A 95,455-nucleotide genomic window follows, 5' to 3' on the forward strand; every position below is an offset into this window, starting at 1 on the left:
TGAAGTGCGAACTCAAAAAATCTCGAAAGAGTTATCAGATTTCCGAATTATTATTTACTGCATTTGCGGTAGATAAAGCAAGAATTTGCTTGGTGACAATAGCATTGTGGTACCACCTGATCCCATCCCGAACTCAGTAGTGAAACGCAATCGCGCCGATGATAGTGTGGGGTCTCCCCATGTGAAAGTAGGTCATCGCCAAGCGCCTAATTTCTCTTTTAAAGAGAGCAGATAGCCCGTTACTGATGTAACGGGCTTTTTTGTGTTTGTCATTTGAGCGTCATATGCCATGTGAAAGTCATGTGAAAGCCATGTGAAAGTAGGCTGTAATGTCTGTGTTTATAAAGCAACATATATACAGACATGCAGCGCTGAGGATTTATCCGCAAATAAACTTCGCTAAGTTCCGAATGTCTCTCATTAGAGAGTCGATAAAGCCCTGACTTAATAGTCAGGGCTGTTTTCGTTTTGGGCAAAATAAAATAACTCACTGACAGTGATAGCTTGAGTCATTAGCTGCTGAATATAATTACGTCAGGCAAGTGTGGGCAATGACCATATTAAAGTGGGGTTTACCTTTAGGCTCAATGGACAGAATAATGCTAAATTAGTGATAAGTCGGTGAACAACAGATTATTGTAAAGATAGCTCATCAAGTTTCGCCACAGAAAGTGTATTTCGCTAAGGTGCTACTGTGCAGAAGTTTTTACGTTGCTGGGGTTTATTGATGGCATATTTTAGATTAGCGGTTGTTGATCTGTGTCGTCTTTAGTATGTTATTAATGCGTCAAATATCTTATTAGCAATCAACGGTGTAGCCTTGTCTAAGCGACCTTTATTTTCACTATCATTTTTAGTGCCTTTTTTTATAAGCACCCTGTACTTTTTATTAGTCAGCGGGGAGTTTTACTATGAAAGAGAAGAGTTGCATTCTCAATTGGCGGCTAATGAATCTAAACACATTGAGAAAGAATTATATCGAATGACTCATGTCATTGAGTCGGCATTAGCTAATCAAGACACTTCAAGGATCGAACAAGAGGTTTCGCTTACTACCACAGATAGCAATATGATGGTTTACGTCATTTTAGATGCTTCTAGTCAAATTCGCTTCGCTAATCATGTCATTTGGCGTGACAGTAATGCCACTAATGTTATTGATGGTTATGTCAATGACGTCCATCAACAAGTAGTAAGCAATAAACGACCGCTGATCCAAACCAATTTAGAACGTGGCTCTATACAAGCATATTACCCTATCAATGCCTCAGATAAATATAGTTATTCTAGCGCGGTTGATGTGATTTATGTTGAGTACAATATCTCCTCATTGATGGCAGAGGCTGCTGACAGCCTTCAAAAACGCTTTATTTATATTTGGGCCATTGGTGGCGTCATTGTGCTCCTTTTTTGCTTAGGGTTATATTTAGTGCTAATTAAGCCTATTAGTTCTTTAACTAAAAATGCGCAAAATATTGTCGATGCTAACGAGAGTTCAACTAAGGTGGCTACTTTTGTCGATGAGTTATATTGGCTCAATAAGTCATTGGTTCAAGTAGGGCATCATTTAGCTGAAAGCAATCAACGACTGACTAATGCTGAGCAGCGTTGGTTATATTCTATCAATGCAGATCAACACGGTATTTGGGATTGGGATACGATATCCAATGGCGTCTTCTTATCAGATCACTGGAAAGAAATATTAGGTTATCAATCCGATGATATAGAAAGCTCCTATGAAGCCTGGGAAGCTTTGTTACATCCAGATGATAAGAAAGCAGTGGTAGCAGCACTTAATAATTATTTGCAAGGCAAAACTCGCCATTACGAAAGTGTTCACCGAATGCTAAATAAAGCGAATGATTACATTTGGGTGCTAGATAGAGGCCAAATTATCCAGTGGGATGAACTGGGTAAGCCAATAAGAGTCATAGGTTCGATAAACGATGTTTCCTCAGAACTTGAAAACCAACAGATTACTGTAGAAAGGCAAAGCCATGTTGGGGTGTCAGATATTATTGATCGGGAAGCGCTAGCTAACGAATTGTTTGACCTTCAAGCTTATGCACGTAAAAGTAATCAACATTGCAGCTTGTTAGTAATTAATCTAAGCAACATTAAGTTAGTCAATGAAGCATTAGGTGAGCAGCTCACTGATCGATTACTGATGCAGATTTCAGCAAGGCTTGCTGGCAGTTTTTCAAATAGCTGTTTGTTAAGTCGTCTAGGAGATGATGAATTTGTTATTGCAGCTAAAAATTTAGGTAAGAATTTAGAGCATGCCAATAAATGTGCGTTAGCGTTAGCAAGTGAAGTTCGCCAAGTGGTTGGCCGTAGTTTCAGCATATCTGGCCAAGATGTTTCAGTTTTTACTCAAATTGGAATGGTGGTTTTTGATGGCCAAGAATCTTTAGAACCGAGTCAGTTACTTTCTCGTGCAGATAAAGCTTTAGGCAAAGCCATTGAAAGTAAAACCAATAGCTGTGTGCTACATAGTTTACTGTTGGATGCTAGCCACAATGAACCCTTGAAATTACAACGGGACTTAAAGTTAGCGATTAAGGCTGGCCAGATCTCCTTGGTTTATCAGCCTGTAGTGGATATACATGGCAACACCGAAAGTGTTGAAGTATTGATGCGTTGGCATCATCCTCAGTTAGGTTTTATTAGCCCGAAGCAATTTATTCCAGTTGCAGAGCTTTCTAATACGATTTTTGAACTTGAATTATGGATGTTAAGTCAGGTTTGCTTATTTATAAAGAGCCTACAAGCTGTGAATTTAAATTGCCCGTGCTTTTCAATTAATGTGTCTTCGAGGCATTTTCATCAAGATATGTTTGTTGATGTGATCCTTAACAAGGTTGCAGAAAGAAGCGTTAATTTTAATTTAATCCAATTAGAGTTGTCGGAAGATATCTTTTCTATCAACCCTGTCACTGCAAAAAATAAAATTTTAAAACTACAGCGGGCCGGTGTTAGAGTCGCCATCGATGATTTTGGATCAGGTTTATGTCCGCTACATCGCTTTAATGGTATACATTTTGCGCAGGTTAAGCTGGCTACTGGCTATATTGATGATATTGTTAGTTCAAAAGAGGCGCGAAAGATATTCCGCTCACTTATCAATATGACCGAACAGTTAAATTACCCTGTCGTAGTAAAGCACATTGAAGATCGTCAGCAGTTGAGTTTACTGAGCGATCTTAATAGTAATTTGTTTCAAGGTTTTGTCATTAGTAGGCCGCTATCCCAACAAGACATTAAACACTTATTAGAATCAGAAATTACCCTGAGTGTGGTTTGGAAAGTACCATTTAGTTAGTTTAAGCTATAAGCGAACTAGACTGCCTAAACTTCGGCTCGCCATCAGGGTTTCTAAGCTGTTAATGGTGCTAATATTAATGGCACTAATTTCAATGAAGGTAAAATCAAGGGCGCTAGTATAAATGCTATTAATAGCTGCTAATTAGTATTGCTCAAGAAAAGCGAACATACTTGTTAGTGCTTGATTACGTACCTCATCGACTTCCATAAATATCTCATGCCGACTGCTGTGGATCCTTTGTAGCTGACATAAGTTATTTTCCGCTCTATCTTGGGCTGCATTATCCACAATGGTGTCTTCAGTTGCTTGCAAAATAAGAATAGGCTTGATACTCGTTGCGGCCACTTGGGTTGCGTTATCAGCAGCTGTTATGGCTTCTAATAGCCAGTTGTTTGTGGGCGAGCCTAACTGAATTTGTGGGTTCTGCTCAAACAGCGCGATAGAGGCTTGATAACGATTTTGGCTATGGGTTAGCTCATTGTCAGCAAAGCTGGTTGCATTATAGTTTTTACCACCAATAACATAGTTGGGTTCTTTGTCTGCAGTATAAGTATTTAGCAACTTGGCTAGAGAGCGAATAAAGCCTTTATTCATTGGCAAGTTGATGCCATACATGGGGGCTGAAAACACCGCAGCATTGAATGTGCTTGGGTATTGGCCCATATACAAAGTACCTATGGTTCCCCCCATTGAGTGGCCCACAAGATATAGAGCATCATGTGCTTGGGGCTGAACAATTTGCTCGATAAAAGCATGAAAGTCATCGATATAAGTCTGAAATTTATCAATATGACCTTGGTGGTTATTTTTTTGACTGCGTGATGACAAGCCTTGACCGCGATGATCGAGAATATACACGCTATAGCCTTGCTGATATATATTGAACATCAGCTCTTTATATTTTAAATAGCATTCAACCCTGCCACTACTGATGACAATTGCTTTATTGGTGGTTGTATTTTGAATAAAAGCATAGGCAATATCGGCATTGTCTTGACGTAGTTTGGCTTGCGTTACCGCTTGCCAAAATTGTTGCTGCTCATCATTATTAAGTTGTTGCTCTGACGAAAAAGACAAATCGATCACCTTAAGCTTTAAGAAATAGGACTAGGGTTAGGCTGGATGTAAACCTTGGCAGTGTAGCAAACAGTGATGCTGATGGGGAAGGTGGTTGTAGAGAGCTAAATGGCTATTTAGCTCTCTAATGAGTGCCTGTTATTCGTTTACTCGTTGCTGCTCGTTAATGAACTCGTCAACCATTTGCTCTAGGATCGCCATGGTAACGGAACCATTTTCTAGCAATGCGTCATGAAATAAACGGATGTCAAAGTCTTCGCCTAATGCAACTTCAGCTTTGTTACGTAAACGCTTGATGGTTAATTCACCGACTTTATATGACAGTGCTTGTCCTGGCCACGAAATATAACGGTCAATTTCGGTGGTGACATTGTGTAGTGATAATGCGGTGTTACTGGCCATAAACTCAATGGCCTGCTCACGGCTCCAACCTTTTGCGTGCATACCTGTATCGACCACCAAGCGTGCAGCTCGCCACATTTCATAGGTTAAGCGGCCAAAATTACTGTATGGGTCTTGGTAAAACCCGGCTTCTAATCCTAGATACTCTGAGTATAACCCCCAGCCTTCACCAAATGCCGAGATATAACTCAAGCGTCTAAAGTCGGGTAAGTCAGTTAGCTCTTTATTGAGTGAGATCTGTAAATGATGCCCTGGTACTGCTTCATGCAAGGTTAATGCTTCCATTTCATATAGCGGACGTTTATCAAGGGCGTATGTATTGACCCAGTAGTAGCCTGGCTCATCATCACGGTTTGAGCCTGAGTAACGTCCCGTAGTGTATTTAGGGGCGATTTCAGCCGGTACTGGTTTAATGCCGTAAGGGGTTCTAGGTAAGGTAGCGAAAAGTTTAGGCAAAGCAGCATCTGCTTTTTTAGCGATATAAGCAGCTTCTTTTAATAACTCTTCAGCTGTCTTTGGGTAAAACTGTGGGTCTGTGCGTAAGAAATGCAGAAACTCGGCAAAGCTGCCTTCGAATTTGACCTCTTTGATGACTTGTTCCATTTCAGCTTTGATTCGGGCGACCTCTGATAAGCCCAGTTGATGAACTTCATCGGTTGTCATGGCTAGGGTGGTGTAATAGGCCACGCGGTTTTGATAAAAAGCCTCGCCATTAGGTAGCTCTTTTGCTGCAATCGCAATACGGGCATTAGGAATATATTCTGCCGTCATAAAATCGAAAAAATCTTGATACAGTGGCAGCACTTTTTGCTCAACAGTATCTCGACCTTGCTGGGCTAATTGCCGTTTTTCAGACTCACTAAAGTGATCGGGAAATTGAGTAAAAGGTTTGTAATAACCACTGTCTTCAACAGGGACAATATAGGCACTAATACTTTGCTCAAAACCGGTTAAGGTCACTTTTGCTGGGGTAATACCACTGCTTAAGCCCTGTTTTAGCCAAAATGTTTGCTGGGCAAAATAAGTGGGTAAGGCATTAAGTTTGGCTAAATAATCTTGATAATCTTCAACACTATTAAAGCGCCCGTTAGCGATTGAGGCTATGTAAGCATGAAAACCGCTTTCGGCCGTTATCGGTAAGTAATGATCTTTAAAGGCATACATATCAACACTGTTTTGCAGTTGATACGCTAATAACTGCGCATTAATTTTATCGGTTTTTGACAGGGTAGCCGGATCAATTTGCTTTAATGATGCCAATAGCTTTTTTTGACGTAGGTTCTTTTGGGCTAAGGATTCAGGTGATAAATCAGCTAATTTATCAGCCTTTGATTTATCGCCTAAGGAATAGGCTAATGTCGGCGAGTAATCTAAATCTACTTGCCATGCACTATCAATGATTGATTTGAGGCTCATATTTTCTACTGCTGCAGTGGCTGTTTCTTTGACTTGAGCGGGCGTTTCCGCTTTTTGCGGCGCGCCTAAATAATACTGAGCTTTAGAACCTGAAGTCATTTTACAGCCAGAAATGGCAAGCATGATTAACGCTGGCAGTATGAGCTTTCGCATGGGAAATTCCTTTAAACGTTGGTAAAAAACAAATTTTGGCTAACTAAGCCACAACATAGCAATTCAATCATAGGCTCGCTAGTGAAATTCATCGACATAATTGTTACTGATTGCATAATTTCGTTGCTGCTAAGGTCGTATTTTTGTCGATGCGTGTTAAACTTTGCTTGCTGGGTGTTCATAAAATAAAAAACACATTTAGCTCAAAAATTTAATAGGGGGCAAAAATGATCAATACATCCATTCCACTGGTTGATTTGCATCGTCATTTAGACGGCAACGTGCGAGTCAAAACGATTTGGGAGCTTGGCCATCAACATGGTATTGAGCTACCGGCGGATTCATTGTCAGCGTTAGCGCCTTTTGTGCAGATCCAAGGTAAAGAAAATAGCTTAGTGGCTTTCTTAAAAAAACTTGATTGGATGGTGGGTGTATTAGCTGATTTAGATGCTGTAAAGCGTATAGCCTATGAAAATGTTGAAGATGTGGCGCTTTCTGGCCTTGATTATGCTGAATTACGCTTTAGCCCTTATTACATGGCAATGAACCACAATTTAGCCATTGAGGCTGTGGTTGAAGCGGTTATTGACGGCGTAAACGCGGGCATGAAAGATCATCAGGTCAAGGTTAACTTAATTGGTATTTTGTCGCGCTCATTTGGACAAGAGAAATGTCGCTTAGAGCTTGATGGCTTGTTAGCTCACCGAGATAGCTTGGTGGCAATGGATCTTGCTGGCGACGAGTTAGGCTTTCCTGGCGGCTTGTTTAACGAACACTTTAAACGTGTAAGAGATGCTGGCTTACAGATCACAGCCCACGCCGGTGAGGCTGCTGGCGCTGAAAGTATGTGGCAAGCGATTCAAGAGTTGGGGGCCACTCGAATTGGTCATGGCGTCAATGCCATACATGATCCTAAGTTGATGGAGTATTTAGTTAAGCATTCCATTGGCATAGAGTCGTGTCCTACCAGTAACTTACATACTTCGACAGTGGCTAATTATGATGCTCATCCATTTACGCAGTTTCTTGATGCAGGGGTCTTAATTGGTCTTAATACCGATGACCCTGGAGTGAGCGCGATTGATATCAAACATGAATATCGTATTGCTAAGTCAGCGCTGGGTTTATCGGATGCTCAGCTGACACAAGTGCAATGTAATGGCGTTGAAATGGCATTTTTATCAGACAGTGAACGCAAGGCGTTATATGCCTCAAAGCTGTAGTTAACTCACTGTTTAGCTAAAATCTAAGTCTCGATAAGCTACAAATAAACATAAAAAAACCGCTGATAATCAGCGGTTTTTTATTGGGTGATAGTAAAAACTAAATCACTCGAGAGAACTGTTGCTGACGTGCTTTTTGACGATAGTAGACATCAAAACACATACAGATATTACGGATCAACAGACGACCAGTAGGGCTAATGGTAAGCTTGCGATCTGTGATATCAACTAATTTATCATCAATGAAGGTTTGTAGCAGTTTTAAATCTTCAACAAAGTACTCTTCAAAATTAATATCAAATTGCTGTTCAATTTTGGCCAAATCGAGGTCGAAGTGACAAATCATTTGTTTAATCACTACCCGACGAATTTCATCGTCACGATTTAAGCTACAGCCTTTCCATAATGCGTGACCTTTTTCGTCAATCGACTCGTAGTATGGACGGATATCTTTTTGGTTTTGGGCATAACAATCGCCAATTTGGCTAATTGAAGACACACCTAAACCTAATAGGTCACATTCTTCCTGAGTGGTATAACCTTGGAAGTTACGATGAAGCTTACCGGCATTTTGAAGCTTTGAAAGCTCATCATCTGGCTTAGCGAAGTGATCCATACCAATGAACTGATAACCTGCACCGGTTAATGATTCAATGGTTTGATGCAACATATCGAGCTTTTGCTGTGGTGACGCCATATCTTCATCTTTAATTTTACGCTGTGCGGCAAAACGAGACGGTAAGTGCGCATAGTTAAAGATAGATAAACGATCAGGTGATAATTCAATCACACGCTTGATGGTTTCTGCAAAGGTTTCAGGGGTTTGGTGCGGTAGACCGTAGATTAAATCCGCGTTGGTCGATACAAAGCCCATGTCTTTTGCTTTAGCCATTAAGTCAAAAATAAACTGCTCATCTTGTTCGCGGTTTACGGCAACTTGTACTTTTTTATTGAAATCTTGTACACCAATAGAAATACGGTTAAAACCAGCTTCTTTTAAGGTATCAAGCATGGTTAATTCGATTTCACGAGGGTCGACTTCAATAGAGAACTCACCAACATCAGCAAAATTAAAATGGCTTTTAATCAGCTTTGATAAGGTTAAGATTTGCTCTGGGTTTAAGAATGTCGGTGTACCGCCACCCCAATGCATTTGGGTAACAGTGTAATTTTTGAATAACGGGGCACGCTTAACAATTTCACTTGCAAGGTATTCAATGTACTGGTCAGCTTTATGTGCATGACGAGTAATGACTTTATTACATCCGCAGTAATAACAAAGCTTGGCACAAAATGGGATGTGGATGTATAAAGACAGTTTGTCACTTTTACTGGTTTCAATCGCTGAAAGTAGGTTTTGCTCAGTAAAAGTATCGTCAAATTCTAAAGCCGTTGGATACGACGTATAGCGTGGACCACTGTAGTTATACTTTTCGATCATTGACTGATCCCAACTTATTTGTGTGGGCTGCTTCAAGGCGTGTCCTCCGGGTAAATTAGCAATGTACGAAGTATGCAAGTATCTTTAACAAATAACCTTGATCTACGTTGTAAATTTGAAATTTATCATTAGCAATTAGGTGCATTTTTGCAGGAAAAGTTAGCATTTAAGTAGATTTGTGGCATAGCTCACAGCCTCAATATTCATGTTGAGGCTGTTATCTGTCTTATAACTAAGGGATTTGTTAAAAACTGTCGGTTATTAATGCATGAAATGAAATTGTTTCAACTTCTTAGCATCGTCAAGCAAGCTCTGTTCTAACTTTGCTTCAGATTTCATTCTGGCTAAGTCCAATTTCATTCGCTGCTGTTTAGGTAAAGCGCTGCGTGCATCTTTTATCGGGTGATCTTTAATGCAGGCGTAATGCTCGAAGATATGCGGGAATTCAACGGCCATTGCTTCAGACATGGATAAGGTGTCAAATAACTTAGCGATTCTCATCACCCCTTCAGAAGGCTCACAGCGCTCTTCTAGCATGGCAGCTGCGATATACTTGATATCATCTAATACTTGTTGTTTTTTGGCTCTGGCTTCTATTGTGCGCTGCTGACTGGCTGCTAGTGATGCCTGTTGTTGTTTCTTGACTTGTAATAGCAAGTATCCGGCGTAAGAAGCTAAAAGTAATACAATGATGACAGCGACAACAATAACAATGCTAGACACAGTTTATCCTTAAAGTGATGTTAGGCTTGAATAAGGCTTCGTTTAGAATAAATAGAAAAATGGCATATCTAAAATAGATATGCCATTTAAAAGTAGTAATGATTAAGACTGGTAGTCTTTTAATACATCCGCGCCTGTTTCAAAGCGCTCATATAAATCATCATCTGAAGCGGCTTTTTTACTTGGAGCGGCTGGTGCTGGTAATTCTTCAGCATCCGAAATACCTAATTTTTCCATTAGGGATTCAATTTTAGATAATTGGCTATCTAACCATTTCTGATCGTCAGCGGCTAAGTCTTTGCCTTCTTCTAGCAAATCAAGCAAGTCATTAAATCTTGGATCTTCTTCAAGCTTTAATAATTTTTGCTCATCAGTCAGTTTAGGCTGTTTCACTTTTGCACTCGCAGCAACAGTCGCCTCTTTAGCTGGTGCAATCGATAACGCAACTGGCTTCTTGCTACCATGACGAGGGTCATTATTTTTTTGCGTTTTCACATGGGGTGATTCTTTCTCAATCAGAGCTTCGTTATGACGGCTACCTGATTTACGACCAGAATCATTCTTCTTACCGCCGATGACTTTGCGCTCAGACTTTTTGACTCTTGGTGCTTGTTTAGGGCCATTTTCGCCGCCCTTGCGCGATTTTTTACTACGAGCCATTGGTGATCTCATTAGGTTGTAAAATTTGGCTAGATGGATTCATATCCACCTTGCACTAAATAAGGATGCGCTTTATATCAGACTTTGATGTTTTTTGCATCAATACGAGCTCTTTTGCTGCAAATAATAGCGTAAATTCGCTGTGTTGTGCCAAATACTCGAAAGTTTGTTGCTGATAAAAGCTAACGTGAGTGGGATTATTTTTGAAATGCCATTTGGAAAAGTGAGTCAAATCAGTCAATAAAGACGTGCTTATTGCTAACCATCCACCAGATTTTAGTAATTTTGACAGTAATTGCCATTCTTTACCAGGTTGCTGGAAATGCTCCAGTACCCGATAGCAGCAAATGAAATCGTATTGCTGATTGAAAAGTTGTTGATCGGCTTTAACAAATGGGTCGTACTGATACAGGCGGTGACCGGCATGTTCAATTTTGTCGAGGCTGGCCTTGTCTAGCACCCTGCCAAAATTGAGCCCAGTCAATGAACCACTTTGCTGGGAGCTTATCTGCGACAGCAAAGGTTTGATAAATTGAACCAGTTGTTTTTGCTTGCTGGCTTTATTGGCTCGGCCATAACGCTGTAATTGCGCTGCCGGCATTAGATGGGATTGGGGATTAGCGAAAACAAGCCCGCATTGATCACAGCGATAAAAGGCTCTTTTTTTATCTTGTAGAAAAAATTCAGCACGATAACGGCACAAGGGACATTTTATCATTGAAGTAAGCAGGCACCTGAACAAAAACAAAGATATATATCAATCAATAGCAGATTTAACGTGATTATGAAAGTGATTACAAAAAGCGGAAATAAAAAAAGGTGGCAGTAAACTGCCACCTCGTAAAACAGTGCTTATCACACTATATTCTGATTCCAAGTATCCATACTTGCTATGTGACTATCCCGGTCAGTATCCTTCTTGTTTTTAGCGCTTTCCATGCATTTTTAGTTGTTATCGGTCTTCAATGACACTTTATTTAAATCCTGTTGCCGTCCTGACCACAGCTTCCGTAGATGGTCTTCAATGACACATCAATTTCCTAGTTGTCTTCAATGACATTAGTAAACAATCCATGTTTAAAGTACCGTCCAGTGATATCAAGCCTCCGCAAGTGCATCCTAAGCAATTAGCTTCCTTTGCCGCCACTTTAATCCTTAAAGTAGTTTCCTTATGGGGTGTTATCTCTGTTGCGTAAGGGAGTGCTATTTAAGCGTGTCGACCATTCGGTCTAATCCTTACAAATTCTGTATGACCTGGACTTCAAGCTGAAATCACGACTCTTATTATTATTAGTGAGTGGTCTTATATATATTATTGTTATTGGTAAATATTATTCTTATATCTTAAATGTAAACGTAGCCGAAATCTGTGAGATAGAATTGATATTTTTGTTCTGACAGTTGGGTTCATTTCGGTACGGGGCTATTTAACCCTAAAAGAGTGATCTCTGTCAAGCATCAATCACTTCAAGTTTACGTAAACGTAAACTTATGGTTGTAAAAAAGGGTGAATCATCACCCTTTTTGTCGTTATCAGCGCTAGCAGTAAAGTTTACTTAAGGCTTGAAATATATTGAGATAATGCTTGGATATCACTGTCAGTTAGCTTTTTAGCAACATCTTGCATCATGCCATTGAGATCGTTGTTACGATTTGTATCGCGGAATTTATTTAGCTGGATTTTGACATAATCGGCATGTTGACCACCAATTGCTGGGAAGCCAGCAAGCTCTGCGCCTTTACCATCTGGTCCATGACATGCCATGCATGAAGTGATACCACGATCCATGTCGCCGCCTTTATAAAGGGCTTCGCCCTCTGAAGGAACATTGGCCACATCGGCTACATTTAATGTTTGGCTAGCATAATATGCAGAAACATCCTTAATATCTTGTTCAGATAAGGATATTGACATGCCTATCATGGTAGGATCATTACGACCTTCTTTGCCGCCGCTTTTAGCCGCCGCTTGGAAATCATGTAATTGCTTTTCTAGATAAGATGCGTGCTGTCCGGCCAGTTTAGGCCAAATAGGAGCAATGCTGTTACCGTCAACACCGTGACAGGCTGAACACATAACTGATTTAGTTTTACCCGCTTCCACATTACCTTCAGCGATTGCAGGGGTTGATATAGCGGCAAATACAGACAGCGCAAGAGCTAACTTTTTCATGGCGTTCCAACTTCTTGTTTAATTTATTGTCCTGAGCTTACTAGGGTGACCTGCAAGCGTGGTAAAATCTACAAACTGTGATCCGGGTAATATTTTACACGAAAATGTGGAAAAGTAAGCAAATCTTACATAATTAAGGTATTACCTAAAAATTATTGGAGTAAATCGTGTCAGAAACGCGTATAGATTTTCGAAAAACCAAGTTTTTAATTAGTGCGCCAGACATTGCACACTTAAATGAGTATTTACCTGGTGATACCGGAGTAGAAATAGCGTTTGCTGGTCGCTCTAATGCTGGTAAGTCAAGCGCCTTGAATGCACTAACGGATCAAAAAAGCTTAGCAAGAACCAGTAAAACCCCCGGTCGTACTCAACTTATTAACGTTTTTGAACTTGAAGAAAACCGTCGTCTAGTTGATTTACCTGGCTATGGTTTTGCTAAAGTGCCTTTAGCATTAAAAAATAAATGGCAAAAAGCTTTAGGTGAATATTTACAAGAGCGCGCCTGTTTAAGCGGTGTTGTGGTGTTAATGGATATTCGCCATCCGCTTAAAGATCTCGATTTGCAAATGATTGAGTGGGCTGTGTTGAGTGAAATTCCAGTGTTAGCTTTGCTTACTAAGTCTGATAAGCTGGCGCAAAACGTCAAAATGAAGACAGTTAATGCGGTGCGTAAAGAGTTAGCTGAGTATGGGGATTGGGTTAAAGTTGAACCTTTCTCTTCGACGAAAGGGACTGGTAAACCTAAAGTGCTAGGCATTTTAAATGAGTGGTGTAACCCAAGTTGGCTCACTGAAGCTGAAGCGGAGCAAGCATCGCAAGAGCAAGCTGAACAAGAATAACTGATTCTTGCTTCAGTTTAAAAAGGCTATTAAGACTTTGTACTTAGTAGCCTTTTTTGCATTTAAAAATCGAGTTTCGAAAAATGGCAAAAAAAAACCGATAACTAAAATAGCTATCGGTTAAAAAAATTAGCTCTTTTGGGGAGAAGCTAAATTCAACAAGACTCAAGTGCCATCTACTCATTGATGACGCTCAATAAGCTCATAATACCTGTTTCTTAAATCTAGTTAAAGTATTTACTCTAAAATTTATTTTGGGCAAAAAAAAGCTCCAGCATATATAGATGCTGGAGCGCCATAATTCGGCTTGTCACTATTTCTAGTGAAATAAAAAGGTCTGAAAGATGGAACATCTTAACCTCTGTACCCTACAGCGAAGATAATACGGTATTAGCCTTTAAATGAAAAACTGTTTTTCGTTAAAATGAACAATATTGTGAGGCACAACACAATTTATGTTGTGTTTATCAGCGTTTTTGTGCAAAAGACTAAGTGGTAAACAAGCAGGTAAAAAATACCTGTAAATTTTTCATTACAGGTATTTTGTATTCGGCAATGACTATCTGTTTAGTCGCATCCGTTTCGTCATCTGTTTAGGCGTATATGTGAGTCGTTAAACCCTAGTGCGCCTCATCCCAGTTGTTTCCAAGCCCTGCTTCAGCTAATAGCATCACATCAATGGAGGCCGCTTCGGCCATCAGCTCACAGACCTTGCTCTTCAAGGCTTCTGCTTTATCTGCATCCACTTCGAAAACCAATTCATCGTGAACCTGCATCATCATAGTGATCTCACCTTGAGTGTCGTTCTCAATCCAAGCGGCGATTTTTATCATCGCTTTTTTGATGATATCAGCGGCAGTGCCTTGCATTGGCGCATTAATCGCTGCACGCTCAGCCGCCTGACGGCGCATGGCGTTTCTGTCTTTAATATCAGGTAAGTACAGTCGTCTGCCGTAAAGGGTTTCGACATAGCCAACATCAGCGGCTAACGCGCGGGTGTCTTCCATGTATTTCAATACGCCAGGGTAGCGGGCAAAGTAAGTATCAATATAGGTTTGAGCTTCTTTACGTGGGATATCTAGCTGCTTGGCCAAGCCAAACGCTGACATGCCATAGATTAAACCGAAGTTAACTGCTTTAGCTCGGCGGCGCTGCTCTGTGGTCACTTCTTCAAAATGCACCCCAAAAACTTCCGCTGCGGTGGCTTTATGAATATCTTTATTTTCAGCAAAGGCGGTTAATAAGCCCTTGTCCTGTGAAAGATGCGCCATGATGCGTAATTCAATTTGCGAGTAATCGGCTGCCAATACTTTACGGCCTTCAGCGGCGATAAACGCTTGCCTAATGCGGCGACCTTCTTCGGTTCTAATAGGGATATTTTGCAGGTTTGGCTCGCTTGATGATAAACGTCCGGTGGCGGCATTGGCTTGATGATAGCTGGTATGCACGCGCCCGGTAACCGGATTAACCATTAATGGCAATTTGTCGGTATAGGTGCTCTTTAATTTTGACAGGCTGCGGTGCTGCAAAATAATTTTAGGAAGCGGGTAATCTAGGGCTAATTCAACCAGTACATCTTCTGCGGTTGACGGGGCGCCTTTTGGGGTCTTTTTGATGACCGGATAGCCAAGTTTATCAAAAAATAATGCCTGTAATTGCTTTGGAGAGCCGAGGTTAAACTTCTCACCGGCGATGTCATAAGCCTTAGTTTCAAGATCATCAATCTTCTGTGCAAGTTCATCACTTTGTTGACTGAGCAGCATGCTGTCAATAAGTACGCCTTGACGTTCGATATTTGATAATACTTGGATTAGCGGTAATTCAAGTTCATTAAATACTGAGCTGAGTGTTGGCTCTTTCTCTATTCTTGGCCATAGGTGCTGATGTAAACGCAGGGTGATGTCGGCATCTTCTGCAGCATAGGGAGCTGCTACATCCAAATCAATTTGGTTGAAGGTTAACTGTTTTGCGCCTTTACCGGCAATTTCTTCAAAGCTGATATTTTTATGACCAAGATACTTAAGGGCTAATCCGTCCATATCATGACGAGAGGCGACAGAGTTAAACACGTAAGATTCAAGCATGGTATCAAAGCGAACACCTTTAAGGCTGATGCCTGCATTGGCAAAGATGCTGATATCGTATTTTAGGTTTTGGCCGACTTTTTCAAGTTGGTCGTTTTCTAAAATCGGTCTTAATTGCTCAAGTGCGTACTCCATAGCAAGCTGCTGTGGCGCGTCTAAGTAATCGTGGGCTAACGGCAAATAAGCCGCTTTACCTGCTTCTATCGCAAATGAAATCCCGACCAGCTTGGCTTCCATGTAGTTTAGGCTGGTGGTCTCGGTGTCGATGGCGATCAGTTCTGCTTTAGATAGTTTGTCAATCCAATGGGTTAACTGCGCTTCAGTTAATATGGTTTCATACTCAGCCTCAATGGCCGCAGCGACAAGCGTAACTTCCTCTGTGGTGTCAGACTTGGCAGATGCAGCAAAGCCTGATTTATTATCCAATACTTCCGCTAACCAGCGCTTGAATTCCATTTCACCATATAGCTTAACTAATTCATCGCGGTTTTGTGGTTTGGTGGCTAATTTATCCCAGTCATCATCCCACTCCACGTCGGTTTTAATGGTGGCGAGATCGTATGACAGCTTTAGCATGTCTTTATTTTCAATAATTTTCTTCGGCATGGTTTTAGAGCCGCGGAAAGTCACATCTAACACGCTCTCAGGATTGGCGATAAGTTTATCGACGCCGCCAACACCCGTTAGCATCGCTAATGCGGTTTTTTCACCAACACCGGGTAGACCTGGAATGTTATCGGCTTTATCGCCCATCATGGCGAGCAAGTCGATGATCAACTCTGGGCCGACACCAAACTTAGCGGTGACTTCTTCTGGGCCCATAATGGTATCTGTCATGGTGTTAATTAAGGTGACATGCTCATCTACAAGTTGCGCCATGTCTTTATCACCAGTACTGATTAAGGTTGCTCGACCTTCCTGACTGGCTTTGAGCGCGATGGTGCCAATCACGTCATCGGCTTCAACACCTTCAATACTGATTAATGGTAAGCCTAACGCTTGAATAATGGCATGCAATGGGGCAATTTGGGTACGTAAATCATCAGGCATTGGTGGGCGCTGAGCTTTGTATTCGCTATACATATCATTACGAAAGGTTTTGCCTTTAGCGTCGAAAATTACCGCAATATGACTTGGATTATAGCGGCTCATTAAGCTGCGTAGCATGTTGACTACACCATAAACGGCACCCGTCGCTTCACCTTTAGAATTGGTTAAATGAGGTGGGGCATAATAAGCACGGTAAAGGTAAGAAGAACCATCCACAAGGACGAGTGGGTTATTGGGGATTGTTGGCATAGTTTGGCTTCATATTCAGTATTCTGAGATGGCTCTAGAATGCCACATACAGGGCTTTTCGGCCACGGCAAATTTTATCCCAGGCTGTGGATAAGTCTGTGAGTGAATTAATTAATCATTTAGGGGTGTTTTAATTACGACAAGAAGTAAAACAGTTAAACCTTTGATTTATTGTAGTAAATATAATTTTTGTGAGTTGAATTATAGTTTTAAAATATATTCCCAATTTGTGGACTTTTTAATATTCTTCCTTGAATTAACTGCATTCTTAGTTCAGTTTTTAAACCATGATGAGATTTGGAGAAATCTAAGTTAGCATGTTTTTTGAACAGATCAATAGATTTGTTGAAAAAAGGTTAAATTAATACAATAGCAAGGGATCAGTAATGAAAAATATTGCGGTTTTACTCAGTGGAAATGGGGTGTTCGACGGCGCAGAAATTCAAGAGTCGGTTTTAACCTTATTAGCATTATCTCAGGCAGGGGCTAGCTATCATTGCTTTGCGCCAAATATTAATCAATTGCACGTAGTCAATCATTTAACCGGTGAAGTTGATGTGGATGCGCAGCGAAATGTATTAGAGGAGTCGGCGCGCATTGCCCGTGGCGAAATCAGTGATATTTGTGCGCTAAATATTGATCAATTTGATGGCTTAATTGTCCCCGGTGGTTTTGGTGCTGCTAAAAACTTGTGTGATTTTGCCGTTGCAGGTAGTGATTGCATGGTGCAGCCACAGGTGGAAAGTTTTATTCAAGAATTTGCGCTTGCCAATAAGCCAATGGGCTTTATGTGTATTGCACCTATTATGTTGCCGCGAATATTTAAAAATTCTCCCCAAGGGACGATTGGTAATGACAGTGGCACCGCACAGGCGTTTAATGAAATGGGGGGTGAGCATTTAGAGAGTACTTGCGCTGATATCGTCATTGATAAACAACATCGGCTGGTAACTACCCCAGCCTATATGTTGGCGACGTCTATCGCTGAAGCTAATGTGGGTATTAAAAAGCTGGTCACAGCAGTTTTGGCAATGTGTTAATGGCTATTTAATGGCTGATTTACGGCTATCAAATGCGCCTTGAGCTAAGCCTATTAATAAGCCGCCGATATGGGCACCATTGGCGATGGGCATACCGAGTAAATCGGTAAAGCCCAGTACCAGCCAAACGAGCATAAAGCCCATGTAGCTGTTGGGAATGCCAATACCTGATTGAGGTTGGCGTTGCCCCATTATCCAGGTATAGCCAACAACGGCGTATACTACGCCTGATAAGCCGCCAAAGTTAGGCCCTGTCATCATGTATTGCACAATACTGGGTAAACTACCTGCTACGACAAGTAATATGATCAGTGGTCTGCTACCGAGTTTGGTTTCAATTTTGCCACCTAAATACCACCACCATAATAAGTTAAAGGCGATATGCATTAATGAAAAATGCATTAAGCTAGGGGTGAATACGCGCCATATTTGGCTTAAGTCACTTTGGGGCACAGCGCCAAAAAATGATAACTGGCTAAAAATGCCATTGGCAAAGCCAAGGTTCATGCCGGCGTATACCAGCACACAAATAAAGAAGGTGATCAGGGTCAGTGGCCCAGCGCCAGTAATAAACTGCTGGATAAGCCCTAAACTGGAGGAGCCATAATCTAATTTTGTTTCGGTGGTGCCATTATCCCAAGAAGCTTGTAAATACTTCTTCTGGTATGGGTTTTGTCTAAACTGCTCAAACTCGTATTTGGCTTGTTGTGCCTGAGATGGTTGCTCAACGACCAAAGATACCCCGGTTTCAATCACAACGGGATGGCATTCAATACCAAGACCTTTTAAATAGTCTATGAATGCCTGTGCTGCGCGAGCGTTTGGTAATTGGCCGATTTCAATCATGCGTGAGCGGTACTCCAAGCTGTATAACCACCATCAAGACTATAAACATCATCGAAACCTTGTTCAATAAGGTAACCCGCAGCGCCTTGACTGCTCACGCCGTGATAGCACACTACTACGAGTGGCTTATCCATATCGGCATCAGCCATAAAGTGTGAGATGTTTTCATTGGTAAGATGTACTGAGTTTTTAATATGACCGGCAGCAAAGCTGGCTGCATCGCGTATATCGACGATTTGCACATCACTGGCATCTTCTTGCATGTGAATGAGTTCATTAATCGATAAATGCTTAAACGCTGACATGGTTAATCCTTTAAAAAATGACGATAGTAAAAACGACAATAGAGCCTTTAGTATGTGACAAGGGATTGTACGTATACAACCCCTTTTTAGATGAGGATAAATCCGCTATCTGGCGATTAATCCCAATTCAATATCACTTTACCTGATTGACCAGAGCGCATTGCATCAAAGCCTTGTTGGAAATTATCAACACTGAAATGATGGGTGATGATTGGCGACAAATCTAACCCTGATTGAATTAAGCTGGCCATTTTGTACCAGGTTTCAAACATTTCACGGCCATAAATGCCTTTTAAGATGAGGCCTTTAAAGATGACTTTACTCCAATCAATAGCCATTTCACCGCCAGGAATACCCAGCATAGCGATTTTACCGCCGTGATTCATGGTATCGAGCATTGAATGAAATGCTGATGGTACGCCTGACATTTCTAAGCCAACATCAAAACCTTCGGTCATGCCAAGGTCGCTCATTACATCTTTTAAGTCTTCTTTGGCGACGTTGACTGCGCGAGTCGCGCCCATTTTTCGGGCTAGATCAAGGCGGTACTCATTTACATCAGTGATCACTACATGGCGGGCGCCAACGTGTTTACACACTGCTGCAGCCATAATGCCGATAGGGCCAGCACCCGTAATCAGTACATCTTCACCGACCACATCAAAAGATAATGCGGTATGCACAGCGTTACCAAAGGGATCAAAGATAGACGCGAGGTCATCTGAAATATCGCTAGGGATTTTAAAGGCGTTAAATGCAGGGATCACCAAATATTCAGCAAAGGCACCTTCACGGTTTACCCCAACACCTGAAGTGTTACGACATAAGTGAGTACGACCACCACGACAGTTTCGGCAATGACCACAAGTGATATGACCTTCACCAGAAACGCGATCGCCGACAGTAAAGCCACGAACCTCTTGACCCATATCGACCACTTCACCGACATATTCGTGTCCAACAACCATAGGCACAGGAATGGTATTTTGTGACCATTCGTCCCAGTTGTAGATATGTACATCGGTACCACAAATGGCGGTTTTACGGATTTTAATCAATAGATCGTTGTGGCCCATTTCAGGTTTGGGCGCATCAACCATCCAAATGCCTTGTTCAGGCTTTAATTTGCTTAGTGCTTTCATGTGTTATGAGTCCTAAATAATGCCCATGTCTTTACCTATACGGGTAAAGGCTTCAATGGCTTTATCGATTTGGGCTTTAGTGTGAGCCGCTGACATTTGGGTACGAATACGGGCTTGGCCTTTTGGCACCACCGGGAATGAAAAACCGACCACGTAAATGTTTTCAGCTAATAGGCGGTTTGAAAAGTCACCTGCCAGTTTTGCATCGCCAATCATCACTGGGATAATGGCGTGATCAGCGCCTGCTAAAGTAAAGCCTGCCTCTGTCATTTTTTCACGGAAGTAACGGCTGTTTTCCCATACGGCTTCACGTAAATCGTGACCCGTTTTAAGCATTTCTAACACATGGATTGATGCACTTACGATTGACGGCGCTAAAGAGTTTGAAAATAGGTAAGGGCGAGAGCGCTGACGTAACCAGTCAACCACTTCTTTTTTAGCGGATGTAAAACCACCAGAAGCGCCGCCTAAGGCTTTACCTAAAGTACCGGTGATAATATCGACGCGATCCATTACTTGGCAAAACTCGTGGGTGCCACGGCCATTTTCGCCAACAAAACCCACAGCGTGAGAGTCATCAACCATGACCAATGCATCGTATTTATCGGCTAAATCACACACGCCTTGTAAGTTGGCAATCACGCCATCCATTGAAAACACACCATCAGTGGCGATAAGAATATTGCGTGCGCCGGCAGCTTGCGCGGCAATCAGCTGAGTTTCAAGATCAGCCATATCGTTGTTGGCGTAACGAAAACGCTTAGCTTTACATAAACGCACACCATCAATAATAGAGGCATGGTTTAGCGCGTCAGACACGATAGCGTCGTTAGCATCTAGCAGAGTTTCAAATAACCCGGCATTGGCATCAAAACATGAAGAGTAAAGAATGGTATCTTCCATTCCTAAAAATTCACTTAAGCTATTTTCTAATTGCTTATGAATATCTTGGGTGCCACAAATAAAACGCACCGATGCCATACCAAAGCCGTGGCTTGATAAACCATTCTTAGCGGCATTAATTAATTCAGGGTGATTTGCCAAGCCTAAGTAGTTATTCGCACAGAAGTTAATCACTTCTTCGCTATTTACATTGATAGAGGTTTGTTGGGCAGACGCAATGACACGTTCACTCTTGTATAAGCCTTCAGCTTTAACATCGACAAGTTGTTGATTTATGCGGTCGTAAAATGAGGTAGAGGCCACCTGATTTCTCCTAATAATGGTTATTATGTTAATCGCAACCTTTGGCTGTTTAAGTCAAACATGCGTTGATTTTTGATCGGGAGTTGTCGGCATTCTACCCTTAATTTTTATAAGGCCACAGCGTTTTTTTTAAGCGCAGTGGTCACATAAAATTGATTAGGGCTTGAGGTGATTTCGGATAACTAAAACTAATCAACTTTCATGAACTGGGGAAGTATTACTAAGTGGCAGTAAAACGGTATTTTATGATTAAAATGCCGCCAATCCCCCTTTGCCAACGCTATTATTATAGTTGCCAGCAATGGGATTGTAATGGCGGTTTTATTTACCTTAATTAAAGCGCTGGGATGGCCTCTTGAGAGACTAACTCGCGGTAGTGCTGCTCAAGTCGTGCAAAGGTAGGTTGAGAAATTGGCGTTGAATACGCCTTAAACAGCATCACCACCCGTAATAAGCCTTTGTAAATTGCAGGTTTGGTGATTTTTGATGCACCCGATTGGGTCAGTTGGTAGCTAATCCAATAGCTAACAATCATCTTCATGGTATCTGCAAGTTCGACGATATTATCGTCTTCAACGTTTAAAAAACCATCTTGTTTAAGTTGTTTAAGGACATTACTTGAGCGCGCTAATACGCTTTTTTGTGCCAGTGTATAGCGCTGCTTTAAGGCTTCATCTCGACTTAAAATATCGGCTAGGTTGGCGTACATAAATCGGTATTGCCACATGGTATAAAACATCGCATCGAAATAGCCCAATAATAATTCAACGTCAATTGATACGTCTTCATAAGGCTTTGAACCATTTTCAAGATTAGATTCATACATGGTGAAGATAGAATTGATAATGTCTTCTTTATTGCGGAAATGGTAATACAGGTTTCCAGGACTGATGTTTAAATGAGCCGCAATGTGATTGGTGGTGATGTTACGTTCACCATGTTCGTTAAAAAGTTCAAGGCTGGCAAAAACTATCTTATCGCGGGTTTTCATATCAGTTCCAATTATAAGAGGCTCATGAAGAAATCATTTCTTAACTAGGTACTACTAAGCTCATATCCCTATGAATTTAGATTATGTTAACATTGTGGATATCTGACAAGCAAAATTGATCAAGTAGTTTTCATGACTCGTGGCGTATATTCTGTTTTACTCTTGCTGTTATCCCCTCTCATCGTGGCTTATTTGGCTTTTCGTGCGTTTAAAAGCCCTGATTATCGCGGTCGCTGGGGCGAGCGTTTTGGATTAATGCGCTTAAAGCAAACTGATGTACTTATTCATAGTGTGTCGATGGGGGAAACCTTAGCAGCAGTACCGTTAATAAAACGGCTAATGAAACAGCACCCACAGCTGTCAATTACGGTCACCACCACAAGCCCTACGGGATCTGCTGAGGTTATAAAGGCCTTTGGTGATAGTGTGCAGCACTGTTACCTTCCGTTTGATATTAACCTTTGTGTTAGTCGCTTTATCAAGCAGGTTAATCCGCAGCTTTGCGTGATTATGGAAACTGAATTGTGGCCAAATCTGCTTCATTACGCCAAGAAAAATAATACTCGATTAGTGTTAGCTAATGCGCGCTTATCGCAAAAGTCTGCCGATAAATACCATAAGCAAATGGGGTTAAGTTTACCCATGTTAACGGCGCTTGATGCTATTGCGGTGCAAACTGAGGCTGAATCTGCCCGTTTTGCGGCATTAGGGGCCAACACTGCGTCATTGCATGTTTGCGGCAGTTTAAAATTCGACATACAGATTGATGACAGCAAATACCAACAAGCTCACACCTTAAGAGCTGATTGGCAGCGAAGCCAAGCGCCAGTATGGGTTGCTGGCAGTGTTCACCCTGGTGAGTTTGATATGATGCTGCAAGCCCATAAAAAAGTGCTGGAGCAATATCCTGACGCGCTGTTGATCATGGCCCCAAGACACCCGGAGCAATTTAATGTTGCCGCAGTGACGACCGCTCAACAAGGGCTAAATTTAGCTAGGCGCAGCATGAATGAGGCGGTCGATGGGCACACCCAAGTGCTGCTAGGCGATACCATGGGAGAGTTATTGATGCTCTATGGCGCAGCCGATATTGCCTTTATTGGCGGCACATTAATTGAAAGTGGCGGGCATAACCCTTTAGAGCCTGCAGCAATGGGCTTGCCAGTAAGCGTTGGCCCGCACCATTGGAATTTTGCTGAAATCACCCATTTACTTGAGCAAGCTGGTGGCTTAACTGTGGTCAATAATGCCGATGAGTTAGCTGACATGCTATTACAGCTGTTTGCTAGCGCCGAATTGCATGATAAGGCCGCCAAAGCCAGCTTAGCAGTGGTGTCTCAAAATCGCGGCGCTTTGCAAAAGCAGTTTGAAATCGTTGAGCAGCAATTGCGCTTAACAGATCTCATCACTTAATTGATAGCTTGCTGGTAACCGTTAAGTAGCTGCTGCCAATTTGATTCATTGAAATTTAATGTTGGCAGTTTCGCTTGCTCTTTATTAAACGAGCGCAGCAATCGGCTCAAATTGGCTTGCTGCCACTGCTTAGCGGGTGTTTTTATTACCCCACGGTCAAAATCGATAAGGTAAAATTGCGCTTCGGCCAGTAAGATATTTTTGGCATTAAGGTCGGCATGGTATACGCCCCGATTATGAAATTTGGCAATGAGGGCGCCCAGCTGCAGCCATTGGTTATCACTCATGGCTGTTTTGGCTAAATAGGCCACCAAATCTTTCGCGCCATCAATCAACTCAATAATCAGATCGGCGCGATACCAGATGCCAAAGCGTTCAACATTGGCGGCAATGGGTCTGGGTACCGGAAAACCTTCATCAAACAACTTTTCTAATAACGCCAGTTCAGCGATGGCTCGAGTACGAGACATACCTGTAAAAACATAAGCATCACGGCTTAATTTTGCCATCAAGCCACCACGCCAATAATGGCGTAATACCCAGCGCTGGTGGTCATGTTCAACAAACCAGGTGGTGTAGCGACCTTTTGACTGGCCTATAATGGCATTGTGTTGCTGCCAGTAGTCAGCTTGGAATTGTGCGGGAGTTAATTGCTGCGCCAGTGGCTCGCACCAAGCAATAATTCCAGTTTTTGTTGATTCAAGTTGCATAGGCCAATTAGTAAAAGCGTCGATTTGTCGGTGGCTAAAAACAATATTCTACATTAAGATCGAATACTTGTACTTAATTCCCTTTATATCGTTAGTGGTAACCCATGAAAGCAGACTTTTCATCGATGAAATCCCTATGTTTACTTCGTTTATCCGCGATTGGAGATGTGTGTCATGCGGTTGCCATGGTGCAGGCTATTCAGCGTCAATATCCTGATTTAGCCATTACCTGGGTGATTGGTAAAGTTGAATATCAATTGGTTAAACATATGCCCGGTATTCAGTTTGTTATCTTTGATAAATCCCAAGGTTGGCGCAGTTATGGCCAATTAAGAAAAGCTTTGTCCGGCCAACGCTTTGATGTGCTTTTACACATGCAAGTAGCGCTTAGAGCGACCATCGCCTCATTGATGATTTCAGCCAAAGTTAGAGTGGGCTTTGATAAAGCCAGAGCTAAAGAAGGTCAGTGGTTGGTGACTAACCATAGGGTGGAGCCGCTAGCAACGCCCCATGTGTTAGAAGGGTTTATGGGCTTTGCCAAAGCCATTGGCGTTAAAGATTTAACCCCAAGCTGGAATATTCCGGTACCTGAAACCGATACCGAGTTTGCCAAGCAGCAAATTACAGATAATGACAAAGTATTGGTGATATGCCCCGCAGCCAGTAAAGCAGAGCGTAATTGGCTGCCAGAGCGTTACGCTGTAGTGGCCGATTATGCGGTCGAAAAAGGCTATCGAGTGATACTTTGCGGCGGTCCAAGTCAGCTTGAAGTCGATTTGGCGGCTAACATCATTAAGCACAGTCATAGCAATATCGATAATATGATCGGTAAAACCAGCCTGACGCAATTACTGGCACTGCTTAAAAGAGCCAGTGTTGTGATTGCCCCAGATACCGGCCCTGCCCATATGGCAGTGACTCAAGGTACGCCAGTGATTGGCTTATACGCCCATTCAAACCCCGGGCGAACAGGGCCTTATACCAGCTTAGACTCGGTCGTCAGTGTGTATGAACAAGTGATTAAGCAACAATTTCCTGACACCAAAATCGCTTGGGGTAAAAGGGCAAAAGGGAAGGATTTGATGGCGCTTATTGAGTTGTCATCAGTGATTAATGCTTTTGAACTCATCTCAAATCAGCAATTAACCCAAGCTTAAGTAAGAAATAGCCGGCTTTACACTTATATTGATAAGGCTTGAATGAATTTGAGTGTAAATTGCCGCTTAGAAAAATTATAACCGTATTTTTGGAGTTGTGTTTCATGGCGTCGAAGCGAAAGCGTTATTTGTTATATATTTCACTTAATTATTCCTACGCAATTCTTAGGCCGTTACAGGACTTTATTAAATCCAGAGGGGATGAAGTTTGTTGGTTCCTTGCTGGTAATAAAGTTAATCCCAATTTTTTAAAGGATTCTGAAACTCGTTTAATGACCATTGATGAAGTTAACTCATGGCAACCTGACGCAGTATTTGTTCCTGGAAATTTTGTACCAAGCTTTATTCCCGGTATAAAAGTTGGTGTCTTCCATGGCTTTTCTGCAGGTAAGCAAAAGCGAAAAGGCCAAGAAGATCACTTCAAGATCCGTGAATGTTTTGATCTTTATTGTACTCAAGGGCCTGATACCACAGTTCCATTTCAACAGTTGGCAAAGCAGTACGGTAACTTTCAAGTTGTTGAGACGGGCTGGTCTGCGATGGATCCCTTGTTTAACACGCAATCAACCAGTCCATATTATGATGAAAACGATGATCGTCCAGTGGTACTTTTTTGCTCGACGTTCTCACCTCGCTATTCATGCGCAGCCATTATTTATGAGCAAATAAAGCTATTGTCTAAGACAGATAAATACCGCTGGCTAGTACAATTTCACCCGAAAATGGATCGTGAGGTGGTTGATAAATACAAAGCCCTTCAAAATGACAACTTATCTTTTATAGAAACTGATAATATTTTGCCTTTATTAAAAGCTGCAGATGTCATGTTATGTGATACCTCCTCGGTGTTGATTATGTTCTTACTGCAGGGAAAACCCGTGGTGACTTTCAACAACAAGACCAACTCTCCACATCTTATTAATATTGACCAACTAAATGAAATTGAACCCGCTTTAGATAGAGCATTGGCTCAGCCAGAAAGTGTAATGGAGGCTATTTCTAACTATTGTAAGAATGTTCATCCTGATTGCGATGGAAACTCTAGCCAGCGAGTGTTAGCTGCGACTGATAAACTGATTGAGAGTGGCCTTGCTGGTATGAGACCCAAGGCGATGAATTTGTGGCGAAATCTTAAAATCCGAAAAAAACTAGGTTATTGGAAGTGGTGAGAATAATTGTCGGCTTAATTCAGATGAAAGCCGATCCTGATTAATTTGAGGCAAGTATGATATTATTTACGTGTTCTTAGTTTATATATCGTGCCAATTAATTGGAAAAGGTTAACTGTGATTTGTTTTGATGTGTTACACCCCTATTATTTACCGCAATACCTACCTGTTGCTGAAGAGCTAAAGAGAAGGTCTGTTGCGGTGAAATTTGTTATTTATAACAATAGTGAACAACATTCAGTTCTCCTTTCTATGGTTAAACGCCATCAATTAGATGTGGTGTGGGTCGATGATGAATCTGCTGCTCTCGATTACTATCTAGAGGAAAAAGCCAGTTGGGTTATTTTTGGTAATGCTTTTTCGCGCGCAAGAAGTTTAAAAGGGATTTCTAAAACCGCATTGATGCAGCATGGCGTAGGTCCTAAATCTGTTTACTATACAGTGTCGAACTCAGACATTGATGTCAGGTTTGTTGAGGGGCAATATCGCCTGAAGCGACTTCAAGAAATGTTTCCTGAAAAGACCTTTATTGATACAGGTTATGCCAAACTCGACCCTATCATACAGGGTGCGGAGCCTGGTATTGATATGGCAGGGTTAGGACTTGATCCTACAAAGCCAACGTTATTATATGCGCCGACTTTTTATCCAAGCAGCATTGAGAAAATGAGTCGAAATTGGCCAGAGCAGTTTGCTGAATATAATATTTTATTGAAACCCCATTATTTCTCGCTAATTAAACCAACATATCAAAAACAAAAAGCGCTGCTGCAACACTGGGCTTCATATAAAAATGTTTATTTAGCAGCAGTTGAAGAAACTAACTTACTGCCTTTTATGGCATCAGCTGATGTGTTAATTAGTGATGCGTCTTCAGCATTATTCGAATTTGCAGCATTGGATAAACCCGTTGTTTGGTGTGACTTCTATCATTTACGCTGGTCATATCGCGGTATTTTTAAATTTAGGTTTAAAAATAGGGTGGATCAAGATTTATACCGTTATGCCGATGTTGCTGCCCACGCTAAAACATTTAGCCAACTGAAATCAGTAGTTGACCAACAAGTTTCATCTCCAGAACTTTTTGCAGCAAAACGGGCGGAGTATACAGAGGAACTTATTGGAGTTGTTGATGGTTGTTGCAGTCACAGAATTGCGGACTATTTATTAATGGAAGGCGAAGCGTGAAGATTATTACATTTGGCACATTCGACATGTTTCATATTGGTCATTTAAACATTCTGGAGCGTGCAAAAAAGCAGGGTGACCGTTTAATTGTTGGGGTTTCATCAGACGCATTAAATTTTAGTAAAAAGTCTAGGAATCCAATTTGTGATGAAGATGCTCGAATGCGCATTGTTAGCGCATTAAAGTGTGTTGATGAGGTTTTTTTGGAGGAATCCTTAGAGCTTAAAGCCGAATATATTCGGCGACATCAAGCCGACTGCCTAGTGATGGGAGATGATTGGGCAGGTAAGTTTGATCATTTTTCTGATTTATGTAAGGTCATTTATTTGCCGCGCACACCAGCGATTTCAACGACTCAATTAATTGAAGTTGTTAAAGAAATTAAATAAAACCAAGGACGGAATTAAGACGTTTTATGAAGTTTAAAGTGTTTGTAATCAACCTGGATAAAAGCGTTGAAAGAATGGCTTTTATGCAGCAACAACTTGATCAACTCAATATTGAGTTTGAGCGAGTGCCTGCGGTATACGGTAAAGAACTGACTCAAGCTGAAATTGCTGCAGTATTTGATGAGCCAAGTAATTTAGCAAAATACGACAAAGTGCTGAATGTCGGCGAAATTGGCTGCTATTTGAGCCATGTAAATTGCTGGAATATGATGCTTGAGCAGCAATTGGACTTTGCGCTTATTTTAGAAGATGACTCAATTTTAAGCCCTGAGTTAGTATCATTATTAAAAAGTGTTAGTCAGTTATCTGCCCAGTGGGACTACATTAAGTTATGTCACGGCAGTAAACAAAAAGCGGTTATTGATACCCTTGAGCTTGATGATGGCTTTTCATTATCGACCTGCTTAAAACTGCCTTCTTCTACGCGCGGTCAGTTTGTGTCGTTAGCTGGGGCTAAAAAGCTACTTGCAACGGCAATGCCTATTGCAAGACCTGTGGATATCGATATTCAGTTTTGGTTTGAAAAGGGCTTAAATTGTTTTGTGGTGAGGCCTTTTCCTGTACAAGAGGCTGACTTTGAAAGTGAAATCTGTACTTTGGGTAACCGAAACACCACTAAGAAACATCCGCTAAAACGTATTTGGCAAAAACTATGCTTTGAGATTAAGGTAAGAGTAAATCGAAGCAAGCTCCCCAAATTGCCAAGCCTGCTTTAGCTTTGCTTGCGCTTTATGATGCCATTTTGACAATAGGTTAATTTCTTTGAAATGGCGTCATCATAAATCTGTTGATTTACCTGCTCCATTTTTCGAGACAGCTCAGGATGGTACAGGTGATAACATACTGCTAAGTGCTTTAACTGCTTTTTTGATGCCCCGTCATTGATGAGTCGAATACAAAACTCTTTATCTTCAGCGCCCCAACCTACAAAGTCACAATTAAAGCCATTGACGTTTATTGCATCTTGGCGCCAAAAGCTAAAGTTACAACTGAACACGCTGTCTGCATTTCGATTGGTTTTACTCAAGTAGTGACTTAACACGTTAGAGCGAAGGGCATTTTTATGGCCACTTTGTGCAGCAAATAACGCTGATAATGGCGAGATGGGTTCGTTAGAGGTGATTATTTTTTGGCTAAATATTTGAGATAGTCTGACACGTTTACCGGCGATGACTTGGTTCTTTTTCGCATTACTTAGGTGATCTTCAACAAAGCGAGGATGCAAAATAATATCGCCATCGATGCAAATAACATAGTCAGCCGTTGATGCTTGGATGGCATTGTTGCGACTCTGTGCTGCTCGAAAGCCTAAATCTTCTTGCCAACAATGGATTAAAGTAAACGGCAGTTGCTTGGCTTGGTAAAACGCTATTAGATCTTTGGTTTCTTGCTTGGAGCCGTCATCAGCAATAATCACTTCAGTGGGTAATACGGTTTGTGATAAACAGCTTTCTAAAGACTTGTTCAGTGCTTCAGGCCAATTATATGTGGTGATGATAAGCGAACAACTAATAGACATGGGAGCTGGTGATATCAAGTGAGGTTAGGCTTATTTTAGCACTTTATAGTTTGGGGCGAATAAGATTTTAGTGGGAAATATGCCAAAACACGACCTGTATCAAATCAAACTTTGATGCGAGTATTTGATACTGATAAACTAGCTGGCATTACTCTACACAGTGAATTTTCAAATGCATAGACGCGCAATTTACCCAGGTACTTTTGATCCCGTTACTAATGGCCATGCTGATTTAATTGAGCGAGCGGCGAAATTATTTGGTCACGTTATTATCGGCATTGCCTCAAATCCGTCAAAACAGCCGATGTTCACTCTTGAAGAGCGTGTAGAGCAAGTTAATTTAGTGACGGCCCATTTAGACAATGTGGAGGTGGTTGGCTTTACTGGTTTATTAGTTGATTTTGCTAAAGAGCAACAGGCGAGCGTGTTAGTACGTGGTCTGCGAGCTGTGTCAGATTTTGAATATGAATTTCAACTAGCCAATATGAATCGCCGTTTGAGCCCAGATTTAGAAAGTGTCTTTTTGACCCCTGCGGAAGAAAACTCATTTATCTCCTCTACCTTGGTAAAAGAAGTTGCTCTGCATGGCGGAGATGTAAGTCAATTTGTCCATCAGGATGTTGCCGCTTCTTTGCTGCAAAAAATTGCTTCAATTAAATTACAGCAGACGAAGTAATCGCCTGCTAATGCCATTATTCATGACATCACAACATAAGCCTAAAATGAAATCATCGCAGTCGCAATTTAAACATCGTTCATTCACAAAGCGCTTCTTAGGACTTGGCTTTGGCAGTTTATGCTTAAGTTCGGCACTTTCGGCTGCGCCTTGGGTTGATACCTCAGATATTTACCTACGGGCAGATATTCAGGCGCTGGCAGATGCTGGTGTGATCACGGTACCTATCAATACATTTCCACTGATGTGGTCTGGTATTGGAAAGGATTTAACCAAAGCGGAACCTTCATTAATGAAGCCCGCATTAGTCGATGCGTTTGCTCGAGTGAACTTTTATTATCAAAATGCTGTTGGCAATAAAGGGAACACCAGTATTACAGCAACTGCTGCGACCGATGAAGCAAGGTTTCAACACTTTGGCTCGGATTATCGTGAAAAAGGTGAACTCAAAGCTTCTCATGAATATATGGGCGAGCGCTTCGCTTATAAGGTGTCAGCCTCAGCTAACTACGATCCCCAAGATGATAAAGAATTTCGCTTAGACGACTCTTATATGGCGGTGGTATTGGGTAACTGGATTGTCACTGCAGGCAGCTTTGAGCAGTGGTGGGGCCCAGGTTTTGATTCGGGATTACACAAATCGAATAACGCTCGGCCTATGCCATCACTGATGGTGAGTCGTAACAATGCTGAGGCGTTTGAAACCCCATGGCTTTCGTGGCTGGGCGCGTGGAACCTCACTGGTGGGGTAAGCATGATGGATGAAGACCGTTATGCACCCAATGCGTTATTGTGGAATGTGCGCGGCTCAATAAAACCATTAAGGCAATTAGAAATCGGCCTTTCTTGGACGGCACAGTTTTGTGGCGAAGGTCAAGAGTGCGATTGGGACTCTGCTTGGAAGTCGATTACTGGCCAGCGTGATTGTCGCAATGATACCGGTAGTGGCTGCTCAAATTACGGCAATCAAATGGCGGGTTTTGATGTGCGCTATTCAGATACTTTTTGGGATGTGCCGGTGGGTATTTTTCTTGAGCGCACCTGTGAAGATTCAAAGGGTGAACCGTGGGAAATAGCCGATTGCGCTAAAATGTATGGTGTAGATACCCGCTTTAGTTTTGCCTCACAGCAATATAAGCTATTTTTTGAATATACAGATACTATGGTATTTTGCGGTGAAGACCCGAATGCCTTTAATTGCTTCTATGAGCACAGCACCTATAAAAGTGGTTCTCGTAACTATGGCCGCGCGATTGGCAGTACCTATGACAGTGATGCTCAGGTGTATGCACTGGGGTTAATTGGCCAGTTTTCAAATAGCCATGCATTTACTTCTATTTTACGTTATGCCCAATTAAATAAAGATGGCGAAAGTCCAAGTCATGGCTGGGCGCCGCAGCCACCGAAAGAAGATTTACTCATGCTGGAGCTGTCTTATCGTATGCCATTATTAAGCGGCATGATGACCTTTGGTGGCAGCGTATCGCAATCAGAGTTTGAAGTGGAAGACAGTGAAGTAGATGGCACTTTATATACTCGTTACCAGTATAAGTTTTAATTAAGCGCTGCAATCTACTTAATAAAACCGCTGGCTGAAATTTGCTCAACAAAAAGCCTCAATAGCTATGCTATCGAGGCTTTTTGTTTTCTCCACTTAATACTCTTAAGCAAGGTAAGGCTTGTTCAGCGCTATTTCACCCTCAACAATCTTATGTCTGGCATAGCCCACAAAATACCGTGGTGCGTTGACCTAAACGTATTTCACTTAATAGATTGCCGCATTCAGTGCAGTTTTCGCCGCCACGGCCATAAACATGTAACTTTTGGGCGAAGTAACCGGGTTTGCCATCAGCATTGGTAAAATCTTTTAAGGTGGTGCCGCCTTGTTTAATGGCTTGGGCTAAAATCAGTTTCACTTCAGTTACCAAAATTGTTAAGCGTTCAATATCAATTGAACCAGCGGCTGCTTGAGGATGAATGCCTGCGGCAAATAGGGCTTCATTGGCATAAATATTCCCCACACCGACCACAATGTGATTGTCCATTAAACACAGTTTGATGGCCTTTTTCTTATTGGCGAGGGCATTGTGTAGTTGCACTGGATTAAAGTCTTCACACAGTGGCTCAGGGCCTAATTTGGCTAATAATGGATGTGCTTCTTCAGGTAATTCATACCATAACCATGCACCAAAGCGTCTTGGGTCATTGAACCTCAGAATGCGGCCATTTTCTAACGCCAAATCAATGTGGTCATGTTTTTCTGCTGGGGTGTTGGCTGGTAAAATTCGTAAACTCCCCGACATGCCTAAATGGACTATGGTGATCCCCGCGTCAGTATCTATCAGTAAATACTTAGCGCGGCGACGTACATTTCGGATAGTTTGGCCGATAATATTGCGGCAAATATCAGGCACAGGCCAACGTAACGAACCATTACGAATAATAAGGTCGCGAACGGTTTGATCGACTAAATAGGGCGATATTCCTTGGCGAGTGACTTCAACTTCCGGTAATTCAGGCATAGGGCTCTCTATTATTCTTGTGTGTGGCTGGCAATGATAGGGATGAGTTCAGTACGTAAGCTTGGCGGGATCTGGTACCAATTATCAGCGGCTGACTGCAATAACCCATACTGGGGGTAATATTGCCAAAGCTGTCCTTGTGGGGTGTGATTTATCGCAATCACTAACGATTGCGCTGCCGGTAACTGTTGGCGCTCTGCATCACTTATGCTGGTGGGGGAGATTGCTAATTGACTCCAAGCCTCGGCTAAAGTTTTACAGTTTAAAACACTTGCAGAGCAGACCCAGCCGTTAGCGCCTTTATTAAGCCAAATATCATCGAATTGCAATTGAGTTAACTGGTTAGTTTCATCAAATAATGCTTGGGCATCATCGGGCATTTGATTGGTTTTTGAGTCGATAAAGGTTAGCACTGCCACCATGAAAACACAGGCAATGATCAGGATGTTATTCCATTTTTTTCGAGATAAGGCCATAAACTAACGTGCTAGTGATTGTTAGTCTTAGTGTATATCAAAGCTAGCCTTAGTGGGTAACCCTTGGTGGTTATCTGCTAAGGCTAGTTAATGAAGGCGGTTGATTTGCGTAAGTAAAAACGGCTTAACCGCCAGTGGTGTTCATAAATCGCAGAATTTGCACGCCATCATCGGTGCCAAAGTAGTGCTCTTTGGGTTTTTGTTGAATGCCATCCAAAATCGCTTGTTTTAGCTTATCAATATTACCTGGATGTGCTCTAACAATCGCTTTTAAATCAACCGAGTTTTCATTACCTAAACACAATAATAAACGGCCTTCGACTGTCACTCTGACGCGATTACATTCATGGCAGAAGCTATTACTGTGGGGCGAGATAAAGCCAATATGAATACTGTGATCTGCCATTTTGAAATAACGTGCTGGCCCACCAGTGCGCTTGCTTGACGGCACTAACGGATAGCGCGCTTCAATAAGGGCTCTGACTTCTTCACTAGAGCAATGACGACTGCGTTTGCGCTCATCAATAACCCCTATAGGCATCTCTTCAATAAAGGTGATGTCTAGTTCACGCTCACGACAAAAGTCGATTAAATCTAAGATTTCATGGTCGTTTTTGCCACGCAAAATTACCGCGTTGATTTTGATATGCTTAAAGCCTGCAGCTTTAGCGGCATCAATACCTGCAATCACCCGTTCAACTTTACCGTTGCGAGTCATTTCAGTGAATAGCTCAGGGTTGAGGGTATCTAAGCTGATGTTCAAGCGCTTTAAACCAGCATCATGCATTGGCTGAGCAAGTTTACTTAAGCGTGAGCCATTAGTGGTCATGGATAAATCATCTAAACCAGGCAATTTACCTAATAACTCAATAAGCTTATCGCAATCGGTTCTTACTAAAGGTTCGCCGCCAGTTAAGCGGATTTTCTTTACTCCGAGTTCGGTAAAGGCTTGTGCAATCCATGCGAGTTCTTCTAAGGTGAGTACTTGCTCTCTAGGCAGAAAGCTTGGATCTTCGCTCATGCAATATACACAGCGAAAATCACAGCGGTCAGTGACCGATAAACGTAAGTACTCTACTTTTCGATTAAAACTGTCGACGATTAAACTCATGAATTAGTACATCTTATGGTTAGTTATAACAGTTCAGCAAAAGGCTGAATGAAGACTTGCTGGCCAGGCATGACGGCATCTTCGGCTTCACCGATAATAACCAGACAATTTGCCTTAACCATGGAGTTCAACATCCCTGAACCCTGTGCCCCTGTTGAGGTCACATGTAACCGTCCATCATTGCTTAACGAGTAAACACCGCGCACAAACTCTGTTCGACCAGTGCGGCTTTTTAAGATGCTATCTGTTATTGCAGGTAAATATTGTGGCTGCCAATTACTTTCGCCAGCCAGTTTACGAATTGCAGGTTGTACAAATTGTAAAAACGACACCATTACCGCCACGGGATTACCCGGTAAGCCAAAGAATAAACTGTCGTTTACTTGGCCAAAGGCTAATGGTCGACCTGGACGCATATTAATGCGCCAGAAGTTTATTTTACCAATTTTAGCTAACACTGTTTTGATGTAGTCAGCATTTCCGACAGAAACTCCACCAGAACTGATCACAATATCGGCATCAACACTGGCTTGTTGTAGCGCAGCCGTTAATGATGTTTCGCTATCTTCAATAATGCCTAAATCAATGACTTTACAGCCTAACTTTTGCGCCATTGATTTAATGGTGTAGCGATTAGAGTCGTAAATACAGTTGGCTTTTAATGGCTCGCCCGGTTGACTCACTTCATCGCCAGTGGAAAACACCGCCACCACAGGTTGTTTAACCACATCTGCAGAGGCTAACCCCAATGAGGCTAATAAGCCTTGTTCGGCGGCTTGTAAACGATGACCTTTTGCTAATGCTAAGGCATCTTTGGCAATATCTTCACCAGCAAGTCTGACATGCTGACCGGCATCCACTTTACCTTGTAATTGTACTTGGCCATCTTGTTCAATCACCAATTCACGTGCTTCGACAGTGTCAGCGCCCGTTGGCACGGTTGCACCAGTCATAATGCGCACGGCTTCGCCCGGGTTTAATGTGCCTGGATATTGGTGTCCTGCAAGGACTTCACCCATTAATTTTAATGGCGCAACAGGGTTACTCGGGCTGTTATCAGCACTGTAAGCAAAAGCGTAACCATCCATTGCTGAATTGGTTTGCTGGGGCACGTTAACCGGTGAAATGGCATCGCTCGCGAGTACGCGATTGGCAGCGTCATCGATAGTGACTTGTTCACTGGTTGTCAGTGGCGTAACCATGGCCATAAGTTGCTCTAAACCTTGGGCAACCGATAAAAATTTCTGCTCATCGCTGACGGGTGTTGCTAGCGCTGGGATCGGTAAAGCCACTTCAGGCGCTTGCCACTTTTGACTGTATTCAATTACAAAGTCGGCAATTTGGCCGACGTTATTTAAATCGAGTCGGGTTAACTCGGCCGGTGTTTCGGTGTCGTCACAACACGCGATAGCGACAATGTTTTCATCATGGGTATGGATCAGTGGCTTGCCGTGGGCGGCGCGGTGCAGTTCAATTTTAGGCAGTTGCAGCTTTTTAAAGCCCTCAACAAGTACGATATCTACTTTATCTGCTTCAATTTGTTTGAGTAAGTGCGGTAATTGTGGGTCACCATCAACCGCGTCTTCAGTCATTAATGCCCAGCGAACATGGGAGGCGACCAGCATTTGCTTAGCCCCTGCTTTACGCATTTCGTAACTGTCTTTTCCCGGAATATCCACATCAAAATTATGGTGCGCGTGTTTAATTACTGCTAAACGTAACCCACGACGATTTAATTCAGGAATAAGTTGTTTTAACAAGGTGGTTTTACCGGTGCCGCTATAGGCACAGAATCCAAGAACAGGAATACTCAGCGGATTGGAAAACGGTATACTCATAAAGACCTCATTGTTGGCTTGTTACTGTGCTGCCACAGCTTACTTGGCATTCTCGATGACAAGTTTTTGTTCAAGTGTGTTCACATTAACAAATGCATTAGGTTGATCGGCAAAGCTGGTAACAACGTGTTTTTGCTTTTCATACCATAAAAATATTTTTCGATCGCCGGCGTCTAAAAAGGCCTGCATCGACTGTTTTAATTCAGGTTTTAATAACATCACCACAGGTTGGTGATGCTCGCCATCGCTGGCTACCGCGATATCAGCATCGGCAGCTTTTAACGAGGCATACATGCGCTCACATAAATCTGTTGGTAGCATGGGGCTATCACAAGGCACCACTAATAATAACTCGGCATCTGTATGCTCCATGGCGGCGACCATGCCGGCTAACGGGCCCAAATAACCACTTTCTTTATCACTGATAACCTCAAACCCCAGCTCTGCATATTGTTGCTGGCTTCGATTGGCATTAATGATGATGCGATTCACTTGTGGCTGAACTCGCTCAATGGTGTGGCTGATCATTGGCTTGTTATTGAGTTCAACTAAGCCTTTGTCAATCCCGCCCATTCTTCTGGCCATTCCGCCGGCTAAAATGACGGCATCAATTTGCACTGACATATTGAAACTCCTGTGATTGTTCAACGCTGGGGATATGATCGCTGGCCACAACGTTGTTGTCAGCAATATGCCAATGCTTCTGACATAAGGCCGTTAAGCCGCAGGTTTGATGACTACTAATAATTAGACCTGTGCCTTCTTGTTTTAGCTGGTTTATCATCGCTAAAACCAGTTCTTGCGATTGCTTATCCATATTGGATATTGGCTCGTCTAGCATTAACAATTTAGGTTGGCTTATCCAAGCTCTGGCTAGCGCTAATCGTTGGCGTTCACCGCCAGATAAGTCAGTGGCATTACTGTGTAATAATGCCCCTAATTGCGCCATGTCGATGGCTTGGTTAATACGCAGCTGAAGTTGCTCGGCGCTAAACTTGTCTTTAGGTAAGGCGTAGCGCAAGTTGTATTCCACATTACCATCAAACAAGTAGGCATGTTGGTGAAGATAAACCGCTTTGCCTAGTAAGGTGTTTGGTTGCCACCATTTTGGCGCGGCAAATCCTTCAGCTGTAACTTCACCTAATGACGGCTTTACGATCCCCGCCAGTAGTTTCATGAGGGTGGATTTACCACTGCCATTGTCCCCTTGCAGGTAAATGACATCGCCTTCACAAAAACTTAGGCTGTCAAAAGCAAACAACTTTCTTGCTTTAAATTGCACCTGAATGTTTTTCGCGGTCACTTTAACCATGATTACTGACTCCTTGGCATGGCTTTGCCACGCAGTGAGCCGATGGCGAAATTAATCACAATCGCTAAAATCAGCAGCACTAATCCTAGTGCGATAGCTTGGGCAAAGTCGCCTTTGCTGGTTTCTAAGGCTATGGCGGTGGGAATATTACGGGTGTGGTGCAAAATATTGCCCCCCACCATCATTGAGCAACCCACTTCAGTCAAAATACGGCTAAAAGCCGCAATAATGGCCAATAATAACGGCACGCGCAGTTCGCGACATACGGTCCAAATCGCCCGCTGCCAAGATGCCCCAAGGGTGCGGGATGTTTCCCATGCGCGGCGGTCTACACTACTAAATGCCGCTTGCGATAATGCGATTAGCACCGGCGCACAAATCATCATTTGCCCTAAAATCATACCTTGCTGAGTAAACAACCAGCGTAAGTCCCCCATTGGCCCATTTCGGGTGAGCAGCAAATAAGCCAGCAAGCCGATAACGACAGTGGGGATCGACTGTAAGGTTTGCACTATGTTGGTGACAAACCAGCGCCCAGGAAACTGGTAAGATGCCAGCAAAAAGCCCAACACAATTGATGGGATCAAGGTGATGAGCAGCGCCGCAAAAGAGACGGAAAAAGATACACTTATGATAGACCATACATCGGGGTCTAACGAAAGCAGCAAGCTAAATGCTTGCTGCAGTAGGGCTAACCAGCCTTCATTCATTACTTATATGTTGCCTTAAATAATTGCTCTCCCTGAACTTTAAAGTCATTAATCATTTGCTGAGCCGCTGGGCTAATAAACCAATCGCTTAATGCCTTAGCGCCTTGATGATTCAATTCAGGGTATTTTTCTGCGTTAATTAGGATAATTTGATAAGGGTTTGCTAAATCGGCGCCGCCTTCGAATGTAATTGCTAAATCTAATTTAGCTTTGTAAGCAACAAACGTTCCACGATCTGTCAGTGTATAGGCTTGTTTCTCATTGGCCATCAGTAAGGTTTTACCCATTCCTTGGCCAATTGAAGTATAGCCTGAAAAATCCGGTGATACTGAAGCTTGTTTCCAAATTGCGAGCTCTTTCATATTGGTGCCAGAATTATCACCGCGTGAGATAAAACTGTTGTCCGATGCTGCTATTTTTTGAAACGCTTCAACGACATCATCGCTTGTTGACAGCTTAGCAGGATCGGCAATTGGGCCTAAAACCACAAAATCGTTTTCCATAATCCCGCGTGGATGAGTGCCATAACCGTCATTAACAAACTTAGCTTCAGCAGCTGGTGCATGGGTCATTACTACATCGACATCACCTTGACTGGCCAGTTTTAGTGCTTTACCAGTACCCGTGGCGATAACCTGTACCTTATAACCAGATTCAGCTTCAAATGTTGGCAAAATAGTGCGTAAAAGACCTGAGTTGTCGGTGCTGGTGGTGGTCGCAAGCTTGATCACTTGTTCTGCATTTGCTGAGGCGCTCATCAAAGTGCTAGATAATAATGTGACACTGAATGCTGCAGTTATAGCTGATTTTAGACTAAACATTTTTAATTCCTTGAAGAGATAATCACTAAAACATCATATTTATGGGTTAAAAAAACAACATTTACATTAAGTTATCCTAGTTACAAATAGATATAGCAAATAATATGCCAAGGATGTATCTGAAAATGCGGATCACGACTAAATTTAAAATTGTGATCTAGATCTCGTGCGAATTATGTTTTTACAGACATATTGTCCCAGTACGCTAATTCTGGTGGGCAAACTGACCCAGCAATAGATTTTTAGTGATACGATAAGCTTTAATATAGTCAAAATGTCCAAAGTAGGCCCTCATATGAACACGAATGAATCAAACGAAAAACCGTTACCAACCGCAGTTTCGGTATTGATTGTGGATGATGAGCCAGGAATGCGCAGTTTTCTTAAAAAGGCGTTATCTAAAAAATTCGCCCTCGTAGAAACTGCTGCCACCATTGGCGAGGCAGAAAAGCTTCGCAGCCGTGGTCATTTTGATTTACTTATTGTTGATATTCGCTTGCCCGATCGCTCAGGTATCGAGTGGCACGAGGCGCTAAATGAGCCGGATCGCCAATCGGACATTATTTTTATGACCGGTTATGCCGATATGGATGTGGCGATTAAAGCCTTAAGAGCGGGCGCTTCAGACTTTATTATGAAGCCGTTTCATCTAGAGCAAATGATGACAGCCGTTGACCGCTGTATTGAGCGTCGCCTGTTAAAGCGTGAAAACTTCATGCTCCGCCGTGAGCTTTCAACCGGTCACTCAACGACCATGATTGGTAACAGCGATGCCATGATAGAAGTAAAGCAAGTCATTGAACGCGTCGCGCCAACGAATGCCGTGGTTCTCATTGAAGGTGAGTCTGGTACTGGTAAAGAGCTGGTGGCAAGACAGTTACACCAGCTTAGCGGCCGCACTGGCGCATTTGTGCCGGTTAACTGCGGCGCCATAGCGCCAGAGCTACTTAGCAGTGAGCTTTTTGGTCACACCGCAGGCGCTTTTACTGGCGCGAAAGGCACCCGTGAAGGTTTATTCAGCTTTGCCTCTGGCGGGACAATTTTCTTAGATGAAATTGGTGAAATGCCAATGAAAATGCAAACAGCGCTGTTAAGGGTTTTAGAGCAAAAATCTATCAGACCAGTTGGCAGTGAAAAAGAAGTCGCCATTGATGTCAGGGTGGTCGCGGCAACAAATCGTTTGTTATCAGAAGAGGTTGCCGCCGGTAACTTCAGAAGCGATTTATATTATCGACTCAATGTACTTAATATCTTGATCCCCCCTTTACGCACCCGTCCTGAGGATGTCATTGAGTTAACCCACCACTTTACTTGGCAATTAGCCCGTGAATTAGGGGTTAAAGAGGTGATTTGGAGCCATGAAGATATACAGGTCCTGCAACAGCATGAGTGGCCCGGTAATATTCGTGAGCTGCGCAATATGATTGAGCGCTGTATTTTATTGGGTAAACCGCCTGCAGAGTATTGGAAAAAAGCGCCAGAAACAGAGGTCATAACCCAAGCAGGCTTTCCGTTAAATTGGCCATTAAAAGAAGTGGAAAAACAACATGTGATGAGTGTGGTTGATGCCAATAATGGCAATAAGTCAGCGGCTGCCCGCGATTTAGGGGTGTCTCGAAAAACCTTAGATCGTAAATATAAAGAATGGTTTGATGCTGAACCGGATAAGGAAGCTTAAATCGTGTCGGTATTTAGTCAAATGTTTGGAGTTAGCTGGCAGCAAATGCAGGCTAAAGTGCGTTATCGCATTTTAATCCTGACATTATTACCCATTTTGCTAACTCTGATTAGCTTAGTGTTCATTACCATTTACTGGAACATTAGTTATACCGGTAAACAGCTGTTTATGAAGGTTAAGGCTGATTTGACTGTGGCCACCAACACCCTTGAAGAAGTTCAGCGCCAACAAGAAATTCAATTACTTAACGTGAGTCAATCATGGGACTTTCAAAATGCCTTCCAGCAAATCAAGCAAGGCGATTCATCCCAGATAGACAAAATTAATCAATATCTGGAGCAACAAAAGCAGTTTCTACAACTGGATATATTAAGGCTAATCAAAGTTGAGCAAGCTGCGGCCGATCCCGATTTGCGGATAATGTTACCCAAAATCCAACAGCAACAACCCTTGTCTGGTTTGATGGTGTTATCAGCCAAACGTCTGGCTCGTCTCGACCCCGATTTAGCCAGTATCGCCCGTATTCCTATATCGGCCACTTTAAGGGCGCAAGAGCCCACCAAAAGTGAAGAAACCCGCGGCATGTTAAGCCGGAGTTTATTACCCATATTAAATGAAAATGGCCAAGTGAATTGGTATCTCGATGGTGGGATTTTATTTAATCGTAATACCGTCATCGTCGATCATATTCGCGACTTGGTATACGACGAGGGCACCTTGCCTGAGCGCTCAATTGGCACAGTGACTATTTTTCTTGATAATGCCCGCATTAGTACCAATGTGCCTATGGATCTATTTTCGCCCCATGAAACAGCGAGCCAATCGAGGGCATTAGGCACCTTAGTATCAGAAGATGTGCGCCAGAAAGTCTTGGTTGAAGGGGAGTCGTGGGTTGACCGTGCCTTTGTATTAAATGACTGGTTTATTTCTGGTTATTCACCGCTAAAAGATATCCGTGGTAAACGTATTGGGATGATTTACTCAGGTTTTTCTGAGTCGCCTTTTATACACACCTATATTCTCAACATTCTCGAACTTGGCACCATTTTAATGCTGGTGTTGTTGGTGTCTGGTTTCTTGGTTTATCGAGGGGCTAATAGCTTACTTGAGCCCATTGAGCGCATTCATCATGTGGTCAAAGCGGTGCAGTCAGGCCGAGATTTACGTATAGGTGAGTTGGGATTAGAGCATGATAATGAGCTATCTAATTTGGCAGAGCAATTTGACCACATGCTGGACTTACTGCAGCGACGTAATAACCAAATTCAGCTAGCGGCAGAGCAGCTTGAAGTGAAAGTGGAGCAACGTACCCGTAGCTTGCAAGACAAAACCGAAGAGCTGCAACGTAACGTGGCCTTGCTGAATGAAACAAGACATCAACTGGTCACCAATGAGAAGTTAACCGCCTTAGGGGAGTTAACCGCCGGTATTGCCCATGAAATTAATAATCCTACCGCGGTTATTTTAGGCAATATGGAACTGATGAAGTATGAGCTTGGTAGTAAGGCTGTTGCTGTTGAAGAAGAAATTGAACTGGTTATTCAACAGGTAGGCAGAATAAGCACCATTATTCGCAGCTTGTTGCAGTATAGCCGCCCCGGTGAGTTTAATGCACCGCTTGAAATGCACCCAGTGCAACCGATGATCGAAGAAATGTTAGTACTGGTTAGGCACTCGATTGAAAAGCAAGAAGTCGAACTCATCAAAGACATTAATAGCCAATGCACGGTGCAAGTGAATCAGCCGCAAATCTTGCAAGTGCTCATTAACCTAGTGGTCAACGCTGCCCACGCCATTGAAAATAAAGGCCGTATTTGGGTCAGAGCCAATGATTGGCTTGAAAACGGCGAGGTTGTCGGGGTAAAAATTGAAGTGGAAGACGAAGGCATGGGCATTAAACCTGAGCGCTTAAGTCGTATCTTCGACCCTTTTTACACCACCCGTAAAGACGGTACAGGCTTAGGCTTATCGCTCAGTTACGGCATTATCAAGCGCATTGGTGGCACCATTGAGGTGAAGTCAACCTTAGGCAAAGGCACCATATTTACTATTGGGCTTTATCACAAAGCCAAAGAAGAACAAGAAAACAACCCCTATGATGGACTGCATTTTGAAGACAATAGCCGCCTAGATAGTGACGCTTAGCTGTTTATGGTACTAGCTGTTTATGGTATTAGCTGTTTATCGCAATAGCTGCTTATAGCGTTGTGCATGTGTGTTTTCGCGAGTGAGCTTTAGCGGCTTGGTTGAGGAATTCAGATTGTAATTGAGTAAATCGCAGATAAAAAAAAGCCAGGTGATGAGCCTGGCCACTAAGAGTGTATGAGCAATGTCGTGCTTGCAGACTCAGAGGGTATTAATAGGAGATGAAGCTATTAATAAGAACTGAGTTTTGGAACGCAGATAAATAATAATCATTATCATTTAGATTTGCAACTTGTTAGTTAAATTATTTTCAACTTTACAAAGCCTTTACAAATGTTCTGCAAGCTCTTTGCCGCCGTTCAATGACTTTTATCGCTCAAATCGACTCTGTCTATCTTGGTTGTTAAGCTAATTCTTTATGCAAAAACAATTTGTTATCTGCAGGGTCTGCTGCTGGTTCCACTTGAGTAATGTGGTATTGGTTAGTGACCAACATCGTCAGCATGGTGTTAAATTGATTGCGAGTTTTCACCTCAAGGCGCTGATAACCTTGCTTTGTCGCCCACTTTTCTTGGTACTCGAGCATGGATTTTGCTAAACCAAGTTGCCTGAAATCAGCATCAACTCCGCCAAGCCAGCTGTAAAAACGCTGATTATCAAGCTGATAGCCTATTTTAAACCCAGCAAGTTCACCCTCAACATAAGCCAATAAAATCAAACAAGCTTGATTGTCTAATTTGCGATGTAATGATTCGACAGTTTGAGCGCGATCGAGTTCGTTAATGCGGGCGCTGATAGCGGCAATATGATTGGCCACCTCAGCAGTTAGCTCTGTATGAGCTTCAATTTGGATAGTTAGCATGTAAGATTTACTTTTGGTCGGGCCATGTCGCTTTTAATATCAGATCGGCTGATATTGAGCTGACAACAGCGAAAATATCGCCGCATATTAACTCATCGTACCAGTTAATAATGCGGCATAGCTTAAAAAATCACTAGAAAGTGTATTTTGTAAGCAGTGGCTAGCGGTGATTTGGTCACATTAGAGCGCAGTCGAGGCGCGGGTTGTATCAGATAAAACCAATCTATCGGTGAGCACTTTCAGTAATACCCCATACGCAGGTAAAAACAACCCTAAGCTAACCATAAGTTTAAAGGCGTAATCGACCGTGGCTATTTCAGGCCAGTGATTTGCCATAAATGGGTCTGATGAGGCGTAAAATGCAATACTGAAAAACACCACAGTATCAACCAAGTTACCAAAAAGAGTCGAGGCTGCAGGGGCTACCCACCAAGCTTTAGCCTTACGCAATTTAGCAAATACAGTGATATCCATTAACTGTCCGACCAAGTAAGCCACAAAGCTGGCAAGTGCGATACGAAACACAAATTGATTCCACTGGGCTAATGACTCTGCACCTTGGAAAACCCCTTGATGGAAAATCACCCCCATTACATAGGAGATCGCCAGTGCAGGTAGCATAGCTTTGAAAATAATACTGCGAGCCGCTTGCTGGCCAAATATTCTGACAGTTAAATCTGTGGCTAAATAGACAAAGGGAAAACTAAACGCGCCCCAAGTGGTGTGATAGCCAAAAATCTGAAACGGGAGTTGTACCAAATAATTGCTTGCGCAAATAATGATGATATGAAAACTGACAAGAAACATCAGTGCACGGCGACATTGCGCCTGAGATAGCATTAACATGTTGTGGCCTTTTTTATTGGGTTAGGCGGGGTGAGGGAACCCGCATATGCATGTATTTGGCGTTGCTGATTATATATTTTAGCTGACTTTAACTTGCTCAATCACTTTATTGAGTGGTGTCATTTGCGCCAAGGAGGACGCATTATAGTGAGCAAAAAATAAGATGCAACTATCGCGCGACACTTTTTCGACCTACCGTGATAATAATACGCTGATTAGCGCTATCAATAAGCAATTCAATTGCCAATATCATGCTCCTAATGCGAATTTTTTAATTGTTTTAAAAGCAGAAATATTGCTTTTAGCTGTACGGCTTGTCAGATTAAACTTTTGCTAAATTAGCTGGGCATCAATATAGAATTGATTTCTAGGAACAAATAGGGAAAGTATCCAACGTAAGTGCATGAGGCGCTTGCTAATTATAAAGGGAACTTTGAATGACCAGAATTTTATTTGCATTACTCACTAGCAGTTTTGCATTACTCAATAGTAGTGCAGTCCAGGCGGAAGAAGTCGCTTCGTCCTCGAGTTTTACTGTTGGGGCTGGATACCAATATGGCGGAGTCTTAGGGGCTCGATATCATTTTCAAAATGATAGTCATGTTTTCTCTGCGGCCTTAGGATTGGTGGGGGGGCTTTGGGTTATCAGTACTTTATTGATGAGAGTAAGTCACACGCAGTTGGATTAAGTGTAGGAAGCGAGGTGCTAACCAGTGAAGATGGTTTCGCAGTGCTCAATTATGAGTATTATCCAAGTGGCTTTGCTCATAGGGGTTGGCAATTGGGAGTCAGTGCTGGTCTTCGCCGTGAAGATGAAGGTGGCTCTTTTGGAGATAATGGCGATACTAAAACAGCTCCTGCAGCTATGGTATCAGTGGGCTATAAATTTTAGGTATTTATGTTTCAGCGTTATTTTTATAGCAAAAGATATAGCCATAAGATGCTTACCTTAATATTAAAATTCCAGTAATAAACTGGAATTTTTGTCTATTAAATAAGCTTAAAGCTCAACTAAAATGGACAAAATGGTGGTGAGTTTATTTTCTAATTCTTGCCATTCTGCCAGTGGATCTGAGCCAGCAACAATCCCCGCGCCAGCAAACAGATTAATTCGCCCCGGTTCGATTAAGGCGCTACGAATAGCCACAGAAAACTCACTTTCGTACTTATTTAAATACCCACATGCGCCCGCATACCAACCGCGATTATAACCTTCACGTTGACGGATAAAGTTTAATGCTGATTCTCGTGGTAACCCGCCCACAGCAGGGGTTGGGTGTAAAGCTTGAAGTAATTGAAAATCATTAACACCCGCTTTTAACTCGGCGCGAATAGAGCGGTGTAAATGCTGAATATGGGTTAATTTAAAAATTTTGGCTGATTCATCCGCGCCAACGTAATGGCTTAATGGCGTGAGAATATCAACAATTTGCTGCCTAACTAGTTGGTTTTCATTACTGTTTTTACTGTCTTCCAGTAATTGATTGGCAAGAAAATCATCTTCTTCTTGGTTTAAGCCACGCACCGTAGTTCCCGCAAGGGCTTCGGTAAATAACTCTTTTTGGCGGCGTAAGTATAAACGCTCAGGCGAGCATGAAATAAAGGTACGCTCAGGGCTAAATTGAAACCCAAATTGAAAGCTATTGGGGTTACGCCCTTGCCAGCAGGCTAATACCATCCACGGATCGACCACATCATTAATTTCTAACTGAGTTTGGCGCGATAGCACCACTTTAGGGGTGGTGGCATTAAATTTAGGGTTCGTTACTTGCTCAACCAATTCTTTCCAGCGCGGGTAATTTGGCAAGTCACTGCGGCCCATTAAAGGCAGTTTATTAGGTGGTGACAATGGTTTGGCTGGTTTTAGCTGGTTGATGGCTTCAATGGCCGCATTACACTCATCAGCTTGACTATTATCTTCAAAATTTAAATTGACTAAAATTTTGATGATGTTGTCATGACGGCGCAGTTCAATGCGGGGCAGTACAAAGCGAGTGCGGCCAAATTCAGGCCAGCATTCTACGGTGCGGTCAAAGGCGACGCCGCCGTAGTAGCGAATATCTTGATTAGTGCTTTTTCCACGCTGGGATTGGTAAATCGATGCCAGTAGCTCGTCATTAATTTCTTGTTCTTGCTTAAAATCTTTACAAGCACCAATCGCAGCGACTTCTTCTTGCTTGTCGCGAGCATGCCAATATATGCGTGGATATTGAGTTTGCGCCCCTAGCCAAGATAATAACGGCAAGGATTTGGCTTCTACTGAGACCTGCACAATCGGCTCTTTGACGTGAGCCAACTTCATAGCGTGTAACTTTTTGATTAACTCGTTAAAGTGCTCAAAAAAAATATGGCCAGCCAATGCAGACTCCAGAGTCAATATCTCAAAAAAATTGAAATTAAAAAGCGTAAAGGGATTTTATATGAATTATGCCTTAAGTTAGTTAAGGGTTCAAAAACTGTCAATCTTCAGGCATCGATGCTGTGATCAAAATAGCTAATATCATCAGGTACTAGGCTGTTTTTAAACTTACTTATCATTGGCTTCGCCATTTTTACATGAGCTTACACTTTGCTATATTTATTTTAGTTAATTTTGCTTAAAAAGGATAAAATGCATTTAAAATAATTACATGTAGGGCACATAAAACTCAACATGTTAGCAATTATTTACAAGATATTAAGGTTTTTAGGAGAGTTCCCCATCAATGACGCTATTACCTGAGTCCCAAGACATTATCCGTATCCCGGTAGACCGCTTAAGTCTGGGTATGTTTGTGGTGGCGATTGATCGCAATGATAGCAAAGTGGCAATTAGTAATGCAGGTCAGATCAAGCATAAAGATGCCATGGTAAAACTTGCCAAAGCCAGTATTAAAACCGTATGGGTTGATGTTGAGCGCTCAGCAGATGGCTGCGGTTTAAAGAAAAAGTCCAATTCCCCACAGGTTAAAAAAATAACCAACACCCGAGAATATAAACAAACTCAAGCTAAAAAAATCCTCACAGAAGCAAAAACATTAGTGCGTAAAGTCTTGTCTGAAACCTATCAAGGCAAGGCTGTCGAGGTGGCGCCATTTGAAGATGTTGCCGACAAAATGCTCGAGTCGGTGATGGATGATGCCGATGCGCTAAGGTGTGTATCAGCATTAAGAACCAAAGACGCTTATTTACTTGAGCATTCAGTTAACGTGGCATTTTTGCTCGTGACCTTTGGTAAGCACTTAGGCCTTGATGAATCGCTACTTAAAGAGCTTGCTGTAGGTGGGATCTTGCATGATATTGGCAAGGTGCAAGTAGATAAAAAAATCCTTAATAAGCCAGGTAAATTAACGGCAGAAGAGTTTGAGCTTATCAAGATGCATCAGGTGTATGCCATCGATATCATGAGTGATACCCAAGAGATATCTCAAGTGAGTAAAGATGTGTGTTTGATGCACCATGAAAAGCTTGATGGCAAAGGTTACCCAAAAGGCCTTAAAGGCGATGAAATTCCACTACATGGGCGCATGAGTTGTATTGTGGATATTTATGATGCGCTTACCGCGACCCGTTGCTACAAAGAAGCCATGAGTCCCGCTGCGGCATTTAAAATTTTAATGAGTTTGACGCCGTTTCATCTTGATCAAACTTTGGTGTATGAATTTATCCGCTGTGTGGGCATTTACCCTGTGGGCTCATTAGTGCAACTGTCTGATGAACGTGTGGGTATTGTATGGGAGTCAGCAGGCAGAGATGCGTTACACCCAGTGGTAAAATGCTTTTATTCACAAAAGCATCAGCGCTATACCGAAGTCACCTTAGTTGATTTACGCAAATGTAATCTTAATATTGACCGCGGTATATCACCACGGTCATTAGCCGTGGATCCGGCACCATTCTATTAGCTTTTTGTAACGTGTATTTACTGTCGCAATTAAAATAACAGCGACAGTCGTTACATTTAGTCAAATCTGTTTAAACATGTAGTCTAATTCAAACCATTTACCAAATGAGATGCAGGTCTCAAAATGATGCAACTTGAGATGTGCGTTGCTTGAGTGTGGGTGTAATGTGACGCCTATCACGTTAATTGGTTACTGTCAGTTATAGCTTTGAAGCCCAGATGTAACAATGATGGCGTTGTTTGTATTAAGAAGTATAAAAACCATATTCGTAAGCTAGACTTCCTAATAACTATAACCAATCACAGCAATAATTTGGTGGTAAAGAATGTCTTTTCAACAGAACATTTCAAGACGTAAGTTTATTAAGCAATGTGTCATAGGTGGTGTAACCATTTACAGCGCACCTATGCTATTTAATAATGCCAAGGCTAGCGAGCAAAACAACATTGAAAAGCTTCGCTCTAATTGGAAAAATGAGAAAAAAGTTAGATTTCGTTTTGATGCTATTGAAAAGGTGACTGGCCAAAAAATTTATGGTCGTGATTACCGCGCTGTAGATATCCCTAGTTGGCCAAACCATCAGCATTATGCTCTAGTCATTCGTGCATCTATCGCTAATCGTGTCTTTTTAGATTTTGATATTTCATTTCTTAGCAAGGAGATGCAGCCCTACGAAATTATCACTGCAGAAAAGCTTAAACAGCATAATTTAGCCCTACCAGAATATTTTGGTGACAATATGTTGCTAGAGAAGGGAAAGACACCAGATTATTTAGGCCATGAAATTGCCATTTTACTGTTTGACTCTTTTTCTGCATTTAATAAAGCCAAGGGGCGCATTCAGTTTAATGAGAATGTGGTGCAATACGGTGAAGAGTCGCCTTTAGTGGCTAACTCAAAAGATCCTTATGCATCATGGCGTATTGTGCGCGAAGAAGGACCTTTGGGTGAGAATGATCGCTATAGCACTTTGCAAGATGGGTTATTCTTCCCGAATTATGTCGATCACAAACCAGTGTGGCCACAAGCCGAAGATAACAGTGAAGATACAGGCAAACGCGCGATGCACTTTGCTGAGAACTTGCACTCAGACATCAGCGAGCGTGATGATTGGTTAGTCATTGATAGAACTTATCAAACACAATCTATTGAACCTATGGCTTTTGAAGCCGAAGCTTATAACGGCTGGTATGACACTAAATCAGAAACCTTACATGTGGTGATTTCAAGCCAATCACCTCAAGATTTTTATCATCAAGCAGGGCAAGTGATTGCCAAAAGCCCATTATCAAGCAGCATTAGAAATTTAGTGGTGCACACACCTTATATTGGTGGTGGATTTGGTGCTAAAGATCATACTCCATTCCCTTACTACGGTATTTTAGCATCACTGTTTGCTAAAGCGCCCGTGTTATTGGCCAATGATCGCTTTGAACAATTCCAGTCAGGTATAAAGCGCCATCCATTTGAAATGGCTAACAAACTGGCATTTGATAAAAAAACTAAAAAAATACAAGGTCTCGTTTCTGATATCACAGTTGATGGCGGCGGGCGGATGAACTTTTCATCTTCAGTGACCATGGTGGGCGCCAGTGGCACACAAGGCATTTATTACATTCCTCGTAATGACATTGCTGCGGTATGTTATCCATCGCAAACCCCGCATGCTGGCTCAATGCGTGGCTACGGCACATTGCAAACAATGGCCACAATGGAAATGATGTTCAATGAAGCGGCGGCAGAGCTCAGTATTGACCCCATTGAATTGCGTAAGATTAATGCTTTAAAGCCGGGCAAGAAAAATACCCAAGGTGCGATACCGAATGGTGATATGCGCTACCTAGAAATGCTTAATCTTTCTCAAAAGCACCCAACTTGGATTAATCGCGATGCTGCGAAAAAAGATTTCGAAGCTAAAAATCCAAGTAAGTTATACGGTGTTGGATATGGCATCGTCTCAAAAGATTATGGTACTGGCGCCGCAGCGCCGTCATCGAGTGTAGAAATAACCCCTGAAGGTAAAATCATCGTTAAAACCTGTTCTGTGGAAATGGGCACAGGTATTGATACCTCACAAGGGTTATTAGTCTCTAAATTTCTAGGCTCAGGGGCTGATCAAGTCGAGATGGCTGTGGTTAAAGAATTTGATGCTATGGAGCTATTTGAGACTGATAATCCATATATCATGTCACAGCAACGTCAAGACGAAATGGCAAAAGATCCTCGTTGGACGCCGGTTGTTGGTATGGCATCCGCTGCCAGTATGTCCAGTTTTTACCAAACACACTCTACAGAGCATGCCGCAAGAATTTTATTCGAACAAACACTGTTCCCTGCAGCGGTGGCGATTTGGAAAAAAGCTTACTTTAACAGTGATTTTGCGACAGCCGATTTTGATGATATCAGCGAAGCACGTTGGAATAACGGCAAACTAACTATCAAAGGTTACCCGCCAATTGATATTCAAACCTTGGCTAAAAAAGCCCACGTCGAAGGCATGATTACCGCTGTGATGGCTCACGGATTTAATCGCTGGGCATGGGCATCTGCAGAGTTTGAATTCAATGGCACGGTTAAAACCTATCCACTTGATGGGATAGCCGTAAAATATGGTATTGGTGCGCGTAATATCAAAACCAACAGTTTTGGTTATCAGGTCATAGAAAGAAAAAGTGTCGACTACCCTAAAACACAATTAAATAATGCCATGGTGACTTACTATGCCCCATGCGCCACTTTAGCCGAAATTACGGTAGAGAAGGCATCAGGAAAAGTTGAAATTCTATCAACTCATACTTGGTTAGAGCCAGGTAAAGTGTTGGTCGAAAAACTGGTTGAAGGTCAAATTGAAGGCGGTTTAACCATGGGAGTTGGCCATGCATTGTATGAATACCTTCCGGCTGATGAAACAGGCGCTGGCAATGGCACCTGGAACCTCAACCGTTATCAAGTACCTTTGGCACAGCATAATGGAGTGTGGGATATCAACTATACTATTTTACCTCCGCTATCAGAATCAGACCCCGCTAAAGGTATTGGCGAAGTGGTGATGATCCCTGTTGTACCAGCATTGGTCGAAGCTATTTATCAAGCGACCAACAAGCGTTTTTATCATTTACCCGTCACGTCTAAAGATATTGTAGAGGCTATTTAATCATGAGCATGATCAGTGTAACTATCAACAACAAGTTGTACGGCCCTTTAGAAGTTGATCCTGAAGTGAAAATGACCGACTTTCTACATGAGTATTTAAATCTTACAGGTACAAAATTTGGTTGCGGCCAAGGGGTATGTCAAGCCTGTACCATCATTGTAGATAATGAGGATGGTAGTAGCGAAACCGTGCGTACATGTATCACCAGTGCCATGGTGTTTAACGGTAAAAAGTTAAGAACCATTGAAGGTCACGCTAAGACAAGCCCAAAAGGCGAAATCATCGCATTACACCCGGTTCAAGAAGCGTTTATTGAAAACTTCTCGTTTCAATGTGGTTGGTGCACCTCAGGTTTTACCAATAAAACGGTTGCTTTGGTTGAAAAGCTAAAACGCAATCCCATTGCCAAAGATGATGTACAACAAGTCATTGAAGCTGAATTAAAAGATCACGTCTGTCGCTGTACCGGTTATGTGAAATATTACCAAGCCGTAAAAGAGCTGATTTTATCGACCGAAGGAGCAACAGTGTAATGCAAAAACTTGTCCCTTTAGCCATGATGTTTGCTGTTAGCCCATTGGCAATGGCAGACGCTGAAAATGATTTAGTACAACAGGGTAAATACTTATCCGAGCTGGCAGATTGTGTCGCTTGTCACACTACCGATGGTGGTGAGCCATATGCTGGTGGTCTGTCATTTAAAACGCCTTTTGGTACTATTTACTCGACCAATATTACTTCTGATAAGAAAGAAGGGATGGGTCATTATAGTTTTGAAGAATTTGAAAAAGCATTGCGTCACGGCGTAGCCCCTAAAGGCAATCTTTATCCGGCGATGCCGTATACGTCTTTTGACAAGATCACCCAAGATGATATGCGTGCACTATATGCCTATTTCATGAGTACTACGCCTTCTTCACAACCCAATCCTGATAACGATGTCATGTTTCCTGCCAATATTCGCATGGGATTAAAAGCATGGAATCTGCTCAATCATAGTCCGCAAGAGTATGTCGCGGATAGCAGTAAAAGTGAAGATTGGAACCGAGGTAACTACATTCTCAATAGCTTTGGTCATTGCGCCGAATGTCATACTCCTCGTGATATCACATTTGCCATGGATCAAGAGCAACATTATCAAGGCGCAATGATTGGTAATACTTGGGCGCCAGATATCACACCAGAGACACTGGTGGATCAAGGTTGGAGCTCTGAAGATATCAAAGATTTAATCGGTACTGGTTATTCTCGCAAAGGGACCGTTGTCGGTGAAATGTATACCGCGATCTACCACAGTTTAAGTAAATTTGATGAAAAAGACTTAAATGCAGCAACCGTTTATTTACTGGATAGTGATGAAAATGTTGAAGGTAAGCCACTAACATTTAATGCCGAAGCTAACGAAGGTGAAGGATATAATCTTTACATGGGTTACTGCGCAAGTTGTCATGGTGTAGAAGGTGAAGGTAAAACTAACTTCGCCCCAGGGTTAGCGGGTAATGGCACTTTAGCACATGACAATAGCGTTAATTTAATGGTCGCTACCCTTTATGGTATTAAGCCGCAGCATTACTCAACCTTAGTCTCATTTGATGCCATGCCTGGCTACGACAAAGACTTATCTGATAGCGAGCTAACTGAGTTAGTGAACTACCTTAAGGCCGCTTTCACTCCATCTTCAATACGATTTACAGAAGCTGAAATGAGCGAACTGCGTAAAGAAGTAGAGGAGAACCAAGAAAATGCAGCTCACTGATCTCAATGTCTTGAGTGGTGTTCGTGATTGGATGGCCCGAGATGAATCCTTTTGGTTATGCACCATTATCGGGACTTATGGCTCTGCGCCACGTCCTTGCGGCTCATTATTTGCCTGGAATGGCAAGCAACGTCTGGGCTCAATCTCGGGGGGCTGCTTAGAAGATGCGTTTATCAAGCAACTTGATAACGCAACAACAGCGCAGCACTATCCGTATGAGTTCTGCTATAGCAAAGAGTTGGTGCAAGATGGGATTCAAGTCGAACTGCCTTGTGGTGGTGTGATTCGTCTTTTAGTCGAAAAAATCAACCCAGAGCATGCCGATCATATTGAGCAGGTTTACCAACGTGCGGCGAGTCACCAAGCTTTTGCTCGTCAAGTTGACTTGGTAACGGCTAAAGCACAGGTGATTGAACATCAATTGCCGAGTACTGCAGTGGTGATGACGGAAAATCGTGTGACCATTGCTTATGATCAAGTATGGACCATATTGATTTTAGGTATCAGCCAAGTGAGCGAATGGGTTGCTAAGCTTGGCCTGATGGCGGGCTGTGATGTTAAAGTCTGCGATATGCGTAAATCATTAGCTGATAGCTGGACTTTTGATGCCGCTGCGGGTGGTGTCGATATTAGCTGGTGTTCGCCTGATATTTTTGTCGACCAACATGCTGACAAAAATAGTGCCGTACTGGCATTGGCACATGATCCAAGAATTGATGACATAGGGCTAATGGCCGCCGTTGAATCTGATGCTTATTACATTGGTGCCATGGGATCAATGAAAACGACCAGTAAGCGTTTTGAGCGATTAGCGCGGATAGGTGAATTGACCGACGCGCAACTGGCTAGCATTCATGCGCCTATTGGACTGAAAATTGGCAGTAAAACGCCCTTTGAAATAGCGGTATCTGTTATTGCTGGACTAATTGATAAACGCCATCAATTAGCCACAACCGTTAACATAAAGACGGTTGCAGCATAATCAACATGCTTATATCTGGGTGATTTATTCAGAAGGCTTACCTGTGGTGAGCCTCTTTAATCGTTGCGCTGAGTCGCCTTTACCTTCTCGCTATAACTTAACTAACATTAGCCATAAAAACTGTTGGTTAATTGCGTCGATTCAGGTAAAAGTGGTGCTATCACTTTAGCAGCAAGTATATTCTTCCATGAGACCTATCTTATCCATTTTATTGATAACCTTATCATTGGCGTTATTAATCCCCGGGGTGACTCAACCCATTTTAACTATTCAAGGCTCCATCGAAAAATCGGAGTTAGTTGAAGCCGGCGTGACCATGTTTACCGAAAGCTTATCAGCAGATAACCGCAGTAATGCCCGCAGTATGCTGGATATGGCGGTGAGTATGCTCGGCTTTGATAATATTGAAGGCGAGGTAGAGGTTTTTTATAAAACCCGCAGTATTGTTGATACCGTCAATGAGTTATATCAATCCAATAATATCTTAGTTGCCGCATTGGTGGGTTTATTCAGTATCGTTTTTCCGGCGATGAAGTTAATCACTATGTTGCTGGTCAATCTGCCAATATTTAAGCCGTTGCAACATGGATTAATGACATTTATTGGTGCTATTGGAAAGTGGTCAATGGCAGATGTGTTTGTGGTGGCGTTAATCATTGTTTATATGGCGGGCAATGCGTCTGCCGGTATGGGCGAGCTACTGACCACCACAGCCCACTTTGAAATAGGCTTTTATTATTTTAGCGCTTATTGCGTGTTTTCAATTGCCAGTCATTGGTTAATGGCCAGTAGCGTTAACAAGCGTCACACCAGTAAACCGTCGCTGTAATTGTATAACATAGTAAAAATTGATATTGGCGGCTTACACTGACTGTTCCGATAATAACCTTTCATATTCACAAAGGTGGTTATCTCATCATTATGTTTCGGCTGCTAAATTCAAAATTCATTAAAGCCAGCGCGATAGTTTGTCTGTGCGTTATTGCCATTGTTGCCTCAGTGCAAACAACGGGTTTAACCCGCGCTGTGATTGAGCTACTCGCATTCAGTGGCTTGATTGCACTGGCGTTAGCTAAACCTGATATTCAGCAAGAACAGCCAGAGGTTATTAAGCAGCAGAACCCGCAGAATAACCCACAAGATCTATAACTGCATCTAGCGCAGTCATTGCCGCAACAGCTGCTCAAGTTAATTTCCCGTCAATAAAATATACCCAAGTGATGCACTGCCAATGGCCAGCCACAAGATGATCCCCAACATTAACGGCTTGGGCCCATTAGCGCGCATTTTACTGACCGTGATACCAGCGCCAATTAAAAACAAACACACAATAAGCAACTGCTTGGACGTGCTAAACAGCACGTCATAAACCGGCTGACCTTGTGGGATAAAGTAAGCTACCAATATGGCGATACAATAAAAGCCAATAAAATACGGGATCGATATTTTTGATTTGTCGCCGCCAAAAACTATTGCGCTGAGTAAGGCAATAGGGATGATCCAAAGCGCTCTAGCCAGTTTAATGGTGGTGGCGGTTTTTAATGCCTCATCGCCATAAGCAGAGGCAGCGCCAACCACAGATGAAGTATCGTGAATGGCAATGGCGCTCCACACGCCAAAATCATATTGGCTAAGTGATAACGCGTGGCCAATAGTGGGAAATAAAAATAATGCCGCTGAATTAAGTAAAAACACACAGGCCAGCGATACCGCAATTTGCTCATTTTTGGCATTAATAGCAGGCGCGACAGCCGCTATCGCGCTACCGCCACAAATCGCGGTGCCGCAACTGATTAAATGACCCGTCTTAACTTCTAATTTCATTAACCGGGTTAAGCCAAAGCCAAGCATCAGTGTGAAAAAGATAGAGCCAACGATTAAGCCAAGATTATGACTACTGGCAGCAATCGCTTCAGGTAAATTAATCCCAAAACCTAAACCAACAATTGAATAGGCTAATAACTTTTTAGTGAGCTTATTTAAGTCAATATGGCTTGGCACCATGCCAACACTGGCAAGGGTGAAACCCATGAGCAAGGCAACAGGGGAAGAGATAACAGGCGTTAAGCAAACTAAGCCAACAGCAATAAATAGCCACAGTTTAAAGCGCGAAGAAAAAGCAGTTGTCATTAGGCTTTGATGATCTCTGGAATTAAATGTTGCAGCGGTTTATGGCGAATTCTTGTAAAAGCCGTCACCAGATTTGCCCGAAGCGTCGATGCTTGAGTGTAACAATTAGATTGCCATGGCACGATTAAATTGAACTGAAAGTTTTTAATTAAGCTGCATTTCAACGGCTAGCTGTTGTTAAGCGCCGCTAACATCGCAGTTTTTGTCTTTGAGCATATTGACATTGTTTGATAGTCAAAATACTATTTGGGAATATAGTTTGATAGTCAAACAAAGGTGTCTTTTGAAATTTTTAAATCAACATCATCATCAATTTAGTTCGTTGCACAATAAAGGTGAGAAACGCACCCTGTACGTGTTGATTTTAACCGTAACTGCCATGGTGGTTGAGATTGTCGCCGGTACCATTTACGGCTCAATGGCTTTACTGGCTGATGGTTGGCACATGGGCACGCATGCTGCGGCATTTTGTATCACCTTATTTACTTATCGCTATGCCAGAAAGCATGCTGGCAGTGATAAATTTTCTTTTGGGACTGGCAAGGTCAGTGTATTAGGCGGTTACACCAGCGCGATAGTGCTTGGAGTGGTGGCGTTATTGATGCTGGCTGAATCGATTCACCGGCTGTTTAATCCGCAAAACATTCAATTTAATGAAGCAATTATGGTGGCCTTTATTGGTTTGGCGGTAAATGTGGTTAGCATGTTCTTGCTGGGCGATCATCATCATGGCCATGATCACTCTCATGGGCATGCCCATTCCGATAGCCATTCACATAAGCACTCACATAACCATTCACATAAGCACTCACATGGGAATTCGCATAACCATTCTCACCATGAAACCGCGCAAGCAGAACATCAGCATGATCGCCAAGATAAGCAGCATCATGATCACAACTTAAGGGCGGCTTATTTACATGTGTTAGCCGATGCTCTGACTTCAGTATTGGCTATTGTGGCGCTAATTTTTGGTAAGTTTTATGGCTGGAACTGGCTTGATGCGGTAATGGGCATGGTGGGCGCTGCGGTGATTTGTAAGTGGACCTTAGGCTTATTAAAGCAAACTAGCCCTGTATTGCTAGATGAAAATATAGATCAGCATTATCGTCAGGCAATAACAGAAGCATTACAGCCCTTTGCCAGCATCAAAGATATGCATATATGGAAGATCAGTGGCGATCATTACTCAGCGGCCATCATTCTTGAGTCTCACGTTGATAAAAGCATTGCTGAATACAAACAATTATTAGCGAACTTTGATAAAATTAATCATCTCACCCTTGAGGTTCATCCTGTTAAATAATGAAAAATCTACAAAACCTAAATCACTTACTGACTGAATTTTACGACAAGATGGCTTCTTGGGAGCAATCGGTGGTAAAAGAAACCGGCTATTCATTGGCGCAAACCCATACCATTGAAGTATTGGGCAATCATGGTCCTTTACGGATGAAGGCGTTGGCGCAAAAGCTGGCGATCACCACTGGCACCTTAACTGTTCAGGTGGATAAATTAGTCCAAGCTCAGCTAATTGAACGCTGTGCACATCCCGATGATAGACGCTCAATCGTGGTAGTGTTAACAGAAGCTGGGCAAGTGATCCATCGCCAGCATAATCAATTACATTTAGATTTAGTGGCTGATTTGAGCCGCAATATCGACCCTGAGCATCTACAGGTTTTACAAAGCTGCTTAGCAAAAATGAACCAAGAGTTTTAAGATAAAGCCCATGCAAAAACAATAAAGTCCAAGCTATATGATCTTAGCTTGGACTTTTTTATTTACTATGTTTAGCAACTTAAACCGCTAGCAAGCTCATCAATTAACGCTGATGCATAGCGTAATCACTGCCATCTTTGGCGGTAAACACTTTGCAGTTACCTTCAGTTGGTAAACAACGTGAATGCAGCATGCTTACCCATTGCTTGTAAGGTGTCGGTAAATTCTTAATCGGCAGTGCCACTTGAATATCTTCAATATGCGCTGGGTCATTAGCACCAAGTTCACCGTTGCGATCAAAGCATACTTCAACATGGGTATCGTTATTTTTCAATACGATAGAGCTTGGGTCACTTTTATGACCAGTTAACGCCACAAATTGACATGGATTTTGTAATCCACATTGGCTGCCATCTTTCATGAATGCTAGCAGATGAGTGTAGTAAATGACGTAACTACTGACTTCGGCATGAGAACCGTTAGCCAATGGAAAGTTATTGTCTAAAAATACTTTCGCGTTAGTGATTTTATCTGCATTAGTGCTGGTCGCCACAATTTGTTCTTCAATGAAGCTGTTAAGGTCGTGAGCGGCTGTGTTGTGGTTCATAGTAGTCATAATCATAACCTTATCCTCTTCGTTTGATGTCGGCACTTGCTGGTTGTTGTCAGCAATTCATGCCCTGCGTACTGGTTTAACATTTACTGGCTTAAACGGGTTTTGTTAAAACAAACACTGTTTCCCGATTGCTTGATTTGTAGTCTAGTGTATTTTTCACTACAATTTCACAATAAAAATTTTACACTGTGAATTTTACAAAATGCGCAATGATCAAAGCTTGATGAGAAAGTCACATTTCCTTGGCACTAAGATTCGTAATTTACGTAAACGCAATCACCTGACCATGGAAGATTTATCCGCTCGATGCATTCGAGTGGATTCCAGTTCGGCGCCGTCAGTGTCGTACCTTTCGATGATAGAGCGTGGAAAACGTGTCCCCAGTGCCGGCATGCTGGCCGTGATCGCAACCGTGTTTCAAAAAGACGTGGACTGGTTTTTAGATGACATGCCAGAAGAGCAGTCCATTACCCCTGAAAAAGGCCGTCATGGCGGGGTTAGTGGTATGCCGCTTGAGCCTAGTTTCTTGTTTTCAAATGATATATTGCAAATTGCCATTCCAGAAATGTTATCGCAAACAGGTACATCAGGCAGGCAATTTGCCCAGTTACTTATTCGCGCCCATCAAGAACATCATCAAAATCACTTCCCCGATTTAGAACGCGCCGCCGAAGATATTGGCAAAAAACAGCTGCCCTTAGCTGCTGATGACATGCTTAATATCGCTAAAAGTATGGGGCTTAAAATTAAATGGATTGATGAAATTCCCACAGAAGTGATCGATGAAACTGGCGCCAGTTCAGCCCGATTAACCACCTCATTTTTCGAGCCGCCAGCGACGATTTATATTAATAAAGCCCTTAAAGCCAATGTGCCGCGATTAAAATATGACTTGGCGGTGCATATTGGTCATTGCGTTTTACACAATAAAGATGGCCTAAAAAGCGTGATGACATCCGGTCGGCGGGTAGAAATTGATGATGACAGCTCAATGCAATCAAATACCCTTAATGCGCAAGATATTTTGCATGCATGGCGTGATTTTGAATCAAGCTTTTTTGCTGGTGCGCTCTTGTGTCCCAAGGTGCCTTTTAGGCAGTTACTTGATCGCCACGGCTATGAAATTGCGGTGCATAAACAGCTGCAAGTCTCTGCATCGGTGGCGATGCGCCGCATGACTGTCGTTTCACCTTATCCCCACTGGCATTACTTTGATGCCTATGCGCCAGGCAAGCTAAAAGCGGTATATCGCGGTAATGGTATTCCACTGCCATGGGGCAACATGCGTATTGTTGAAGACCCATGTCATCACTGGGCAGTGTTTAGAAAAATCAATGAACCTAGCACCGATGGCACCTCAGCGCAGATCTCGATTTTAAATGTCGGTAATGAGCCACGAATTTACTGTTGTGAATCAATCAAAGTTGATGATTCAGCAGGTAATCCTCACGTGTTATGTGCTGGCATTGACTTAAACCCTGCCATTGAAGCCCAAGGTAAAGATGCAAAATCCATTACCGCTGATTTAAAGAAAGCCTGTGTCGATAATGGCGGTTTGGTGGCCATTCCAAAACACATCAAAGCCGATTTAACCAGTGTGGCAAAAATCCTTAATATCAATTGGATTGAGCGCGGCATAGACAATGATGCTCGGGTGATTTGCTCACGCGGCGCCGTGTGTCCACGCCAGCCAAGCTGTTATGCAGCAGGTAAAGCCTTGTGTGAAGAAAGCTAGAACGGTTGTTAATGGGCGTCAAATTATCTGCAAAGGGTAATTTGGCCGCTTTAGCTTTCACTTGCAGATTCACTTGAGTGACAAATCAATTAGGTGACTGTTTACAAATGCTTTTGTTTTGATACTTTTGTTCTGATATTGTTGTTAGCCTAGAATTTTGGAGCGTTAATAGCGTTTTAATGCAAAACGACTTTAAACCCTCATTTAACACCATCTGTTCGCTATTTAGATGCTTGGTGTTTGCTGTAAAGGAATACAGTTATGCTCGAATTTTTATTAATCAATGCCAATACCCCCTATGCGATTGCGCTTTCTTTTGTACTGATCTTGGCCTTTTTAGAAGGGGTGGGTTTAGTCATTGGTTTCAGTATTTCCAGCCTGTTAGATCACATATCCCCAATCGATTTAGATTTTGATGCAGACTTAGAAGTTGCTCAAACTGGCTTAACGCCGTTATTGGGTTGGCTTTGCCTTAATAAGTTGCCATTACTTATTTGGTTAGTGCTGTTGCTAACTTGTTTTTCCCTATTAGGTTACAGCTTAAATTACTTAAGCTACATCTATGCTGGTGGGCTTATAGCGCCCATCATTAGTGCTCCAATTGTGCTAGTCGCGAGTTTGTTTAGCACTTCATTGTTGGGGCGGCCATTAGCCAGGTTACTGCCTAAAAATGAAACCTTAGCAGTATCCACTGGCAGCTTCAGCGGCCTAGCGGCAAAAATTACTGTCGGTACCGCTAAGTTAAATAGCCCTGCAGAAGCGGTGGTGGTTGACCAATATTCTCAAAAACATTATGTGATGGTGGCACCAGAATTTGCCGAGGAAAGTTTTACTCAGGATCAGCAAGTGGTGTTGCTACGTAAGTCAGGTCACTTTTGGTTAGCAGCCAAATTTGATCCAATTTAAAAAAGTAACTCACGGAAAGAAAATAAACAGCAGTCATTAAAAGGAATAAAAATGGACGCACTAGAAATATCTTCAAGCACCAATACCACGTTTATCTTAATCATGGCGGGGGTAGCAGTACTTGCTTTTATCACCATCGGATTAATCTTCGCTAAATTATACATTCGCGCCTCCAAAGAGATTGCCTTCGTTCGTACCGGATTCGGTGGCGAGAAAGTGGTAAAAGATGGCGGCACCATTTGCCTGCCAGTGTTGCATGAAACCATTCCCGTCAATATGAATACCTTACGTATTGAAGTCGAGAAAACCCAGAAAGATGCGCTGATCACCAAAGACAGAATGCGCGTGGACGTAAAAGCAGACTTCTATTTACGTGTCGCACCAAGTCAAGAAGGTATTTCGATGGCCGCGCAAACCTTGGGCACCAGAACCATGCGTGTTGAAGAGCTTAAAAAGCTGATGGAATCTAAATTTGTTGATGTATTACGCGCTGTTGCTGCTGAGATGAGCATGACAGAAATGCATGAGCAACGAACTGATTTTGTTCAAAAAGTACAACAGAGTGTTGCCAATGATTTAGAGAAAAATGGTCTAGAACTTGAGTCAGTCTCACTGACAGGTTTTGACCAAACTGACCTGCAATTCTTTAATGAAAATAATGCTTTTGATGCTGAAGGTCGTGCCAGATTAGCTAAAATTATTGAAGAAAAACGTAAAGAAACCAATGATATTGAACAGGACAATCGCGTTAAAATTCAGCGTAGAAACTTAGAAGCAGAACGTCAGTCTCTTGATATTAAAAAAGAAGAAGAGGAAGCACGCCTAAGCCAAGAGCAAATTATTGCGTTTAAACGTGCCGATCAAAAAGCTGAAATTGCCAAAACGCGTGAGAGTAATGAGCGTGAAGAACGTGAAGCTGAAATCGCGAAAGAGCAAGCCATTGAAGCCGCTGAAATTGAGAAATCAAAAGACATTGAAACCCGTCAGATCGATAAGAAAAGAACACTGGCTCAGGCGCAAATTCAACAGCAACGCGACATTGAAGTGTCTGAACAAGAAAAGCAAATTGCGGTAGCGGTGAAATCAGAAGAAGAGTCGGCAGCAAGAGCTAAAGCTGCAGGCGCTGAAAAAGATAAGGTTGAAAAAGAAGAGGCGGTTATTACAGCAAGACAGGTTGCTGAAGCCAATCGTCGTAAAGAAATTGAAGTGATTGATGCTAAGAAAGAAGCTGAGCGAGAAGCGGTCGGCGTGACGGTAAAAGCGGCTGCTGAGAAGCAAGCGGCTGAAGATAGAGCGACTGCGGTATTGACTGAAGCAAGAGCTGACTCAGATTCGAAGAAGCTACAAGCAGAAGCAGATGAGAAAGTTTTTGCCGTAGAAGCTGCAGGTAAACAAGCGTTATATGAAGCTGAAAACACCTTGAAAGATGAGCAAATTGAGCTGCAAAAAGCCCTCGCGATATTAAAAGTCTTACCTGAAATCGTCGCCAATGCGGTTAAACCGTTAGAAAATATTGATGGGATTAAGATCCTTCAAGGCTACCATGGTGCCAGCGCTGGAGCGGGTAACGATACAAGCCTTGCAACGGGTACGTCAGGCATGGCGGAGCAAATCACCTCTGCTGCACTTAATTATCGAGCCAATGCGCCACTGGTGGATTCAATGCTGCAAGAGCTTGGCTTGGTTGATTCAAAATCAGGCACCTTAAACGATTTAGTAAGTGGTGATAACTTCTTAACTGATGCGACCAGAAGTACGATTAAGCAAAGTAATATGTCACCAGTAACAGCAAATGGTAGTACAAGTTCTGAGGCGTTAGCGCCGAAGGCTAATTAACTGTACTAGCTCAGACTTGGGCTAGCATCTAAACCTAAAAAAGAGGATTAATAATCCTCTTTTTTGTTTTCTCATGAGTAAATTAAACACTGAAATTACAGCAAATTATTTAGCTTCCAGCTTTACCAGCTTCTAAAATGGGCATTCCCGCTTCGGTAGGAATATAAATCCGCTCGCCACTGCCTTCTTGTAACCCTTTGATCCAGATGTAACGTAAATAGGCTTCATTGTCTTTTAAAGATTCACCAATGATCCTATTGGCTTCAGCAGCTGCCTTGGCAAGTTCGATATCTGCAGCACCTTCTGATTTTGCTCTTACAATTAGCGCCTGACCTTCGGCTTCGGCAAGTGTCACTCTGGCTTTGGCCTGCATTAAGGCGGCTTGTTCTCTAGCCTTGGCTTCTTCAATCAGGATTTGTTTTGACCATTGGGCTTCTTTTAGCGCTGCTTGTCCATTGAGCTCCATTTTGTAGACGTTGTATTTTGGCCAAGCCCACAAGGCTAAGATTAATATGATGACACCTGTGAAGGTCATAAATACTAGAGTTCCTAATGCGATAGCTTGTTTATTCTGGTACATGTTCTATGTGTCCTTACATTTATTATTGTTTTAAATAGCAATCAACGGCAAATGATTTATATCTCACTTAAATAGCTCCTTATATTATTCCATTAGAATTCAGTATTTTGTTGGTAGTTAGCTTAGCGTAATCGATAATAGAAAGTGAAGTTGTACCGTAAATTTTGTTGGGGATGGGCTTGTTGTAAAAAGTCTGGTTTGTGAGCGTTTTATTTAAAAAGTTAATTTTTGATCTGCTTAACGTTTCATGGTGGCGTAGAGCGTTAAGTTAACTAAGTAGGAATAAAGCCTTTAATAGGGCTTAACAAAGTAAAAAATTTCCTTACGAAATATAATTAGCAGCTACAATTAAATTTTATAACGCGATGCTATGCGGAATAAAATATAAATTTAAAGGACTAAATTTTATCAATAATATGGCAAGAGTTACTGTACTTTATGTTTGTTTTCTTTTCTCATTTGCCGCTGGTACGGTAGGTGCTAGCCCTTATGTTACGTTAGATCAACGAGATAAAATTGAAATTGTTGAGGAAAATCTCTGGTATAAAACTACGCCCCTGATTTCCGGCCCTCGTTTTAGCGAATTAGTGCTCTTATATGCCGATGCCAAACAAGTGTCTTCAACCTTGGGGGGAAACGGGGCTTTTGTTGCAAGGATACCACTAGCTAATAGTCGTGACATTCAGCACACTCGGTTTGTGAATTTATACACTAATTACTTAGATTTAGGTGCAGCATATTGGCAGCCAGAGCAAGGTGAAGTTGTTGCTTTAGCAAGCTTTGGTCAAATGGCAGGTACAAACCCTAAGTTAGCTCATTCACAAACCTTCTCACTGGTGTTGAATCAACAAGAGCGTGGTGTACTGTGGATTTTTATACAAGCCAAAAAATTTGCAACACCGGTAGACGTTAATATTTATAGTAAAGCGGCTTTCTATAACAAACAATTTATTACCAATAGCATTAATACTATGGCTTTCTCGGTGATGATTACACTCGCTTTAATTGCATGTTTTATCTATTTCAGAACCCGATATTTAGTAACCTTGGCCTGCGCTGGATATGTCGGCTTACATGGTTTAGGTTGGCTTGTAGCATCAGGAAGTTTCTGGCAACTGTTTAATATTACTGCCTTTAATCCCGTTTATATTGGCATCATGATATTTCCGTTTGCTATAGCCTCAGCAAGTCAGTTCACTAAGCTGTTATTTAATTGCTCCCAAGAGCATAGTAAATTTGCAAAGCTATTTAATTTAATATCAATAGTCAGCGTTACTCTTGGCTTATTGATGCCTTTCCTACCCTTTAATAACAGCTTCTTAATATCCCATATTATTGCAGCTGTATGGATCCCAATAAGTATTGGGACTGGCATCTTTATGCTCACCACTTTGGATTTTAAAGCCAAATATTATTTAATAGGTAACCTGTTATATGGCTTGTCTTTGTTTGCTTATGTTTTATCTCATGCCCTAAAATTTGATTGGAATATCTCTACAGAATTGATTATGCAAGTTGCATTAACAATTGATTGTATTTGTATTTTGCTGTCATTGACTGAATGGTTGCAAATAAAACAGAAGGACTATCACCGCAGTTATACTATTTCTCGGATAGACCCATTAACAAAAATTGGCAATCGCTATGCTCAAAATGAAAAGCTCGCCAAGCTAACTGGGGGCTATTGTCTAACATTTATCGATCTTGATGGTTTTAAAGAGATTAACGATACATTTGGCCATGATGAGGGCGATAAACTGTTAATTGCCACAGTCGATCATATTCAACAAAAGCTTCAAGGCTTAGGAACTATCTTCAGATCTGGAGGTGATGAGTTTATTTTGGTGGCTGAAATTACACATCTTCAACAAGCAGCTTCAGTGATTTCGCAATTGTCAGTAGCACTGCTCAAAACAGAGCAGGAATTACAGCGAACTAGGTGGAAGAGTATAGGTTTAAGTTTTGGAATTGCCACAAGCTTTGAAACAGCAAATCAATCAGAGTGCTTATCACTAGCGGATCAACGCATGTATAAACACAAACAGGAAAAGAAAAAGAAAAAAGATAAGCCACTAATACCCAAGATTACTATTAGCCAGTGCTAGTAGCGTTAATGCAGAATCTAGCGACAAAATCTTAGTGTTCATTAGGCTTAAACATTGAATCCAATAATGACATAAACCACAGTGATAATGCCAGCCAGATTAATTTCTGGCTGTCGTTATGAAATGTCGGCTGTAGTTTATTCATTTGAGCTATCCGTTAGCTTTGCGATTTTTGCCCATTCCAGATTAACTTGCCGCAATCTGTTAAATCATAACCCCCCAAGGTTGTTGCTAACTGGATTGATTGTGTCTCTTTAAATAAATTTAATAGCGCCTGTAATTGACGTCTGAAATAAATGCCTTGCGGCATAACAAAATCAAATGACTCAGTGAGGATATGCACAAAACTTAAACCACTTTCAAGTGCCACTGACTGACAACCAAAACCAATATCGGCATTATCACGGGCAATATAGCCTGCCAATTCTCGTTCGCTTTGGGCCACAATGTTTGATTTTAAGTCGGCAAAAGAGGCGCCTTGTTTTTGTAACCACTGCTCAAGATGTTGTTGACTGCCAGATCCCGCTTGGCGAGCAACCCAACGCCAAGATTGTAGCGATGCTCGATTAAAGCTCTGATAATGATGATAAGTTTCTGAACGCATCATTAAGCCTTGTTGGCGATTATAGCCATGTACAATTAACCATTGTTGGTGATTGGGGTATTTTTTCAATAGCGCTGGCAGAGCGTCATTATTATCGTCAATACTGCCCCAATGCATAGCGCAAACATCAGCGTAACCACGGGATAAGATATCTAATCCTAGACTTGAGCCTGTTGAACTGTAGCTAACAAGCTCGCTGGTGCCGACTCGTGACATGACTTTGGCAACCAACATCGACAATAGTGGATCATCGCTGCCGGTAATATGCATGCGATCAGACAGCATGCCGCTGTGGCAAGACTCCATAATCCATCTATCTATTAAAATCTTAGGAAATAACCATTTCCCAGTCACTTTAGTGGCCGGAATAATACGGTCGTTAGCCATCGAGTAGACTTTTTTTTCGTTAAGTGAAAGGTACTCAGACACTTGCTTTACACTCATATAGGTCAGTTTATCTGACTCATTCATTTTAATATCCTAGAGTTTGCGGGCTTTGCTACTGACTTACATTATGGTCATGAAGCAATAAATGAGTCATGGCTAGCTGTGCGATATGACTATTGAAGCATTTGGCTTTTAGCTCACTTTGCTTTCAATCAGTGTATTGTTAAGTATTCATACTTAGCGAAATTTTTGCGATAACGAGTTAATGCTATCAATCACTTAAATAGTGTATTTCAATTAACTCACTCAATAATTACCAACAAAGGTAATCATGGCATAGCAATCAGTTAAGCATAAAATATCGCCACTAAAACTGAGCGCTTGCTCACATTTTATGGCGAGCTTATTAGCTGTTATGTCCGTAGCCTTTTGTCCCTGTTACTTTAATATTGCGACAATTTGTCCGGCAAGCTTGGCTGTTGCTTTGCCTATTACTGCTAATAGTCGATCTAGATTCATTTTATGATTTTATTCCCTTGAGAGATTTTTCGCGCTTTTTGACAATGGTGTTGATTATTTTGTGATGGTGATGAAACTAGATGAAACAACAACAAAAAAGACTACGCATATCAACGTTAGCGCTGGCGATGATGATGACGTATCAAGTACAAGCTGATGATGTAGAAAGAGACTCAATTTTAGATATCTCTGAAGTGATTGTGGTCCATGGCGAGCGTTCTTCAGTGACTGAGGCGGCTACGACCCATTGGAGCATTGATGAGGATGAGATTAAGGCAACAGGTGCACAAAGCCTTGATCAAGTACTAAAAACCGTACCGGGCATTTATGTCCGAGTTGGCGGCCAAGGCACTCCACGGGTAGATATCCGTGGCTTTAAAGCGCGCCATGTTATTTATTTGATTAACGGCGTACCAGCAAATGATGCTGAAGATGGACAGTTTGATCCTAGTGTTATTCCTACCTCACAAATTGCCTCAGTTGAAGTCTCTGTCGGTCCTTCATCTGTACTGTATGGTCCCGGCGGCGCTGGTGGCGTGATTAATATTATTACTAAACAAGGTGATCGTTCTCCTGCGGTTTCTGGTCGCTTAGAGGTGGCACAAGATCATACCTTTAACGGCGATATCAGTGTTGCGGGTAGCGGTGATAAGTGGCAAGGCTTAGTGAACTACACCCGCCAGCAAACTGATGGCTGGCCAATGTCAGACGATTATGAAGACACAGATTACCAGCAAGGTGATATCCGCCAAAATGCCGATAAAACAGTAGATAATTTATATGCCCAAGGCAGTTACTTGATCAGCGATAAAACTCAGTTGATGGCAAATTTGAGTGTCAAAGACGGTGAATGGGGCAAACCAAGTCGCGATGGTCGTGGTTCAGGTAAAGTAAAATATGAGCGCGTTGATGATTATCAAGCTCATACAGTGCAGTTAGGCGTTGCCCATAAGTTTAATGATCAGTTCACCTTACGTGGTTTTGGCTATCAAAATCAAAGTGAAGTGCTGGAAAGCGAATATAAAGATGAAACTTATTTAGCTGTAAAGTCGCAGCAAAACGGTACCTCAATCGTGCAAGGCGGTAACGTACAACTGATCTCTAATTTTGATGATGCCGGCATACTCACCACAGCGGTTATCGCTGAAAAGCAAAGTTGGGAGTCATATACCATTGATGGCGGCGATGATGATTTTGATGATTCATCTTGGTTATATACCGCGGCACTAGAATACCAATATCAAGCTGACGACTATGGTGTGGTTATTGGCGCCTCAGCACATGATCAAGATCGGGTTGCCGATTCAGAAGTTGATTACTCAGGCCAGTTATCAGGTTATTGGCAAGCATCTGAAACTACGCGTCTTAATATGGGCGTAGCGCGCAAAGTGCGTTTCCCTTCAATGCGAAACCTTTACGCGATGTCAGTGGGTAATGCAGACTTACAGGCAGAAACATCACAACATTTTGAGTTAGGTTTACAGCAACAGTTAGGGCAGGCTACCGCGCTTAATATCGCAGGCTATAGCACTGATGCTGAAGACTATATCGCCAAAGATGTCGATGGTTTTTACCAGAATATGGAGCGCTATAATTTCAAAGGTGTTGATGTTCAACTAGAAAACAACAGCTTTGATGCGCTGTCAATGGCACTGTCTTATAGCTTCATCGATGCCGACGATCATGGCACGCAAACATTAGAATACCGACCAAAACACCAAGTGCGTTTCCAAGCTGATTATGAATTGCCATTTGCCATGCGTATCAACTTCAATGTAGAGCGCGTTATGGATCAGGTTTATTACGCCCAAGAAAAAGTTAACGGCGTTACCACCACGGTTGAGCAATCACTGCAAGACTATACCTTGGTTGATATTAATGTGGTGCAGCCTTTCTTAGATGACAAGTTAGAACTTTACCTGCGTGCCACCAACTTACTCGATGAAAATTACGATCAAAGCGAAGCTTTACCGCAAGCCGGTCGTCAGGTGTTCATCGGTATTAACTGGCAGATTTAGGTCTTTCGAAAAAGATGATGCAGCTCATCGCATTAGCAGGAATTCATTTTAGCTATGGTTCGAACCAAACTGAGATCTTGGATGATCTCAATTTGGTTGTTAATCGCGGCGAGTGTCACTGCATTAACGGCCCTACAGGTTGCGGCAAGTCGAGCTTGCTACATTTGCTAGCAGGTGAAACCTCGCGACCTTTTGCGGGCGATATTTATCGCTGTGAGTCATTAATGGTTGGCTTAGTGATGCAAGACCCAAACGTACAAGTATTACGTCAAACGGTCGGCGCTGAAATTGCCTTTGGGCTCGAAAATTTAACTGTACCTGCTGAGCTGATGGTCGAAAAAGCCCAACAAGCGCTGCGACGAGTTGGGCTATTTGTTAGTTTGGACTCGCCAATATCGGCGCTGTCTTTAGGGCAAAAATACCGCTTAATGATGGCGGCGCAATTAGTGTTTAATCCCACTTTATTATTGCTGGATGAACCTTGGGCCCAGCTTGATGATAATGGCGTAAAAGAACTGAAATCAGTACTAAAAACCTTGTTAAGTGATGGGGTTGCTATTGTCATTGTTGAGCATAACCCTAGCGCTTTTGCTGAGTTAATAGACTACGTTTGGCGCTTAGAAAAGGGTGTATTAACGCCAGAGACTATTGAAGGCGTTAGCGCCAATCATCGCCGCGGTGTTAATGCCAGCCAGTCCGTCAATGCCAAGGGGGACACAACAGCCCATAACAGCGAGTGCCTAGTAACCATTGAGCCCCACCAATTTTGTTTTGAACAGCAACAGCCCTTATTTGAATGTCCTGCACCTTTGTCATTACATAGTGGCGAAATTATTGCGCTAATCGGTGATAACGGCGTCGGTAAAACAAGCTTAGTAAAAGCATTAGCAGGTATCCAAACTAACCTTGGGGATTTGCCAATAGTGTTATTAGGGAAATCGCCCCAAATGGGCATTTACCGGGAAGATTTAGGCCTATTGATGCAGCGCCCCAATCGTCAATTGTTTGAGCAAACAGTTATGGCTGAACTGCAATTTAGTTTAAAGCGCTTCAAGTTACCTATTTTGCGCGCTGAGCAAATTTTGCAGCAGTTAAATCTGATGCATTTAGCCCATTGTTCACCGCACAAATTATCTTATGGGCAGCAACATATCATCGCCTTAGCTTCTTTAGTTTGCTTACAACCCAAGGTATTACTGTTAGATGATCCCTTTGCAGGCTTAGATAATCAGCATATTGAAAAAGTGGTGCAGCTATTACAGCAATTAGCTCACCAAGGCTGCGGTATTTTACTCACCAGCCACCGTGAAATTGCGTTTATTAATGTGGATCGCTACTGGAAAATCCAAGCTGGCCAACTGCTAGTGGGTGCAGATAAAAGCGAGCCGTGTCATGTGGGCTAGAGGTCAGCGCGATGGCAAGCGTCATCAACAAGCAAAGTTTACCGCATCTAAGCTGAGCTCGAGTCATTACTGCGCCTTGGCGTTATTACTGAGTGTGGTGTTATCCAGCTGCGCCTTTTTCTTGCCTGATAGTGGCCTAGCGTGGCTGTTTATGGTGGATATGTTGTTAGTGATCCACGGGCTGTATTTAAAAAATAAAATCACGGCATTGCTGCGTATTGCGCTAGTGCAACTGGCTGTAACCTTGCCGTTTTATTATTTATTTCATGGCGACGGGCAATTATTTGAAGGCATGCTAGTCGTGCTAAGGGTGTTTTTGGCGTTATTACCTGGCTGGTGGCTGTCGAGTACTCAACCTCCTGAAAGGCTCGGAGAAGTACTTTGCTGGGGCTTACCTGCTAAGTGGGCATTTGTGATTGCTGCATCAATCGGCTTATTGCCTTTTATGCTGCAAGAAACCAAAGAAATATACGCCATGCAGCGTTTACGGGGCGCCAACATTTCACCTAAAGCATTACGAAACCCTAAAAACTGGCCTGAAGTCATTCACTGCGTGTTATTACCTGTGTTAATTCAATTACTCAAATTATCAAAGCAAATGGCAACCGCTGCCAAGTTTCGTCATTTCGGTAAAGCCCCTAAGCCAACACATTGGCCTTCAACAAGAGAGGACAAATGAAAAAATCATTTGAGTTGCAAGATGCTCTATTTATTGGCTTTTGTGCCACATTGTTAGTGGCATGCAAAAGCATGTTACGTCTCAAACTGGGTTTGAGTGGTCATTCCATGTTTTTAATGACCTTTTTTTACCTTATTTGTTATGGCGCCGTTGGCCGCATTGGCAGCATTTCTGCCTGTGGTTTACTAGCGGGATTGGTTGCCATGATGCTGAGTGTTGGCAAAGGTGGGCCACTGATTATCGTTAAATTTGCCTTGCCAGCAATCGCCATGGATTTGGCCTTACTGTTTATGGCGGGACTATTTAATTTGCGCTGGCAAAGCATCATTCTAGCCTTGGTCGGCTGCTTTGCTTGGGCGGCGAGAGGCTGGGTGGCAAATTTAATGATTGGTATGAGCGGGCAAGTGGCCTTAGCGAAATTTGGCCTGAACTTTATTCAAGGCGCCGCTTTTGCTATCGCGGCGGCGCTATTGGTTCCGCCAGTATTAAAGCGGCTCTATGCCCATGACTTGTTGGCTGGTAATCAGCTAGATAATGAGCAACTCAATAACAAAAAATAGCAGCAAGGTGCTGCAATTAAATTATACAAATAAGGCAATAAAATGAAATCTTGGTTGATATGTATTGATGACACCGATGATATTTGTACTAAAGGTACTGGCGAAATAGCAGAGGAAATTGCTGCAAAACTCAATGCTAAGCAGCCTGATGGCCATAGTAAAAATACGGCCAGCCCATTTGTCACCCGCCATCAATTGTTTGTGCATCCTGACATTCCTTACACATCTCATAACAGTGCAATGTGTTTTCAGATTGAATCTGATTTAAGCTTATTGCAGATAAAAACAATCTGCGTAAAGCATTTAAAGCAAGAGTCAGCGGCGGCAGCCGATCCTGGTTTAGCCATTTTAGATTTAGCCGCTGAGTTTGATATTAAGCAATTAATTAGCTTTGGGCAGCAGGCGAAAGTCCAAGTTAAAACCAAGCAGCAAGCTTATGAATTAGCTGAATCACAAGGTGTTGATTTATCTGAACACGGCGGCACTGGCCAAGGGGTAATTGGCGCTATTGCAGGTATTGGTTTACGCCTTAGTGGCCAAGATGGCCGAGTAAAAGGGCAAATAAAACTGGGGCAACAAGCCGATGGCTCTGATGAAATTAAGCTATCAGTTAAGCAAGCATTAGCGCTGACAGGACTGCAAACTGTGGTCTCAGTGACGGGTGAGGAATTAGCAACAGATGCGCTACTTACCTTAAGCGGAAAAATTAAAGCGGTTTATACCCAATGCCAGTTTGCTTTGTTAGTCAGTTATAAGAATGGTCAATGGGTTAATGCCACTAAGCAGCAGTTGAAGTCATACTAATTATCATTGGAGCAAAACAGTCAAATGCAAAATATGGCCCCAAATAGCATGGTAGAAAACATGCAGCAGTGGTTTATTCAACAAGATGATTTATGGCTATTTAGGTTTGGTGTTGAGGATTATGCTGTCGCCCGTCAAGCCGCTGCAAGTTGTGAGACTTTTCTTGTTGATGATGAAGATGAGCATACAGATAACAGCTTGCTGTCTTGCTATAACTGCATGTATCGCCGCTGGCAGCCAGACAGTTTTCATTGTCATAAGAGTCGGGTTAATAACCGAAAACGTTAAATACAGCCTTTATAGGCTCATCTGCGCCATGATAAAACCGAAGTGAAACGGGCTAAGACTATTTAGCCGTTATTGCTTCGGTGTCTGCTGCGTTTTGGAACTCGTTCCAAAATGATTTACTCATTACAATTTTCCTGAAAACCCTACCTACAATTGATTAGTGACATAAAAGTAATCACTTTTAACATATTCCAACATTAGTTCCCGTTTTGGAATTGGTTCCAGCCCTATGATGAAGGAGTCAATTAAAACAGAAGGGTGATGACCGATGACTAAAATAGACTTATTGGGACGCCGTAAATTTATCACGGGTTTAGGCGTAGCAGCAGGCGCTGCAATGGTTGCACCTGCGATGGCAGTGTCAGAAAAAGCGACAGGTGTTAAGTGGGATGAAGAATTTGAAATTGTTATTATTGGTTCGGGTTTTGCCGGATTAGCCGCAGCAATTGAAGCGAAAAAGCTGGGCGCAAAAGATGTGCATATTTTTGAAAAGATGTCCTACTTTGGTGGTAACTCCGCTATTAATGGTGGTCTGTTTGCGGCGCCGCAAACGCCAATGCAGAAAAAGGAAGGCGTTGACGATTCAGTCGAACGCATGGTTGCTGACCAAATGAAAGCAGGTCGCGGTATTGCAGATGAAGCATTACTGCGCCATGTGGCAGAGCATGCAGTAGAAGCATTGCAAATGACCTTAGATGCAGGCTCAGAATACCATCCGTATTTACAACAGCTTGGTGGCCACTCTGTAGCGCGTACTTATCAAACCACAGTAAGTTGTGGCGCAGGGATCACCCAGCCATTACTTAAAAAGTGTCGTGACTTAGGGGTTAAAACTCATAACCGCGCTAAATTTGAAGGTTTCTTAGTGGGTGAAAAAGGTGAAGTCTTAGGCGTTAAAATGCGTCAAAACTATCACTTTGAAGAAGACCAACCAGGTAAAGTGATTAATGTGAGAGCCAAGCGTGGCGTGATCATGGCCACTGGTGGTTTTGCGCAAAATGTTAATTTACGTATGGCGCAAGATCCAACTCTTACAGCAGAAGTAGGGTGTACAAATGCTCCCGGCGCAACCGGTGAAGGCATGTATGAAATGTTCCGCTTAGGTGCGGTGCCAGTCCATTTAGCCCATATTCAATCTGGCCCATGGGCATCACCTGATGAAGGTGGCTTTGGCTATGTGTCTAACTACTCTATTTATAATTTCCCACATTCAATGGCGGTAAACCGCTTAACCGGTAAGCGTTTCATGAATGAAATTGCGGATCGTAAAACCCGCGCCGATGCTGAGCTAAGCTGTCGCGACGAGCAAGGTAATCCATATCCTCCATTGCTTATAACCAGCTACAAGGATTCTAAAAAGCATCCAAATACCAAGAAGGTGATTAAGTATAACGTTGGCTGGAAGTTCGACTCTGTTGAGGAGTTAGCGAGCCATTTCAATGTGCCAGTTAAAGCACTTAAAGATCAGATTGCAGAATATAACCAATACGTTAAGTCAGGCGATGACAAACAGTTTGGTAAGAACATGACCAAGGCTGCTGGTAAATACATTGAAGCGCCATTTACCGTGGTGCGTTTATGGCCAAAAGTGCATTACTGCCAAGGTGGGGTGCAAATTACTACTAAAGCTGAAGTGAAAGACAGTTTCACAGGACAAGCGATAACAGGTTTATTTGCTGCAGGTGAAGTATGTGGTGGGATCCATGGGGTCAGCCGTTTAGGAAGTTGTTCAATTCCTGAATGTATGGTGATGGGTATGACAGCCGCTCGTAGCATGATGAATGCTTAACATAGCAAGTAAACAAGAGGAATTATTGATGAAAACATTAAAGATTATGCTTGCACTGGCTATGTTTGGTTTTGCCAGCTTATCAGCTCAAGCAGTAGAAATTCGTGATTACCACAAAGAGGTGATCGGTAAAGATTGTAAGGCCTGCCATGATCAAGGCATTAAGCAATTTCCATCTGATGAATCGTGTTTATCGTGTCACAATGTCGATGACTTAGCTGAGCAAACCGCCCGCAGTGAAGAAGATAAGTGGCAAAATCCACATAACAACCTTCATTACGGTAAAGAGCTACCTTGCCAAGAGTGTCACAGCGAGCATAAAGCGAAAAAGCCACTGTGCAGTAATTGTCACACCTTTGAGTACGACAAGCATAAAGAATAAGCTTGCTGCTTAGTGTTACCCCAAACCAAAGGAGCGTTTATCGCTCCTTTTTTATGTTGGTAATTCGGTAGCCGCTGGTTAAAAAGACGTTTTAAAATAGAGAATTAAACCTTTGCCGATGCCAGTGATGTCACGTTGGCTTTGATCAAGTTGACCAGTTGTTGGGTAATAGGGCTTTGGGTGTCAGGATTAATGTATACCGACTCGTTAAAGATAGGCAATGGCGGTAAACCGTGTTCAGCGGCATCCAATATCTGCATCTTGTTATTTATACGAAATTCAGCAATTGGGGCTATGGTTAAGTCATTTTCCACCGCCATGCACAGTGCATTGGGTGAGGGGGAAGACAGCAGTACATTGATTGGTCGCATCGATAATTGATGATTAGCAAACACCTGTGCTCGAATCGGGCAGTTTTCAGGATATAGCGCCATCGGAATGGTATCGCGCAAATGGGCGTTGCCATTTTTAGCTGCAACCCAATGAAATTGGCGTTCAAATAGCAGTTCACCATTAACTGGTTGTTGCCAATGAGTGGCTACAATCACATCAAACTCACCTTGTTGCAGGCGCTTGTAAAGATTGCCGCTGACATCAGTATCTATGACTAATTCAATACGGGTGAATTCTCGAATAAACTCAAGTAAACAGCTGCTTAAATAACGTTTGATGTAATCTGTGGGCACGCCTAAGCGAATCGTTTGTTTGTTGGGGTTATCTTTAAGCTCATCCAATATTTGTGAATTGAGCTGGATCATTTTATAGGCGTAATTAAGTAGGGTTTCACCTGAGTCAGTCAGTGACACACCTTTGTTATCTCTAAGCAGCAAAGTTTGACCGACACTTTCTTCAAGCTTTTTGATTTGTAAGCTCAAAGCAGATTGGGTGCGGCAAATTTTTTCTGCAGCTTTAGATAAATTGCCACACTCGGCAACTGCAATAAAACTTTCTAATAATTCAACTTTTAACATTGGCTATTACAATAGTTCATAGTGGTATCAGTATTACTCAATATAGTCTTGCTCTAAAGCTTGTTATGGTTTGAATGTGAAGTTGAAACAATAAATTTACACAAAGTGTGAAGAGGTTGCCATGAGCAGTTGGGATCAGCGGGGAGACTATTTAGTTGAAGTTTCCCAAAGATGTTTAAAAGGACATAAAACCTTTGATTTATGCCGCTCTCACCTAGTGAAAGCCAGTCAAATATCTAAAGGCACTATCTACAATCACTTTACCACTGAGGCTGACTTGATAGTGGCAGTTGGCTGCGCCCAGTTCGAACAGTGGTTAGCGCAAATTGAGTCAGATACAGCAAAGTACCCCGATCCTTATCAACGATTTATATTCCACCACTGTCAGCGCTTGTTTAGTATTTTGTCTGAGCAACACTTTGTTATTGAACGTGTTTTGCCAAATGAAACCCTACTGAATAATTGCAGCGACTATTATCGTCAACGTTATGAGAGATTGACCGCTGAGTCTTATCGCTGGAATGAAAACACCATACGTGAAATGGGTGAAGTGGCCGGTTTTGATCGGGTGGAGCTGGTGATGAACTATTTACGCGGCGCTGTAATTAATATCGATGATAGCCATAAGCAGCATGACGACCCTAAGCTATATCATCAATTCGCTTATGCGTTAACGCAATTGTTAGGCCATTCCGCTAAGCGCATTCCTTCAGAAAAAGATTTTAAAAACTGGCTGGCAGCCAAAGCATATACTGCACATTGAGCTGTCGACAATACGCGACTTAAGCAACAAAGAAAGTGAAAAAAGTGAAAAAAAGTGAAAAAAAGTGAAAAAAAGCGAGAAATGACTTCTCGCTTTAATATTAAATCATTAATTAACCATGACTTATCTCATAGTAACAAACTCTTCAGCACCAGTTGGATGAATCGCAACTACTGCGTCAAAATCTGCTTTGGTTGCGCCCATTTTCATAGCGACGCCGAACCCTTGTAAGATTTCATCCATACCAAAACCGATACCGTGAATACCCACAACCACTTCCGTGTCGCCAGCGCAAATCAGCTTCATTTTACAAGCTTGACGATGGGCGGTTACTGCAGTGTACATAGAGGTAAAGCCTGAGCTGTATACCTTAACGTTAGCTTCGCCATATTGCGCAATGGCTTCTGGCTCAGTTAAGCCCATAGTGCCAATTGGTGGGTGGCTAAATACCACGGTAGGAATAACCGAGTAATCCATTTTGGCATCGGTCATGCCGTTAAATAGACGCTCTGATAATAAGCGCCCAGCTTTAACTGCAACTGGCGTCAGTTCAACGCCGCCTTCCATGATGTCACCGACACAATAAATACCTTTTGCGGTGGTATTTTGCTGTGCATCGGTAACCACATAGCCTTTAGCGTTTAGGGTGACATCTGTGTGTTCTAAACCAATGTTACCTGTTGATGGACTGCGGCCAATGGCCCAAATTAAGCAATCAATTTCTAATGATTCACCATTTTCAAGCTCGAGGGTTAAGCTACCATCAGCATTTTTAGTGACTGATTTTGGAATACTGTGAGTGTGAAGTTTTGGGCCATCAATGGCCATGGCTTCAACCAAGGTATCAATCAAAATTGGGTCAAAAGTACGTAGTGGAGCATGTTTGCGGACTAATAAATGGGTTTCGCTGCCAAGGGCGTGTAATACACCAGCCACTTCTACTGCAATGTAACCTGCGCCCACAACAGCAACACGTTTAGGTTGCTCACGTAAAGCAAAGAAACCGTCAGAGTCGATACCGTATTCAGCACCTGGAATATTAGGAATAGTGGGTGCGCCGCCTGTTGCAATGGTAATATGGTCTGCGGTGTATTGCTCGCCGTTCACTTCAATGGTGTTGCTGTTAATGAAGCGACCGTAGCCGTTGACTAAGGTAACTTTATTGTTAGCAAAGCCGCGCCCATAGGCATCGTGAATCCGGCCAATATAAGCTTCGCGGTTATCAACTAAGGTATTCCAGTCAAACTTATTTACCGTGACATCAAAACCATAATCTTTTGCGTATAGGTTCATGGCTTCAGCGACATGAGCGCCATACCACATGACTTTTTTAGGTACACAACCCACATTTACACAAGTTCCGCCAACATGCTTGGCTTCAATTACTAATACCTTGGCGCCGCGCTGTGCGGCACGGTTTGCTGAAGCGATACCACCACTACCTGCGCCTAGGCAGATATAGTCAAAATGTTGAGCCATGTTAACCCTCTCTAATTTTATTTTTACAGCTTGTTATATGGAGGTTTTTACCTCGAACAAGTGATTTCTTAGGATACGAATATTTCGTTTGCAGCCATTGTAGGGGGGAATTAAGCCACAAGCTAGTCTCCTAGACCGCTTAAGTCGGGAATTCGTTTTAATGTGGCTAAAAAGTTTTTATGGTTTGTTTAGCGCCGATACTGACATTGGGAGTATTGCTCCTGACTTGGGCCTGAGGTTGAGCATTGCAAGCAATCCCACTCAGTTTGTCGATGGGACAGCTCAGTTTCAATATGTTCTGAGTAGTGTCTTTTTAATTGCACCCTCAGTTGTTTAATGCGATTACCTAGCCAGCGACAACTGGGGTCGTTGGCGGTCTTTTGGGCTAGTTTGAGTGGTTTGTTTTTGCTGGTGGATTTTTTATCACGCTTTACTGTTGGCTGAGTCGGTGATTGTTCTAACAGCATCTCATCGGCAGCATAATTCAGCGCTGATTGTGTGGCGGGCAGCTCGATTGCTTGGCCTTGGTGATCAAGTACCACATTCATTGGCAATGACTTTATCGACAATGTATTTATTGAGAGTGATGCTTGGTTGGCTTGCTTGTTCTCGCTGGCAGGTTTACTGACTAATTGCGCAAACTCATTGGCCTGAGGTGAGTCAATGGTCATAAATAACGGCGCTATTTGGCTAATCATAAACACAAAAATAAGCGGGAAAATCCCTTTCAATATGGTCATAAGCATTCCTTTGCTTCAAGTGAGTCATGGTTCACCCGCTTAGCTTAGAATATGCCGTAGACTTTCGCCATAAAGCGATGGCGTTTTTTACGCTATTTTTATTCAGATTTAGAAACTAAAGCCTAAATTAACCCCAGCATAAGTTTGATCTAAACTGCCTGTGACGCCTTCATTGCGGGCTTGCTGCTTAATATCTTCCATGGCAATCGAGTGACTAACATGGGCGCTAATGGCAATTTCTGAGCTGATTTCATAACCCGCTTCAAGCCCGAACTGAAAATGATTAGCACCGTCATAGTCTTGGCTGGCGTATCGAAAATCAAACCCTTGAGTCACATAGGGCGTAACTGAGAAACGCTCACTAACTTGCCATGGGCTATGTAAACTCAGTTCAACAAAATAACCGCTAGCTTCAGTGGCAAAGGTATAAGCCAGTGAAGGAATTAACCAAGGCACACCGACGTAGGCAATTTCAGCAAATAATTCATTATCATTAGCGCGCTCATCACCATAAAATTCAAGTCGTTGGTAGCCGATTAAGGTTTCTAAATCGTCATGGAGCTGCAAACTATATTCAACCCCAAAATTCCATTCAATGTAATGCGTGCTGTCACCACGGCCAACAAGCGCATAGGTGGTTAGATTGCCGGTTTCTAAGGCTGCGCCAGCCCAATAAATACCGCCATTTTCAAGGTTGTTACGTCCTTCAGAGATGTATTTGGAGTCCCAGCCTAAATCAACTGCGACAGCGATCTTACTGGTATTAGCGACTGATGTGAAAGGGGAAATAGTTAATATTGATACGGCTAATAGTGACAAGATTGCTTTCATATTAGTATCAGACTCAAAAGAGATTCACTTTTAATCAGAATACATTAACTTTCTTAAATAAAAATGATAACGAGTACGATTTGTGATCAACTTGTCAAATGTTTGTTTATAAAAAGTGGCTTGCTGAGGTTGAGATCTTATTCACAGTTATTGTGTTTGCTTTCCGTTAGTGAGTGATAATTGTACTACTGGCATTTAGTGAATCCACTTATGCGTTAACAATGGTGGGTCACTATGACGCTTTTATCCTGCTTATGATGATCGCCTCCCCTTGAAATTTACCCAATTCACCCCTATTAACAGTGAAGGTGATATTGAATCGACTTCCCGAGGAATCAAAGATGAGCAACCCATTGCTAAGTGACACTGAACTGCCGCAGTTTTCGAAAATCAAAGCGGAGCATATCCAGCCAGCAGTTGAGCAGGCTATCGCAACTTGTCGTAGTAAAATTGAACAAGTGCTCAGCAGCAACTCTGTTTACACTTGGGAAAACCTAATTGCACCACTTGAAGAAGTGGACGATCAATTAAGTAAAATCTGGTCGCCAGTATCACACATGAACTCAGTGACTAGCACCGACGAATGGCGCGAAGCGCACGATGCATGCTTACCGTTATTATCTGAATATGGCACGTTTGTCGGTCAGCACCAAGGCTTATACCAAGCTTATAAATCACTGCAACAATCTGACGGTTTCGCAACGCTTACCACTCCGCAGCAAACCTTACTGACCCATAGTTTACGTGACTTTGAGTTGTCAGGCATTGGCTTAAATGATGAACAAAAACTGCGCTATGGCGAAATAGTAAAACGTCTATCAGAGCTTACCAGTAACTTTTCCAATCAACTGCTTGATGCAACCCAAGCATGGACTAAGCTGATTAGCGATGAAACTGAATTAGCCGGTTTACCTGATTCAGCTATTGCCGCAGCCAAAGCAATGGCCGAGGCCAAAGAGCTACAAGGCTGGTTATTTACCTTAGATTTCCCTTCTTACTTACCAGTAATGATGTACAGCGAAAATCGTCCATTACGTGAAGAGTGTTATCGTGCATTTGTTACCCGAGCTTCTGATCAAGGCCCAAATGCTGGCGAGTTTGATAACAGTGCCAATATGGACGAAATCTTGGCGTTGCGTCATGAGTTAGCCCAGCTATTAGGTTTTGACAGCTATGCCGATAAATCTTTAGCTACCAAAATGGCTAATGATCCCAGCCAAGTATTATCATTTTTAAATGAATTAGCGCTGCGCTCAAAAGATCAGGCTAAAGCTGAACTTGCTGAGTTAAAAGCCTTCGCTAAAGAGCACTTCGATGTAACTGAATTGGCAGCGTGGGATTTAAGCTTCTACGCTGAAAAATTACAGCACCATAAATACGAAGTCTCTCAAGAATTATTACGTCCTTACTTTCCTGAAAACAAAGTGCTATCAGGCTTGTTCTATACCGTGTCACGCCTATTCGGCTTAACTATCGAAGAGCAACATGAGTTTGATAAGTGGCATGATGATGTGCGTTTCTTCCACATTTATGATGCCGATAAAGTCCATCGTGGCAGCTTCTATCTCGACTTATACGCTCGCTCAGGTAAACGTGGCGGCGCATGGATGGATGACTGCCGTGGTCGCCGCATTACATCCACAGGTTTGCAAAAGCCAGTGGCCTATTTAACCTGTAACTTTAATGGCCCAGTGGACGGTAAACCTGCATTATTTACCCATGATGAAGTGACCACCTTATTCCATGAATTTGGCCATGGTATTCACCATATGTTGACTCAAATTGATGTTGGCGGCGTATCGGGTATCGATGGAGTGCCATGGGATGCAGTAGAGCTACCAAGTCAGTTTATGGAAAACTGGTGCTGGCAAGAAGAGGCCTTAGCCGAAATTTCAGGTCACTTTGAAACCGGCGAGCCTTTACCAAAAGCCTTACTGGATAAAATGTTGGCGGCGAAGAACTTCCAATCTGGGATGATGATGTTACGTCAACTTGAGTTCTCATTGTTTGATTTTAGAATGCACCACGAGTTTGATGCGGCTAAAGGCGCTGACATTCAGGGGATTTTAGATGAAGTTCGCAGTCAAGTAGCGGTGAATGTGCCACCGGCATTTAATCGCTTTCAGCACGGTTTTGCCCACATTTTTGCAGGCGGCTATGCGGCAGGTTACTACAGCTATAAATGGGCGGAAGTCTTATCAGCCGATGCGTTCTCTCGTTTTGAAGATGAAGGCATTTTTAACCCAGAAACCGGTAAAAGCTTCTTAAATAACATTTTAGAAATGGGCGGCAGTGAAGAGCCAATGACCTTATTTGTGCGCTTTATGGGTCGTGAGCCAAATACAGATGCGCTATTGCGTCACTCAGGTATTAACGCCTAGTGGGTTAAGCTTGCTATGAGTTGTTACTTTCAATAGGTGCCTTAGGGCACCTTTTTATTATTTTAAGATCACATAATTTGATTTTAAGTTATTAAATATACTTAATTTATTTTCGTCTATGGACTAGAATGTTGCGTAGAAAAACTAGAATGGAATCGTATTTTGACCGCACAACTTGAACAAATATTTTTTAGTTTAATGCCAGGTAATTTGGTTGATTTACAAATAAACTCTCCCGTTAAATTTAGAACCAAAGCGACATTAGTGGGCTATGAGATGGGGAAGTATATTATTCTCAAACATCCCGCGCCGCAGCAAATGAACAATTACCATGATGTCTTTTCCGAAGGTAATGGGGTGGTGGTGCGTTATTTGTTGGAAGGCCAGCAAGGTGAGTGCTTTGCATTTAAAACCACCATTAGAAACGTCACCAAATTTCCTGAAAAATTCATATTTCTTAGCTATCCCAAAGAAATTGAGAATCGTCAATTACGCACCCACCAACGCTTTGTGACCCATTTACCGTCTTCAATACAGGCAAGAGAAGACAGTGAAGGTAAGCTCGGCTCTGAACTCAAAGGGATTATTGCTGACATATCAGCCAAAGGCTGTGGTTTCTTGTTTAAAACTGATAATGAATCTTTAAAAGTTAATGAGAAAGATATCTACGTTAATATTCGCAATGCCAACGATAGCATCATCACCATTCCAGCTAGAGTGTGTAATAGCCGCTTTGAACATGGCAAAGTGAATGTGGGTATTCAATTTGAAGACGACGACCCTCAAATTAAAACATTGCTTAATCAACTTTTTATAGCGCTTTGATAGGGCACAGACACTGAATTAAATCGTATCTTTTTAGCGTATTCAGTGTGCGCCTGTTAAAAGCAGGCGCATACAAACAAAACACAAAGTTAGCGCAAATAAACCGTGTAGCAATATTTCATCAAACCTGCATCGCTTGCGGCTGCACTGGAAGCGGGAATATGCGGAAGAAAATCGCTCTAGCAACAGGGCCAGCTAATAAGATTTGCAGCGGCAATGCAACGATAATATTGAGTATAAAGTTGTGGCCGTAAGCAGCCAGTAGCGAGCCTTCATAACCTTGAATTAATGTGGCAACCAGCGACATTGCAGTACACATAAATAGCACCATTAAGCATGAAATCATCATTACCATTTGGATGAAAGAGGTTTTTTCATTACTCACTTTTCTGACAATGCCTTTCACTAACGGCGCCGCGATAAACCAGTCGATTGCTAATGCCACAAAAAAGATAACCACAAATGTCACAGGCTCAATGGCAGTAAAAACATTCACGCCACTGTCTATGTGTAAAAACGTATTGTAGATGGTCATACCAACAACCATTAAAAAACAGACCATTACTGAAAAAATAAAATTTTCAAACTTATTCTTACCCATTATATCTCTCATTACTTTAGTGTGATGTATTTGAGTTGACCTAGATAATGTCAACTATGTTGACGTTATTATTGTCGCTGCTGCTCGCTTTGTCAACTTAATTGACAAAGTGGCGGTTTGTCATTACATTAAACGAAAAGCGGTGGGAGTGACTCATGGAAAATATCGAATTCAGTAAAACCCTTGGTGTAATAGATTTAATTAGTGAAAAACATAAGCTGTTAAGGCAAGCCACTATGGACGCCATCTCTGCCAATGTTGACGATAAATTGTCACAAATGGATGTGTATTTGCTCTCTCTGGTTCACTATCAACCTATGAGTGTGAGTGAGTCAGCCCGTTATATGAATATCAGCCGTCAGGCAGCCCATAAACACGTAAAGCATTTATTGGAAAGTGGCTTCATTGAACTTGGTTCATCAGACAGTAATCGCCGCGATAAAATCGTTAATTTAACTGCGTCTGGTATTGCGCTAAGTCAGCAGATTAATGCGGTAAAACAGCAAATGGAAGCGCAAGTGGAAGCCTTACTCGGCACAAAAGATTATCAACATATCAAAGCGCTTTTTAGTACTGACTGGCAATTGACTTAGTTGGTTACAGCGAGGTTTATTTGCGGGGACTGAAATAGTTTTCCCCTTAAAATATGGCAGTTGTACTATTATCAAATGAAAAAAGGCCAATCACTATGACGCTTAACTCAATCACAAAATATGCCCGCAGTATTCTTGTGTTCATTTCATTATGGTGGATAGCACCTATGCATGCGACAGAAAATCCACAGCACCCTAAGACTAAGCTCACCCTAAAACAGGGGAGTTTAATCGGCTTAGCCCATGACAATGTAAGCCGTTTTTATAATATTCCATATGCGCACAACCCATTTATTGGCAAACGTCGCTTTCAAGCGCCCGAAGCATATTCAACATGGCACGGTATATTGGATGCGACAACACTTGGTCAACCCGTACCGCAGCCAAGCAGGGGTAAGCAGGTTGAGTTAGTTGGCGCAGTGGGGGATTTAACGCTCAATGTTTGGGCTCCAACTGCTGCGATAAAATCAGCAAAAAAATTGCCGGTTATGGTGTGGATCCCTGGCGGCGCTTTTATTCGTGCCGATGCGGGCGAGCAGGTATATAACGGCAGTAGCTTTGCAAGTCATGAGGTGATTGTTGTGACCGTCAATTATCGGGTTGGTGTGGATGGTTTTATGCACCTTGCGGGTGCGCCAGATAATCGCGGTATTTTAGATCAGATCATGGCGCTGCAATGGGTGCAGGATAATATTGCTGACTTTGGTGGTGATCCACAAGAGGTCACTTTATTCGGGCAGTCGGCAGGGGCTGAAAGTGTGGCGATACTGCTGGGCACCTCTAAGGCCGCAGGATTGTTTAATAAAGCCATCATGCAAAGCCCGCCAATGGAATCATTAACCCAAAAACAAGCGGCCGCGATTTCGCGAAGCTTTGCTGAAAAGTTGGCTGTTGCAGCAACTATTGAGGGGATCTCGACTGTTGATTGGACAGAGCTGGTATCAACAGTGATTGATATGGGTAATGCTCTGAAAGATCGTGAACAGTGGGGGATGTTGTCATGGGGAGGCACTGCATTTTTACCGGTTGTCGATGACGATATGATCACCGGCTCCCCGATGCAAAGCTTAGCCAACAATGCTGATCCATCCATTAATGTCGTTGTGGGCAGCACCGATCAAGAATCCAGACTATACATGGTGCCAAGTGGCGCAATTGATAAGATAACGCCGGCAGTCACAGCGCTGTTTTTAAAAGACCTATCTTTATCAGGCGATCCGTTGAGTACTTATACTGAGGCAAATAAAGGCCAATCTGATGGCGAGATATTTGTCAAAATTCAGTCTGACTACACCTTTAGAATGCCAGCCCAGCATATTGCAAAGCATCTACTTAATAACGGCAATAAAGTCTGGCACTACAATTTTTCATGGTTTTCACCGGCATTTGGCGGCCGCTTAGGTCCTGCACATTTTGTCGATGTGCCTTTTGCTTTTAATACCATTGACAGCGATCAGGCCAAAGCATTTGTTGGCTCGCAGCCCCCTAAGGCATTAGCGCAACAAATGCACCATGAGTGGCTGAGCTTGGCAAAATCAGGCGCCGTTAACTGGAGCCCATATAATCGAGTAACCAGGCCTACAATGCGATTTGATACTGAATCGAAACAGGTGAATGACCCCGATAAATCGGTTAGAGAGTTATGGCGTAAGTATCCATATTAATCAAGGGTGCTTAGCCTTGATATTAGCCGCAAGTTAACATGTGTGAGTTAACAAAAGAGGCGCATATGCGCCTCTTCATTATTTGCCACCACGAGTTGGTGGCCTTTGATGTTCAAACTCGCCTAAGCTAATTTTAAATCATGTTGCAAGCGATACATCACCATGTCTTCAATGGTCAGTACTGGCATATTGTGTTTTAAACCAAAAGCGACAATTTCTGGCGCTTTTGCCATAGTGCCGTCTTCGTTAGTGACTTCACACAAAACCCCAGAAGGCGATAAACCTGCCATTTGCATTAAATCAACCGTGCCTTCAGTGTGACCACGGCGAGCCATAACGCCACCTGCACGCGCCCGCAGTGGAAATACATGTCCTGGGCGGGCTAAGTCGCTGGCTTTAGCATTGGCTGCAGTTGCCGTTTTTACTGTCGTTACTCGATCTTGAGCTGAAACACCAGTTGTTACCCCTGCTTTGGCTTCAATAGAAACCGTAAAAGCAGTTTGGTTAGCACTGTTGTTGTCTTTAACCATTGGCGGCAGTTCAAGTTTGTTGGCTTGCTCGTCCGTTAAACATAAACACACAATGCCGCTGCATTCGCGGATCATTAAGGCCATTTGTTTTGCAGTTAAGTGTTCGGCTGAATAAATGATGTCACCTTCGTTTTCACGATCTTCATCATCGAGTAATAACACACCGTTACCTAATCGTAAGGCGGCTAAGGCTTTTTCAACACGTTCGATTGGATCACCAAAAGGTGAAAGTAGTGATAGCTGATTCATGGTTTACTCCTAAAAAAATACCAGAATCAGGGCTTTGAAGAGTGGCTTTACGCCAAACGAAATGCACCAGCATACCTAAGTAGTGGTGTTTTCTATTCTCTTTCATCCGGACTATAACCGTCGGCTCTGGACTGTTAGGCGTACTTCATGTGAAAACATGGCCTAAGTCACCAGATCTGCTGACCTCGAAAAATCGAGCGCTCGCGGGCTCATCTTGGCGCATTTAGTCGCCTTAATTTACCGCCGGTGGGGAATTGCGCCCCGCCCTGAGAATTTAAATTGTGATGCTTAATAAAGTTAAGCGCGGCCATTTTATGGCAAAAGTGACCATAAAAAAAGCCTTATGCTCACAGTGTTCGATAAACATATTTTTAAGATTGAGAGTGGGTTAGATGATCAATGGATAATTTTGTGTGCAAACTTGCTAGCTGGTATGACCTCTGATAGCCTTTGCCGCTGACAAAGGAGTTGTAGCCCCATGAATTTATATTTTCGTCTGTTTTGGTTGTTTGTCTGGCGTATTCGTCACTGTAATCACATCGATTTTTTAGGTACCAGTCGTATTTCATATCGGGCATTACCGCTCGATTGCGATATCAATATGCATCTTACTAACTCTCGCTATCCTGCCTTTTTAGATTTAGCTCGTACTTATATGATTGCTGAAATGGGTTTAATGAAGCGATTTTTAAAACTTAAATGGTTGCCCATCGTAAACGCCTCTGAGTTTACCTTTATTAAAGATATTAAGCCGCTAGAGAAATTTGATATTGAAACCAAGATAGTTGGTTGGGATGAAAAATATTTCTATATTGAGCAGCGCTTTGTGTCTAATCGTGGGGTTCATTGTATTGCCCATGTGCGTGGTGTGTTTGTTTGTAAAGGTAAGCAAGTGCCGATCAATACATTAATTGCTGAAGCTGGCTATGAAGGCGCTATGCTGGAGATGCCTGCTGAAGTGGTAAAGTGGAAGCAATTCCTGCAAGTAAAAAAAGATCAGAATATTGCTCCTAAGCTGAGTCAGGTAGCATAATAAGCGTCAGTTATTAATTTTACGGGTATAGCGTGTGGCAAAATTAGAAAAATTCAGTGATATTTTTGACCGCGCCAGCGAGCGTAAAGGTGGCAGTAAGGCGTTAGCCCATTTACTGCCAATCACCCTTGAAGCGGATGAGATTGGTCAATTTTCTGATGCACAACTTTTGTCTGCCATGAGCAAGCAAGTGTTTCAAAGTGGCTTTGTATGGCGAGTGGTTGAGAATAAATGGCCAGCGTATGAAAAAGCCTTCTTTGATTTTGAGCCGTTTAAAGTGTTGATGTTGTCGCCTGATCAAATTCAGCAGCGCGCCACTGACGCGACGCTTATTCGCCATCAAAAGAAAACTCAGTCGATTGTTGATAATGCCTATATGGTGCAGCAGTTAGCTGCTGAGCATGGCAGCTTTGCCGAGTTTATTGGCAACTGGCCGTCGGAAGATATCACAGGACTTTGGCAAGTATTAAAAAAGAAAGGCAGTCGTTTAGGTGGCAATACTGGGCCGTATTTTTTACGTAATGTGGGTAAGGATACGTTTTTATTAACCACCGATGTGCAGTCATATCTTAAAGCGACTAAGGTGGTTGATGCCGGATTTACCTCGCAAACCGCATTGCGTCAATCGCAAGCGGCTTTTAATCACTGGCAGCAAGAGTCTGGACTCACCTTGGCTGAAATTAGCCGCATTATTTCACTGAGTGTGGGTGATAATAGGCTTTAAACCTCATAGCGGGCTAAAAACATGTTGGCGCTTTCATCGGCTAAATGCTGCCTTTGTTGATCATTTAACAGTGGGCTGCAGGTTAAAATTTGCGGCCAAAAACATTGACCCTTGATTAAATGCAGCAGTTGCTCATTGGCAAACATCGCATCTTCAACTTGAATCCTGCTATCTGCTGCTGCGGCTTTAATCCAGCGTAATATTGCCGTTTCATGCAGTTTCATTTTTTCAATTTCACGACTCATTTCTTCACTATTGTAAAATAAGTGCCCAATAGCGACCTGTGCCATATCAATATGTTCTCGAGAGTTTATAAATTGAATTTCGGTAAAAATGATGGCTGATAATTGCGAAAACAGCGCTTGATGCGGTTGATATTGTCCTTGACTGCTGGCCATGGCTTCAAACCATAACTCACTTACAAGGTGCATGACTAAGGCTTCTTTAGTGGCGAAGTGATTGTAAACAGTGCGTTTAGACACTTGGGCTTCTTCTGCTAGTTTATCCATGCTGGTCGCCGCCACACCTAGTTTTTTGAACATTCGCTTGGCAGCGTCAACGATGGCCTCATGCTTTTGCTGGCTGAGAGTTTTCTTGGTTTTTGTCATCTCTGTTTACAAATCTTCGCTGGGAGTTGTGCAAGTATATTACACTGAGTAGTTTACTTTTTAACAATAAATTAATAAACTGTACCGTGTAGTTTACATTTTACTTGTCGTCATAAGGCTTTTTGTTGCCACTCTTAGGCGTAATGTTGTTGCTCTAAGCCCGTTTGGTGTGTGAGATGTGATCATAATGAATCGTTTAAGCGTAATAATCGCAAGCCATGAGCATTCACTCGAATGAGCTAATATTGAATTACTATTGGTCATTATCAGTTGTTTGTTGGTTAAGCGAGTTGGCGCTGGCTGAACATGCACAATCATTGCTGTGAAAGTCTTTTTGCGCCCAAATTAAAATGCAATATAGTCCAACGTATGACATGGGTAGCTACAACATAAAATAAATACTTAGTAGGCAAAATTATTTGCTGCTTTTTAAGGTTTTCAACTACTGTTAAGTTTATTGATAAATATTCACTAATATACAAACAATAGCAAAACGTAAACATATGATTTTAACTTGATTAATTAACAATCGTTTAGCAAGTTAGCGGCTTAAATTATTTATTTACAATTTAGGTTAAGCAAATCACGGTTGCGACTATCAAGCCCTGCTAGAACCACGCACAATACGCAGATTGAATTAAATAAAAAATACACACAGTTACCCTGGTGTGGGATTAATTAGGAGTAGGAGCAGTCATGCGCAAAGCACTGAAAATAGCCTCAGTTATCACTGCGGCTTTATGGATTACCGCTTGTGGTCAAGCCGAACAAGGCCAAGGCCAACAAAAAGCACCACCCGCACCAGTAGGGGTGATGAGTGTGACTGAGCAATCTCAAGCCATTTATGTTGAGTTACCAGGTCGTAGTCGTGCTTTTCTTGAAGCGGAAGTGCGCCCACAGGTATCAGGCATCATCACTAATCGTGGTTTTACTGAAGGTAAAGAGGTTGAAGCTGGTCAGTCACTGTATCAAATTGACTCAGCAACTTACAAAGCCGCTTTAGTTAGCGCAGAAGCTGACTTAGCGAGCGCGAATGCGGCATTAGCTTCAGCTAAAGCCACTGCAGACCGTTATGCAGCCTTGGTTAAAACCAATGCTATTAGCGCGCAAGACTTTGATGAAGCCGATGCTGCCTACAAAGAAGCTATCGCTAAAGTTACTGTTGCAGAAGCGGCAATTAACACAGCTAAAATCAACCTTGAATACACTGAAGTACGCGCGCCAATCTCTGGCCGTATTGGTACTTCAAGCGTGACTCCTGGGGCATTAGTTACCGCGAATCAATCAAATACTTTGGCTAAAATTCAGCAACTTGATCCAATTAATATCGATATTGCTCAATCAAGTGCGCAATTATTACGTCTTAAGTCAAAACTTAGACAAGGTAAATTACAGCAAAGCGAAAATGCTGAAGTCACCCTTATTCTTGAAGACGGCAGCACTTACGAGAACGTGGGTACATTGCAGTTCTCTGAAGTGAGCGTCAATGAAGCAACAGGTTCTGTGATTATTCGTGCTGAATTCCCTAACCCTGATGGGGTGTTATTGCCTGGTATGTATGTGCGCGCTATTTTAAATGCAGGACAAGATCCATCAGCAATTTTGGTGCCTCAAAAAGCGATTACCCGTAACACAAAAGGTGAAGCGGTAGCGATGATTGTTAATGCTGATAATCAAGCTGAAGCGCGCGTTGTGAAAACGGCAGAGGTGATTAACCACCAATGGCGTATTACTGAAGGCTTAAAGGCAGGCGATAAATTGATTGTAGATGGCTTACAAAAAATTCGTCCAGGTGCTGACGTAACACCGCAGGTGTTATCAGAAAACACTCCAACTAAATAGGGTAACGTTATGGCTCGTTTCTTTATCGATCGCCCTATTTTTGCATGGGTGATCTCAATTTTAATCATGTTGGCAGGGGTCTTAGCAATTAAAGACCTTCCTGTGGCGCAGTACCCGAGTATTGCACCGCCAACAGTCGAAATTACTGCGTTTTATCCTGGTGCGTCTGCAAAGACCATGGAAGATACGGTAACTCAGGTTATTGAACAGCGTATGACGGGTATTGACCATCTGCGTTATATTGCTTCAAGCAGTGATAGTTTTGGTAATGCAAAAATTACCTTAACCTTTAATGCTGAAGCCGATCCTGACATTGCTCAAGTACAGGTGCAAAATAAGCTGCAAGCAGCGATGACCTTGTTACCTCAAGAAGTGCAATCTCAAGGTGTTAACGTGGTTAAATCAAGTGCGGGTTTCTTGATGGTTGCTGCGTTTGTATCTGAAGATGGTTCGCTGGGAAAAACCGATATTGCCGATTATGTTGCTGCTAACATTCAAGATCCATTAAGCCGTGTGGCGGGTGTGGGTGAGCTGCAATTGTTTGGTGCGCAATATGCAATGCGTATCTGGCTTGATCCGTTAAAGTTAACGCAATATAACTTAACCAGTATTGATGTCATGGCAGCGGTTCGTGAGCAAAACGCGCAGATTTCTGCAGGTCAATTAGGTGGTGCGCCATCGATTGGCGGCCAGGAGTTAAACGCGACTATTACTGCCCAAAGTCGCTTACAAACCCCAGAGCAATTTAAAGGGATTATTCTTAAATCTGATACCTCAGGTGCTAACGTTTACTTGAGTGATGTTGCTCGAGTTGAACTAGGTTCTGAAAGCTACTCAGTAGAATCGTTTTATAACGGTAAACCTGCAGCGGGTATTGGTGTGCAGTTAGCGACAGGTGCTAACGCGCTTGATACCGCAAAAAATATTCGTGAAAAGCTAGCTGAATTACAACTTTATTTCCCTGATAGCTTAGAGATTTATTACCCTTATGACACCACGCCATTTGTTGAGAAATCAATTGAAGGTGTTGTTCATACCCTAATCGAAGCTGTGGTTTTAGTGTTCTTGATTATGTATCTGTTCTTACAGAACTTCAGAGCAACACTAATCCCAACCATTGCAGTACCTGTTGTATTACTGGGTACTTTCGCCATTTTATCTGCGACCGGTTTCTCTATTAACACCTTAACCATGTTCGCTATGGTACTGGCCATTGGTCTGTTGGTGGATGATGCGATTGTGGTGGTGGAAAACGTCGAACGGGTGATGTCTGAAGAGGGTTTAAGCCCACTTGAGGCCACGCGTAAATCGATGGACCAAATTACTGGCGCCCTAGTGGGTATTGGTTTAACCCTGTCAGCAGTATTTGTCCCTATGGCATTTATGTCAGGTTCAACAGGTGTTATTTATCGTCAATTCTCGATTACGATTGTGTCTGCAATGGCGCTGTCAGTATTAATTGCGATGATTTTAACCCCAGCATTATGTGCCACTATGCTTAAGCCTATTCCAAAAGGTCATACGCATATTAATACAGGTTTCTTTGGCTGGTTTAACCGTAACTTTGATAAGTTAACTTCGCGCTATGAAGCGGGTGTAGCAAAAATCCTTAAGCGTACTGTACGCATGATGGGTGTATACCTAGTACTGGTTATTGCAACCGGTTGGATATTCATGCGCATGCCAACGGCATTCTTACCAGATGAAGACCAAGGTATCTTGTTTACCCAAGCTATTTTGCCAACGAACTCGACTCAAGAAAGCACCATGAAAGTGCTTGAGGATGTGAGTGACTATTACTTGGAAGAAGAAGGCGATATCGTTAAATCTGTCTTCAGTGTTGCAGGTTTCAGTTTCGCAGGCTCTGGTCAAAACATGGGTATTGCTTTCGTCGGTCTTGAAGACTGGGCTGAACGTGGTGATGCAGGGCAAGATGTTCAATCCTTGTCTAACCGTGCTATGGGTCGTTTCATGCAGATGAAAGACGCCTTGGTGTTTGCCTTTGTACCGCCAGCGGTAATTGAATTAGGCACGGCCAATGGTTTTGATATGTACCTGCAAGATCGTAGTGGTCAAGGTCATGAGGCGTTAATTGCAGCCCGTAATCAGTTATTGGGTATGGCAGCGCAGAATCCGAACCTTGTGGGCGTACGTCCTAATGGGCAAGAAGATGCACCTATGTACCAAATCCATGTTGATCAAGCTAAAATCCGTGCATTAGGTGTTGATATTGATGATGTTAACAGTGTACTCGCAACCGCTTATGGTGGCTCGTATGTGAATGACTTTATCGACCGTGGTCGTGTGAAGAAAGTATATGTTCAAGGTGATGCAGAATACCGTATGCAACCAAGTGATTTAGAAACCTGGTTCGTGCGTAACTCAAATGGTGAAATGGTACCTTTCTCAGCCTTTACGACTGGCACATGGGAATTTGGTTCGCCACAATTGCAACGCTTTAACGGCTTACCTGCAGTAAACATTCAAGGTGCGACAATGCCTGGATATAGCTCTGGTGATGCAATGCTTGATTTTGAACGTATGGTGCAAGATTTACCGCCAGGCTTTGGTATTGAGTGGAATGGTTTATCTTATGAAGAAAGACTATCAGGCAACCAAGCACCAGCGTTATATGCACTGTCTATCCTAGTGGTATTCCTAGTATTAGCGGCACTTTATGAAAGTTGGACGGTACCATTTTCGGTAATCCTCGTTGTGCCACTAGGGGTTATCGGGGCACTGCTTGCGATGAACGGTCGTGGTTTACCTAACGATGTATTCTTCCAAGTAGGTCTACTGACGACGGTGGGGCTGGCAACTAAGAATGCCATCTTGATTGTAGAATTCGCCAAAGACTTCTATGACAAGGGTGCAGGACTGGTTGAGGCCACTTTGCACGCAGTGCGAGTACGTTTACGTCCAATCTTGATGACATCGCTAGCATTTGGTTTTGGTGTTGTACCGCTAGCTATAAGTACCGGTGTTGGTTCCGGTAGTAAGAATGCACTAGGTACAGGCGTACTGGGTGGCATGATGAGTTCTACCTTTATTGGTATCTTCTTAATCCCACTGTTCTTCGTGGTGGTTGAGAAAATCTTCAATAAGAAAGAGCGTAAAGGTTACGTACCGCCTGAAACTAAGAGTGATTCAGCTGAATAAGCGCTAATCACTGTAGTTAATCTTAAAAAGCCCAGCAGATGCTGGGCTTTTTGTTATTCGTTATTTAGGACTTATTGCTATTAATAAGCTAGCTATGGTTTAAGTTGATGATCAGACTAAGGGCGCTATGACAAGAGCGCGCGGATCACTAGTAACGTTTGTATTGCCATGGCCAAGTCGAGTTGATGCTTTGGTTGCAGCACCCCAGTTATAGCTTGCAAATGCCACTAATCCAAACCCTGTTATTAATGAAATACTGTTATCAATAAATAGTGCCATCAATAAAGTATCCCTATCAATGAAATAGTGCCATCAATAAAATATCCATAGCAATGAAATACCCCCTCCATGAAAGAGTCACTGTCAAAAGCGCAATAAAATGTATGGTCCGCCTCGTTATTGCAAATGATATTTTCGATAACGAGGTTGGTTTGCGCTAATGTATTCGGAGTCTTCATTAGGTGCTTACCACCCGCTCCACGATGAGTTCCGCGCTAGATTGTCCTCAAAAAGCCAAAAGCATACTGCGTTGCTGTTTTTATTGTCAGGTCTTCAATCTAGTGGTCTGACCGTTCTGTCATCTTCTCTATCATCTGCAAACTCGGGTTAAACTCTAATTTCAAATGCTCGCTTGGTCGATAACACCGACCACGCTATTCGTACCAATTTATTC

The 95,455-nt window shown here is 42.5% G+C and carries 83 protein-coding genes, 1 rRNA gene and 1 riboswitch; of the genes, 47 read left to right on the forward strand and 37 right to left on the reverse strand.

From position 1 onward, the window contains the following. Window positions 1–88 precede the first annotated feature (88 nt). Together rrf and BM739_RS15015 are read left to right on the forward strand one after the other, a co-directional pair. Window positions 89–204 (forward strand): 5S ribosomal RNA (gene rrf / locus BM739_RS15010). A 721-nt stretch (window positions 205–925) separates the two neighbouring features. Further along, window positions 926–3,322, forward strand: coding sequence for an EAL domain-containing protein (locus BM739_RS15015; protein WP_254843556.1), 2,397 nt, complete (start codon window positions 926–928; stop codon window positions 3,320–3,322). A gap of 144 nt (window positions 3,323–3,466) precedes the next feature. Here BM739_RS15015 and BM739_RS15020 read toward each other — a convergent pair whose 3' ends face one another. After that, window positions 3,467–4,411 (reverse strand): alpha/beta fold hydrolase, encoded by a 945-nt coding sequence (locus BM739_RS15020; RefSeq protein ID WP_076542035.1) that lies wholly within the window; start codon window positions 4,409–4,411, stop codon window positions 3,467–3,469. A gap of 129 nt (window positions 4,412–4,540) precedes the next feature. After that, on the reverse strand, window positions 4,541–6,373 hold the full coding sequence (locus tag BM739_RS15025) for a DUF885 family protein (protein ID WP_076542037.1): 1,833 nt from the start codon (window positions 6,371–6,373) through the stop codon (window positions 4,541–4,543). 227 nt (window positions 6,374–6,600) lie between these two features. On the opposite strand from BM739_RS15025, the gene add reads away from it, so the two are divergent. After that, a complete protein-coding gene (gene add / locus BM739_RS15030; RefSeq protein ID WP_076542038.1) occupies window positions 6,601–7,596 on the forward strand; it encodes an adenosine deaminase in 996 nt (331 codons plus the stop codon). Window positions 7,597–7,696: 100 nt separating this feature from the next. On the opposite strand, the gene hemN is transcribed toward add, so the two are convergent. The 5 genes from hemN to BM739_RS15055 all read right to left on the reverse strand — a co-directional run bounded on the left by hemN (window position 7,697) and on the right by BM739_RS15055 (window position 12,593). After that, a complete protein-coding gene (gene hemN, locus BM739_RS15035) occupies window positions 7,697–9,073 on the reverse strand; it encodes an oxygen-independent coproporphyrinogen III oxidase (protein WP_076542040.1) in 1,377 nt (458 codons plus the stop codon). A gap of 225 nt (window positions 9,074–9,298) precedes the next feature. Further along, the gene (locus BM739_RS15040) at window positions 9,299–9,760 is read right to left on the reverse strand and encodes a DUF2489 domain-containing protein (RefSeq protein ID WP_076542041.1); all 462 of its coding nucleotides are present in this window, start codon (window positions 9,758–9,760) and stop codon (window positions 9,299–9,301) included. 102 nt (window positions 9,761–9,862) lie between these two features. Beyond that, window positions 9,863–10,420: a Der GTPase-activating protein YihI gene (gene yihI / locus BM739_RS15045; protein WP_076542043.1), complete on the reverse strand. Its 558-nt coding sequence runs from the start codon at window positions 10,418–10,420 to the stop codon at window positions 9,863–9,865. 55 nt (window positions 10,421–10,475) lie between these two features. Then, window positions 10,476–11,138 (reverse strand): methyltransferase domain-containing protein, encoded by a 663-nt coding sequence (locus BM739_RS15050; RefSeq protein ID WP_076542044.1) that lies wholly within the window; start codon window positions 11,136–11,138, stop codon window positions 10,476–10,478. A gap of 834 nt (window positions 11,139–11,972) precedes the next feature. Beyond that, window positions 11,973–12,593 carry a cytochrome c gene (locus BM739_RS15055; RefSeq protein WP_076542046.1) on the reverse strand — a complete coding sequence of 207 codons (621 nt, stop codon included), beginning with the start codon at window positions 12,591–12,593 and terminating at the stop codon, window positions 11,973–11,975. 167 nt (window positions 12,594–12,760) lie between these two features. Between BM739_RS15055 and yihA the strand changes: the two genes are divergently transcribed. After that, a complete protein-coding gene (gene yihA, locus BM739_RS15060; RefSeq protein WP_076542047.1) occupies window positions 12,761–13,435 on the forward strand; it encodes a ribosome biogenesis GTP-binding protein YihA/YsxC in 675 nt (224 codons plus the stop codon). 620 nt (window positions 13,436–14,055) lie between these two features. Here the strand turns inward: yihA and polA are convergent. Further along, window positions 14,056–16,818 carry a DNA polymerase I gene (polA, locus tag BM739_RS15065; RefSeq protein ID WP_076542049.1) on the reverse strand — a complete coding sequence of 921 codons (2,763 nt, stop codon included), beginning with the start codon at window positions 16,816–16,818 and terminating at the stop codon, window positions 14,056–14,058. Window positions 16,819–17,204: 386 nt separating this feature from the next. Between polA and elbB the strand changes: the two genes are divergently transcribed. Further along, window positions 17,205–17,858 carry an isoprenoid biosynthesis glyoxalase ElbB gene (elbB, locus tag BM739_RS15070; protein ID WP_076542050.1) on the forward strand — a complete coding sequence of 218 codons (654 nt, stop codon included), beginning with the start codon at window positions 17,205–17,207 and terminating at the stop codon, window positions 17,856–17,858. Between the two features lie 3 nt (window positions 17,859–17,861). On the opposite strand, the gene glpG is transcribed toward elbB, so the two are convergent. The 5 genes from glpG to BM739_RS15095 form a co-directional block, all read right to left on the reverse strand. After that, on the reverse strand, window positions 17,862–18,704 hold the full coding sequence (gene glpG, locus BM739_RS15075) for a rhomboid family intramembrane serine protease GlpG (protein ID WP_076542052.1): 843 nt from the start codon (window positions 18,702–18,704) through the stop codon (window positions 17,862–17,864). Beyond that, window positions 18,701–19,009, reverse strand: coding sequence for a thiosulfate sulfurtransferase GlpE (gene glpE, locus BM739_RS15080; RefSeq protein WP_076542053.1), 309 nt, complete (start codon window positions 19,007–19,009; stop codon window positions 18,701–18,703). Before glpE ends, glpG begins: the two co-directional genes overlap by 4 nt. Window positions 19,010–19,125: 116 nt before the next feature. Then, a complete protein-coding gene (tdh, locus tag BM739_RS15085; protein WP_076542055.1) occupies window positions 19,126–20,151 on the reverse strand; it encodes an L-threonine 3-dehydrogenase in 1,026 nt (341 codons plus the stop codon). Between the two features lie 12 nt (window positions 20,152–20,163). Then, window positions 20,164–21,357, reverse strand: a complete 1,194-nt coding sequence (locus BM739_RS15090) for a glycine C-acetyltransferase (RefSeq protein ID WP_076542056.1) — start codon at window positions 21,355–21,357, stop codon at window positions 20,164–20,166. A 334-nt stretch (window positions 21,358–21,691) separates the two neighbouring features. Beyond that, on the reverse strand, window positions 21,692–22,348 hold the full coding sequence (locus tag BM739_RS15095; RefSeq protein WP_076542058.1) for a TetR/AcrR family transcriptional regulator: 657 nt from the start codon (window positions 22,346–22,348) through the stop codon (window positions 21,692–21,694). Between the two features lie 132 nt (window positions 22,349–22,480). On the opposite strand from BM739_RS15095, the gene waaA reads away from it, so the two are divergent. Then, on the forward strand, window positions 22,481–23,761 hold the full coding sequence (waaA, locus tag BM739_RS15100; protein WP_076542060.1) for a lipid IV(A) 3-deoxy-D-manno-octulosonic acid transferase: 1,281 nt from the start codon (window positions 22,481–22,483) through the stop codon (window positions 23,759–23,761). On the opposite strand, the gene BM739_RS15105 is transcribed toward waaA, so the two are convergent. Continuing rightward, a complete protein-coding gene (locus BM739_RS15105; protein WP_076542061.1) occupies window positions 23,758–24,471 on the reverse strand; it encodes a 3-deoxy-D-manno-octulosonic acid kinase in 714 nt (237 codons plus the stop codon). The two genes, waaA and BM739_RS15105, sit on opposite strands and share 4 nt — an antisense overlap. Before the next feature lie 104 nt (window positions 24,472–24,575). Here BM739_RS15105 and BM739_RS15110 point away from each other — a divergent pair, with 104 nt between their 5' ends. The 5 genes from BM739_RS15110 (at window position 24,576) to BM739_RS15130 (ending at window position 29,150) form a co-directional block, all read left to right on the forward strand. Beyond that, window positions 24,576–25,628: a glycosyltransferase family 9 protein gene (locus BM739_RS15110; protein WP_076542063.1), complete on the forward strand. Its 1,053-nt coding sequence runs from the start codon at window positions 24,576–24,578 to the stop codon at window positions 25,626–25,628. 104 nt (window positions 25,629–25,732) lie between these two features. Next, a complete protein-coding gene (locus BM739_RS15115) occupies window positions 25,733–26,797 on the forward strand; it encodes a CDP-glycerol glycerophosphotransferase family protein (RefSeq protein WP_076542064.1) in 1,065 nt (354 codons plus the stop codon). Between the two features lie 117 nt (window positions 26,798–26,914). Further along, on the forward strand, window positions 26,915–27,985 hold the full coding sequence (locus BM739_RS15120; protein WP_076542068.1) for a CDP-glycerol glycerophosphotransferase family protein: 1,071 nt from the start codon (window positions 26,915–26,917) through the stop codon (window positions 27,983–27,985). Beyond that, entirely contained in the window at window positions 27,982–28,374 is a 393-nt protein-coding gene (locus tag BM739_RS15125; RefSeq protein WP_076542070.1) for an adenylyltransferase/cytidyltransferase family protein, read from the forward strand. Before BM739_RS15120 ends, BM739_RS15125 begins: the two co-directional genes overlap by 4 nt. A gap of 38 nt (window positions 28,375–28,412) precedes the next feature. Further along, complete coding sequence (locus tag BM739_RS15130) at window positions 28,413–29,150, forward strand: glycosyltransferase family 25 protein (RefSeq protein ID WP_254843558.1); 738 nt, start codon at window positions 28,413–28,415, stop codon at window positions 29,148–29,150. On the opposite strand, the gene BM739_RS15135 is transcribed toward BM739_RS15130, so the two are convergent. Continuing rightward, window positions 29,147–29,953, reverse strand: coding sequence for a glycosyltransferase family 2 protein (locus tag BM739_RS15135; RefSeq protein ID WP_083698190.1), 807 nt, complete (start codon window positions 29,951–29,953; stop codon window positions 29,147–29,149). The genes BM739_RS15130 and BM739_RS15135 overlap by 4 nt on opposite strands. Window positions 29,954–30,125: 172 nt before the next feature. On the opposite strand from BM739_RS15135, the gene coaD reads away from it, so the two are divergent. Continuing rightward, window positions 30,126–30,629 (forward strand): pantetheine-phosphate adenylyltransferase, encoded by a 504-nt coding sequence (gene coaD, locus BM739_RS15140; protein ID WP_076542073.1) that lies wholly within the window; start codon window positions 30,126–30,128, stop codon window positions 30,627–30,629. A 22-nt stretch (window positions 30,630–30,651) separates the two neighbouring features. Next, window positions 30,652–32,187, forward strand: a complete 1,536-nt coding sequence (locus BM739_RS15145; RefSeq protein ID WP_254843559.1) for a capsule assembly Wzi family protein — start codon at window positions 30,652–30,654, stop codon at window positions 32,185–32,187. 151 nt (window positions 32,188–32,338) lie between these two features. Here BM739_RS15145 and mutM read toward each other — a convergent pair whose 3' ends face one another. The 8 genes from mutM to BM739_RS15185 form a co-directional block, all read right to left on the reverse strand. After that, window positions 32,339–33,151, reverse strand: a complete 813-nt coding sequence (gene mutM / locus BM739_RS15150; RefSeq protein ID WP_076542075.1) for a bifunctional DNA-formamidopyrimidine glycosylase/DNA-(apurinic or apyrimidinic site) lyase — start codon at window positions 33,149–33,151, stop codon at window positions 32,339–32,341. A gap of 11 nt (window positions 33,152–33,162) precedes the next feature. Then, on the reverse strand, window positions 33,163–33,627 hold the full coding sequence (locus BM739_RS15155) for a hypothetical protein (RefSeq protein ID WP_076542077.1): 465 nt from the start codon (window positions 33,625–33,627) through the stop codon (window positions 33,163–33,165). Window positions 33,628–33,751: 124 nt separating this feature from the next. Then, window positions 33,752–34,738 (reverse strand): GTP 3',8-cyclase MoaA, encoded by a 987-nt coding sequence (moaA, locus tag BM739_RS15160; RefSeq protein WP_076542078.1) that lies wholly within the window; start codon window positions 34,736–34,738, stop codon window positions 33,752–33,754. Between the two features lie 23 nt (window positions 34,739–34,761). After that, window positions 34,762–36,576 carry a bifunctional molybdopterin-guanine dinucleotide biosynthesis adaptor protein MobB/molybdopterin molybdotransferase MoeA gene (locus BM739_RS15165; RefSeq protein ID WP_076542081.1) on the reverse strand — a complete coding sequence of 605 codons (1,815 nt, stop codon included), beginning with the start codon at window positions 36,574–36,576 and terminating at the stop codon, window positions 34,762–34,764. Between the two features lie 39 nt (window positions 36,577–36,615). Further along, window positions 36,616–37,200, reverse strand: coding sequence for a molybdenum cofactor guanylyltransferase MobA (mobA, locus tag BM739_RS15170; RefSeq protein ID WP_076542084.1), 585 nt, complete (start codon window positions 37,198–37,200; stop codon window positions 36,616–36,618). Then, window positions 37,184–37,888, reverse strand: coding sequence for an ATP-binding cassette domain-containing protein (locus BM739_RS15175; RefSeq protein WP_076542087.1), 705 nt, complete (start codon window positions 37,886–37,888; stop codon window positions 37,184–37,186). The genes mobA and BM739_RS15175 overlap by 17 nt, the downstream gene beginning before the upstream one ends. Before the next feature lie 2 nt (window positions 37,889–37,890). Beyond that, entirely contained in the window at window positions 37,891–38,598 is a 708-nt protein-coding gene (locus BM739_RS15180) for an ABC transporter permease (RefSeq protein ID WP_076542090.1), read from the reverse strand. After that, complete coding sequence (locus tag BM739_RS15185) at window positions 38,598–39,419, reverse strand: substrate-binding domain-containing protein (protein WP_076542092.1); 822 nt, start codon at window positions 39,417–39,419, stop codon at window positions 38,598–38,600. The genes BM739_RS15180 and BM739_RS15185 overlap by 1 nt, the downstream gene beginning before the upstream one ends. A gap of 295 nt (window positions 39,420–39,714) precedes the next feature. Here BM739_RS15185 and BM739_RS15190 point away from each other — a divergent pair, with 295 nt between their 5' ends. Together BM739_RS15190 and BM739_RS15195 are read left to right on the forward strand one after the other, a co-directional pair. Further along, complete coding sequence (locus BM739_RS15190; RefSeq protein ID WP_076542095.1) at window positions 39,715–41,097, forward strand: sigma-54 dependent transcriptional regulator; 1,383 nt, start codon at window positions 39,715–39,717, stop codon at window positions 41,095–41,097. A gap of 3 nt (window positions 41,098–41,100) precedes the next feature. Then, the gene (locus tag BM739_RS15195) at window positions 41,101–43,242 is read left to right on the forward strand and encodes a cache domain-containing protein (protein ID WP_076542097.1); all 2,142 of its coding nucleotides are present in this window, start codon (window positions 41,101–41,103) and stop codon (window positions 43,240–43,242) included. A 403-nt stretch (window positions 43,243–43,645) separates the two neighbouring features. Here the strand turns inward: BM739_RS15195 and BM739_RS15200 are convergent, their stop codons facing one another. Both BM739_RS15200 and BM739_RS15205 read right to left on the reverse strand, forming a co-directional pair. Further along, window positions 43,646–44,104 (reverse strand): GNAT family N-acetyltransferase, encoded by a 459-nt coding sequence (locus tag BM739_RS15200; protein WP_076542099.1) that lies wholly within the window; start codon window positions 44,102–44,104, stop codon window positions 43,646–43,648. Between the two features lie 180 nt (window positions 44,105–44,284). Then, on the reverse strand, window positions 44,285–44,950 hold the full coding sequence (locus BM739_RS15205) for a 7-cyano-7-deazaguanine/7-aminomethyl-7-deazaguanine transporter (protein ID WP_076542101.1): 666 nt from the start codon (window positions 44,948–44,950) through the stop codon (window positions 44,285–44,287). A 437-nt stretch (window positions 44,951–45,387) separates the two neighbouring features. On the opposite strand from BM739_RS15205, the gene BM739_RS15210 reads away from it, so the two are divergent. Beyond that, a complete protein-coding gene (locus tag BM739_RS15210; RefSeq protein WP_076542103.1) occupies window positions 45,388–45,639 on the forward strand; it encodes a hypothetical protein in 252 nt (83 codons plus the stop codon). A gap of 14 nt (window positions 45,640–45,653) precedes the next feature. Next, window positions 45,654–45,842 (forward strand): hypothetical protein, encoded by a 189-nt coding sequence (locus BM739_RS15215; protein WP_076542105.1) that lies wholly within the window; start codon window positions 45,654–45,656, stop codon window positions 45,840–45,842. Window positions 45,843–45,950: 108 nt separating this feature from the next. On the opposite strand, the gene BM739_RS15220 is transcribed toward BM739_RS15215, so the two are convergent. Then, window positions 45,951–47,252, reverse strand: a complete 1,302-nt coding sequence (locus BM739_RS15220; protein WP_076542187.1) for an isochorismate synthase MenF — start codon at window positions 47,250–47,252, stop codon at window positions 45,951–45,953. A 403-nt stretch (window positions 47,253–47,655) separates the two neighbouring features. Between BM739_RS15220 and BM739_RS15225 the strand changes: the two genes are divergently transcribed. The 7 genes from BM739_RS15225 (at window position 47,656) to BM739_RS15260 (ending at window position 55,875) form a co-directional block, all read left to right on the forward strand. Beyond that, the gene (locus BM739_RS15225) at window positions 47,656–48,834 is read left to right on the forward strand and encodes an HD-GYP domain-containing protein (protein ID WP_076542107.1); all 1,179 of its coding nucleotides are present in this window, start codon (window positions 47,656–47,658) and stop codon (window positions 48,832–48,834) included. A 325-nt stretch (window positions 48,835–49,159) separates the two neighbouring features. Further along, complete coding sequence (locus BM739_RS15230; RefSeq protein ID WP_076542109.1) at window positions 49,160–51,988, forward strand: xanthine dehydrogenase family protein molybdopterin-binding subunit; 2,829 nt, start codon at window positions 49,160–49,162, stop codon at window positions 51,986–51,988. Next, entirely contained in the window at window positions 51,988–52,521 is a 534-nt protein-coding gene (locus tag BM739_RS15235) for a (2Fe-2S)-binding protein (protein WP_139326898.1), read from the forward strand. Before BM739_RS15230 ends, BM739_RS15235 begins: the two co-directional genes overlap by 1 nt. After that, window positions 52,521–53,744 carry a cytochrome c gene (locus BM739_RS15240; RefSeq protein ID WP_076542113.1) on the forward strand — a complete coding sequence of 408 codons (1,224 nt, stop codon included), beginning with the start codon at window positions 52,521–52,523 and terminating at the stop codon, window positions 53,742–53,744. The genes BM739_RS15235 and BM739_RS15240 overlap by 1 nt, the downstream gene beginning before the upstream one ends. Further along, window positions 53,731–54,726 carry an XdhC family protein gene (locus BM739_RS15245; RefSeq protein WP_076542115.1) on the forward strand — a complete coding sequence of 332 codons (996 nt, stop codon included), beginning with the start codon at window positions 53,731–53,733 and terminating at the stop codon, window positions 54,724–54,726. The genes BM739_RS15240 and BM739_RS15245 overlap by 14 nt, the downstream gene beginning before the upstream one ends. Window positions 54,727–54,913: 187 nt before the next feature. After that, the gene (locus tag BM739_RS15255) at window positions 54,914–55,555 is read left to right on the forward strand and encodes a paraquat-inducible protein A (RefSeq protein WP_076542119.1); all 642 of its coding nucleotides are present in this window, start codon (window positions 54,914–54,916) and stop codon (window positions 55,553–55,555) included. 92 nt (window positions 55,556–55,647) lie between these two features. Continuing rightward, complete coding sequence (locus BM739_RS15260; protein WP_076542121.1) at window positions 55,648–55,875, forward strand: hypothetical protein; 228 nt, start codon at window positions 55,648–55,650, stop codon at window positions 55,873–55,875. 39 nt (window positions 55,876–55,914) lie between these two features. Here the strand turns inward: BM739_RS15260 and BM739_RS15265 are convergent, their stop codons facing one another. Further along, entirely contained in the window at window positions 55,915–56,856 is a 942-nt protein-coding gene (locus BM739_RS15265; protein ID WP_076542123.1) for a YeiH family protein, read from the reverse strand. 283 nt (window positions 56,857–57,139) lie between these two features. Between BM739_RS15265 and BM739_RS15270 the strand changes: the two genes are divergently transcribed. Both BM739_RS15270 and BM739_RS15275 read left to right on the forward strand, forming a co-directional pair. Beyond that, window positions 57,140–58,162: a cation diffusion facilitator family transporter gene (locus BM739_RS15270; RefSeq protein ID WP_076542125.1), complete on the forward strand. Its 1,023-nt coding sequence runs from the start codon at window positions 57,140–57,142 to the stop codon at window positions 58,160–58,162. After that, window positions 58,162–58,578: a MarR family winged helix-turn-helix transcriptional regulator gene (locus BM739_RS15275; RefSeq protein ID WP_076542127.1), complete on the forward strand. Its 417-nt coding sequence runs from the start codon at window positions 58,162–58,164 to the stop codon at window positions 58,576–58,578. The genes BM739_RS15270 and BM739_RS15275 overlap by 1 nt, the downstream gene beginning before the upstream one ends. Window positions 58,579–58,681: 103 nt before the next feature. Here the strand turns inward: BM739_RS15275 and BM739_RS15280 are convergent, their stop codons facing one another. Beyond that, entirely contained in the window at window positions 58,682–59,194 is a 513-nt protein-coding gene (locus tag BM739_RS15280; RefSeq protein WP_254843560.1) for a malate synthase, read from the reverse strand. Between the two features lie 202 nt (window positions 59,195–59,396). On the opposite strand from BM739_RS15280, the gene BM739_RS15285 reads away from it, so the two are divergent. The 3 genes from BM739_RS15285 (at window position 59,397) to BM739_RS15295 (ending at window position 63,671) form a co-directional block, all read left to right on the forward strand. Next, window positions 59,397–60,929, forward strand: coding sequence for a DUF3612 domain-containing protein (locus BM739_RS15285; protein ID WP_076542131.1), 1,533 nt, complete (start codon window positions 59,397–59,399; stop codon window positions 60,927–60,929). Between the two features lie 261 nt (window positions 60,930–61,190). Next, complete coding sequence (locus tag BM739_RS15290) at window positions 61,191–61,835, forward strand: YqiJ family protein (protein WP_076542133.1); 645 nt, start codon at window positions 61,191–61,193, stop codon at window positions 61,833–61,835. A gap of 51 nt (window positions 61,836–61,886) precedes the next feature. Then, window positions 61,887–63,671 carry a flotillin family protein gene (locus BM739_RS15295; protein ID WP_076542135.1) on the forward strand — a complete coding sequence of 595 codons (1,785 nt, stop codon included), beginning with the start codon at window positions 61,887–61,889 and terminating at the stop codon, window positions 63,669–63,671. A gap of 109 nt (window positions 63,672–63,780) precedes the next feature. Here the strand turns inward: BM739_RS15295 and BM739_RS15300 are convergent, their stop codons facing one another. Next, window positions 63,781–64,251 carry a hypothetical protein gene (locus BM739_RS15300; RefSeq protein WP_076542137.1) on the reverse strand — a complete coding sequence of 157 codons (471 nt, stop codon included), beginning with the start codon at window positions 64,249–64,251 and terminating at the stop codon, window positions 63,781–63,783. A gap of 416 nt (window positions 64,252–64,667) precedes the next feature. Here BM739_RS15300 and BM739_RS15305 point away from each other — a divergent pair, with 416 nt between their 5' ends. Continuing rightward, window positions 64,668–66,356 carry a diguanylate cyclase gene (locus tag BM739_RS15305; protein WP_076542139.1) on the forward strand — a complete coding sequence of 563 codons (1,689 nt, stop codon included), beginning with the start codon at window positions 64,668–64,670 and terminating at the stop codon, window positions 66,354–66,356. A 157-nt stretch (window positions 66,357–66,513) separates the two neighbouring features. On the opposite strand, the gene BM739_RS15310 is transcribed toward BM739_RS15305, so the two are convergent. After that, a complete protein-coding gene (locus BM739_RS15310) occupies window positions 66,514–67,431 on the reverse strand; it encodes a helix-turn-helix transcriptional regulator (RefSeq protein ID WP_076542141.1) in 918 nt (305 codons plus the stop codon). A gap of 515 nt (window positions 67,432–67,946) precedes the next feature. Between BM739_RS15310 and BM739_RS15315 the strand changes: the two genes are divergently transcribed. The 8 genes from BM739_RS15315 (at window position 67,947) to BM739_RS15350 (ending at window position 75,789) form a co-directional block, all read left to right on the forward strand. Beyond that, window positions 67,947–69,884, forward strand: a complete 1,938-nt coding sequence (locus tag BM739_RS15315) for a TonB-dependent siderophore receptor (protein WP_076542143.1) — start codon at window positions 67,947–67,949, stop codon at window positions 69,882–69,884. A gap of 14 nt (window positions 69,885–69,898) precedes the next feature. After that, entirely contained in the window at window positions 69,899–71,287 is a 1,389-nt protein-coding gene (locus BM739_RS15320; protein WP_254843561.1) for an ATP-binding cassette domain-containing protein, read from the forward strand. Further along, window positions 71,277–71,966, forward strand: coding sequence for an energy-coupling factor transporter transmembrane protein EcfT (locus tag BM739_RS15325; protein ID WP_076542145.1), 690 nt, complete (start codon window positions 71,277–71,279; stop codon window positions 71,964–71,966). The genes BM739_RS15320 and BM739_RS15325 overlap by 11 nt, the downstream gene beginning before the upstream one ends. Beyond that, window positions 71,963–72,526 (forward strand): core component of ECF transporter, encoded by a 564-nt coding sequence (locus BM739_RS15330; RefSeq protein ID WP_076542147.1) that lies wholly within the window; start codon window positions 71,963–71,965, stop codon window positions 72,524–72,526. Before BM739_RS15325 ends, BM739_RS15330 begins: the two co-directional genes overlap by 4 nt. A gap of 42 nt (window positions 72,527–72,568) precedes the next feature. Further along, window positions 72,569–73,330, forward strand: coding sequence for a DNA-binding protein (locus BM739_RS15335; protein WP_076542149.1), 762 nt, complete (start codon window positions 72,569–72,571; stop codon window positions 73,328–73,330). A 24-nt stretch (window positions 73,331–73,354) separates the two neighbouring features. Continuing rightward, the gene (locus BM739_RS15340; protein ID WP_254843562.1) at window positions 73,355–73,618 is read left to right on the forward strand and encodes a hypothetical protein; all 264 of its coding nucleotides are present in this window, start codon (window positions 73,355–73,357) and stop codon (window positions 73,616–73,618) included. Between the two features lie 268 nt (window positions 73,619–73,886). Then, on the forward strand, window positions 73,887–75,407 hold the full coding sequence (locus BM739_RS15345) for a flavocytochrome c (protein WP_076542151.1): 1,521 nt from the start codon (window positions 73,887–73,889) through the stop codon (window positions 75,405–75,407). Between the two features lie 28 nt (window positions 75,408–75,435). Further along, window positions 75,436–75,789, forward strand: coding sequence for a cytochrome c3 family protein (locus BM739_RS15350; protein ID WP_076542193.1), 354 nt, complete (start codon window positions 75,436–75,438; stop codon window positions 75,787–75,789). A gap of 104 nt (window positions 75,790–75,893) precedes the next feature. Here BM739_RS15350 and BM739_RS15355 read toward each other — a convergent pair whose 3' ends face one another. Continuing rightward, the gene (locus BM739_RS15355; protein WP_076542153.1) at window positions 75,894–76,760 is read right to left on the reverse strand and encodes a LysR family transcriptional regulator; all 867 of its coding nucleotides are present in this window, start codon (window positions 76,758–76,760) and stop codon (window positions 75,894–75,896) included. Window positions 76,761–76,881: 121 nt separating this feature from the next. Between BM739_RS15355 and BM739_RS15360 the strand changes: the two genes are divergently transcribed. Beyond that, window positions 76,882–77,523 carry a TetR/AcrR family transcriptional regulator gene (locus BM739_RS15360; RefSeq protein ID WP_076542155.1) on the forward strand — a complete coding sequence of 214 codons (642 nt, stop codon included), beginning with the start codon at window positions 76,882–76,884 and terminating at the stop codon, window positions 77,521–77,523. Between the two features lie 123 nt (window positions 77,524–77,646). Here the strand turns inward: BM739_RS15360 and gorA are convergent, their stop codons facing one another. The 3 genes from gorA to BM739_RS15375 form a co-directional block, all read right to left on the reverse strand. Then, entirely contained in the window at window positions 77,647–79,002 is a 1,356-nt protein-coding gene (gene gorA / locus BM739_RS15365) for a glutathione-disulfide reductase (RefSeq protein WP_076542157.1), read from the reverse strand. A gap of 188 nt (window positions 79,003–79,190) precedes the next feature. Next, window positions 79,191–79,742, reverse strand: coding sequence for a hypothetical protein (locus tag BM739_RS15370; RefSeq protein WP_076542159.1), 552 nt, complete (start codon window positions 79,740–79,742; stop codon window positions 79,191–79,193). A gap of 108 nt (window positions 79,743–79,850) precedes the next feature. Beyond that, a complete protein-coding gene (locus BM739_RS15375; RefSeq protein ID WP_076542161.1) occupies window positions 79,851–80,573 on the reverse strand; it encodes a hypothetical protein in 723 nt (240 codons plus the stop codon). A 341-nt stretch (window positions 80,574–80,914) separates the two neighbouring features. On the opposite strand from BM739_RS15375, the gene prlC reads away from it, so the two are divergent. Together prlC and BM739_RS15385 are read left to right on the forward strand one after the other, a co-directional pair. Continuing rightward, window positions 80,915–82,954 (forward strand): oligopeptidase A, encoded by a 2,040-nt coding sequence (gene prlC / locus BM739_RS15380; protein WP_076542163.1) that lies wholly within the window; start codon window positions 80,915–80,917, stop codon window positions 82,952–82,954. 162 nt (window positions 82,955–83,116) lie between these two features. Then, window positions 83,117–83,779, forward strand: coding sequence for a flagellar brake protein (locus BM739_RS15385; protein ID WP_254843563.1), 663 nt, complete (start codon window positions 83,117–83,119; stop codon window positions 83,777–83,779). 121 nt (window positions 83,780–83,900) lie between these two features. Here BM739_RS15385 and BM739_RS15390 read toward each other — a convergent pair whose 3' ends face one another. After that, window positions 83,901–84,314 (reverse strand): DUF2798 domain-containing protein, encoded by a 414-nt coding sequence (locus tag BM739_RS15390; RefSeq protein ID WP_175609535.1) that lies wholly within the window; start codon window positions 84,312–84,314, stop codon window positions 83,901–83,903. 221 nt (window positions 84,315–84,535) lie between these two features. Between BM739_RS15390 and BM739_RS15395 the strand changes: the two genes are divergently transcribed. Together BM739_RS15395 and BM739_RS15400 are read left to right on the forward strand one after the other, a co-directional pair. Next, on the forward strand, window positions 84,536–84,973 hold the full coding sequence (locus BM739_RS15395; protein WP_076542169.1) for a MarR family transcriptional regulator: 438 nt from the start codon (window positions 84,536–84,538) through the stop codon (window positions 84,971–84,973). Between the two features lie 95 nt (window positions 84,974–85,068). After that, window positions 85,069–86,637 carry a carboxylesterase/lipase family protein gene (locus BM739_RS15400; RefSeq protein WP_217697850.1) on the forward strand — a complete coding sequence of 523 codons (1,569 nt, stop codon included), beginning with the start codon at window positions 85,069–85,071 and terminating at the stop codon, window positions 86,635–86,637. Between the two features lie 122 nt (window positions 86,638–86,759). On the opposite strand, the gene ribB is transcribed toward BM739_RS15400, so the two are convergent. Next, window positions 86,760–87,416, reverse strand: a complete 657-nt coding sequence (gene ribB, locus BM739_RS15405; RefSeq protein WP_076542171.1) for a 3,4-dihydroxy-2-butanone-4-phosphate synthase — start codon at window positions 87,414–87,416, stop codon at window positions 86,760–86,762. Between the two features lie 90 nt (window positions 87,417–87,506). Continuing rightward, window positions 87,507–87,694: riboswitch (FMN riboswitch) on the reverse strand. Window positions 87,695–87,894: 200 nt separating this feature from the next. Between ribB and BM739_RS15410 the strand changes: the two genes are divergently transcribed. Both BM739_RS15410 and BM739_RS15415 read left to right on the forward strand, forming a co-directional pair. Continuing rightward, window positions 87,895–88,449, forward strand: a complete 555-nt coding sequence (locus BM739_RS15410; RefSeq protein WP_076542173.1) for a thioesterase family protein — start codon at window positions 87,895–87,897, stop codon at window positions 88,447–88,449. Window positions 88,450–88,483: 34 nt separating this feature from the next. Beyond that, window positions 88,484–89,173, forward strand: coding sequence for a DNA-3-methyladenine glycosylase I (locus tag BM739_RS15415; protein WP_076542175.1), 690 nt, complete (start codon window positions 88,484–88,486; stop codon window positions 89,171–89,173). On the opposite strand, the gene BM739_RS15420 is transcribed toward BM739_RS15415, so the two are convergent. After that, on the reverse strand, window positions 89,170–89,781 hold the full coding sequence (locus tag BM739_RS15420; RefSeq protein ID WP_076542177.1) for a TetR/AcrR family transcriptional regulator: 612 nt from the start codon (window positions 89,779–89,781) through the stop codon (window positions 89,170–89,172). The genes BM739_RS15415 and BM739_RS15420 overlap by 4 nt on opposite strands. 696 nt (window positions 89,782–90,477) lie before the next feature. On the opposite strand from BM739_RS15420, the gene BM739_RS15425 reads away from it, so the two are divergent. Together BM739_RS15425 and BM739_RS15430 are read left to right on the forward strand one after the other, a co-directional pair. Next, window positions 90,478–91,623, forward strand: a complete 1,146-nt coding sequence (locus BM739_RS15425; RefSeq protein WP_076542179.1) for an efflux RND transporter periplasmic adaptor subunit — start codon at window positions 90,478–90,480, stop codon at window positions 91,621–91,623. A 9-nt stretch (window positions 91,624–91,632) separates the two neighbouring features. Next, the gene (locus tag BM739_RS15430; protein ID WP_076542181.1) at window positions 91,633–94,782 is read left to right on the forward strand and encodes an efflux RND transporter permease subunit; all 3,150 of its coding nucleotides are present in this window, start codon (window positions 91,633–91,635) and stop codon (window positions 94,780–94,782) included. The last annotated feature ends 673 nt before the right edge of the window (window positions 94,783–95,455 follow it).

The organism is Shewanella sp. UCD-KL21 (assembly GCF_001957135.1).
GTDB lineage: Bacteria > Pseudomonadota > Gammaproteobacteria > Enterobacterales > Shewanellaceae > Shewanella.

Excerpts from the sequence above, each read along its gene's own strand:
- BM739_RS15025 (WP_076542037.1), bottom strand. The coding sequence starts at position 6,373 with ATGCGAAAGCTCATACTGCCAGCGTTAATCATGCTTGCCATTTCTGGC.
- add (WP_076542038.1), top strand. The coding sequence starts at position 6,601 with ATGATCAATACATCCATTCCACTGGTTGATTTGCATCGTCATTTAGAC.
- yihI (WP_076542043.1), bottom strand. The coding sequence starts at position 10,420 with ATGGCTCGTAGTAAAAAATCGCGCAAGGGCGGCGAAAATGGCCCTAAA.
- BM739_RS15050 (WP_076542044.1), bottom strand. The coding sequence starts at position 11,138 with ATGATAAAATGTCCCTTGTGCCGTTATCGTGCTGAATTTTTTCTACAA.
- BM739_RS15055 (WP_076542046.1), bottom strand. The coding sequence starts at position 12,593 with ATGAAAAAGTTAGCTCTTGCGCTGTCTGTATTTGCCGCTATATCAACC.
- polA (WP_076542049.1), bottom strand. The coding sequence starts at position 16,818 with ATGCCAACAATCCCCAATAACCCACTCGTCCTTGTGGATGGTTCTTCT.
- elbB (WP_076542050.1), top strand. The coding sequence starts at position 17,205 with ATGAAAAATATTGCGGTTTTACTCAGTGGAAATGGGGTGTTCGACGGC.
- glpG (WP_076542052.1), bottom strand. The coding sequence starts at position 18,704 with ATGATTGAAATCGGCCAATTACCAAACGCTCGCGCAGCACAGGCATTC.
- glpE (WP_076542053.1), bottom strand. The coding sequence starts at position 19,009 with ATGTCAGCGTTTAAGCATTTATCGATTAATGAACTCATTCACATGCAA.
- tdh (WP_076542055.1), bottom strand. The coding sequence starts at position 20,151 with ATGAAAGCACTAAGCAAATTAAAGCCTGAACAAGGCATTTGGATGGTT.
- BM739_RS15095 (WP_076542058.1), bottom strand. The coding sequence starts at position 22,348 with ATGAAAACCCGCGATAAGATAGTTTTTGCCAGCCTTGAACTTTTTAAC.
- waaA (WP_076542060.1), top strand. The coding sequence starts at position 22,481 with ATGACTCGTGGCGTATATTCTGTTTTACTCTTGCTGTTATCCCCTCTC.
- BM739_RS15105 (WP_076542061.1), bottom strand. The coding sequence starts at position 24,471 with ATGCAACTTGAATCAACAAAAACTGGAATTATTGCTTGGTGCGAGCCA.
- BM739_RS15110 (WP_076542063.1), top strand. The coding sequence starts at position 24,576 with ATGAAAGCAGACTTTTCATCGATGAAATCCCTATGTTTACTTCGTTTA.
- BM739_RS15115 (WP_076542064.1), top strand. The coding sequence starts at position 25,733 with ATGGCGTCGAAGCGAAAGCGTTATTTGTTATATATTTCACTTAATTAT.
- BM739_RS15135 (WP_083698190.1), bottom strand. The coding sequence starts at position 29,953 with ATGTCTATTAGTTGTTCGCTTATCATCACCACATATAATTGGCCTGAA.
- coaD (WP_076542073.1), top strand. The coding sequence starts at position 30,126 with ATGCATAGACGCGCAATTTACCCAGGTACTTTTGATCCCGTTACTAAT.
- BM739_RS15145 (WP_254843559.1), top strand. The coding sequence starts at position 30,652 with ATGACATCACAACATAAGCCTAAAATGAAATCATCGCAGTCGCAATTT.
- mutM (WP_076542075.1), bottom strand. The coding sequence starts at position 33,151 with ATGCCTGAATTACCGGAAGTTGAAGTCACTCGCCAAGGAATATCGCCC.
- BM739_RS15155 (WP_076542077.1), bottom strand. The coding sequence starts at position 33,627 with ATGGCCTTATCTCGAAAAAAATGGAATAACATCCTGATCATTGCCTGT.
- moaA (WP_076542078.1), bottom strand. The coding sequence starts at position 34,738 with ATGAGTTTAATCGTCGACAGTTTTAATCGAAAAGTAGAGTACTTACGT.
- BM739_RS15165 (WP_076542081.1), bottom strand. The coding sequence starts at position 36,576 with ATGAGTATACCGTTTTCCAATCCGCTGAGTATTCCTGTTCTTGGATTC.
- mobA (WP_076542084.1), bottom strand. The coding sequence starts at position 37,200 with ATGTCAGTGCAAATTGATGCCGTCATTTTAGCCGGCGGAATGGCCAGA.
- BM739_RS15175 (WP_076542087.1), bottom strand. The coding sequence starts at position 37,888 with ATGGTTAAAGTGACCGCGAAAAACATTCAGGTGCAATTTAAAGCAAGA.
- BM739_RS15180 (WP_076542090.1), bottom strand. The coding sequence starts at position 38,598 with ATGAATGAAGGCTGGTTAGCCCTACTGCAGCAAGCATTTAGCTTGCTG.
- BM739_RS15185 (WP_076542092.1), bottom strand. The coding sequence starts at position 39,419 with ATGTTTAGTCTAAAATCAGCTATAACTGCAGCATTCAGTGTCACATTA.
- BM739_RS15190 (WP_076542095.1), top strand. The coding sequence starts at position 39,715 with ATGAACACGAATGAATCAAACGAAAAACCGTTACCAACCGCAGTTTCG.
- BM739_RS15200 (WP_076542099.1), bottom strand. The coding sequence starts at position 44,104 with ATGCTAACTATCCAAATTGAAGCTCATACAGAGCTAACTGCTGAGGTG.
- BM739_RS15205 (WP_076542101.1), bottom strand. The coding sequence starts at position 44,950 with ATGTTAATGCTATCTCAGGCGCAATGTCGCCGTGCACTGATGTTTCTT.
- BM739_RS15210 (WP_076542103.1), top strand. The coding sequence starts at position 45,388 with ATGACCAGAATTTTATTTGCATTACTCACTAGCAGTTTTGCATTACTC.
- BM739_RS15220 (WP_076542187.1), bottom strand. The coding sequence starts at position 47,252 with ATGAAGTTGGCTCACGTCAAAGAGCCGATTGTGCAGGTCTCAGTAGAA.
- BM739_RS15225 (WP_076542107.1), top strand. The coding sequence starts at position 47,656 with ATGACGCTATTACCTGAGTCCCAAGACATTATCCGTATCCCGGTAGAC.
- BM739_RS15230 (WP_076542109.1), top strand. The coding sequence starts at position 49,160 with ATGTCTTTTCAACAGAACATTTCAAGACGTAAGTTTATTAAGCAATGT.
- BM739_RS15240 (WP_076542113.1), top strand. The coding sequence starts at position 52,521 with ATGCAAAAACTTGTCCCTTTAGCCATGATGTTTGCTGTTAGCCCATTG.
- BM739_RS15245 (WP_076542115.1), top strand. The coding sequence starts at position 53,731 with ATGCAGCTCACTGATCTCAATGTCTTGAGTGGTGTTCGTGATTGGATG.
- BM739_RS15255 (WP_076542119.1), top strand. The coding sequence starts at position 54,914 with ATGAGACCTATCTTATCCATTTTATTGATAACCTTATCATTGGCGTTA.
- BM739_RS15260 (WP_076542121.1), top strand. The coding sequence starts at position 55,648 with ATGTTTCGGCTGCTAAATTCAAAATTCATTAAAGCCAGCGCGATAGTT.
- BM739_RS15265 (WP_076542123.1), bottom strand. The coding sequence starts at position 56,856 with ATGACAACTGCTTTTTCTTCGCGCTTTAAACTGTGGCTATTTATTGCT.
- BM739_RS15275 (WP_076542127.1), top strand. The coding sequence starts at position 58,162 with ATGAAAAATCTACAAAACCTAAATCACTTACTGACTGAATTTTACGAC.
- BM739_RS15280 (WP_254843560.1), bottom strand. The coding sequence starts at position 59,194 with ATGACTACTATGAACCACAACACAGCCGCTCACGACCTTAACAGCTTC.
- BM739_RS15285 (WP_076542131.1), top strand. The coding sequence starts at position 59,397 with ATGCGCAATGATCAAAGCTTGATGAGAAAGTCACATTTCCTTGGCACT.
- BM739_RS15290 (WP_076542133.1), top strand. The coding sequence starts at position 61,191 with ATGCTCGAATTTTTATTAATCAATGCCAATACCCCCTATGCGATTGCG.
- BM739_RS15295 (WP_076542135.1), top strand. The coding sequence starts at position 61,887 with ATGGACGCACTAGAAATATCTTCAAGCACCAATACCACGTTTATCTTA.
- BM739_RS15300 (WP_076542137.1), bottom strand. The coding sequence starts at position 64,251 with ATGTACCAGAATAAACAAGCTATCGCATTAGGAACTCTAGTATTTATG.
- BM739_RS15305 (WP_076542139.1), top strand. The coding sequence starts at position 64,668 with ATGGCAAGAGTTACTGTACTTTATGTTTGTTTTCTTTTCTCATTTGCC.
- BM739_RS15310 (WP_076542141.1), bottom strand. The coding sequence starts at position 67,431 with ATGAATGAGTCAGATAAACTGACCTATATGAGTGTAAAGCAAGTGTCT.
- BM739_RS15315 (WP_076542143.1), top strand. The coding sequence starts at position 67,947 with ATGAAACAACAACAAAAAAGACTACGCATATCAACGTTAGCGCTGGCG.
- BM739_RS15320 (WP_254843561.1), top strand. The coding sequence starts at position 69,899 with ATGATGCAGCTCATCGCATTAGCAGGAATTCATTTTAGCTATGGTTCG.
- BM739_RS15325 (WP_076542145.1), top strand. The coding sequence starts at position 71,277 with ATGTGGGCTAGAGGTCAGCGCGATGGCAAGCGTCATCAACAAGCAAAG.
- BM739_RS15330 (WP_076542147.1), top strand. The coding sequence starts at position 71,963 with ATGAAAAAATCATTTGAGTTGCAAGATGCTCTATTTATTGGCTTTTGT.
- BM739_RS15335 (WP_076542149.1), top strand. The coding sequence starts at position 72,569 with ATGAAATCTTGGTTGATATGTATTGATGACACCGATGATATTTGTACT.
- BM739_RS15340 (WP_254843562.1), top strand. The coding sequence starts at position 73,355 with ATGCAAAATATGGCCCCAAATAGCATGGTAGAAAACATGCAGCAGTGG.
- BM739_RS15345 (WP_076542151.1), top strand. The coding sequence starts at position 73,887 with ATGACTAAAATAGACTTATTGGGACGCCGTAAATTTATCACGGGTTTA.
- BM739_RS15350 (WP_076542193.1), top strand. The coding sequence starts at position 75,436 with ATGAAAACATTAAAGATTATGCTTGCACTGGCTATGTTTGGTTTTGCC.
- BM739_RS15355 (WP_076542153.1), bottom strand. The coding sequence starts at position 76,760 with ATGTTAAAAGTTGAATTATTAGAAAGTTTTATTGCAGTTGCCGAGTGT.
- BM739_RS15360 (WP_076542155.1), top strand. The coding sequence starts at position 76,882 with ATGAGCAGTTGGGATCAGCGGGGAGACTATTTAGTTGAAGTTTCCCAA.
- gorA (WP_076542157.1), bottom strand. The coding sequence starts at position 79,002 with ATGGCTCAACATTTTGACTATATCTGCCTAGGCGCAGGTAGTGGTGGT.
- BM739_RS15370 (WP_076542159.1), bottom strand. The coding sequence starts at position 79,742 with ATGACCATATTGAAAGGGATTTTCCCGCTTATTTTTGTGTTTATGATT.
- BM739_RS15375 (WP_076542161.1), bottom strand. The coding sequence starts at position 80,573 with ATGAAAGCAATCTTGTCACTATTAGCCGTATCAATATTAACTATTTCC.
- prlC (WP_076542163.1), top strand. The coding sequence starts at position 80,915 with ATGAGCAACCCATTGCTAAGTGACACTGAACTGCCGCAGTTTTCGAAA.
- BM739_RS15390 (WP_175609535.1), bottom strand. The coding sequence starts at position 84,314 with ATGACCATCTACAATACGTTTTTACACATAGACAGTGGCGTGAATGTT.
- BM739_RS15395 (WP_076542169.1), top strand. The coding sequence starts at position 84,536 with ATGGAAAATATCGAATTCAGTAAAACCCTTGGTGTAATAGATTTAATT.
- BM739_RS15400 (WP_217697850.1), top strand. The coding sequence starts at position 85,069 with ATGACGCTTAACTCAATCACAAAATATGCCCGCAGTATTCTTGTGTTC.
- ribB (WP_076542171.1), bottom strand. The coding sequence starts at position 87,416 with ATGAATCAGCTATCACTACTTTCACCTTTTGGTGATCCAATCGAACGT.
- BM739_RS15410 (WP_076542173.1), top strand. The coding sequence starts at position 87,895 with ATGAATTTATATTTTCGTCTGTTTTGGTTGTTTGTCTGGCGTATTCGT.
- BM739_RS15420 (WP_076542177.1), bottom strand. The coding sequence starts at position 89,781 with ATGACAAAAACCAAGAAAACTCTCAGCCAGCAAAAGCATGAGGCCATC.
- BM739_RS15425 (WP_076542179.1), top strand. The coding sequence starts at position 90,478 with ATGCGCAAAGCACTGAAAATAGCCTCAGTTATCACTGCGGCTTTATGG.
- BM739_RS15430 (WP_076542181.1), top strand. The coding sequence starts at position 91,633 with ATGGCTCGTTTCTTTATCGATCGCCCTATTTTTGCATGGGTGATCTCA.